Origin of the sequence: Sphingomonas immobilis (assembly GCF_030580995.1) — a bacterium.
GTDB lineage: Bacteria > Pseudomonadota > Alphaproteobacteria > Sphingomonadales > Sphingomonadaceae > Sphingomonas > Sphingomonas immobilis.
The window spans coordinates 1-111,294 of the sequence record NZ_JAUQSZ010000014.1 but is presented as its reverse complement, the minus strand read 5'-3'; the positions used below and the strand labels follow the sequence as shown (position 1 = coordinate 111,294).

Annotated in this window: 118 protein-coding genes and 1 pseudogene (1 of these 119 only partly in view); 75 read left to right on the top strand and 44 right to left on the bottom strand. The window is 62.5% G+C overall.

Features of this window, described 5'->3' with window-relative positions; genetic code table 11:
- The 14 genes from Q5H94_RS18170 to Q5H94_RS18105 form a co-directional block, all read left to right on the top strand.
- A protein-coding gene (locus tag Q5H94_RS18170) for a TolC family protein (RefSeq protein WP_179563600.1) crosses the window boundary here: on the top strand, positions 1-560 show its final stretch. Its footprint begins 799 nt before the window's first position; the window shows 560 of its 1,359 coding nt (coding positions 800-1,359); the start codon falls outside the window, past its left edge; it ends in the stop codon at positions 558-560.
- Positions 560-1,723, top strand: a complete 1,164-nt coding sequence (locus tag Q5H94_RS18165; protein WP_304562683.1) for an efflux RND transporter periplasmic adaptor subunit — start codon at positions 560-562, stop codon at positions 1,721-1,723. The genes Q5H94_RS18170 and Q5H94_RS18165 overlap by 1 nt, the downstream gene beginning before the upstream one ends.
- Positions 1,724-1,726: 3 nt before the next feature.
- Complete coding sequence (locus tag Q5H94_RS18160) at positions 1,727-4,981, top strand: efflux RND transporter permease subunit (RefSeq protein WP_179563599.1); 3,255 nt, start codon at positions 1,727-1,729, stop codon at positions 4,979-4,981.
- Entirely contained in the window at positions 4,981-5,319 is a 339-nt protein-coding gene (locus Q5H94_RS18155; RefSeq protein ID WP_179563637.1) for a DUF190 domain-containing protein, read from the top strand. Before Q5H94_RS18160 ends, Q5H94_RS18155 begins: the two co-directional genes overlap by 1 nt.
- Before the next feature lie 155 nt (positions 5,320-5,474).
- On the top strand, positions 5,475-5,975 hold the full coding sequence (locus Q5H94_RS18150) for an SRPBCC family protein (protein ID WP_179563598.1): 501 nt from the start codon (positions 5,475-5,477) through the stop codon (positions 5,973-5,975).
- A gap of 91 nt (positions 5,976-6,066) precedes the next feature.
- Complete coding sequence (locus Q5H94_RS18145; protein WP_431312192.1) at positions 6,067-6,309, top strand: TFIIB-type zinc ribbon-containing protein; 243 nt, start codon at positions 6,067-6,069, stop codon at positions 6,307-6,309.
- 556 nt (positions 6,310-6,865) lie between these two features.
- On the top strand, positions 6,866-7,321 hold the full coding sequence (locus Q5H94_RS18140) for an MgtC/SapB family protein (RefSeq protein WP_179563636.1): 456 nt from the start codon (positions 6,866-6,868) through the stop codon (positions 7,319-7,321).
- Positions 7,322-7,389: 68 nt separating this feature from the next.
- A complete protein-coding gene (locus Q5H94_RS18135; RefSeq protein WP_179563596.1) occupies positions 7,390-7,803 on the top strand; it encodes a hypothetical protein in 414 nt (137 codons plus the stop codon).
- 56 nt (positions 7,804-7,859) lie between these two features.
- A complete protein-coding gene (locus Q5H94_RS18130; protein ID WP_261937551.1) occupies positions 7,860-8,204 on the top strand; it encodes an MliC family protein in 345 nt (114 codons plus the stop codon).
- A 31-nt stretch (positions 8,205-8,235) separates the two neighbouring features.
- Positions 8,236-8,919 (top strand): ZIP family metal transporter, encoded by a 684-nt coding sequence (locus Q5H94_RS18125; RefSeq protein ID WP_179563594.1) that lies wholly within the window; start codon positions 8,236-8,238, stop codon positions 8,917-8,919.
- Positions 8,916-9,521 (top strand): cation diffusion facilitator family transporter, encoded by a 606-nt coding sequence (locus tag Q5H94_RS18120; RefSeq protein ID WP_179563593.1) that lies wholly within the window; start codon positions 8,916-8,918, stop codon positions 9,519-9,521. Before Q5H94_RS18125 ends, Q5H94_RS18120 begins: the two co-directional genes overlap by 4 nt.
- The gene (locus tag Q5H94_RS18115; protein WP_304562673.1) at positions 9,521-12,049 is read left to right on the top strand and encodes a heavy metal translocating P-type ATPase; all 2,529 of its coding nucleotides are present in this window, start codon (positions 9,521-9,523) and stop codon (positions 12,047-12,049) included. Before Q5H94_RS18120 ends, Q5H94_RS18115 begins: the two co-directional genes overlap by 1 nt.
- On the top strand, positions 12,046-12,969 hold the full coding sequence (locus Q5H94_RS18110) for an NAD(P)/FAD-dependent oxidoreductase (RefSeq protein ID WP_179563591.1): 924 nt from the start codon (positions 12,046-12,048) through the stop codon (positions 12,967-12,969). Before Q5H94_RS18115 ends, Q5H94_RS18110 begins: the two co-directional genes overlap by 4 nt.
- Positions 12,966-13,715 (top strand): HAD-IIB family hydrolase, encoded by a 750-nt coding sequence (locus Q5H94_RS18105; RefSeq protein WP_179563590.1) that lies wholly within the window; start codon positions 12,966-12,968, stop codon positions 13,713-13,715. Before Q5H94_RS18110 ends, Q5H94_RS18105 begins: the two co-directional genes overlap by 4 nt.
- 75 nt (positions 13,716-13,790) lie before the next feature.
- Here the strand turns inward: Q5H94_RS18105 and Q5H94_RS18100 are convergent, their stop codons facing one another.
- A complete protein-coding gene (locus Q5H94_RS18100) occupies positions 13,791-14,357 on the bottom strand; it encodes a hypothetical protein (RefSeq protein ID WP_179563587.1) in 567 nt (188 codons plus the stop codon).
- Positions 14,358-14,621: 264 nt separating this feature from the next.
- Between Q5H94_RS18100 and Q5H94_RS18095 the strand changes: the two genes are divergently transcribed.
- The 20 genes from Q5H94_RS18095 to Q5H94_RS18000 all read left to right on the top strand — a co-directional run bounded on the left by Q5H94_RS18095 (position 14,622) and on the right by Q5H94_RS18000 (position 33,613).
- Positions 14,622-15,380 carry an autoinducer binding domain-containing protein gene (locus Q5H94_RS18095; protein WP_304562672.1) on the top strand — a complete coding sequence of 253 codons (759 nt, stop codon included), beginning with the start codon at positions 14,622-14,624 and terminating at the stop codon, positions 15,378-15,380.
- 240 nt (positions 15,381-15,620) lie between these two features.
- Entirely contained in the window at positions 15,621-15,983 is a 363-nt protein-coding gene (locus Q5H94_RS18090) for a hypothetical protein (RefSeq protein ID WP_179563585.1), read from the top strand.
- Positions 15,980-16,663, top strand: a complete 684-nt coding sequence (locus tag Q5H94_RS18085; RefSeq protein WP_179563584.1) for a lytic transglycosylase domain-containing protein — start codon at positions 15,980-15,982, stop codon at positions 16,661-16,663. The genes Q5H94_RS18090 and Q5H94_RS18085 overlap by 4 nt, the downstream gene beginning before the upstream one ends.
- Positions 16,660-17,001, top strand: a complete 342-nt coding sequence (locus Q5H94_RS18080) for a TrbC/VirB2 family protein (protein WP_179563583.1) — start codon at positions 16,660-16,662, stop codon at positions 16,999-17,001. Before Q5H94_RS18085 ends, Q5H94_RS18080 begins: the two co-directional genes overlap by 4 nt.
- 10 nt (positions 17,002-17,011) lie before the next feature.
- Positions 17,012-17,347 (top strand): VirB3 family type IV secretion system protein, encoded by a 336-nt coding sequence (locus tag Q5H94_RS18075; RefSeq protein WP_179563582.1) that lies wholly within the window; start codon positions 17,012-17,014, stop codon positions 17,345-17,347.
- Positions 17,340-19,757 (top strand): VirB4 family type IV secretion/conjugal transfer ATPase, encoded by a 2,418-nt coding sequence (locus Q5H94_RS18070; RefSeq protein ID WP_179563581.1) that lies wholly within the window; start codon positions 17,340-17,342, stop codon positions 19,755-19,757. Before Q5H94_RS18075 ends, Q5H94_RS18070 begins: the two co-directional genes overlap by 8 nt.
- A 4-nt stretch (positions 19,758-19,761) precedes the next feature.
- Entirely contained in the window at positions 19,762-20,472 is a 711-nt protein-coding gene (locus tag Q5H94_RS18065; protein ID WP_179563580.1) for a TrbJ/VirB5 family protein, read from the top strand.
- Positions 20,469-20,696, top strand: coding sequence for an EexN family lipoprotein (locus Q5H94_RS18060; RefSeq protein WP_179563579.1), 228 nt, complete (start codon positions 20,469-20,471; stop codon positions 20,694-20,696). Before Q5H94_RS18065 ends, Q5H94_RS18060 begins: the two co-directional genes overlap by 4 nt.
- Positions 20,697-20,711: 15 nt before the next feature.
- A complete protein-coding gene (locus tag Q5H94_RS18055) occupies positions 20,712-21,656 on the top strand; it encodes a TrbL/VirB6 family protein (RefSeq protein ID WP_174839267.1) in 945 nt (314 codons plus the stop codon).
- Between the two features lie 328 nt (positions 21,657-21,984).
- Positions 21,985-22,674, top strand: a complete 690-nt coding sequence (locus tag Q5H94_RS18050; protein ID WP_179563578.1) for a VirB8 family type IV secretion system protein — start codon at positions 21,985-21,987, stop codon at positions 22,672-22,674.
- On the top strand, positions 22,671-23,528 hold the full coding sequence (gene virB9, locus Q5H94_RS18045) for a P-type conjugative transfer protein VirB9 (protein WP_179563577.1): 858 nt from the start codon (positions 22,671-22,673) through the stop codon (positions 23,526-23,528). The genes Q5H94_RS18050 and virB9 overlap by 4 nt, the downstream gene beginning before the upstream one ends.
- 5 nt (positions 23,529-23,533) lie before the next feature.
- On the top strand, positions 23,534-24,760 hold the full coding sequence (virB10, locus tag Q5H94_RS18040; protein WP_179563576.1) for a type IV secretion system protein VirB10: 1,227 nt from the start codon (positions 23,534-23,536) through the stop codon (positions 24,758-24,760).
- A 2-nt stretch (positions 24,761-24,762) separates the two neighbouring features.
- Positions 24,763-25,767 carry a P-type DNA transfer ATPase VirB11 gene (virB11, locus tag Q5H94_RS18035; protein WP_179563575.1) on the top strand — a complete coding sequence of 335 codons (1,005 nt, stop codon included), beginning with the start codon at positions 24,763-24,765 and terminating at the stop codon, positions 25,765-25,767.
- A gap of 19 nt (positions 25,768-25,786) precedes the next feature.
- On the top strand, positions 25,787-27,745 hold the full coding sequence (locus tag Q5H94_RS18030) for a type IV secretory system conjugative DNA transfer family protein (protein WP_304562682.1): 1,959 nt from the start codon (positions 25,787-25,789) through the stop codon (positions 27,743-27,745).
- Entirely contained in the window at positions 27,726-28,688 is a 963-nt protein-coding gene (locus tag Q5H94_RS18025) for an LPD7 domain-containing protein (RefSeq protein WP_179563574.1), read from the top strand. Before Q5H94_RS18030 ends, Q5H94_RS18025 begins: the two co-directional genes overlap by 20 nt.
- Before the next feature lie 253 nt (positions 28,689-28,941).
- On the top strand, positions 28,942-29,772 hold the full coding sequence (locus tag Q5H94_RS18020) for a type IV toxin-antitoxin system AbiEi family antitoxin domain-containing protein (protein WP_179563573.1): 831 nt from the start codon (positions 28,942-28,944) through the stop codon (positions 29,770-29,772).
- Positions 29,772-30,605, top strand: a complete 834-nt coding sequence (locus Q5H94_RS18015; protein WP_179563572.1) for a nucleotidyl transferase AbiEii/AbiGii toxin family protein — start codon at positions 29,772-29,774, stop codon at positions 30,603-30,605. The genes Q5H94_RS18020 and Q5H94_RS18015 overlap by 1 nt, the downstream gene beginning before the upstream one ends.
- 94 nt (positions 30,606-30,699) lie before the next feature.
- Positions 30,700-31,608, top strand: a complete 909-nt coding sequence (locus Q5H94_RS18010) for an ABC-three component system protein (RefSeq protein ID WP_304562671.1) — start codon at positions 30,700-30,702, stop codon at positions 31,606-31,608.
- On the top strand, positions 31,605-31,850 hold the full coding sequence (locus tag Q5H94_RS18005) for an ABC-three component system middle component 6 (protein WP_021243503.1): 246 nt from the start codon (positions 31,605-31,607) through the stop codon (positions 31,848-31,850). The genes Q5H94_RS18010 and Q5H94_RS18005 overlap by 4 nt, the downstream gene beginning before the upstream one ends.
- Positions 31,847-33,613 (top strand): ABC-three component system protein, encoded by a 1,767-nt coding sequence (locus tag Q5H94_RS18000; RefSeq protein ID WP_304562670.1) that lies wholly within the window; start codon positions 31,847-31,849, stop codon positions 33,611-33,613. Before Q5H94_RS18005 ends, Q5H94_RS18000 begins: the two co-directional genes overlap by 4 nt.
- Positions 33,614-33,644: 31 nt before the next feature.
- On the opposite strand, the gene Q5H94_RS17995 is transcribed toward Q5H94_RS18000, so the two are convergent.
- From Q5H94_RS17995 to Q5H94_RS17970, 6 genes are all read right to left on the bottom strand, one after another.
- Positions 33,645-34,775, bottom strand: coding sequence for a relaxase/mobilization nuclease domain-containing protein (locus tag Q5H94_RS17995; RefSeq protein WP_304562669.1), 1,131 nt, complete (start codon positions 34,773-34,775; stop codon positions 33,645-33,647).
- Positions 34,768-35,115, bottom strand: coding sequence for a hypothetical protein (locus tag Q5H94_RS20480; protein ID WP_341850120.1), 348 nt, complete (start codon positions 35,113-35,115; stop codon positions 34,768-34,770). The genes Q5H94_RS17995 and Q5H94_RS20480 overlap by 8 nt, the downstream gene beginning before the upstream one ends.
- Positions 35,116-35,600: 485 nt before the next feature.
- The gene (locus Q5H94_RS17985) at positions 35,601-36,536 is read right to left on the bottom strand and encodes a ParB/RepB/Spo0J family partition protein (RefSeq protein ID WP_304562667.1); all 936 of its coding nucleotides are present in this window, start codon (positions 36,534-36,536) and stop codon (positions 35,601-35,603) included.
- Entirely contained in the window at positions 36,536-37,300 is a 765-nt protein-coding gene (locus Q5H94_RS17980) for a ParA family protein (protein WP_341850121.1), read from the bottom strand. The genes Q5H94_RS17985 and Q5H94_RS17980 overlap by 1 nt, the downstream gene beginning before the upstream one ends.
- Before the next feature lie 480 nt (positions 37,301-37,780).
- Positions 37,781-38,074, bottom strand: coding sequence for a DUF7673 family protein (locus Q5H94_RS17975; RefSeq protein ID WP_304562665.1), 294 nt, complete (start codon positions 38,072-38,074; stop codon positions 37,781-37,783).
- A 53-nt stretch (positions 38,075-38,127) separates the two neighbouring features.
- Entirely contained in the window at positions 38,128-38,523 is a 396-nt protein-coding gene (locus Q5H94_RS17970; protein ID WP_304562664.1) for a DUF3768 domain-containing protein, read from the bottom strand.
- Positions 38,524-38,632: 109 nt separating this feature from the next.
- Here Q5H94_RS17970 and Q5H94_RS17965 point away from each other — a divergent pair, with 109 nt between their 5' ends.
- Positions 38,633-39,175, top strand: coding sequence for a hypothetical protein (locus Q5H94_RS17965; protein WP_304562663.1), 543 nt, complete (start codon positions 38,633-38,635; stop codon positions 39,173-39,175).
- Between the two features lie 110 nt (positions 39,176-39,285).
- On the opposite strand, the gene Q5H94_RS17960 is transcribed toward Q5H94_RS17965, so the two are convergent.
- From Q5H94_RS17960 to Q5H94_RS17950, 3 genes are all read right to left on the bottom strand, one after another.
- Positions 39,286-39,819 (bottom strand): hypothetical protein, encoded by a 534-nt coding sequence (locus Q5H94_RS17960; protein WP_304562662.1) that lies wholly within the window; start codon positions 39,817-39,819, stop codon positions 39,286-39,288.
- Between the two features lie 49 nt (positions 39,820-39,868).
- Positions 39,869-40,033, bottom strand: coding sequence for a hypothetical protein (locus Q5H94_RS17955; RefSeq protein WP_021243491.1), 165 nt, complete (start codon positions 40,031-40,033; stop codon positions 39,869-39,871).
- A 467-nt stretch (positions 40,034-40,500) separates the two neighbouring features.
- Positions 40,501-40,737, bottom strand: coding sequence for a hypothetical protein (locus tag Q5H94_RS17950; protein WP_304562661.1), 237 nt, complete (start codon positions 40,735-40,737; stop codon positions 40,501-40,503).
- Here Q5H94_RS17950 and Q5H94_RS17945 point away from each other — a divergent pair.
- From Q5H94_RS17945 to Q5H94_RS17935, 3 genes are read left to right on the top strand one after another with little or no spacing between them, the layout of a single operon-like run.
- Positions 40,730-41,158 carry a thermonuclease family protein gene (locus Q5H94_RS17945; RefSeq protein WP_304562660.1) on the top strand — a complete coding sequence of 143 codons (429 nt, stop codon included), beginning with the start codon at positions 40,730-40,732 and terminating at the stop codon, positions 41,156-41,158. The genes Q5H94_RS17950 and Q5H94_RS17945 overlap by 8 nt on opposite strands.
- The gene (locus tag Q5H94_RS17940; RefSeq protein ID WP_304562659.1) at positions 41,136-41,921 is read left to right on the top strand and encodes a DUF6088 family protein; all 786 of its coding nucleotides are present in this window, start codon (positions 41,136-41,138) and stop codon (positions 41,919-41,921) included. The genes Q5H94_RS17945 and Q5H94_RS17940 overlap by 23 nt, the downstream gene beginning before the upstream one ends.
- A complete protein-coding gene (locus tag Q5H94_RS17935) occupies positions 41,918-42,970 on the top strand; it encodes a nucleotidyl transferase AbiEii/AbiGii toxin family protein (RefSeq protein WP_304562658.1) in 1,053 nt (350 codons plus the stop codon). The genes Q5H94_RS17940 and Q5H94_RS17935 overlap by 4 nt, the downstream gene beginning before the upstream one ends.
- Before the next feature lie 302 nt (positions 42,971-43,272).
- On the opposite strand, the gene arsH is transcribed toward Q5H94_RS17935, so the two are convergent.
- The 13 genes from arsH to Q5H94_RS17870 all read right to left on the bottom strand — a co-directional run bounded on the left by arsH (position 43,273) and on the right by Q5H94_RS17870 (position 52,757).
- The gene (gene arsH / locus Q5H94_RS17930) at positions 43,273-44,052 is read right to left on the bottom strand and encodes an arsenical resistance protein ArsH (protein ID WP_304562657.1); all 780 of its coding nucleotides are present in this window, start codon (positions 44,050-44,052) and stop codon (positions 43,273-43,275) included.
- The gene (gene arsB, locus Q5H94_RS17925) at positions 44,049-45,116 is read right to left on the bottom strand and encodes an ACR3 family arsenite efflux transporter (RefSeq protein WP_304562656.1); all 1,068 of its coding nucleotides are present in this window, start codon (positions 45,114-45,116) and stop codon (positions 44,049-44,051) included. Before arsB ends, arsH begins: the two co-directional genes overlap by 4 nt.
- Positions 45,113-45,649 carry a GNAT family N-acetyltransferase gene (locus Q5H94_RS17920; RefSeq protein ID WP_304562655.1) on the bottom strand — a complete coding sequence of 179 codons (537 nt, stop codon included), beginning with the start codon at positions 45,647-45,649 and terminating at the stop codon, positions 45,113-45,115. The genes arsB and Q5H94_RS17920 overlap by 4 nt, the downstream gene beginning before the upstream one ends.
- A gap of 3 nt (positions 45,650-45,652) precedes the next feature.
- A complete protein-coding gene (gene arsC / locus Q5H94_RS17915; RefSeq protein WP_149523984.1) occupies positions 45,653-46,087 on the bottom strand; it encodes an arsenate reductase (glutaredoxin) in 435 nt (144 codons plus the stop codon).
- Positions 46,084-46,605, bottom strand: coding sequence for an arsenate reductase ArsC (locus tag Q5H94_RS17910; protein ID WP_304562654.1), 522 nt, complete (start codon positions 46,603-46,605; stop codon positions 46,084-46,086). The genes arsC and Q5H94_RS17910 overlap by 4 nt, the downstream gene beginning before the upstream one ends.
- An 11-nt stretch (positions 46,606-46,616) precedes the next feature.
- Entirely contained in the window at positions 46,617-46,949 is a 333-nt protein-coding gene (locus Q5H94_RS17905) for an ArsR/SmtB family transcription factor (RefSeq protein WP_021243482.1), read from the bottom strand.
- Positions 46,950-47,050: 101 nt separating this feature from the next.
- The gene (locus Q5H94_RS17900) at positions 47,051-47,464 is read right to left on the bottom strand and encodes a single-stranded DNA-binding protein (RefSeq protein ID WP_056366854.1); all 414 of its coding nucleotides are present in this window, start codon (positions 47,462-47,464) and stop codon (positions 47,051-47,053) included.
- A 487-nt stretch (positions 47,465-47,951) separates the two neighbouring features.
- Complete coding sequence (locus Q5H94_RS17895; RefSeq protein ID WP_304562653.1) at positions 47,952-48,581, bottom strand: hypothetical protein; 630 nt, start codon at positions 48,579-48,581, stop codon at positions 47,952-47,954.
- Positions 48,582-48,811: 230 nt separating this feature from the next.
- Entirely contained in the window at positions 48,812-49,759 is a 948-nt protein-coding gene (locus tag Q5H94_RS17890; protein ID WP_304562652.1) for a DUF2493 domain-containing protein, read from the bottom strand.
- Between the two features lie 243 nt (positions 49,760-50,002).
- Positions 50,003-50,332, bottom strand: coding sequence for a hypothetical protein (locus Q5H94_RS17885; RefSeq protein WP_304562651.1), 330 nt, complete (start codon positions 50,330-50,332; stop codon positions 50,003-50,005).
- 138 nt (positions 50,333-50,470) lie between these two features.
- A complete protein-coding gene (locus Q5H94_RS17880) occupies positions 50,471-51,904 on the bottom strand; it encodes a YncE family protein (protein WP_120694179.1) in 1,434 nt (477 codons plus the stop codon).
- Complete coding sequence (copM, locus tag Q5H94_RS17875) at positions 51,901-52,269, bottom strand: CopM family metallochaperone (protein WP_120694178.1); 369 nt, start codon at positions 52,267-52,269, stop codon at positions 51,901-51,903. The genes Q5H94_RS17880 and copM overlap by 4 nt, the downstream gene beginning before the upstream one ends.
- Positions 52,270-52,277: 8 nt before the next feature.
- On the bottom strand, positions 52,278-52,757 hold the full coding sequence (locus Q5H94_RS17870; protein WP_304562650.1) for a hypothetical protein: 480 nt from the start codon (positions 52,755-52,757) through the stop codon (positions 52,278-52,280).
- A gap of 123 nt (positions 52,758-52,880) precedes the next feature.
- Here Q5H94_RS17870 and Q5H94_RS17865 point away from each other — a divergent pair, with 123 nt between their 5' ends.
- The 7 genes from Q5H94_RS17865 (at position 52,881) to Q5H94_RS17835 (ending at position 58,542) form a co-directional block, all read left to right on the top strand.
- Positions 52,881-53,480 (top strand): uracil-DNA glycosylase, encoded by a 600-nt coding sequence (locus Q5H94_RS17865; protein ID WP_058455247.1) that lies wholly within the window; start codon positions 52,881-52,883, stop codon positions 53,478-53,480.
- A 77-nt stretch (positions 53,481-53,557) separates the two neighbouring features.
- Positions 53,558-54,427: a LysR family transcriptional regulator gene (locus Q5H94_RS17860; protein WP_058455248.1), complete on the top strand. Its 870-nt coding sequence runs from the start codon at positions 53,558-53,560 to the stop codon at positions 54,425-54,427.
- A complete protein-coding gene (locus Q5H94_RS17855; protein ID WP_058455325.1) occupies positions 54,427-55,578 on the top strand; it encodes a TDT family transporter in 1,152 nt (383 codons plus the stop codon). The genes Q5H94_RS17860 and Q5H94_RS17855 overlap by 1 nt, the downstream gene beginning before the upstream one ends.
- 87 nt (positions 55,579-55,665) lie before the next feature.
- A complete protein-coding gene (locus tag Q5H94_RS17850; RefSeq protein ID WP_058455249.1) occupies positions 55,666-56,904 on the top strand; it encodes a molybdopterin-dependent oxidoreductase in 1,239 nt (412 codons plus the stop codon).
- A gap of 11 nt (positions 56,905-56,915) precedes the next feature.
- The gene (locus Q5H94_RS17845) at positions 56,916-57,389 is read left to right on the top strand and encodes a c-type cytochrome (RefSeq protein WP_058455250.1); all 474 of its coding nucleotides are present in this window, start codon (positions 56,916-56,918) and stop codon (positions 57,387-57,389) included.
- A gap of 47 nt (positions 57,390-57,436) precedes the next feature.
- Complete coding sequence (locus Q5H94_RS17840; protein ID WP_058455251.1) at positions 57,437-58,096, top strand: MBL fold metallo-hydrolase; 660 nt, start codon at positions 57,437-57,439, stop codon at positions 58,094-58,096.
- Complete coding sequence (locus Q5H94_RS17835; protein ID WP_058455252.1) at positions 58,093-58,542, top strand: DUF202 domain-containing protein; 450 nt, start codon at positions 58,093-58,095, stop codon at positions 58,540-58,542. The genes Q5H94_RS17840 and Q5H94_RS17835 overlap by 4 nt, the downstream gene beginning before the upstream one ends.
- 98 nt (positions 58,543-58,640) lie before the next feature.
- Here Q5H94_RS17835 and Q5H94_RS17830 read toward each other — a convergent pair whose 3' ends face one another.
- From Q5H94_RS17830 to Q5H94_RS17805, 6 genes are all read right to left on the bottom strand, one after another.
- Complete coding sequence (locus tag Q5H94_RS17830) at positions 58,641-59,414, bottom strand: alpha/beta fold hydrolase (RefSeq protein ID WP_150426738.1); 774 nt, start codon at positions 59,412-59,414, stop codon at positions 58,641-58,643.
- 432 nt (positions 59,415-59,846) lie between these two features.
- Positions 59,847-60,776: an ArdC family protein gene (locus Q5H94_RS17825; RefSeq protein ID WP_304562649.1), complete on the bottom strand. Its 930-nt coding sequence runs from the start codon at positions 60,774-60,776 to the stop codon at positions 59,847-59,849.
- A gap of 132 nt (positions 60,777-60,908) precedes the next feature.
- The gene (locus Q5H94_RS17820; protein WP_304562648.1) at positions 60,909-62,972 is read right to left on the bottom strand and encodes a ParB/RepB/Spo0J family partition protein; all 2,064 of its coding nucleotides are present in this window, start codon (positions 62,970-62,972) and stop codon (positions 60,909-60,911) included.
- Between the two features lie 123 nt (positions 62,973-63,095).
- Entirely contained in the window at positions 63,096-67,313 is a 4,218-nt protein-coding gene (locus Q5H94_RS17815) for a strawberry notch-like NTP hydrolase domain-containing protein (protein WP_304562647.1), read from the bottom strand.
- A 69-nt stretch (positions 67,314-67,382) separates the two neighbouring features.
- The gene (locus Q5H94_RS17810; protein WP_304562646.1) at positions 67,383-68,282 is read right to left on the bottom strand and encodes a DUF7146 domain-containing protein; all 900 of its coding nucleotides are present in this window, start codon (positions 68,280-68,282) and stop codon (positions 67,383-67,385) included.
- 80 nt (positions 68,283-68,362) lie between these two features.
- A complete protein-coding gene (locus Q5H94_RS17805; RefSeq protein WP_225207646.1) occupies positions 68,363-68,683 on the bottom strand; it encodes a single-stranded DNA-binding protein in 321 nt (106 codons plus the stop codon).
- 748 nt (positions 68,684-69,431) lie between these two features.
- Between Q5H94_RS17805 and Q5H94_RS17800 the strand changes: the two genes are divergently transcribed.
- The 3 genes from Q5H94_RS17800 (at position 69,432) to Q5H94_RS17790 (ending at position 72,970) form a co-directional block, all read left to right on the top strand.
- Entirely contained in the window at positions 69,432-70,526 is a 1,095-nt protein-coding gene (locus Q5H94_RS17800) for a replication initiation protein (protein ID WP_304562681.1), read from the top strand.
- A gap of 178 nt (positions 70,527-70,704) precedes the next feature.
- Complete coding sequence (locus Q5H94_RS17795; protein WP_304562645.1) at positions 70,705-71,907, top strand: AAA family ATPase; 1,203 nt, start codon at positions 70,705-70,707, stop codon at positions 71,905-71,907.
- A 46-nt stretch (positions 71,908-71,953) separates the two neighbouring features.
- On the top strand, positions 71,954-72,970 hold the full coding sequence (locus Q5H94_RS17790) for a ParB/RepB/Spo0J family partition protein (protein WP_304562644.1): 1,017 nt from the start codon (positions 71,954-71,956) through the stop codon (positions 72,968-72,970).
- A 7-nt stretch (positions 72,971-72,977) separates the two neighbouring features.
- On the opposite strand, the gene Q5H94_RS17785 is transcribed toward Q5H94_RS17790, so the two are convergent.
- The gene (locus Q5H94_RS17785) at positions 72,978-73,856 is read right to left on the bottom strand and encodes a hypothetical protein (protein ID WP_304562643.1); all 879 of its coding nucleotides are present in this window, start codon (positions 73,854-73,856) and stop codon (positions 72,978-72,980) included.
- 213 nt (positions 73,857-74,069) lie between these two features.
- Here Q5H94_RS17785 and Q5H94_RS17780 point away from each other — a divergent pair, with 213 nt between their 5' ends.
- The 5 genes from Q5H94_RS17780 to hmpA all read left to right on the top strand — a co-directional run bounded on the left by Q5H94_RS17780 (position 74,070) and on the right by hmpA (position 78,019).
- On the top strand, positions 74,070-74,489 hold the full coding sequence (locus tag Q5H94_RS17780; RefSeq protein ID WP_304562642.1) for a hypothetical protein: 420 nt from the start codon (positions 74,070-74,072) through the stop codon (positions 74,487-74,489).
- Positions 74,486-75,700, top strand: coding sequence for a tyrosine-type recombinase/integrase (locus Q5H94_RS17775; protein WP_304562641.1), 1,215 nt, complete (start codon positions 74,486-74,488; stop codon positions 75,698-75,700). The genes Q5H94_RS17780 and Q5H94_RS17775 overlap by 4 nt, the downstream gene beginning before the upstream one ends.
- 334 nt (positions 75,701-76,034) lie before the next feature.
- Complete coding sequence (locus tag Q5H94_RS17770; RefSeq protein ID WP_431312191.1) at positions 76,035-76,499, top strand: group III truncated hemoglobin; 465 nt, start codon at positions 76,035-76,037, stop codon at positions 76,497-76,499.
- Positions 76,492-76,767 carry a DUF1971 domain-containing protein gene (locus Q5H94_RS17765; RefSeq protein WP_304562639.1) on the top strand — a complete coding sequence of 92 codons (276 nt, stop codon included), beginning with the start codon at positions 76,492-76,494 and terminating at the stop codon, positions 76,765-76,767. The genes Q5H94_RS17770 and Q5H94_RS17765 overlap by 8 nt, the downstream gene beginning before the upstream one ends.
- A 40-nt stretch (positions 76,768-76,807) precedes the next feature.
- Entirely contained in the window at positions 76,808-78,019 is a 1,212-nt protein-coding gene (gene hmpA, locus Q5H94_RS17760) for an NO-inducible flavohemoprotein (RefSeq protein WP_304562638.1), read from the top strand.
- A 42-nt stretch (positions 78,020-78,061) separates the two neighbouring features.
- On the opposite strand, the gene Q5H94_RS17755 is transcribed toward hmpA, so the two are convergent.
- The 6 genes from Q5H94_RS17755 to Q5H94_RS17730 all read right to left on the bottom strand — a co-directional run bounded on the left by Q5H94_RS17755 (position 78,062) and on the right by Q5H94_RS17730 (position 80,896).
- A complete protein-coding gene (locus tag Q5H94_RS17755) occupies positions 78,062-78,307 on the bottom strand; it encodes a hypothetical protein (RefSeq protein WP_304562637.1) in 246 nt (81 codons plus the stop codon).
- Positions 78,308-78,324: 17 nt separating this feature from the next.
- A complete protein-coding gene (locus tag Q5H94_RS17750; RefSeq protein WP_341850118.1) occupies positions 78,325-78,717 on the bottom strand; it encodes a superoxide dismutase in 393 nt (130 codons plus the stop codon).
- 16 nt (positions 78,718-78,733) lie between these two features.
- Positions 78,734-79,021 (bottom strand): hypothetical protein, encoded by a 288-nt coding sequence (locus tag Q5H94_RS17745; RefSeq protein WP_304562636.1) that lies wholly within the window; start codon positions 79,019-79,021, stop codon positions 78,734-78,736.
- 173 nt (positions 79,022-79,194) lie between these two features.
- Complete coding sequence (locus Q5H94_RS17740) at positions 79,195-79,593, bottom strand: hypothetical protein (protein WP_304562635.1); 399 nt, start codon at positions 79,591-79,593, stop codon at positions 79,195-79,197.
- Positions 79,590-80,258, bottom strand: coding sequence for a carbonic anhydrase (locus Q5H94_RS17735; RefSeq protein WP_304562634.1), 669 nt, complete (start codon positions 80,256-80,258; stop codon positions 79,590-79,592). Before Q5H94_RS17735 ends, Q5H94_RS17740 begins: the two co-directional genes overlap by 4 nt.
- The gene (locus Q5H94_RS17730) at positions 80,255-80,896 is read right to left on the bottom strand and encodes a peroxiredoxin (protein ID WP_304562633.1); all 642 of its coding nucleotides are present in this window, start codon (positions 80,894-80,896) and stop codon (positions 80,255-80,257) included. Before Q5H94_RS17730 ends, Q5H94_RS17735 begins: the two co-directional genes overlap by 4 nt.
- 28 nt (positions 80,897-80,924) lie before the next feature.
- On the opposite strand from Q5H94_RS17730, the gene Q5H94_RS17725 reads away from it, so the two are divergent.
- The 4 genes from Q5H94_RS17725 (at position 80,925) to Q5H94_RS17710 (ending at position 83,095) form a co-directional block, all read left to right on the top strand.
- Positions 80,925-81,281, top strand: a complete 357-nt coding sequence (locus Q5H94_RS17725) for a hypothetical protein (RefSeq protein WP_304562632.1) — start codon at positions 80,925-80,927, stop codon at positions 81,279-81,281.
- Positions 81,282-81,361: 80 nt separating this feature from the next.
- Positions 81,362-81,601 carry a hypothetical protein gene (locus Q5H94_RS17720; protein WP_304562631.1) on the top strand — a complete coding sequence of 80 codons (240 nt, stop codon included), beginning with the start codon at positions 81,362-81,364 and terminating at the stop codon, positions 81,599-81,601.
- Between the two features lie 163 nt (positions 81,602-81,764).
- On the top strand, positions 81,765-82,613 hold the full coding sequence (locus tag Q5H94_RS17715; RefSeq protein WP_304562630.1) for a LysR family transcriptional regulator: 849 nt from the start codon (positions 81,765-81,767) through the stop codon (positions 82,611-82,613).
- Positions 82,610-83,095: a DUF6306 domain-containing protein gene (locus tag Q5H94_RS17710; RefSeq protein ID WP_304562629.1), complete on the top strand. Its 486-nt coding sequence runs from the start codon at positions 82,610-82,612 to the stop codon at positions 83,093-83,095. Before Q5H94_RS17715 ends, Q5H94_RS17710 begins: the two co-directional genes overlap by 4 nt.
- Positions 83,096-83,124: 29 nt before the next feature.
- Here the strand turns inward: Q5H94_RS17710 and Q5H94_RS17705 are convergent, their stop codons facing one another.
- Complete coding sequence (locus Q5H94_RS17705) at positions 83,125-83,568, bottom strand: Rrf2 family transcriptional regulator (protein WP_304562628.1); 444 nt, start codon at positions 83,566-83,568, stop codon at positions 83,125-83,127.
- Between the two features lie 227 nt (positions 83,569-83,795).
- On the opposite strand from Q5H94_RS17705, the gene Q5H94_RS17700 reads away from it, so the two are divergent.
- The 9 genes from Q5H94_RS17700 (at position 83,796) to Q5H94_RS17660 (ending at position 91,811) form a co-directional block, all read left to right on the top strand.
- Positions 83,796-85,430, top strand: coding sequence for a nitrite/sulfite reductase (locus Q5H94_RS17700; protein ID WP_304562627.1), 1,635 nt, complete (start codon positions 83,796-83,798; stop codon positions 85,428-85,430).
- Positions 85,423-85,863 (top strand): DUF934 domain-containing protein, encoded by a 441-nt coding sequence (locus tag Q5H94_RS17695; RefSeq protein WP_008828734.1) that lies wholly within the window; start codon positions 85,423-85,425, stop codon positions 85,861-85,863. Before Q5H94_RS17700 ends, Q5H94_RS17695 begins: the two co-directional genes overlap by 8 nt.
- Positions 85,864-86,037: 174 nt before the next feature.
- Complete coding sequence (locus Q5H94_RS17690) at positions 86,038-86,367, top strand: hypothetical protein (protein ID WP_304562626.1); 330 nt, start codon at positions 86,038-86,040, stop codon at positions 86,365-86,367.
- Complete coding sequence (locus tag Q5H94_RS17685) at positions 86,367-86,561, top strand: hypothetical protein (RefSeq protein ID WP_304562625.1); 195 nt, start codon at positions 86,367-86,369, stop codon at positions 86,559-86,561. The genes Q5H94_RS17690 and Q5H94_RS17685 overlap by 1 nt, the downstream gene beginning before the upstream one ends.
- Positions 86,562-86,768: 207 nt before the next feature.
- A complete protein-coding gene (locus Q5H94_RS17680) occupies positions 86,769-87,038 on the top strand; it encodes a hypothetical protein (RefSeq protein ID WP_304562624.1) in 270 nt (89 codons plus the stop codon).
- Positions 87,039-87,183: 145 nt separating this feature from the next.
- Positions 87,184-89,259: an FUSC family protein gene (locus tag Q5H94_RS17675; protein ID WP_304562623.1), complete on the top strand. Its 2,076-nt coding sequence runs from the start codon at positions 87,184-87,186 to the stop codon at positions 89,257-89,259.
- Entirely contained in the window at positions 89,256-89,480 is a 225-nt protein-coding gene (locus Q5H94_RS17670) for a DUF1656 domain-containing protein (RefSeq protein ID WP_304562622.1), read from the top strand. The genes Q5H94_RS17675 and Q5H94_RS17670 overlap by 4 nt, the downstream gene beginning before the upstream one ends.
- A gap of 1 nt (position 89,481) precedes the next feature.
- Entirely contained in the window at positions 89,482-90,381 is a 900-nt protein-coding gene (locus Q5H94_RS17665; protein ID WP_304562621.1) for an efflux RND transporter periplasmic adaptor subunit, read from the top strand.
- Complete coding sequence (locus tag Q5H94_RS17660; protein WP_304562620.1) at positions 90,375-91,811, top strand: efflux transporter outer membrane subunit; 1,437 nt, start codon at positions 90,375-90,377, stop codon at positions 91,809-91,811. Before Q5H94_RS17665 ends, Q5H94_RS17660 begins: the two co-directional genes overlap by 7 nt.
- A gap of 42 nt (positions 91,812-91,853) precedes the next feature.
- Here Q5H94_RS17660 and Q5H94_RS17655 read toward each other — a convergent pair whose 3' ends face one another.
- Positions 91,854-93,650, bottom strand: coding sequence for a chloride channel protein (locus tag Q5H94_RS17655; protein WP_304562618.1), 1,797 nt, complete (start codon positions 93,648-93,650; stop codon positions 91,854-91,856).
- A 95-nt stretch (positions 93,651-93,745) separates the two neighbouring features.
- Here Q5H94_RS17655 and Q5H94_RS17650 point away from each other — a divergent pair, with 95 nt between their 5' ends.
- Positions 93,746-94,141, top strand: coding sequence for a MarR family winged helix-turn-helix transcriptional regulator (locus Q5H94_RS17650; RefSeq protein WP_304562679.1), 396 nt, complete (start codon positions 93,746-93,748; stop codon positions 94,139-94,141).
- Positions 94,142-94,591: 450 nt separating this feature from the next.
- A pseudogene (locus Q5H94_RS17645) lies at positions 94,592-94,942 on the top strand (PLP-dependent transferase); the annotation flags it as partial.
- 292 nt (positions 94,943-95,234) lie between these two features.
- Here the strand turns inward: Q5H94_RS17645 and Q5H94_RS17640 are convergent.
- The 4 genes from Q5H94_RS17640 to Q5H94_RS17625 all read right to left on the bottom strand — a co-directional run bounded on the left by Q5H94_RS17640 (position 95,235) and on the right by Q5H94_RS17625 (position 103,704).
- Positions 95,235-99,596: an AAA domain-containing protein gene (locus Q5H94_RS17640; protein WP_304562616.1), complete on the bottom strand. Its 4,362-nt coding sequence runs from the start codon at positions 99,594-99,596 to the stop codon at positions 95,235-95,237.
- A 366-nt stretch (positions 99,597-99,962) separates the two neighbouring features.
- Positions 99,963-100,352, bottom strand: coding sequence for a Cu(I)-responsive transcriptional regulator (cueR, locus tag Q5H94_RS17635; RefSeq protein WP_304562615.1), 390 nt, complete (start codon positions 100,350-100,352; stop codon positions 99,963-99,965).
- Entirely contained in the window at positions 100,349-102,607 is a 2,259-nt protein-coding gene (locus Q5H94_RS17630) for a heavy metal translocating P-type ATPase (RefSeq protein WP_304562678.1), read from the bottom strand. Before Q5H94_RS17630 ends, cueR begins: the two co-directional genes overlap by 4 nt.
- A 209-nt stretch (positions 102,608-102,816) precedes the next feature.
- Positions 102,817-103,704: an NAD(P)/FAD-dependent oxidoreductase gene (locus tag Q5H94_RS17625; RefSeq protein ID WP_304562614.1), complete on the bottom strand. Its 888-nt coding sequence runs from the start codon at positions 103,702-103,704 to the stop codon at positions 102,817-102,819.
- A 316-nt stretch (positions 103,705-104,020) separates the two neighbouring features.
- Between Q5H94_RS17625 and Q5H94_RS17620 the strand changes: the two genes are divergently transcribed.
- Together Q5H94_RS17620 and Q5H94_RS17615 are read left to right on the top strand one after the other, a co-directional pair.
- Positions 104,021-104,293, top strand: coding sequence for a flagellar biosynthetic protein FliQ (locus Q5H94_RS17620; RefSeq protein WP_304562677.1), 273 nt, complete (start codon positions 104,021-104,023; stop codon positions 104,291-104,293).
- 100 nt (positions 104,294-104,393) lie between these two features.
- On the top strand, positions 104,394-105,677 hold the full coding sequence (locus Q5H94_RS17615; protein WP_304562613.1) for a type II restriction endonuclease: 1,284 nt from the start codon (positions 104,394-104,396) through the stop codon (positions 105,675-105,677).
- Between the two features lie 10 nt (positions 105,678-105,687).
- Here the strand turns inward: Q5H94_RS17615 and copD are convergent, their stop codons facing one another.
- Complete coding sequence (gene copD / locus Q5H94_RS17610) at positions 105,688-106,623, bottom strand: copper homeostasis membrane protein CopD (protein ID WP_304562612.1); 936 nt, start codon at positions 106,621-106,623, stop codon at positions 105,688-105,690.
- A gap of 4 nt (positions 106,624-106,627) precedes the next feature.
- On the bottom strand, positions 106,628-107,020 hold the full coding sequence (copC, locus tag Q5H94_RS17605) for a copper homeostasis periplasmic binding protein CopC (protein WP_304562611.1): 393 nt from the start codon (positions 107,018-107,020) through the stop codon (positions 106,628-106,630).
- 210 nt (positions 107,021-107,230) lie between these two features.
- Between copC and Q5H94_RS17600 the strand changes: the two genes are divergently transcribed.
- From Q5H94_RS17600 to Q5H94_RS17580, 5 genes are all read left to right on the top strand, one after another.
- A complete protein-coding gene (locus tag Q5H94_RS17600; RefSeq protein ID WP_304562610.1) occupies positions 107,231-107,827 on the top strand; it encodes a c-type cytochrome in 597 nt (198 codons plus the stop codon).
- Between the two features lie 138 nt (positions 107,828-107,965).
- Positions 107,966-108,247, top strand: a complete 282-nt coding sequence (locus Q5H94_RS17595) for a hypothetical protein (RefSeq protein ID WP_174839324.1) — start codon at positions 107,966-107,968, stop codon at positions 108,245-108,247.
- Positions 108,244-108,681 (top strand): periplasmic heavy metal sensor, encoded by a 438-nt coding sequence (locus tag Q5H94_RS17590; RefSeq protein WP_174839325.1) that lies wholly within the window; start codon positions 108,244-108,246, stop codon positions 108,679-108,681. Before Q5H94_RS17595 ends, Q5H94_RS17590 begins: the two co-directional genes overlap by 4 nt.
- A complete protein-coding gene (locus Q5H94_RS17585; protein ID WP_179563618.1) occupies positions 108,678-109,250 on the top strand; it encodes an RNA polymerase sigma factor in 573 nt (190 codons plus the stop codon). Before Q5H94_RS17590 ends, Q5H94_RS17585 begins: the two co-directional genes overlap by 4 nt.
- 93 nt (positions 109,251-109,343) lie before the next feature.
- Positions 109,344-111,239: a copper resistance system multicopper oxidase gene (locus Q5H94_RS17580; protein WP_179563617.1), complete on the top strand. Its 1,896-nt coding sequence runs from the start codon at positions 109,344-109,346 to the stop codon at positions 111,237-111,239.
- Positions 111,240-111,294 lie beyond the last annotated feature (55 nt).

The window sequence follows — 111,294 nt, the reverse complement described above, 5'->3', positions numbered from 1 at the left end:
CCCGACCCATCGACGTCGAAGGCACGTTGGCGCTGGCTGCTGCGGAAGCCGACGTTCGTACCGCAGATGCGCAGGTCCGGGTTGCGAGATCGCTGCGGGTGCCCGATCTGACCGTCAGCACCTTCGCTCGCCGGTTGGAGGCGACTAACGATACAGCGGCTGTGGTCGGTATCTCGATTCCGATCCCGTTTTTCAACAACGGGAGCGCCTTTGTGGCGCAATCGCGGTCCGAACAGACGCAGGCCATCGCGCTGCGCAACCTCGCGGTGGTCGATACGCGTCAACAGATTGCCAGTGCGCAGACCGAGGTGGCGAATGCTGCCGCGACGGCGCGGGCGGCAGGTGGTCCTGGCCTCGCTGCGGCCCAGGAAGCCGCCCGCATCGCCCGGATCGGTTGGAGTCAGGGCAAGTTTGACCAGATCGCGCTTCTCGATGCCGAGCGCACCCTTTCGCAAACCCGCCAGACCTACGTCGATGCACTCGCTGCGTATCACGACGCGCAGGCTCGGCTCGACCGGCTCACGACGCCGGCCCCCACGATTTCCGGAGATGATCGATGATGATGGATAAGCGCCTGCTAGGCGGCGGCGCCGCCGTCGCGATTGTCGCCGCACTTGGTGGTTACGGGATCGCACGCTGGACTGGGAATGAACCCGCCGCGACGGAAGCGGCAAGCGGCAATGCCGCTGCGCCTGCGGAGGTGGAAAAGGCCCCTGATACGGTGGCGATGACCGCGCAGGTGGTCCAGCAAGCCGGTATTGCCACCGAGACGATCAACCCGGGTGGACTCGGCGCGGAGATCGTCGCGCAGGCTACGGTCAGCGCGTCACCACAGGGCGAAGCGATCGTGACCGCCCGCGCCGCCGGCGCGGTCACACGGCTGTTGAAGCGGCTCGGTGATCCCGTGCGCGCCGGCGAAACGCTTGCTGTCGTCGAAAGCCGGGACGCGGCGCAGTTTGCCGCCGATCGCACCGCTGCGGCTGCCAAGTTGACGCTCGCGCAAAAGGCACTCGCCCGTGAGCAATATCTGTTCCGCCAAAAGGTCTCGGCGCGGGTCGAGCTGGAACAGGCCGAGGCGGAAGCCGCATCGGCCGCCGCAGAAGCGCGCCGCGCCAGTGTGGCTGCAGGGGCCGCACGGGTGACATCGGACGGTCGCGGTGTGCTGGTGTCGAGCCCGATTTCAGGCCGTGTCACCTCGGAGAATGTCAGCCTAGGCGCGTTCGTCCAGCCCGAGACCGAGCTGATGCGCGTCGCGGATGCGTCGAAGATTCAGATAGAGGCTTCCGTCGGACCCACTGACGCGCAACGGCTCTCGCCAGGTGACCGAGCGATCATCGAGCTGCCTGACGGGCGGACAGTCGAGGCAAAGGTGCGTGCCGTCACGCCAGGACTTGCCAACGACACGCGCTCAGCGACCGCCGTCCTCGATGTGCCCGGCACGCTTCAGCCGGGTCTCGCGGTGCGGGTGCGATTGCTGCCGAGCCGTGGTGGCACGTCCAATGCGATCGTGGTGCCGGAGGATGCGGTCCAGACGCTCGAGGGGCGCGACATCGTGTTCGTGCGGACCGCGCAGGGCTTCCGCGCTCAGAATGTCACGATCGGGCAGCGTAGCAGCGGTCGCGTCGAGATCCTGAAGGGTCTCGTTGGCGGCAGCCAGGTCGCAACCAAGAACGCATTCCTGCTCAAGGCCGAACTCGGCAAGGGCGCGGGCGAGGAAGAATAAGCCATGATAGCCAACCTTATGGCGCTTTCCGTCCGCGCTCGCTGGACGGTCCTAGCCTTGTTCCTCGTCATCGCCGGTCTTGGCGTGTGGCAGCTCTCCAAGCTGCCGATCGACGCGGTGCCCGACATCACCACCAAACAGGTTCAGATCAATACGGTCGACCCGCGGCTCTCGCCGGTCGAGATCGAGAAACTCGTAACCTATCCGGTCGAAATCGCGCTCGCCGGCATCCCCGGCCTGGAAACGACGCGCTCTATCTCGCGTAACGGCTTCAGCCAGGTCAGCGCGATCTTCACTGACGATACCGATCTCTATTTTGCGCGTCAGCAGGTAGGTGAACGGCTGCGCCAAGCGACAGAAAACCTGCCCGACGGCGTGCAGCCGCAGGTTGGACCGGTGTCGACCGGCCTAGGCGAAATCGTCATGTACACCGTTGATTATGCCAACCCGGACGGGAAGGGCGCCAAAAAAGTTGCTGGCCAACCCGGCTGGCAGCCTGACGGCAGCTATCTGACACCCGAAGGCGAGCGGCTGACCGATGGGGTGGCCAAAGCGAGCTACCTGCGCACCGTTCAGGATTGGATTATCGGCCCTCAACTGCGGTCGGTTAAAGGCATTGCGGGGGTCGATTCGATTGGCGGCTATGCCAAGACCTTCGTGGTCGAGCCGGATCCGACCAAGCTCGCCAGTTTCGGTGTCTCGTACAGCGAGCTCGGCCAGGCTCTCGAAAACGCCAATCTTGCGGTCGGTGCGAATTACTATAACCGCGGCGGCGAAGCCTATCTCGTGCGCGTCGACTCACGCGTGCGAACCGTTGATGAAATCCGCAACGCGGTCGCGGCGACACGAGGCGGAACGCCAATTACCATCGGCCAGATCGCGAATGTTCGCGTTGGTGGCGATTTGCGGACGGGTGCCGGCAGCATGAACGGCCGGGAGGCGGTCATTGGCACTGTGCTGATGTTGATCGGCCAGAACAGCCGCGTCGTAGCTGAGTCGGCAACTGCCAAGCTCGATCAGGTAGCAAAGACGCTGCCGCCGGGTATCGAGGTGAAGGTTGTGCTGAACCGCGCGGCGTTGGTTGGGGCCACGGTGGCTACGGTGCAGCGCAACCTCACCGAAGGCGCAATCCTCGTTGCGGCGTCGTTGTTTCTGCTGCTCGGCAATTGGCGCGCGGCGATTATCGCGACACTGGTGATTCCGTTCTCGTTTCTGATGATGGCGATGGGGATGAACGCCTTCAAAGTCCCCGGAAACCTGATGAGCCTGGGCGCGCTCGACTTCGGTTTGATCGTCGACGGCGCGGTCATCATCATCGAAAACTGCCTCGCCAGATTGGCGCATCGACAGGAACATGAAGGCCGGCTGCTTTCTCTGCGAGAACGGCTCGAGGAGACGATGCGGGCCGCGCAGGAGATGATCAAGCCGACCGTATATGGTCAGGCGATCATCCTCCTCGCCTTCGCCCCGCTCCTGACGTTCACGGGCACCGAGGGCAAGACGTTCTCGCCGATGGCGATCACCATCATGCTCGCGCTGGTGGCGGCTTTCGTTCTGGCGATCACGCTGGTGCCGGCGCTGGTGGCGATCATGATTCGCGGAAAAGTCGCGGAAAAGGACGTGTGGTTGATCCGGAAGTCCAAGGACCGCTACCTGCCTTTGCTGGACAAGGCGATCGCACGCCCGTGGCCGTTCATCCTGGGGGGGTTAGCCTTCTTTTTGGCGGCAATTCCCGCATTTGGCTTGCTGGGATCGGAGTTCATTCCGCAGCTCGACGAGAAGAATCTCGCCTTCGCATCGACTCGCGTGCCCTCGGTCAGCCTCGATCAGTCGCTGGCAATGGAACGCAAGGTCGAAGAGGCGGTGATAAAGATTCCGGAAGTCGCCTTGATGTTTTCCAAGACCGGCACGGCGGAAGTAGCCAGCGACCCGATGCCGCCGAACGTATCCGACGGCTTCGTCATTCTGAAGGAGAAGGAAGAGTGGGCCGAGGGTACGACTAAAGCCGACGTGGTCGCGAAGATTGAGAAAGCTACCAAAGGGCTCCTCGGAAATCTCTACGAGGTCAGTCAGCCGATCCAGCTCCGCTTCAACGAACTAATCGCCGGTGTCCGCGGCGATGTCGCGATCAAGCTCTACGGCGACGATCTCGACAAGATGGCGCTGACCGCCAACGAGATGGTGCGGGTGCTTCAGACCGTACCCGGTGCGGCGAGCGTCAAGGCCGAGCAGGTCGGTGGTGCGCCGGCGCTTGATGTAAGGCTCGACCGCGCGGCGATAGCGCGGTTGGGTCTTACGGTGCGCGACGTCGCGGACACGGTTGCGGCAGGGCTCGGCGGCCGTGAATCGGGGCTCGTCTATGAGGGCGATCGGCGGTTCGATGTCACCGTGCGCGTGCCTGAGGCCACGCGCGCGAACCTTGACGAAATCCGGACGCTGCCGGTGCTGCTGCCGGAAGTCGAGGGACGGCCGCGTGCCCAGGTGCCGCTTGCGCAAGTGGCGCAAATCCGGCTGACGGAAGGTCTGAACCAGATCAGCCGGGAGAACGGCAAGCGTCGTGTGGTCGTCCAGGTCAATCTGGGCGGCCGCGATGCGGGTTCATTCGTCCAGGAAGCGCAGGCAAAGATCGCACAGGTCAAGTTGCCTGCCGGTTACTACCTCGAATGGGGCGGTCAGTTCGAGAATTTGGCAGCGGCATCGAAGCGGCTATCGATCGTGGTGCCGCTGTGCTTCCTGGTAATCTTCGGGTTGCTCTACATGGCACTCGGCGGCTTCGGCAGGGCAGCATCGGTGTTTTTGGCGGTGCCACTTGGTCTGGCGGGCGGCGTGTTTACCCTGCTGCTGACCGGCATCAACTTTTCGGTGTCGGCGGCGGTCGGGTTCATCTGTCTTGCCGGCGTGGCGGTGCTGAACGGCCTTGTTGTGATGTCCGCGATCCGGGAGCGCATCGAAGCTGGATTGCCGGTGGCGGAGGCGATCCGCCACGGCATGGCCGAGAAGATGCGGGCGGTCATCATGACCGGGTTCGTGCCCGCGATCGGCTTCGTGCCGATGGCGCTCGCCCACGGCACTGGTGCTGAGGTGCAGAAGCCGCTGGCCGTCACCGTGATCGGTGGTCTCGTCGCGGCCACCATCCTGACACTGCTGGTGCTGCCGGCGATCGCGAAAGTGATCCTCGGGCGGACCGATCGTCAAAATGAGCAAGAGGCGAGCACGCCGCATGGCGAGGAACCCGCCCACCTGAAAGGAGAAGCATGATGGTAGAACCTGTCCGGAAACTGCTGCGCATCTATACGGACGAGGCGGCCTATATCGGCGATCGCAAGGTCTTCGAATATGTGGCCTCGCTGGCGCGCGATCGAAAGATGGCTGGCCTGACGGTGCTGGAGGCGCTGATAGGCTTCGGGGCATCGGCGCACGTCCACCGACGCCATGTGCTTGAGAGTGATCGGGCAGTGGTGATCGAAATCGTCGATTTCGAGGACGCTTTGCGCGCGTTCGTGTCTGCCTTGAGCGATGTACCCGACATCGGGCTGATGACCCTTGAGGCGGTCGAGGTCATTGGTGGCAAGGCCAGCAAGACGCTGGAAGCCTAAGACTATGAACCGCGGTCCGGCAAGCGAGAGGGCTTGCGCCATGCAAGCCCTCGACGCCCCACCAGCTCCCATCAATCCCCCGCCCAATCGGGGAGGCGGCCGCCTCTGCGCGGCCTCCGGTTTCGCCGCGCCTTGGCCGGACAGGACAGGCAGCCATGAAGGAAGAGACAAGTTTCGAGTTCAATATGTCCGCGCTGCGGGTTTGGTCGCTGATCTCCGATCTGAGAGGCTACGCACGATGGCATCCGATCTATCGTATTGCGGGCGATGCCGAACGCGGTGCCGAAATGGACGTCACCTGGCTGCTCTTCAAAGGCGACCGCAAGATGACGACGCAAATGATCATCAACCGCCTGACCAAGCCCCAGCTCATCGGTTGGCAGATGGGCGTGAAGGGCTTCCTCACCTTCGACGAACGCTACGAGATCGAACCGATCGCGAACGGTGTCTGCATTCACCATTCGGTCGAATGTCGTGGCATCATCGGCGGCCTGGCCGGCCGCATAATGCGCAAGGGTCTGCGGCGAACAATGCGGCTGCAGGATGCGGCGTTTCTCGCCCTCCTGCGCCGGCAATCGCGACTGCCAGGGCGGTCCATGCGGCATCATCGGCGCCCCATCAAACCACCGCCGCCTCGCGGTGCCGCGAACGACTAACGGGCCAGCATTCTAAAGAAGGGAATCCATCATGGTAGACAACCGTCCCTCCGCAGGGCTGCTATGCCCGACTTGCCGCGTCGATCTCGTCATGAGCGAGCGGCAGGGCATTGAGATCGACTATTGCCCGCAGTGTCGTGGCGTCTGGCTCGATCGCGGCGAACTCGACAAGATTATCGAGCGCAGCGCCGGCGATGACAGCGCGCGGCCGTTGAGCGGCGTTCGCCTCGGAACATCCGATGATCGCGGCCATGGCGATCATGGCGGAAAGCACGGCTACGAGCGGGGGCATAAGGGTCGCCGCAAGGGCTTCCTGAGCGAATTGTTCGACTGACTGCTATGGATCGGCCGCCACACAACGAGTCCTTCGGGTGTCCGTGTGAGAACGGCCCGCGCCATGGGCGTGCCCCCTGTAGCGCCCATGGCGACAGATTATGGAAAGTCGGGGAAATAGCGGCTCGGCGCCTTGGGAACGGCCCGGTTCGGGGGATCATACTCGCAACCGGGCTTGCTCTGGCGCCGGGCCTGCTCGGCTGCTCGCCAGCCACTAACAAGAGCGAGGCTGAAGCGTCGCGTGATCGCGAGCTGCCCAACTTCATCGGCGAGCATTTCTATGCCTGTCCTGATGGTTCACGCCTCGATGTCGACTTCCTCGGCGATGGCCTGACCCTCGACATAAAGACCCGACCGAACGCCGCTCCGGAACGCGTAACATCGCCGGCAAGCGGGCGGACCTATGTCGGTCGGAACCTCAACGTGTCGATCTCAGGCGGCGACCAGATCACACTCAAGCGCCCCGGTGCGCGCGCGCTGGCCTGCAAAAGGGTGCTCGCTTATCAAGATGCAGCGGACAGTGTGGCAGGCGGCCAAGGCAAAGGCTCGGCCGCATGATGACGCTGCCATATTGGGGAGAGACTCTTTCCCATGTCGTCAGTCTTGCGCTGGCCTATGCGCTTGCGCTTCCGGTTGGCTGGGACCGGGAGAAAGACGAACGCAGCGCTGGCATTCGCACTTTCCCGCTGGTCGCCATTGCCAGTTGCGGGTTCGTGCTCGTCGGCATCGCCATTCTCGGACGCACGTCTCCTGCCCAAGCACGCCTGCTCGAAGGATTGATCACCGGCGTCGGCTTCATCGGCGGCGGCGCCATATTGAAGTATCGCGGGAAAGCGTCGGGGACCGCGACCGCTGCAAGCCTGTGGTCGACCGGCGCACTGGGCGCCGCTGTCGGCTACGGTCTCTATGACATCGCGGTGGTTCTCAGTCTGACGACCTTTCTGACATTGCGCTTTTCCCATCCGCTGAAGCGCGCCTCCCAAAATCACCTCGAGCCGGCTGACCGGCAATGAAGCGCAATCGTCTCTCAAGTTCGCTGGTGAAATGGCGCCGGCCAAAAAGCGGTGGACATTCAAGGCCCATGACTGCGCTTTCGAACGACGACCGTCGTTCGCGCTTGGTACGCTGGGCTTCTCTGCTCGAACGAGACCCAAATCAGCTTATCACTCTTCTAAGTCCGTCATGGGCATCGGGCGACGACGACGCACCGATGGCAGGGAAACCAAGTGCCATTGACTTGGCGTTTGCCGACCCGGTTTTTCGGGTGACGGGTCTCACGGGACGCTCTCGGGGCGACGTGAAGTCGTTTTTCCAGCTTTCGGATACCGAATTGGACCGGATCGCTGCCGGGTCTTGGCGCGTCCGGATGCGCCCTGCCTGGCAGATCGCCGTGCGCATCCGCAACGTCGGCGATCCGCGACAGGAAAAGCTGCTGCTCTTGGGCATCATGGTCATGATCGCCGTCGTCGTCGGAGCTGCGCAATGGCTTGGATGAGCATCAGGATTTTCCCGGAGGCATTGATGACGCCAATGCGGATTGGGATCGCCAGCATGAGCGTTGCGCTGGCGCTATCGGGCTGTTCCGAACAACCTCGCAAGGCGCCGCCGACCGAACAGGAAATCCACGCCGGGGACAGCGGGGATGCCAGCGGCATCCCCGGTCGCCACCCCTATCGGTGCGACGACGATCGCCCGCTCCTCGTCGACTTCAAGAATGAGGGCCTGACGCTCGAGCTGCGCCGCGACGGGGACGCTGCGCCGGTTGTCCTGACCGCGCCTGCGGCCGGGCTTCAATATGTCGGCGACACGATGAGCGCGATGTTCTCGGGCAACGAACTCAAGATCGAGGAAGGGGACAAGCCCCCCGTCTTGTGCAGGAAGGATACGAGCTTGTGACCAACCCACCCGGCACAGAGGGGCGCTGACGATGGCGGCGCTCAAATTCTCCCTGATCCCGATGATCGCGATCATGATCGGCGCGCTGATCGCCGGATGGCGCACTCCCGGCGAGAAGCTGGTGGCGGCCATGCAGCATCTCGCGGCCGGCGTGGTGTTCGCCGCTGCTGCGACGGAGATCCTGCCGCTGGTGATGCACGGCGGTTCTCCGACCGCGACGTTGATCGGCGGAGCGCTGGGCGTCGCCGTGATGCTCGGCCTGAAGGCGGCCGAAAGCCGGTTTGAGGGGCCTGTCGCGCTGCTCGCCGCGATCGGGCTCGATCTGGCGATAGATGGCCTTGTTCTCGGTCTCGCCTTCATCGCCGGCGAGAAGGCGGGCACGCTGTTGGCCGTCGCACTGACCCTCGAAGTGCTGTTCCTGGCCCTGACCCTCACCAACGATCTGGTGGGGCGGTATCGCAAGGCAAAGGCGATCGGCCTGACTTGCGCGCTGGCGGTGCTTGTGCCTATCGGTGCGCTGATCGCGCAGCCGGTGGCGTTGCTGACGCCGATATGGATCACCGGCTTCCTGAGCTTCGGCCTTATGGCGCTGCTCTATCTCGTCACCGAAGAGTTGCTGGTCGAAGCGCACGAGAAGCCGGACTCGCCGCTTATCAGCGCGATGTTCTTCGTCGGCTTCCTCGTCCTCCTGCTGATCGAGGAAATCATGGCATGACGGCTACACCGGACGCAAAGGTCTCGGCCGAGAGGCGCACGCTTTGGATCGTGCTGTTGCTCAACGCGGCGATCGCCGCCGGCTTCTTCGTGACCGGCCTGACTGGCGATTCCAGCGCGCTCATCGCCAATGGCGTCGATAACCTCTCCGACACGGCCGTCTATGGGCTGAGCCTCGTCGCGCTGAGCCACGGGCGCACATGGAAGACACGGGCTGCAACCGTGTCGGGCGTGGTGCTACTCATCTTTGCGGGCGGCATCCTGCTCGACGTCGGCCGTCGCTATATCCAGGGCAGTGAACCGATCGGGCCGACAATGATGGTGATGTCGGCGATTGCCGGTGTCGTGAACTATATCTGTTTGCGTCTGCTGCAACGGCTCAAGCAGCCCGATGTTAATCTGCGCGCGGCGACCACTTTCAGCTTCAACGATTTCATCTCCAACGGCGGCATACTGATCGCGGGGGCGTTGGTGCTGTGGCTGGGAACGAATTGGCCCGATCTATTGGTCGGCTTGGCTACCGCTCTGATCGCGATCAAGGGCGGCATCGAAATCCTGCGCGATGCGCGGGCAGAAACCAAGACCAACGCGGAGACGGCGTGATGACCGAAAAACTCGAACTCGATATTCCCGTCCTTCTGCCCGAGGTTCCCGACGTGGCCGATGCCTGTGTAGGGCGCCTCGTCTCGACGTTGAGCGCCAAACCCGGCGTCGAGCGCGCGCACGTCCTGCCCGCCGATGGCGACACACCGGCAAAGCTGTGCATCCATTTCGACGGGGCGGCCCTGCCGCTGCCGCGTGTGCGCGAGATGGTGCGGGCGGCGGGCGCCGAGATCAGCGGGCGATACGGCCATGCGACATGGCAGGTCGAGGGGATCGGGCACGAACGCCGCGCCCGCACCGTCGGCGAAACCCTGTGCCAAGTGCCCGGCGTGCTGCAGGCCGACGCCAGCGCCTCGGGCAGCGTCCGGGTCGAATATGACAAGGAGCGCGTCGATGAGGCCGCGATCGTCGCGGCGCTGGGCAAGCTCAAGGTCAAGCCGGGCAAGCGGACGGGCTCCGATCATGCTGGACACGATCACGGCGCCGACGGCCATGCCGGGCACGATCACGGGTCTGGTGGCCATGCGGAGGGCGCGGAAAAGCACGGACCGGATGATGGTCACGATCACGCCCACGCCAATTTCCTCGGCCCCAATACCGAGCTGATCTTTGCGCTTGCCTGCGGCACGCTGCTGGCGATCGGCTTCGCGATCGAGAAGCTGGTGGCGGGTACGCCCGACTGGCTGCCGACCGCCTTCTATGTCGGCGCCTATGTGTTCGGCGGCTTCTTCACGCTGCGCGAGGCGATCGACAATCTGAAGCTGAAGAAATTCGAGATCGATACGCTGATGCTCGTCGCGGCCGCCGGCGCCGCGGCGCTCGGTGCCTGGGCGGAAGGCGCGCTGCTGCTGTTCCTGTTCAGCCTCGGCCATGCGCTCGAGCATTACGCGATGGGGCGCGCCAAGCGCGCAATCGAGGCGCTGGCCGAACTTGCGCCCGACAAGGCGACGGTGCGCCGTGACGGGCAGACGACGGAGATTCCGGTCGAGGAGCTGGTGGTCGGCGACGTGGTGGTCGTGCGCCCGAACGAACGCCTGCCCGCCGATGGCTTCGTCATCAAGGGGTCGAGCGCGATCAACCAGGCCCCCGTCACCGGCGAGAGCATCCCAGTCGACAAGGAGCCGGTCGCCGATGTCGAGGCGGCGCGCGCGAAGCCCGATGCGGTCGAGGCGACGTCGCGGGTGTTCGCCGGCACGATCAACGGCGGCGCTGCGATCGAGATCGAGGTGACGCGGCGTTCCAACGAAAGCGCGCTCGCGAAGGTCGTGAAAATGGTGAGCGAAGCGGAGACGCAGAAGTCGCCCACGCAGCGGTTCACCGATCGGTTCGAGCGCGTCTTCGTGCCGGCGGTGCTGGCACTCTCGTTCATCCTGCTGTTCGCGTGGGTTGTGATCGACGAGCCGTTCCGCGACAGCTTCTATCGCGCGATGGCGGTGCTGGTCGCCGCCAGCCCCTGTGCCCTGGCGATCGCCACCCCGAGCGCGGTGCTGTCCGGCGTCGCGCGGGCCGCACGCGGCGGCGTGCTGGTAAAGGGCGGCGCGCCGCTCGAAAACCTCGGCTCGCTAAAGGCGATCGCTTTCGACAAGACGGGGACGCTGACGGAAGGGCGCCCCCGCATCACCGATGTCGTCCCCGTCGACGGCGCGAGCGAAGAGGATCTGTTGGCGCTCGCGGTCGCAGTCGAGGGCTTGAGCGATCACCCGCTGGCACAGGCGATCGTGAAAGATGGACGCGAGCGCTTGGGCGGGCGCGAGCTGCCGACCGCGAACGATCTCAAGAGCCTGACAGGTCGCGGTGTCACCGCGACCGTCGATGGCGAGACGGTGTGGATCGGCAAGGCCGAGATGTTCGGCGTGGAGGGTATCCCCACGCTGAACGCGGCCGCGACCGACGCGATTGCAACCCTGCGCGAGGGCGGGCGCACCACGATGGTCGTCCGCAAGGGCGATAAGGACATCGGCGCGATCGGGCTGATGGACACGCCGCGCGAGGCGGCCAAAGTTGCGCTCAAGCGGCTGCGCGAGATGGGCATCACCCGGATGATTATGATCTCCGGCGACCACCAGAAGGTGGCCGACGCCATCGCCAAGGATGTCGGGCTCGACGAGGCATGGGGCGACCTGATGCCGGAGGATAAGGTTGCCTCGATCAAGAAGCTCGCCGGCGAAGACAAGGTTGCGATGGTCGGCGATGGCGTCAACGATGCGCCGGCGATGGCGTCGGCGACCGTCGGCATCGCGATGGGCGCTGCGGGCTCGGACGTGGCGCTGGAAACGGCCGACGTCGCGCTGATGGCCGACGATCTCGCGCACCTGCCATTCGCGGTGGGTCTGAGCCGACACACCCGCGGTATTATCCGGCAGAATGTGTTCGTCAGCCTCGGCGTCGTGGCGTTCCTCGTGCCCGCGACGATCTTGGGCCTGGGCATCGGCCCGGCGGTCGCGATGCATGAAGGCTCGACGCTGCTGGTCGTGTTCAATGCGCTGCGGCTGCTCGCCTACCGCGATCCGGCGACGCAAGCGGCATGACGGCGGACCGCTACGATGCCCTGATCGTCGGCGGCGGCCCCGGGGGCCTCACGGCGGCGATCTACCTTGCGCGATATCACCGCCGCGTGGTCGTGGTCGACGAAGGGCATAGCCGAGCGAAATGGATACCGCTCTCCCATAATCATGCCGGCTTTCCGGATGGGATCGCGGGCGAAGAGCTGCTGCGGCGGATGCGCGAACAGGCCAAACGCTACGGCGCGACGATCCTGACGGATCGCATCGAGAACATCGACGGTAAGGTGGATGGTTTCGAAGCGCGAGGGTCCACCGTGACGATCTCCGCGCGTGCCGTCTTGATCGCAACCGGGGTCGAAAATCGCCGACCTGCGCTCGATGCAGATACGCACCGCGACGCCCTCCAGCGGGGAGCCCTGCGCTATTGCCCGGTCTGCGACGGTTACGAAGCGACCGGGCTGGCGATCGGGGTGATCGGCGCGGATACGCACGGCGTCGCGGAGGCGCTGTTCCTGCGCACCTTCTCGGACCGGATCACGCTGGTCGCGCATGAAACAATTGACCTGAGTGTTGACGATCGCTCCGCGCTCGCGGCGGCCGGAATCAAGATCGCGGCGAGACCGCTGGCCCGAATGGACTTTTCGGGCGATCGGGTCGCGCTCCACCTGACCGACGGCAGCGAGCTTCACGTCGACACGGTGTATCCGGCGCTCGGGTCGGACAGCAACAATGCGCTTGCGCGCCAGCTCGGTGTCGAGCTGAGCGACGATCGCTGCATCGTCGTCGATACCAAGCAGCGCGCGAGCGTCGCCGGCGTCTATGCGGCGGGCGATATCGTCATGTCGCTCGATCAGATCAGCGTCGCGATGGGCCATGCGGCAATCGCCGCGACCGCCCTCCACAACGATCTGCGCAACCGCGACGGGGAGGGCACCGCGTCGTGAAATGGCTGATCGTATTCGACCTCGACGGGACGCTTGCGGAGAGCAAGCGCCCCTTGTCGGCCGAGATGGCGGCGACGCTCGCGCGTCTGCTGGCCGTGGTCGATGTCGCGGTGATCTCGGGCGGCGACTGGCCGCAATTCGACCGGCAAGTCGCCTCGCGCTTGCCGATCGACGCCGCGCGCGAGCGACTATGGCTGATGCCGACCACCGGCACGAAGCTCTACCGCTTTGTCGACGGTGCGTGGCGCGCGATCTATGCTGAGTTGTTCGATGACGCGGAGAAGGCGAGCATCCGCGCAGCCTTCGACCGTGCGCTGTCGGAAGCGGGGCTTGCCGACGAACGCTTTTGGGGCGAACGGATCGAGGATCGGGGAAGCCAGATTACCTTTTCCGGCCTCGGCCAGGATGCGCCGCTGGAAGCGAAGGAGGGCTGGGATCGCGATCGCGCCAAGCGGACCGCGATCCAGAAGACGCTGCGGGCGGCGCTGCCCGGCCTTTCGATCAACCTGGGCGGCACCACGTCGATCGATGTCACCCGCGCCGGCGTCGACAAGGGTTATGGACTGAAGCGGCTGAGCAAGGAAAGCGGCGTGCCGCTGGCCGGGATGCTCTTCCTCGGCGATGCGATCTACCCCGGCGGCAACGACTATCCGGCGGCGGAAATCGGCGTGGATACGGTGAAGGTCCGCGACGTCGCCGAAACCGCCGCCGTCGTGTCGGCGATCATTGCTTGCCTGAAGCGCTGAGAGCCGAAATAACAAGGGCCGGAAATCAAAGATTGATAATAGTAGTTATGTTAAATTTGGCCAGTTCCCAGGCGATTAGAACGCCAGTTCTGCCTGCCTTGGAACCGCTCTCGGCTGGTCTTGTCGGCCGCCGATGAGACCCCGCGCGCACCCTGCCAGAACATATACGGCTTGGCGCTGCGCACCGCGATTATGATGATCGACACAATAGCCCTGATAGTGCCGCTTGAGCAAGCCAGCGCGCACGAGTTCGGATACTGCCCGGCTCACATTCGTTTTTCCCGACGCCCGCACTTGCTCACGGATGGCGTCGTCGACGATTGCCGTCGCCTGATCGACGTTGGCGGGCAATGCGCCTGACATTGCCAGATCGCTGCGTATCCGCTCTTCCAGGGCAACGCGCCGGGGGTCACGCTGCCCCATCGGGGTGAGCGCATCACAAAGCCAGTCACGCAAAGGAATGAGGCCGCCGCCCTTGGCCACTAACGGCCCCGCGCTGCCATCGGATCGGGAAACCTGTGCAATGAGGTTGAGCACCATGAAAGCGTAGCGCGGTCGAGACGAGGACCGCGCAAGCATCTCCAGCAAGCAGGGCATATCCAGTTGCGGGCGGCCGTCGCCAATGATCGGAGCGTGCAACATAACAGGATTGAATCAAGCACATATAGGGGGTGAAGTGAATCCCCTTTGCCGCAGATTTTCATCATTTTGTCGGCTGTGACACTTTGCCCGAAGGTAAAGTGTCACGCGCGCCCTTTCATCATCGCATCGGTCGGCTCGTGTTAAAGACGACCTGTGCTTTTCTTGCGGGGAGTTGGGTGCTGGAGGCAGCCGGTCTTGTTTTTCAATGGCTTCGCCGAACGGTGACTGGACGAAGCCGCAAACAAAATGCGAATCGTTCGCACTATGAGCAGTCTCGAAGATGCCGGCCGCTTGGGCGATATCACCGCATTCGAAGCAGAATGCCGGCAGGCGACAACGCTCGATCAGCTCAAATCCTTGCTTGATGCGATTGTGCGCCAGTTCGGATTCCGTTGGTTCGCATTGGTGCACAATGTCGACTTGAAGCGGACCACCCGCAAAGCCCTGCTGATAACCACCTATCCGGTGCGTTGGATCGAGGAAATCCTGGAGTCACGTCTCTATCTTGAGGATCCGGTTCACGCCGCTTGCGTCAAAACCGTCTCCGGGCTCACCTGGGATCAGATCGGCGATTATATCGCGCCCAATGCTCGCCAGCGGTCGATCCTTGAACGGGGTCGCGCACATGGACTGGCATCTGGGTTCACCATGCCGATCAGGATGCACGACGAGCCCGACGCGATGTTCACCATAACGCGTCAGGGCGATGACAATATTTCAAGCCCGGACCTTCTCTCCGCCCGATTGATTGGCACCGTTGCGTTCGACCAGGCTCGAACCCTTCTCGGTCCAGATGAACTGGCAAACGTGCCGATAGCGCTCAGCCCGCGCCAGATCGACTGCATTGATCTGGTGGCACAGGGCAAGAGCGACTGGGAGATCGGACAGATACTGGGGTTGAGCCGCGATACTGTTCATGAATATGTCGAAGGTGCACGCCGGCGATACGGCGTGCGTCGTCGGACCCAGCTCGTGCTTCGCGCCGTGCGAGACGGACATCTGAACATCGACGCGCTCGTCTAGTAGCGCCGCCTCTCACAATAGCGAGCAGCACTTCAGGTCGTTTTGACTTGAGGCTCCTAGGGTCGTTGGCCATCAACGCCGACTTCCATTTCTACGCCCTTGCCATCCTTTGTTCGTCCGCTCCCCCCTTGTGGGGGGATTGCCCGAATTTGCCGCGCCGGGTTCAAAAGAGAGGTGATTTTCAACGGAAAGTGGTCGGAGCATTTTTAATGCAGCGGCGCTGAAAAGCGGAGAAATCGGATGCAGCGCCTGCACATCGCCCTTGCCGTGCCGTTCGTGGCGATGTCCGCCCAGACGGTTCCGGCGCGAGCCAACGATCTTGGCTGCCAGGTTCTGCTTTGCCTCGCAAATCCGGGCGGTGCGATGCAATACGGCGCGTGCATCCCCCCGATGACCAAGCTTTGGCAAAAGCTGGCGACCGGCGGCTCCTTTCCCGGCTGTAGCGGCGGCGGTGTCGCGAAGACCAAGGTTTACGACCGTGACTCCGCCACCCGCCGCCGTGTCGTGATGACGTTTGCCGATGGTCGGCAACAAACCTATTCGCTTGCCAATATCGAGCGCGTTACGCCGGCCCCGTATCCAGCCAGAATGGGTTCACAATGATCCTGCAACTGGCCAGCGTCGTTGCCCTCGCGCAGCAATGCGCGCCATCGGTCGCGCCGGAAACACTGGTTTCCGTCGTGCATACCGAAAGCAAGTTCGACACATTGGCCATCGGCGTAAACGCCCGCGGCATCCGACCCGAAAGACCCGCGACGCCTGCGGCGGCCGCCCGGATCGCCCGATCGTTGATCGCCAAGGGATATAATATCGACCTCGGCCTCGGGCAGATCAACAGCGCCAATCTTCGATGGCTGGGTCTCTCGGTCGAGGATACATTCGATCCCTGTCGCAATCTCGCCGCAGCAGCGCGGGTCCTGTCGAGCAACTTTCTTGACGCGGCGCGCACCCAGGGTTCGTCCGATCGCGCGATCTCCGTTGCTCTCTCGATGTACAATACCGGAAGTCAGGCCCGTGGCTTTGGCAACGGCTATGTGGCGAGAGTCTATGCGAGCTCTGCGGTCATTATTCCCGCGATCAGGGGATTGGCGCCAACCGGCGCAGGCTCGGCCAGGTCCACCCCTCCAATACCCGCATCCGAAACGCCAATCCAGGAGCCTCGCATTGTGCAGACGGCGGTGAAAGCACCGCGGTCCTGGGACATTTCCGCAGGCGCCCAAACCGCCTCGATGATGGTGTTTGGTGACGGGACGCCGGCATCGAGAGAAGGACCGACCGAATGACAATTCCCGCTTCGACCATATCGATCTGGCTCCCGCCACGTCGCCGCGCTTTCGTCCAGACGCTGGCGCTCATCGCCACCGCCATCCTGGTTTCGATGCTGCTGAGCGACCCCGCGCATGCCCAGGCGGCCGATGGCGTCACGTCGATGGCCGAGAATATCAAGACCTGGCTGACCGGCACATTTGCCAAGACGATCGCGGTGATCGCGGTCGTCATCGTCGGCTTCATGTTCTTCACGGGCCGTGCCAGCCTCGGTCTCCTCGTGACGGTCATTGTCGGTATCTTCATCGTGTTCAGCGCGCAGTGGATCGTCGATACCATCACCGGCGGCGCGTGAGTGCGCCGCGATGGACGACGAAAAGCTTAGGGAAGAGACACTCTTCCTGGCCGTGACCCGACCAACGATGTGGTTGGGCGTACCGATCGAGGCATCGCTGCCGATCGCGCTGGCAGCGTGCCTGACCCTCATCATCACCGGCAACCCGCTCTACGCTTTCGCATTGGCCGGTGCGTTTCTGACGATTGCCCGACTGATTGTCCGGCACGACGCCAACGCGTTTCGACTGCTGTGGCTGTGGACGACGACCAAGGCGCGCTGCCGCAACCGCGGCTGGTGGGGCGGCAGCTCCTACTCTCCCCTGCCGATCGACGGGGCGAAGCGCCCGGGCTTCGCACGTGGCTAGCCGGGCCAGCGCATTGAGCGGAGCGACAGCCCGCACGCCATGGCGGATCCTCAAACAAGAGGCCGACCCGGCGCGTTACCTGCCCTATGCGCGCCATATCGACGAGAACGTCATCGCGCTCGACGGGCGCGACCTCATGATGATGTTCAAGCTCGAAGGCATGGCGTTTGAAACCGCCGACCCTGTCCATCTCAACGACTGGCACGAGAAGCTCAACGGTACGCTGCGCAATATTGCCGACGACCGCCTCGCGATCTGGACCCACATCGTTCGCCGGCCGATCACGGACTATCCCGAAGGCGAGTTCCGCTCGGCTTTTGCGGCCGACCTCGATGCAAAATATCGTGCGCGCGTCACCGCCAAGCGGATGTTTGTCAACGAACTGTACCTCACCCTGATCATGCGCCCGTCCGTGGGATCGGCCGACCGCACCGGCGTGCTGCTTCGCCGTCTGGCGTCGGCACGCAAGGAAGGGACCGAGGTGGACGAGGATGAGCTCGCACGCTTCGAGGACAAGGCGCGCGATATCGAGAAGCTCCTCGCACGCTGCCGGCCTCGGCGTCTGCACCTCTACGAGCATAACGGCCTGATGTTCTCCCAACCGCTCGAGGTGCTCGAGCTGGTAATGATGGGCCGCGCCGGCAGAGTGCCGCTGGTCCGCGGCCATCTCGGTTCCGCCATCTATGGGGAACGCGTGATCTTCGGCCGCGAGACGGTCGAGGTGCGCGCGCATGATACGAGCCGCTTTGTCGGTCTGTTCGGTATCCGCGAATATCCGGCCATGACGCGACCCGGCCAGATGAACGCGCTCCTTAGCCAGGACTTCGCGTTCGTTGTCACGCAGTCCTTTGCGTTCATGGGCAAGGCGCGGGCCTCCGAGCGCCTGCGGCGGCGCCAGAACCAGATGGCATCGACCGAGGATGCCGCTGCAAGTCAGGCGCTTGAGTTGGCGGACGCGGCCGACGATCTGCAGAGCAATCGCTTTGTCCTGGGCGAGCATCATTTCTCGCTCGCGGTCTTCGGTGAAAATCAGAAACGCCTAGCCGAAAATCTTTCGACGGCACGGGCTGCGCTCGCCGATGCCGGTCTGGTCTCGGCGCGGGAAGGCCCGGCGCTGGAAGCCGCTTTCTGGTCGCAGCTTCCGGGCAACTTTGCGTGGCGTGCGCGGCCGGCGGCGATCACGTCGCGCAATTTCGCCGCTCTCTCCCCCTTCCACACCTTTCCTGCCGGCAAGGCGGAGGGCAATCATTGGGGCGCTGCCATCGCTTTGATGAAGACCGCGGCTCAGTCCCCCTTCTACTTCAATTTTCATGTGAACGATCTCGGCCATACGCTGATCATCGGTCCGTCGGGAGGCGGCAAGACTGTCGTCCAGAATTTCCTGATGGCGCAGCTCGAGAAAACCGGCGCGCAGCAGATCTTCATCGACAAGGACCGAGGCGCCGAAATCTATGTACGGTCATCCGGTGGCACGTATCTGGCGCTGCGTAACGGCGTGCCGACAGGCTTCGCTCCGCTCCGCGCGCTCGAGCAGACCCCGGGCAATATCGTCTTCCTCGGCAGGCTGATCCGGCATCTGGTGACCCCCTCGGGCATCCAGCTCGGCGTCACGCAGGAGCGGATGATCGACGAGGGCATCCTCTCGATCGGGCGCCTTCCCCCGGAAGAACGGTCCATCCTCGCGCTACGCCAATTGCTCGGACAACGTGATCCGGAAGGTATCGGGGCACGGCTTGAGAAATGGTCACGGGGCGGAGCGCTTGGCTGGGTGTTCGACAATGACCGCGACGAGTTGACGCTCGAGGCCAGGTTCATCGGTTTCGACATGACGGATTTCCTCGACAATCCCGAGATCCGCACGCCGCTGATGATGTACATGTTCCACCGGATCGATGCCCTGCTCGATGGCCGCCGGCTCGTAATCGATATCGACGAGTTCTGGAAGGCGCTGGGCGATGATGCCTTCCGCGCCTTCGCGCAGGATGGCCTCAAGACATACCGGAAGCAGAATGCGTTTCTGGTCTTCGGGACGCAAAGCCCGGCCGACGCGCTGCGCTCGGACATCTCGCATAGCATCATGGAGCAGGTCGCCACCAAGATCCTCTTGCCCAACCCGCATGGCCGGGAGGTCGATTATATCGATGGGCTTGGCCTCACCCGCGCCGAGTTCAAACTCATCAGAAACGATCTGATCCCCGAAAGCCGGCGCTTTCTGGTCAAGCAGGGTCACGATTCCATCGTCGTGGAACTCGATCTCGGCGGGCTGTCCGACGAGCTGGCCGTCCTCTCGGGCACAACTGAGACCGTGGGAATCCTCGATCAGGTTCGCCGCGAACATGGCGACGATCCCAGCGACTGGCTGCCCGTCTTTCACGAGCGCCGCCGAGCCACCACCAGAAGGAAAGGATGAGGTCATGAAAGCATTACGAGCGCTCGCGATTGTCAGCGGACTGACGATGTCCATGCCGGCGTTCGCGCAAGGCATCCCGGTCTATGATTCCAGCACCTTCCTGCAGACGCTCTCGACCGTGAAGAACACCCTGTCGATGATCGAGCAGGGCAAACAGCAGATTTCGCAGGCGACCGAGCTCTACAACAGCGTCAACAAGCTGACGAACGTCAACCAGATCGCGTCGTCCCTGAACACCGATGCCGTTCGCCACCTCTTGCCGAGCGAAGCACGGGATATTCAGCGCCTCATGTCATCTGACACCACGGGCCTCGGTAGCCTTGGGACCGCCGCAGATCGGATCCGTATCAGCAACCGCGTCGAGCTTCCCGAACTGCGCCCGGATGCGACGGCTTTCGAGCGGTCGAACCGCGATTCCATCTCTCGAAATGGTGACATGGCGGCGCGCGACGCGGCCATTGCCGAGGCAGCGTATGGCGTCACCGCCCAGCGGACGACAGGTCTCGAGGAACTGCGCTCGTCGCTCGACACCGCGTCAGACGCGAAGGACGTGATGGATATCCAAGCCCGTGTCGGCGTGGAAAATGCTCATATCCAGAACGACGCAGTGCAACTTCAGGCGCTCACAATGAGGCAGCAGGCGGAGCAGCGGATTCGATCGCAGCAGGAGAGCGAGCAAATCTTAGCAAGAAAGCTTGGGAGCCTCCATCAATGAAGGCAACCATCTTCAAGGCATTCGCGCTTTTGGTCCCGGCATTTCTGGTCGCGTGCCAACCCCCTGCGCGCGGAAAGGATTACCTCAAAGCCCACCCCCAAGAGCTCGCGGAAGTCCTGAAGGCGTGCGCCGATGGCACGCATCGCGACGCACAGGAATGCTCGAACGCAGAGAGTGTGAAGACGCTTGATCAAAAGCTGCGCTCGCTGTCGCCGGCCCATTGACCGGGGAAAGATGAGATGGCCGACGGGCTCTTCACCACTCTCTACACCAACATCGACGGCAAGCTCGACATGTTCCTTAACGAGCGCTTGAACAATGTCATCGAGGTTGTGCGCGGCCCACTCGCGCTTGGTTTGGTCATCTATATTGCGCTGTTCGGCTACATGGTGATGCGCGGCATCGTCAGCGAGCCGTGGGGCGAGCTTGTCTACCGAATGGTGAAACTGTGTTTGCTCTACGTTGCGGCCACCACGGTCGCCTACACGGAGTGGGTAACTAATCCCCTGTTTCACGGCATGCCTGATGCGATCTCGCAGGCGTTGGCGGGGCATACCGTCACGAGCGTTGGCAACGTGTTCGACGACTATTTCAGCCAGTGTGACGTTATTATCGCGAGGATCGAGACCGAGGCGGCAACCTACAGCGATATCAACCCATACAAGCTCGTTTTGTACGTCCTGAGCCTCGGTCTTAAAGCGCTTGCCGGACTATCTGCGGCGATCGGCTTCTCCATCACCGTTTTCGCGAAGGTGGCACTGGCCATCATCATCGCGCTCGGACCGATCTTCATCGCCCTTTCGCTCTTCGAGACCACGCGAAGGCTATTTCACGGCTGGCTCGGGCAGGCCTTCAACTTCATTGTGCTGATGGCAGTGATCATCGCGATCACGGCCTTGATCACTGACCTTGGTGCTACCGCGATTACCGCATCCGAAGGTGTTGGAGACGCCGCCTTGGGTGCGGTGCTGTTCGCCGTTTATATTTTCTTGGGAACGATCTTCTTTTTCCAGGCGCCGTCAATCGCGACCGGCATTGCCGGGGGCGCGTCCGCCGGCATCGGCGCCTTCGCCGGCTCTGCGTGGGGGTCCATGGCGGCACCGTTCCAGCAACGCCGTATCGCTCGCAACAGTCGCAATCTCGAACGGGCCGCTCAGCGCGGCGGTTCGGTGAGCCGCGCATGAGGAAGGAACACCCAATGACGAGGCCGTCCACGATAGTCCGTGCGCTCCGACGATCGGCGGTCGTCATCGCCCTGCTCCCGACACTCGCCCAAGGGGCTTCCGGGCCGAAGAAACTGCCCGTCTGCAATGGCAAGCACCTGCGCGACGTCAACATCTATGGGAGCGTACTGCCGGGCTCGCCGATCCCCGCCGTGGTGGTGCCCCCTGCCCCACCACCCGTGCCACAGATCAAGCAACCAGCTGATCGCGGCACACCGCCCCCGCCCGTTCCTTTGTCCGAGAAGACATCGGCGCGAGCAGCTCCCAGCACCTATGGAAGTTGCTGATCATGCGGAATCAGACCGAAGGCGTGCCGGCCAAGGACGCCGAACTCTATTTCGGCCATGCCCGATCCTGGGATCAGGACCGCCAGCGTAAATCGTTGCGGTCCGAACGCATCGCCTGGGTGGTAGCTGGCCTGGGCCTGCTTGCCGCGACCGCGGAGGGTTTCGCACTCGCGGGCCTTGCGCCGCTGAAGACGGTCATGCCGTACATCATTCGCGTCAATCAGACGACGGGCGCCGTCGACGTGCAGACCACCGTCACCCAGAAGCCGATGCGCTATGATGAGGCGGTCACGAAATTTTTCCTCGCGCAATATGTCCGGACCCGGGAAAGCTGGTTGCCGGCGGCGGCCGAAGAGAATTTCCGGGCCGTCACTATCCTGTCCGAACCAGGCGAGCAGCAACGCTGGGGCCGGTTTTTCAGCTCGAACAACGCCGCAAGCCCACAGGTCGTGTGGGGCAAGAGCGCGGTCGTCCAGGCCCGCGTGCGCAATATCGCCTTCATCAACGATCGTGTTGCCAACGTCCGCTTCACGCGGACAGTGCAGACCGACACCGATACGCAAAGCAGCGACTGGATCGCGACCGTCACCTTCCGGTACACGAACGCGCCGATGGCGGAGGGCGACCGCTATCGCAACCCATTGGGGTTCCAGGTCGAGAATTACCGCGCGGACCCCGAGGTGGTGCGGTGAACCGCCTTCTTCCATTAGCGAGCCTTATCGCCATTATGGCGACACCCGCGCTCGCGGAGGACACGCCGCGCGGTGGGCCGGCGGATCCACGCGTGAAGTTCGTCGAATATCAGGAGACCCAGGTCTACCGGATCGTCGGCACATTCCGGACAGCGACCCAGGTCGTGCTTGGCGCCGACGAGACGATTGAACATGTCGCGCTCGGCGACACCGTCTCCTGGGAAGTGGCGGTTGCCGGTCACATTCTGTTCCTGAAACCCCGTGAGCGGGCGGGACCAACGAACCTTATCGTCACGACCAATCGCGGGGGTGAGCTGCGCAACTACGCCTTCGAACTGACGGCGCGCCGAGGACCCATCGGCAGCGGGAGCCGTGATACATTCTTCCAGGTTCGGTTTCGCTACCCGCGCGATGAAGCTGATCGTGCCGCTCGCATGCGCGCGACGCAGGAAGCACAGCGCGTCGCGGCATTGCAGGCGAGCGCCGTTCGGGGAGCCCTTGACCACGGCGTCATCGATGGACCGCGTAATCTGAACTACAAGGTCCAGGGTGCGAGCGATCTTCAGCCGTCGGAGATCTCCGACAACGGCCAGTTCACGGTCCTGCGTTTTCCCGGCAACCACGAAATCCCGGCGATTTATCTCGTGCGCCCGGACGGCTCGGAGACGTTGGTCCCATTCGATGTCCGGGACGAGTTCGTGGTCGTTCACGCTGTGGCGGCTCAACTGCGTCTGCGCCGGAACCGGGAGGTGCTGTGCATCTATAATCTCGCGCCAACACCTTACGGCGTCGATCACGGCACCAACACAGCGTCGCCGCATGTCGAACGCACCATACAAGACCCGAAGGAGTGAGCGCGATGGACGAGTCTGCGGCCGAGGCCCCTCGTCGCCCGCAAGGCGATCCAACACCTGAACGCGACGAAATCATCCGCGAGCGCGGCATCGATCCGATCGGTGGGATGACACCGGCAAAGCGGAACACCGCCCTGATTTTCGCGGGAACGGCGATGGTTCTCGGCATCTTGTGGGTCAACTCGGGGCCAAGCACCAACAATGCCGGCAGCCTGATGGGCAAACCGGAGTCGATGGCCAAACGCCCCGATCTGGCAGCGCGCGAGACCGTCGCGTATGATGCCGTCGCGGCGAAACCCAAGCCGCTTGGCGCTCTCGCCGCAGATCCCAACGCACCCGTCATCAATCCTCCACCTGGCACGCAGGTCGTTGGCCCTGACGGACAGATCGTTCCTGCCATGCAACCGGGCGCAGCGCCGGCAGGCGCGCCGCAGAATACGCGGCAGAACCTGGCCGACCAGGCACGGCGATCGACATTGATCGCCTATGGAGGGCGCGATGCGCTTCAGCCATCGGGCGGTGGAAGTGGCGCAGGTAGCGGCACCGCCAGTCCGGACGGCGGCGATGGTGCTAACGATACGGCCGCCCGCGGCGCACCCAATGCGCTCGACGCGCTTCGACAGAGTTCGGCGGTCGGCGAGGCACGGGCCTCGATGCTGCCCAACCGCAATTATCTCGTCACCGCCGGCACGCTGATCCCGTGCATCCTCCAGACAGCGATGAATTCTGCGCAGCCCGGTTACACCTCGTGCCTGATTCCGCGCGACGTCTATTCGGAGAATGGCCGTGTCGTGCTCATGGAAAAGGGCACCAAAGTCCTCGGCGAATATCATGGCGGCATCCAGCAAGGGCAGAACCGCCTGTTCGTGTTGTGGACGCGGGCCGTCACGCCGCAGGGCGTGCGCATCGACCTGGCTTCGCCGGGGTCGGACGCCCTTGGCCGCGCCGGCATCGCCGGGTCCGTGGACACCTTCTTCTGGGCGCGCTTCGGTAGCGCGTTGCTGCTCTCGCTGGTCGACGACGCCGCTTATATCGCCGGGCAGTCCGTTTCAGGTGGCAGCAACAACTTCAATAATACGACCCGGACCCCGAGCGAGGGGGCGAGCATTGCACTCCAGAACAGCATCAATATCCGACCGGTGCTGAAGAAAAACCAGGGCGAGGAGGTCGGGATCTTCGTCGCCAAGGACTTCAACTTCGCCGACGTCTACAATCTCGAGTTGCGGCGCTGAGGATGAGCGATACCGCTGTCCTGCGCCATTATCTCGCGCCGATCCTGCCGCTGCTGGAGCCGGTCGAGGTCACCGAACTGGTGATCAACAAGCCCGGCGAAGTCGGCATCGAGGATCATCGCGGTTGGCATTGGCATAGCGTCGCCGAACTCGACAGCGATTGGCTGGCGACGCTGGCCGTCGCGGCCGCAAGCTTCACCCGGCAGGACGTCAATGCCGAGACCCCGATCTGCTCGACGATCTTGCCGGGCGGAGAGCGGTGCCAGATCGTCATACCCTCGGTGACCCCGAATGGCGCGCCGTCCTTCACGGTGCGCAAGCCTTCCCGGGTCAATCTGGCGATCGATCAGCTCGAGCAGACCGGCCTGTTCAAGGGAACTCGCTCTGCGGCGTGCGGTCTTGGCGAAGTCGATGCTCAATTGGTGGCACAGCGCGACGCCGGTGACTGGCCGTCCTTCTTCAGGACCGCCGTCGCCGCCCGCAAAAACATCCTGGTGAGCGGCGCGACCGGCTCGGGCAAGACCACTTTTGCCAAGGCGCTGATCCAGTTGATCCCGCCCGACGAGCGGCTGCTCACGATCGAGGATACGCGCGAGCTTGTCGTCGAACACCGCAACGTCGTGCATATGGTCTATTCGAGCGAGCGACAGGGCCTGGCCAAGGTCGGCCCGAAGCAGCTGCTTGAAAGTGCGCTGCGCATGCGGCCCGATCGCATTCTGTTGCAAGAACTGCGCGACGGGACTGCCTTTTTCTATCTGCGCAACGTGAACTCGGGTCACCCCGGCTCGATTACAACCGTCCATGCCGGTTCAGCGATGGGCGCTTTCGAGCAGCTCACCTTGCTGGTGAAGGAGTCCGAAGGCGGGCGCGATCTGGCCCGCGACGATATCCGTGGGTTGTTGCACATGTTGGTCGACGTCGTCGTCCAGACCCGCAAGCGCGCCGGAAAATTCGAAGTCGAGGAGGTGTATTTTGACCCGCCTGTCGGACGCGCGACCGCTCACTAAGGTCGCGATCGTCGCGGGGATGCTCGCGGCAACCGTTTTGGCATGTGCCTTGTGCGCGGTGCTGGTCGCGCTCGTCGGCCTCAACCAGATCGGCCCGCGCACGCAGGTCTCGGCGATACCCGGATGGCTCTGGTACTATCGCCGCGACCCGCTTCTGCATCTGTGGCTGGAGCGCGGTGCGCTGGTCAGCGGCGCAATCGCCTTCGTCATCCTGCTCATCATCCTGAAGCAGGGGCGCACGCTCCATGGCGAGGCACGGTTCGCGCGCGAAAGCGAGATCCGGCGCGAACATCTGCGCAGCAACAGCGGGATCATCGTCGGGCAGAAAGGCGGCCGCTATCTCGTTTTCGGCGGCACCGAACATGTCTTGCTTGAGGCACCGACGCGCGCCGGCAAGGGCGTCGGCGTAGTGATCCCCAATCTTCTGAGTTGGGCGGACTCGGTGGTGGTGCTTGATGTGAAGCGCGAGAATTGGGACATCACCGCAGGTTTTCGCGCGCGCCATGGCCAGTCGGTCTATCTGTTCGATCCGCTCGACCCCGAAGGGCGAAGCGCCCGCTACAATCCCTTGAGCTTCATCGACCGGCTCGACGACACCGATGTGATCAATGAACTCCAGAAGATCGGCGGCATGTTGTTTCCGGCTCCGGAAAAGGCTGATCCATTCTGGGCGGAAGCGGCGCGCGCCGCCTTTGTCGGCGTCGGCGCCCTTGTCGCGGCCAATCCCGCCCTCCCCTTCACGATCGGCGAAATCTATCGGCGACTGACGACGGGCGATCCGAAGGTCGAATTGCCGAAGGTCGTCGAAGAGGCGCAGAAGCGGGGGCAACGGCTGAGCCAGGCCTGTGTGTCGGCGCTGAGTGACTTCACCTCCGCGTCCGACAACACATTTTCGGGCATCAAGCAGACGATCACCTCGAAGCTCAATCTCTGGCTCAATCCCTATGTCGATGCCGCGACGTCAGAGACCGATTTCGATCTGCGCCAAATCCGCCGCGAGCGGATTTCGATCTATCTTGGCGTATCGCCCGACAATATTGATCGGATCGCGCCCGTCTATAACCTCTTTCTTCAGCAGCTGATCGATCTCAATACGCGGGAACTGCCTGAGAATGGCGGCCGCGTGCCGGTGCTCATTTTGCTCGATGAGTTCGCCCGCCTCGGCAAGGCACCGGTCATCGCGTCGGCGTTTTCCTACGTTGCAGGCTACGGGCTTCGCCTGTTGCCAGTCATCCAGAGCCGGTCCCAGCCCCGCGGTATCTATGGCGTGGATGTCACCGACGAGATCATCGCCAACTGCGGTCTGGAGATCGTATTCACACCCAAAGAACTGAAGGTCGCCAACGAACTTTCCGAGCGGCTCGGTTTTTTCACGATGAACGTCAAATCGAAGAGCCGGACGATCCATGGCCTGCTCGCCAACCGCAGCGTGTCGGAATCGGACCAGCGGCGCGCGCTGATGATGCCTCAGGAGCTGATGCAGATGCCCAAGGGCGACCTTCTGCTGATGCGCGGCGGGATTCCGCCCGTCAGGGGCCGCAAGATCGAGTATTTCCGCTCGAAGCGCTTCACGAGCCGGATCAGTGACCCGCCCAAGGTTGCGCCCCGTCCGATCGCGATTAACGCCGTGTCGTCCGCCGCCAAATTGGCAGGCGGGGCGAGCAGCAGCGATCCGTTAGCGCAGGCCCTTAGCGCGAAGCGGGCTGCTCTGTTGAACGACGGTCCAGCGACTGCGGCTGCGGAGCAGGCACAACCAAACTCGCGCGCGTTGACCGATGACGAACTGTCGGGCTTTGCCGAGATCACCGATGACATGTTGGTGCTCGGCAACATGGTGGATCTGCCACCCCCCGGCGATGAACAGGCCGCTATTGCCTTTGTCACGGCGATGACGGCCCGGGCCGTTCTCGAGCCCGTGGGTGCCGGCGCCCAATCTCCAGCATTTGTGACCGAGAGGCATGACCATGGCAGAGAGTGATCGCAAGCAATCGGGTACGGCGCGGACCACTACCAACAGCGTTGGCATCGACGCCGCCGAACGGCGCAAGGCGCGGGCGCCTGGGTCGGTTCCGCCGGAAAGGTCCTCGCCTGGGGGATCGAAGGGTCCCACTGAAGCGCCTGATCATGCCGGGGCTGTCGGTGTGCCGCGCCGCGCGCCCAAGGTGCATTCCCTCGAGGCGGGCGATGTGCCGGAGAGCGTGCGGAAGCGCTATTATGCCGACAAGGCAAAATGGTCGGGCGAACCCGCCTTTTTCACGACGGCGCAAGCAAAGGATCCCGCGTTTCGCGATCAGGGCCGGCGCTTGGTCACGGCGACGGAGAGCCAGGAGGTCGTCAAGGATCTGGTGGCGATCGCACAACACCGCAATTGGGATCGGATTCACGTCACGGGATCGGAAGAATTTCGGCGATCGGTCTGGATCGAGGCGAGTCAAAAGGGGCTGGAGGTACGTGGCTACAAGCCCAATGATCGCGATTTCCAGGAGCTCGACCGGCTCCGCGGAGAGACGAGCCGCAATACGATCGCGCCCATGGCAGCCCGTGACGTCGATGTCGCCCGTGGGTCAACCGGGATAAGCCGCCGGAGCGACGGCAATGGTTTGGAACGGCCCGATGCCCGGCGCGGCGATCGTGGCAACACGCCGAACGATCGTGCGGCCGACAGCCAGATGCGCGTGATGGAAGCGGTGATCCGACGGACGTTGTTCGACAATCCCGAAGCGGTCGCGCGGGTGATGACAGTTGCCCGCACGCAGCTCGATGCGCATATTGCGGCGGGACGGAACATCCGCCCGGCAATGGTCAAGGACGCCTCCCCGATCGTCAGGCAGGATATCGTCCGCGGCCGTGACCCAGCCACGCCCCCCATCCCTCGTCCAGGTCGCGAGCCCAAACCCCAGGAACGCAGCCGGTCTCGGTGATCCAAAATCGGTCTTTGTGCCGCAACCCCTCTACGACATATGGCTCAGGCGATCGGCTCCTGGTTTAAGAAACGCGACTTTTGTTCGTCTTCGCCGAACATTTATCACGATTGATAAACCGCGAGCGGCCCGACCCAAGGCCTGTTGGATGTATACTGCCTGCGCGGACCGTCCCACTAAAGGCGACGATCTTGCCATATAATATAACCTCCGTTATATCGAACGCGCCGGACATCGCTCATAGAGGCTCAAATTGCGCGAAGGATATAATCTCAAGACGCTTGGACCTCGGGCCGCCCAGCTGATCGTCGAACTCAACGAACGCCGTCAGCCGATTTTTTCGCTTGCGGACGTCACCGAGATCACAGGTCTGAGCCCGTCATCGGCACGCAGCCTCGTCGCGAACACGGAAGCGCGCGGCATCGTCACGCGTCTCAAGCCTGGCCTCTACAATCTGGTGCCATTCGAGCGGGGCCGTGACACCGAGCATGTGAGCGATCCTTACCTCATTGCAAGGACACTGGTTGGCGATGCGGACTATTTCATCTCCCACGGCAGCGCCCTCGAGCTGCACCGCATGGTCACCCAACCGCAGTTGGCCATCATCGTCTCCTGCGCCAAACGGCTGCGCCCGCAGCACATTCACGGGTATGAGTTCCGCTTCGTCGACGTCAAACCGCAGGATTTCTTCGGTCTGACCGAGATCTGGATCACATCCGAGGAGCAGGTCAGGGTCAGCGATCCCGAGCGGACCATCATCGATGGTCTCGACCATCCGCAATATGTCGGTGGCGTCACGGAGGTCGCCAAGGGACTCTGGATGAAGCGCGATACACTGCGGGTCGAACTGATGATCGAATACGCGCTTCGCCTCGGCGTTGGCGCGGTGATCCGCCGCCTGGGCTATCTGCTGGAATTATACGAACTGGCCGACACAGCCGCATTGGAGCCGTTGCGCGCGCGGCTGACGCCGACCTATCAGCGCCTCGATCCCCTGTTTCCCAATGAGGGCAGGATGCTGGCCCGATGGCGCATCCGACTCAACGTCGAGCCCGACGAACTCGATATAATCCGGAGCAGCTGATGATTCCCCAGCGCGATCTCTCCCGTATCGCCAACGGCCTTCTCAAGCCTCGCGGCCGCCGCGTGCCCGAGGCGGTGATCGAACGCGACTATTGCCTGGCCTGGTTCCTGACCGGCCTGGCCCAGCATCCATTGCGCGAATTTTTCGCCTTCAAGGGCGGGACGGCATTGCGCCGCTGCTGGTTCGAGAATTACCGCTTTTCCGAGGATCTCGATTTTTCGTTGATCAAGCCGATCGACCTGGACGCGATACTCTCCGGCCTGAACGAGATCTTCGCCATCCTCGAGGCGGCTTCGGGGATCAACATGGCCTATGATCGGCCCGACCGGCATGGCCATCAGAACACCCACACCTTCTATCTGAGCTACAAAGGCCCCCTGCCCGCGCGCAGCGACGTGAAAGTCGATATCACGATCAATGAGGTGTTCTGCTTTCCACTGGCTGAGCGCCCGATCCTGCGGACCTTCGAGGAATTTGCCGACCTGCCGGAAGGCCCGACCATTCTGGCCTACAGCCTGGCGGAGATATTCATCGAGAAGCTGGCGGCCCTGTCGGACAAGGCCCGCACCGAGCCGCGCGATCTCTACGACCTTTGGAATTTGCTCGAGGAGCGTGATATTCGACCAGCGGAATATCTCGCCGAGTTCACCCAGAAGCTCGCCCTTCGGGAACGCATGCCCAATGGCGTGACCGCCGCGATCGCCGCCAAGGAAAAGCGTTTAGGCACGCTTTGGACGGGGCGGCTGCAGCAACAGATGAGCGATCTGCCGCCATTCGAAGGGGTGTTTCGCGAGGTTATGCGCGTTCTGCGCGAAGCCGACCTGCCGGAGTAGAGCGCGCCGTTCATCGCCCCAACGATGGGCGTAAATTAATAGATTTGCTTGCTGATTCTGCCAAAGGTTATGGTGGTCAAGTTCGGGGGATGAGTTGGACGACACGCAGCGCTTTGCCTATGGGCTCAAGTTCGAGAATGCCTTTCTGCGCGAGCGCGGCAAGGCGTTCGAGAGCCTGTTCGCCCGTATCATGGCGCATGCCTTTCCGGGCGATTTCCAACCCGTCCGTCCTTACGGTCCGAAAGGCGACCTGAAATGCGATGGCTTCCGGGCCAGCGATGGCACCGTGTTCCAATGCTATGCGCCCGATGCAATGAAACTCGAACCCCTCCTTGCCAAGGTCGATGAAGATTTCGCAGGCGCGCTCGTCCATTGGACGACAAAAATGCTGCGGTGGGAGTTTGTCCATAACGACAGCCGCGGCCTCCCGGCCGAGGCCGTCAAGAAACTCGCCGCGCTCAACGCCGCGAATCCGAACGTCGCCTTGGCCGTCTGCGGCGAAGCGGAATTGCGGCTGATCGCCATGTCGCTCGCGCTCCACCAGCTCGAAGATCTCTTTGGCGCCGTTCCATCGGGCCGTGTGCTGGAGAAGCTCGATTTCGAGGCGTTGCGGCCGGTGCTGCTGGCAATTCAACGGCAGGAACCGGACGCGGAACCATCGCTGGTGGCGCCATCGGCGGCAAAGCTCGAACGCAATGCCCTCTCCCAGGACGCAGCCGGGCTGCTGCGGCAGGGCCGCCGCCGGGAGCAGTTGGTCGAAGCCTTTTTTGCCGGCTGGCCTGATCCCGACCTCGGCGAAGAGATCGCACAAGCGTTCCGGGTGCGCTATCAGGCCCTGAAGGCGGTCGGGCTATCACCGGACGATATCTTCGGCGAGCTTCAAGCTTTCGCGGGGGGTATGACCGGAGAACCAGCGCGCCAAGGTGCGGTGCTCGCTGTGCTTTCCTACTTTTTTGAACGTTGTGACATCTTTGAGGACGCGATTCGAATCGACGCGATATGATTCTACCGACCAAACATATCCGGCCCGATCGGGCGCTCCTGGCGGTTGGTGCCGACGTGCTCGGCTGCCTTCGCGAGCCGATGACCGTCTCGCGTCTCTGGGATGAGATACGCATTTCTCGCAGCGATCGGGCGGTGTCGGCACCGATCAATTATGACTGGTTCGTGCTGGCGCTCGACCTGCTGTTTATCGTGAAGGCCGTGCAGTTCGATCGTGGTCTGGTCCAAAAGACCGTTTCATGATCCACGGCCTTTCCAGCGACCTTCCGAGCTTCAAGAGCTTGGCCTTCCGGCCCGGGCTGAACATCCTGCTCGCTGACAAGAGCGATGGGGCGACCGATCGGCAGTCCCGCAACGGCGCCGGCAAAACCAGCCTTGTCGAGCTGATCCACTTCCTGTTCGGCACCAATGCCGACAAGGACAGCATTTTCCGCTCCGATGAACTGGCGGGCTTCAGCTTCGAGGCCCGCGTCGATATCGGACCGACGCTCGTCGATGTCGCGCGATCCGGCACCAAGCCATCCCGCATCCGATTGCAGGGCGACACATCCGATTGGCCGATCGCCCCGTCTCTCGAAGCCAAGACCGGCGATCTGGTGATCAGCAACGAAAATTGGCGCGCTGCATTGGGCGCGCTGCTTTTCCGCCTGAACCCGGATGTGGACGACGAAGCAAACGGTCGCTTTCGGCCGAGCTTTCGATCTCTATTCTCTTATTTCGTGCGGCGGCAGAATAGCGGCGGGTTCGCGTCGCCCACACAGCAATCCTCGATGCAGCAGGCTTGGGATCAACAGGTAGCGATCAGTTATCTCCTGGGCCTCGACGCGAGCGTGCCGCAACAGTTTCAGGAGGTCCGCACGCGAGAGCGTGCGATGGCGGAGTTGCGCAAGGCGGCGAAGGACGGCAGTCTCGGCCGTTATTTCGGCACGGCGGCTGATCTCCGGACCCGCATGACGATCGCCGAAGCCCGTGCCAGAAGGATGCGCGAGCAACTCGACACCTTCAATGTCGTTCCCGAATATTCGGGGATGGAGCAGGAGGCTTCGCAGATCACGCGAGAGATTTCGACACTCAGCGACGACAATACCGCAGATCGGGAACTGATCCTACAGCTGCGCGCGGCGATCGACAGCGAGCTTCCGCCGGCGACGACCAGCCTGGACCGCCTCTATCGCGAAGCCGGTGTCGTGCTGCCGGGATCGGTCGGTCGCCGCTTCGAGGAAGTGGAAGAGTTTCACCAGGCGATCGTGCAAAATCGACGATCGCACCTGACGTCCGAGGTCCAGGCCGCGGAAGATCGTATCTGCACGCGCGATCGTGCGCGCGAAACCCTTGATGGCCGTCGTCGGCAGCTGATGGGCATCCTCCAATCCGGCGGCGCGTTGGAACATTATGCAGCGCTCCAGCAGGAAGCCGGTCGCGCGGAGGCGGACGCCGAAGGACTGAGACAACGCCTCACGACGGCGGAGCAGATCGAAAGCACGAAAGCCGAACTCGACATCGAGCGCGCGCGGCTCCTGAAGACGCTTCAGGACGATCATCACGAGCGCCAGAGCATCATCGAGGAAGCGATCCTCGTGTTCGAGGATCTGTCCAACGCGCTTTACGAAAAAGCCGGGAGCCTGACGGTCAGCGCCACGCCCAACGGTCCCCAGGTCGATATTCGTATCGATGCCCAGCGCAGCAAGGGCATCACCAACATGCAGATATTCTGCTTCGATCTCATGCTGGCCGAACTGACCGCCCGCCGGGGCATGGGGCCGGGTTTCCTGGTTCACGACAGTCATCTCTTTGACGGGGTCGACGAACGGCAGGTGGCCAAAGCGTTGCAGCTCGGCGCCGATCATGCTGCCGCGGTCGGATTCCAATACATCGTCACGATGAATTCGGATGCTTTGCCGAAAGACGGCTTTCGTGACGGCTTTGATGTTAGTGCCTATGTGCTCGACACCAAGCTGACCGACGCAACCGAAACCGGCGGGCTATTCGGACTGCGCTTTAACTGAAGTACGCCCCTACCCCAACTTATCCACATCTTTAGCGCTCGCGATCAGGGGGCTTGCGTTTATCTTTGTCCGACTCAGCCGAGGGCAAAGCATCTGATTTACGGCTGCGGCTGTCCGCTGCCGCCGAACTCCGATCGGCGATCATGATCTCCCGCGCGCGCTCCAACCGCCGCGACACCGCCGCCGGCATATCGGCCACGAACCCTGCGATATCCTCTGCCAGCGCGCGATCCTCGTCCTTCCCGGTCGCCGCCAGCGCTGCCGCGGCCTCAGCGTAAGCCCCCCGGATCTGCTTCTGGCGGCCGAGCGCCAGCACGTCCTCCACCCGACGCTCCGGATTCTGTGACCGTGCGAACGCCTGCGCCCGCTCCTCGATCAGCCGGTTGAGATCCAAATCCCTCCCCTGCCCCGCTGTCCTTGCCTCCAGATGGTGCGCCGGCGAGCGAACCCGCTTCTGAACATGGCCGCGCGCACGGCGCGGCGTCGCTTCGGCGGCGATACCGCGTTGACGCAACTCATGGGCGAAGCTCTCGCGCCAATGATGAAGGTCGGCCTTGCGCGGATTGAACCGCGTCCCGTCCGCACCCTGGGTCGCGACGGTCAGATGGACATGGGGGTGAGCGGTGTCGGTGTGGAGCGCTACCATATAGCTGAACTGCCCTTCGAACTCGACGCGCGCGAACGCCTGGACGGCATCATGGATGGTCGCGGCATCGGTCGTACCGCCGGGCATCGACAACACCATCGACATCGAGGTCGGTCGCTCCTTGCCATGAAGGTTCATCGCCTGATCGAGCATGTCCCAATCGGCTGCGATCGCCTTCAAGCGCTTTTCGTCGGTGATGATCTCGCCTTCGCTGCTGCGAACCTCGAGCTTCCCATGCCGCGATATATACCCAAAATGTTCGGCGAGGTGCCTGGCCCCACGCTGCTTGCCCGAGATCTTGACCATGACCTCGGGCGCCTTGCGCACGATGCGCTCAAGCTTGGCGCGTGCCTCGGCCGGCGACAACATCGGCGCGGCGGCGCTCCCGCTCCTCCCCTTGCCACCCGAGCGGATCCGCAGCGTCCCCCCGCGCAGGCTGCGCTTGCCCCCGGTCGGCGGTCGCCAGGCTTCCATCAGACTGGGGAGCGGCAGGACGCCATCATCATCCTCAGTCATCGGGCGTATCCCAATAGCTCAGGTCACCTTTGAGAGCGTGGCCAAGCGCGCGCAGCTGGTCGGCCACCTCGTCGCGGAAGGATGCCACCCGCGCAGCCTCGCGCGCCAGGTCGAGCCGCGAATCCACCATGGTCGCGGCATGAAGGGCATGGACCGCCTGGTTGAGATTGATGCCGATCCGGTTGAGCTCGCGCCAGGACTGCGCGATCTGTACCCGGTCGGCGCGCGGTGGAAGCGGATGTGAATGAAGCCGCCGACGCAACAGCATCACGAGCCATTCGGTCCGCTTTAGCCCGCGCGCGTCGGCCGCGGCATCGAGCTCCACGATATCCTCGCGCATGAGTCGAAGCTGCAGCCGGTCAGTCGTGCGGGTCCGGGCCGCAGCCGTCTCACTCGACCTGTCCCCGGCGTCCTCTAGCGCATCGTCAATCAGCTTGCGCAGGAGCGCTGAGCGACCGCCGGCGGCAGTCGCCCTAGCATCGAAGCGCGCCGCGAGATCATCGGGCAGACGGAGGCCAAAAAACGCCACACCCCATTGCTATTGTTTAACAATGACGGCGCCAAGCCTATCCGGCCCTCACCTAAAACCACTCGTCTTATAGTCTGCTCAAACAGACTCTGCCCATCTTCAAGCCGGGTTTCTCATCCAATCTGACATCTACAAAAAAGCAGAATATTTCCGAGCGATCCAATCCGCCCGATCCGCGAAAATGAAGACAGCCGCGCCCCTGAAGAAGGGGCGCGGCTGCCAAAACTGTCTGAAAAGCTCGATCGTTTCTACGCGGAGTGAGGGGTGAATGAGTGAGCGCCCGCCCCGCCGATGGTTTACCCCATAACGATATCGGCAACGGGCGCTTCGATCTCCTCGCCGTCGTCGAACACCACACGGACTCGCTCGGGCAGGATCAAACGTCCTGTCCGCCCGTCCAGGGTCACCCGAACCGCATCGAGGGGCTTGGGCTGCAAAGACACCTCTGCGCCGAACATCGACCGCAGGCCCGCACCGGCACGCACCGACCTTCTCGGCACAGCGCGCTCGGTTCCCTGCCCATTCAACAGGGCAGGCACGTCACGTAACCCGGTATCAGGCGGAACCTCGGTTGCCTTGAGCCCTGCGATAAACCGGCCGCCCTCGGCCAAGGTCACGCTTTCATCGCCGAGCCGCTCGACATAGGCGCGCACCGCGTCGCCATGAGTGCGGGCAGCACGATGGAGGTCGTAGAGCAGCCGAATTGGCATCTGATCGATCGCTGCTCGCAACCAGGGCGCCATATCGGCACAGGCGGCATAGAGCGACACGAACTGCTTCGAGCGGCCGAGCGCGCGGGCGATCTCCGCCTGGGTGACGCCGGCGGCCAGCATCCGTTCGATGCCGGTCGCGAGATCATGCGGGGTCAGGCCCGCGCGCTGGTCATTCTCGACGATCTGATCGGCGAGCGTGTCGGCCCGGTTCACCACCGCCATCACGATCGCCGGAATAGTCTCGCGCCCGGCAAGGCGCGATGCCCGAAAGCGCCGCTCGCCGACGCGGATGACATGAAGCCCGTCCCCATTTTTCGGGGCGACGATGATCGGCTGCAGGACGCCGCGCGCGGCGATCGAAGCGGCAAGATCCTTGAGCTCCGTCTCGTCGAACACGCGCCGTGGGTTTTCGGGGTCGGCGATGATCCAGTCGAGCGGCAGATCCTCGACGCGCCGCGCGCTGTCGTGGAGACCGACAAGCAGCCCGAACTCTTCGGCGCGCTGATCGAACTTGCCCATCACGCCGCACTCAGGCGACGGTCATCCATCCGGCGAACGATTTCGGCCAGGATCGGTCGGATTTCGTCGGCCGCCGCTTTCGCGCCGCTGCCTGTTTCGCGCCAGACCGGATGATGCTGTTCGGCCGAATGCTTGTAGGTCGGTCGCGCCTTGATGAACGCGGGAAACATCAGTTTCTCGCCGACGGCGCGGGCGAGCTTGACCGCATTGTCCATTTCGCGCCGGTCGAACGGATTGACCATCGAGGGCAACAGCCCGAGAAAATCGACCTTGCGCCCGCCTCTCGCCCCTTCCGCTTTTTTGAGCGCTGTGAGCAGCATCTTGGCGCACTCGATCGAATCCTCGGCGACCTGGACCGGCGCGATCACCGCGTCGGCCACCGCCATCGCGCTCAAGGTGAGCTCATCCCATTTGGGACCGGTGTCGATGACGATATGATCGAAATGGGCAACAAGCGCGGGAAACCGGCCGAGGAAGTCGCGGACATCCGCGGCTGCCTTAACCATCTGCAGGCGCGGATCAGCGGCGAAAACCGTGATGCCTGGCGCATCGCTCAGGTCGAGCCGCGCCTCGGGATCGAACAGGTCCGCTGCGAACCACCCGGTCCGCTCGCTGGCGAGGCGGCGGGTGGAACTGCCCTGCGGATCGAGGTCGAGAAACGCGACCCGGTTGCCGGCTTGCTCGGCAAGATACCAGGCAAGGTGCGTTGCGAGAAAGGTCTTGCCGACCCCGCCCTTGAGGAGGCTGACGACGATCGTTCGCATCGCCGCCGCGCCGTCAGGATTCATAGTCTTCGGGACCATCGCGCAGGTTGCGCTCATAATGCTCGCGCGACGACCGGTCGCCGCCCCCGCCGATGCCGGGTCCGACGTAACGGAACAGGTAAACGGTGATGACGAAGCAGGCGAATGCGAACAGCAACGCATGGTCTGGATGACGCGAAAAATAATCGGCCACGGCGGGTCTCCTTGGCATGTTCCAGGGAAACCGGTCGGTCCCCTCACCGCGCAGCAAAACGCGGCCGCTCTCGCCGCGCAGCCTCCCCTCTCGTGCCGGGGAGCAAGACCCGGTGGGCGTCAGGCGGCACCGGCGATAGTCTGCTCAAGCAGACTTTTCGGCCATCCCCCCGGTCAGGGGGATGGCCGGTGTCACAATCGTTCGGTGAGACATTGTGCGCAGCCCGGCGCCCATGTCAGCGGGCGCGGTTGGCGCGACGCGATCAGCGCTCGCGGCTGACGCCTTGATCAGTCGGCGACCTCACGCAACCGCCACTGGTGGACCAGGGCGACGATCTTGTCCTCATAGCCGAGCTGGTCGGGATAGATCGCGCCGTGATGACCGCCCAGATAGACGAACACGATGGCCATGTCGGCCGCAACGGCGTGGTCGACGCCGAACAGGTCGGCAAGATCGAACCCGCCATTGTCCTGCGCATTCCACCAGGCGAGCAGGAAGTTGGCGGCGCGGCGCGCTTGCCCCGTGTCCGAGGCGGCCAGATCGAAAAGCCGGTCGAGGGCTTGGATGACAGGCTCGCTCATCTGCGAATCCTTTCGGTAAAAGGTGGCCCCGACAGGGTCGGGGCCATGATAGCTCAATATTCGTGGGTGAGAAGCAGCGTCAGCACGCGGGTGGTGACGTCCGGATCGGTCGGATCGGGCGATCCATAGGTCAGCGCGCGATCATAATAGTCGATCTTCCAGTACAGGGTTTCGCCGGCAAATTCGAAGCGCCCGAAATCACGCTCGCCATGGGGATCGACGTCGGGACCAAAGGCGTCATAGTCGCGCACGGTGCGCAGCAATTCGGCGCGACGCTGGAACCCGCGAAACAGGCTGGTATCGCCGATCAAGTCGGCGACCCCGGCGGTCATGACCACCTGGTTGACGCCCGGGCTATGGATGGACTGGCGCAGGGCATCATTGAGCCGCGCGATGGTCGCGACGCGCTGGTCTGCGGATACGGCTTTGTCATTCTGGGGGTCGGCCATGACGTTCGACGTCCTCATCTGTGTCAGACCCCGCCGATCGGGGCCTTTCGACAGGCGACCGGACCGCCGGGGCATAGCGCGCCCGCGCACCCGCAGGGTCGCAACGGATGTGGAGAAGCCCGGCATCGGGCTTGCGCTGGCAAGTGCCGCGGCGAGGACGCCAAGCCAGAAAGGAACCATCGGTGCAGCGGTGATAGGGAAAATGGAACGGCATGGCCGACTTTTCGGACGTGCTGCTGGACGCGCGACTAAGGGCTTCGCTATTCCCTCGATCATGACAGACACCGCCCGGATCATTGCCCTCTGGCCACGCTGGACATTGAGCGTGGGCGTGATGCAGCGGCTGCAGATCCAGGTTCGCACCCAGTGCCGCCGCTGCGGCGCCCTGATGCGCGCCGATCTGGACGATCTGGTCGCCCGCCATGGCGCAAGTGCGTCGCTGATCGATCGCCAGGAGCGATGCCGCATGGTCGCGTGCGATGGCGCGACCTTCTACCTTGCCGCCCGGCGGCATGGCGAACCGTGGCGAATCCTGCTCGATGCCGCGACGCTGCGCGACGGCCTGAGCCTGTGCCCGCCAGCGCATCTCGCCCATGGGCGACCAGCCCCTGTCGCGAATGCCGCAGACCTGCTCATTCCAGGGCGTCGTTGACGGCCTGCCCCACGGCAGGGATCGTGACCCGCATGGGCCGAGACCCGGCACGGGACTCGGGGCGTTTCGCCTAGAGCCCGGTCCGGCGCAGCCGGAGCCGCCCTCCCCGCTCAAGCCCCCTTTGCATCATCCAGATCACCGAACAAACGCAGCAATATCTCGTCCAGGCTGGCGACCTTCTCGAACCTGGATATCCGCACCTTGCGGTGGTTCGGCCGCTCATTTTTCTCCCCCTCCGATGTCCCCTTGCTATGTTTGGCGACGGCAAACGGACTGATGTCCGGCAAAGGCTCGCCTGGCCCCGCGCCGAACCACAGATAATGGTCGAAGAGGAGGTCCGGCGTCACCACGATCCAGATGACGCATCCGCTCGGCTTCCCCATCAGCTTGAGGCTGATCTTGACCTCATCGGTCTTGCCACCGACGATTTTGGTCTTGAACTGGATGTGGCGGGTCACGCGGCCGCGGGCCATGACCAGATCATAGCCGCCCGCGTCGAATTCGGAGCGCAGCACCTCGACGTCGGTCACGCCCCGTTGCCATAGGCGGCGCAGCGCGTCCCCGACGAAGACATGCTCCACGATGCGTTCACGCAGGGTCGAGTGGATGAAATGCGGGCTCGCTTCCTCGGTAAGATCGTCCAATCAGCGCTCGCACAATAAGGGCGGGGGCGAACGCCCCCGCCTGAAGGTTTCAGCTGAACGGATCATATTCATTGATGACCGCGACGTCGCCATCGAACTCGTCGGCGGTGATGACCGCGAACTGCGTACCGATCCCGATGACCATCGTTGCAATCATGAGGGTTCTGGAGAGGCCGAGCGCGTGGAGGCGGGCGATCTTGATGTCGGTGAACATATCGAGGCTCCTTGCCAAGCCGGCGGGTTCATCCCCGCTCGACTGGCGCCCGATGTGTTCGGCCGGTGGCCGCGATCACTTTTTTGCCAACGGCCAAAAAGCCGTAGCGCAAGCGACCGGACCCTTTACGGGTCGATCGCATAAGGCCGCCGGCCGGAACAAGGATTGCGCCTCAAAGAGCGGGTGGACCCGCCTGACGCCAGAATTTGGGCTTCGCACCGACCTTTCTAGAATGTCTCCAGGGTCGGCTCTTGCGCAGATCGCGCGGTCTTGGGCAGGATGCTGGAGAGCTCATCCATCGAATAAGGTTTGTTGAGCAGTGCGAACCCGCTGGCTCCTTCGTCGGCCAGGACATGGCTATAGCCGCTTGCCAAGATGATCGGCAGGCCGGGATAGAGGGTGGCCTCTTGCCGTATGTTCTTTTTTTGTTCTATGTTTCTCTCATGCTCCGAGTCGATGAAGATAGCCTAGCCCTCCATCTCGAGGTGTCGCTCGCAACCGCCGAGCCGGCACTGGTGACGGATATTCGCTGCGGTGACGCGGCCGCACGGCGGCGTGCGGTAGCGCAACTGGCCCGGCATCTGGCGGTCCGTTTGCGCTGCTATGATATTCTCGCCGACGAGCCCGCCGCGATAGCGGGGACATTGCCGCTCTTCCCCGACGCATGACGAACAGCTTGTCCCGATCCCATCGCTGATGCTCATAGCCTTGCTTCTGGCTGTCGCGACCGTCCCCGCCGGGCAGATGTTCGCCTGCACGCCCATCAGGGTGTGGGACGGTGACGGACCGGTCTGGTGCCGGGAGGGACCACGGATTCGGCTTGGCGGAATAGCGGCACGCGAAATCGACGGCTCATGCCGGCGGGGACAACCCTGCCCGCGCGCCAGCGGCATTGCCGCGCGGGACGCGCTGGTCCGATTGCTTGGCGGCGCCAGGGGCCGAAGCGGCACCGGCCATATCCTTGTCACTGGCCCGAGGCTCCAATGCCGGTCAACCGGCAACGCGAAAGGGGATCGCACCGGGGCCTGGTGTTCTGCACCGGGGATCGGCGACCTGAGTTGCGCGATGATCGCGACGGGCACAGTGCTACGATGGCAGCGCTATGCGGCAGGCCATTGCCGCTGACAGGGCGCAAAAGGCAGACCGAAAAGTGGTGTCCGAAATCTGCCTACAAATTTCGGACGGTTTTGATTTACTCTTGTCCGAAATTTGTATAGATATTTCGGACATGGCCACTGATGCTCCCGACCTCAAAGCCGCCATTCTCCAGCGGATCGACGCGCGCGCGCCCAAAGCGGTCTGGACGCCTGGGGATTTCCTTGACCTCGGCAGCCGCGATGCCGTCGACAAGACACTGCAACGCCTGGTGACCGCCGACATGCTCCGCCGGATCGACCGCGGCCTCTACGACAAGCCAGGGCGCAACAGCCTGACCCAACAAAGCAGCCCGCCTGATCCGCGCGAGGTCATCGATGCGGTCGCCCGCCGCGATCAGATCCGGGTGCTGGTCGACGGCATGACCGCCGCCAATGATCTGGGCCTCACCAATGCAGTCCCGGCCAAGATCGTCGTTCATACCGATGCGCGGCTCAAGACAATCCATCTCGGCCATCTCACCATCAGCTTCCGCCTGACCGCCGCCAGCAAACTCTTCTGGGCGGGGCGGCCCGCGATGCGTATCGTCCAGGCCCTCCATTGGCTGCGCGATACGATGGGCGGTGACAGTCAGGACGATGCCATGGTCCACCGGCGGCTCAGGACGCTGCTGCATGACTCCCGACAGGGCAAAACCCTGCGCGACGATCTGGCCGATGGCCTGTCGACATTGCCGGCATGGATGCAGGCGTATCTCAAGCCGATGCTGGCCAGCCAGGCATCGGCCGCATGATGAATCCTGACTATGACCGGATCATCAGCGCAGACGATGAGACCCGTCTCGGCCTGTTCACCACGACCGCCCAACGCATCGGCACCACGCCCCAGAATGTCGAGAAGGACTTCTGGGTCTGCTGGACGCTCGACGCCTTGTTCAACGGATTGCCGCCAGGTCCACGCCTCCTGTTCAAGGGCGGCACCTCGCTGTCTAAGGGCTTTGGGCTCATCCGGCGCTTCTCCGAGGATATCGACGTCACCGTCTTTCGCGACGATCTCGGGCAGACCGCCTCGATCGCCGAACTCGAGGCGATGAGCGGAAAGAAACGGCAAGCCGCGCTCGACGCAATCCGCGAAGCCTGCGAGGCGCATATCCAGGGACCGCTGCACGACCAGCTCGCCACGCTCGTTGGCGAAGCCGCAGACCGCCTGAACATCGCCATCGGGCAATGGCGCGTCGAACCGGACCCCGAGGACGCGCAGGCGCTTTATCTACGCTATCCCACGGTCACGCCTGTCGACGCCTATGTCGGCAAGGCGGTGAAGATCGAGTCTGGCGCGAAGTCCGCGCTCGATCCCCACGCATTACATACGGTCCGGCCCTATCTCGAAAACGACGTGCCGGGGATCGATCTGGCCATCACCAATATCACGATCGTCGATGCGGAACGGACGTTCTGGGACAAGGTGGTCATCCTCCACGGCCTGCGGCGCTGGTTCGAGATCCGCGGCGTCCTGCGCGGCAACGGGCAGCGCGTGTCGCGCCATTATTATGACCTCCATGAGCTGCTGCAATCCGACGCGGGCAAGCGCGCGCTGGCTGATCCGGCGCTTGGACGTGATTGCGTCGCCCATGCCAGGCTGTTCTTCAACCGGCCCGCCTTCGATCTCGCGACCGCCGTGCCTGGAAGCTTCGCGCTGTGCCCCGAGGGCGACATGGTCGATGATTTGCGCCGTGACTATCGCGCGATGACCGGCATGATCTTCGGCGCGGCGCCCGCATTCGACGATGTCGTCGAAAACATTGCTGCGCTCCAGAACGCCCTGAACGCATCGGCATCCTGACCGAATTCTATACGAACGCCAAGGCGCCGACAGCTATGACCAGGCCAACGCCCGCGATCAGCGCCGCCCGCCAATAGGCAGCTTCGAGATGGGCACAGCAGCCAAAGAAGGTGCCGCCCACGATCGCGGCAGCGGCGACAAGCCGTGCAGCGAGATCGGCCCCAGTCAGAAAAGCACTGCCAGGCGTGTTTCACAGCAATAGGACCGCCCCCATTCCCACAAATGGAATGCCGATGATGCCCAAAAGCACTTGGCTGACCAGTCGTAGGATGGGGACTGATGGTCTGCCGCATGCCAATGGCTCATCCCCGTATGGTTTGGGGCGCTATCGCGATCGACGAGAGATCGTTCGATGGGTCTACAGGAATGCCCGCTTCGCTCCGTTCGGAATAGCGATCGACGAGTTGATCCGCATGCGGCCGCAGCAGGACGGTAAAGCGTACAAGCTCCTCGACCACATCGACGATGCGATCATAATAGCTCGACGGCTTCATGCGGCCGCCATCGTCAAATTCGGCGAACGCCTTGGCCACGCTCGACTGGTTGGGGATCGTGAACATGCGCATCCACCGGCCAAGGATGCGCAGTGTGTTGACGCTGTTGAAGGATTGCGAACCCGCGCTAACCTGCATCACAGCGAGGGTCCGCCCCTGCGTCGGGCGCATGCCCTGATACGCCAGAGGCAGATGGTCGATCTGGGCCTTCATGATACCGGTGATCTGCCCGTGCCGTTCCGGGCTGCACCAGATCTGCCCTTCCGACCACAAGGAATGCGCTCGTAATTCGGCAACGGCCGGGTGGTCGTCCCCTTCGACCTGGTCTGGAAGCGGCAGATCAGAAGGATCGAATATCCGCGTTTCACATCCGAAAAACTGGAGCAGCCGCGCAGATTCTTCCACCACAAGCCGCGAGTAGGATCGCTCCCGCAAGCTGCCATAGAGGAGAAGAATGCGCGGCGGCGGATCGTTCGGGCCGAGACCAAGCGCGGGCCTCGGGCGGGCAAATGCCATCTTCAGAGCCGGTAGATAATCCGGCTCGGACAGCTGGCGCAGGCGTTCAAAGGCCATGAGGTCCTCGTTCATCGGCCTTGCTCGGGCACGGTATCGGGAAACCAGCGGCGACCGAACCAGAAGGCGACATTCACCAGCAGGATCAGCACTGGCACCTCCACCAGTGGGCCGATGACGGCTGCGAAAGCGACCGGGGACGCCAGCCCGAAAGCGGCGATCGCGACGGCAATGGCCAGCTCGAAATTATTACCCGCAGCCGTGAAAGCCACCGCCGTCGTGCGTGGATAGTCGCTGGCGATCAGCTTGCCCATGAAGAAGCTGATCGAGAACTGGACAACGAAATAGATCGTCAGCGGGATGGCGATACGGACGGCATCCCCCGGGAGCGTAACGATCTCGCTGCCCTTCAGGCTGAACATCGCAACGATCGTGAACAGGAGGGCGATGAGCGTGACCGGACCGATCTTCGGGAGGAATACGCCCTCGTACCAGTCGCGCCCTTTGGCCGCGACGAGACCCTTCCGGGTCAGATATCCCGCGAGGAAAGGAATACCCAGGTAGACCGCGACCGCTTGCGCGATGATCCAGAAGCTGACGTCGATGACGCTGCCCTCCAGCCCGAACAAAGGCGGCAGGAAGGCGAGGAAGAACCAGGCATAGAGGCTGAAGAACAGGATCTGGAAGATCGAATTGAACGCCACCAGCGCCGCGACATATTGATTGTCGCCCTTGGCAAGCTGGTTCCAGACGATGACCATCGCGATGCATCGGGCCAGCCCGATCAAGATGAGACCTGTCATATAAGCTGGCTCGGCGCGCAGGAAGATGACGGCCAGAAGGAACATCAGCACCGGGCCGATGATCCAATTCTGGACAAGCGATATCGCCAGCACCCGCTTGTTCTCGAAGACGCGCGGCAGCTCCTCATAGCGAACCTTGGCCAGCGGTGGATACATCATCATGATGAGACCAATCGCAATCGGTATATTCGTGGTGCCCCAGGACAGGCCGTTGATCGCGGCAGGTAGACCCTCGATGCTCGTGCCAAGGCCTACGCCCAGGACCATCGCCAGAAAAATCCACAAGGTGAGATAGCGATCGAGAAAGGATAGCCGTGGTCGACGGGTCTGGGTCATTGCGGTTCCTTGAGCGGTGGGGCGGCGTCACCGACGCCCAGCGCGATCTGCATGTAGATGGTGTCGAGCCAGCGTCCGAACTTGCGTCCCACCGACCGCATCGTGCCGGCATGTTCGAAGCCGAGCTTGGCATGGAGGGCGACCGATGCCGCTTCACCCCCGCCGATGACGGCAATCATCTGGCGAAATCCTGCCACCTCGGCCTGTGCCAGCAGAGCAGCAAGCAGCGCCTTTCCGACACCTCGGCGCTGATGCCCGGGATCGATATAAATCGAGTTCTCACAGCTCGATGCATAGGCAGGCCGATCGCGAAACTGCGTGGCATAAGCATAGCCGACAACATGGCCGCCCTGCTGGGCGGCGAGGAAGGGCCAGCCTTTCGCCAAGCATGCGTCAATCTTGGCTTCGGTCTCCATCAACGAGCGCGGGCTGGTATCGAAGCTGGCGGTGCCCTCCCGGACATGATGGGCGTAGATGGCGGCGATCGCCGGCGCGTCGGCGAGGACCGCCGGCCGGACCGTGAACGCTGCCATCGTTCAGCCTGCTGTGACGCGGTTGCCGGCAGCGTCGACGACCTGCTCGCCGTCTTCCTTGGCGAAAGCACCGCGTTGGGCCGCGGGGATGAGTTCCAGCACCGCTTCGGAAGGGCGGCAGAGCTTGACGCCGAGCGGCGAGACCACGAGCGGACGGTTGATGAGGATGGGATGGGCCATCATTGCGTCGATCAGCGCCGCATCGGAAAGACCTTCATCGCCCAGGCCGAGGTCCGCAAAGGGCGTGCCCTTCTCGCGCAACAAGGCGCGCGCACCGATCCCGGCGCGTGCGATCAGGCTTTCCAGCTGACTGCGTGAAGGCGGCGTCTTCAGATATTCGACCACATGCGGTTCGATCCCGGCATTGCGGATCATCGCGAGCGCGTTGCGCGATGTCCCGCATTCGGGATTGTGGTAGATGATGATGTCCACGGTCATTCACTCGCCTCCGCCTTGGCGCTCGCGCCTTCGCCCTGTCCGATGTCCTTGAGCTTGCGCCGCATCGCCATGTCATCGAGGCTCGAGATCGGGAGCGCCAGAAACAGCGCAATGCGATTTTGCAAATAGCGCAGCGCCTGCAGGAAGGCCTCGCGTTGCCCCTCGCCCTCGATCGCGGCAGGGTCTTCAATGCCCCAATGCGCTGTCATGGGATGGCCGATCCATACCGGACAGGTCTCACCGGCTGCATTGTCGCAGACCGTGAAGATGAAATCGAACTGCGGCGCACCGGCACCGGCAAACTCATCCCAGCTCTTGGACCGCATATCGGTGGTATCGAAGCCGAGCCCCTGAAGCACCGACAATGCCATTGGGTGGACCTGCTCCTTTGGCTGGCTCCCGGCGCTATAGGCCCTGAAACGCCCCTCGCCGAGCTTGTTCATGACCGCTTCGCCAAGGATGGAACGCGCCGAGTTTCCGGTACACAGGAACAGGACATTATAAATATGGTCGGGCATACAGGGCTCCGTCAGCAGCAGGGAACAAGCTCGGCGATCAGCGGCTCGCACAGTTCCGCCCTGCCCCCGCAGCAATCCTTGACCAGGAACAGGGTCAGCGCCTTGAGCTGATCGAGGTCGGCGCGGTAGATGATCTGGCGACTGTGGCGCTCGGCACGGATCAGGCCCGCACGCGCAAGCCCGGCCAGATGCGACGACATCGTATTCTGGGGGATATTGAGCTGGCGGGCGACTTCGCCCGCGGCCAGGCCATCGGGCTCATGACGCACCAGCAAGCGAAACGCATCGAGGCGAGTGCCTTGGGCAAGCGCCGCCAGTGCGCTGATAGCAGAATCATTGTCCATATATCGATAATATTGGATATATGGATTTCTGACAAGCCCAGCAGAGGAATGCCGACACAGCAAAAGGCCCGGTGGTTGCTGCCACCGGGCCTTCGCGGGTTTCAGAAGGGAATTTCGTCGTCATCGACCGAGCTGTCATTGCCGCCCTGGTCGCCACTGGCGGGCTTGGCGCGGGTGAGGAAGGTCACCTCGTCGGCGATGATCTCGACGCCGTACCGCTCGATATTCTCGTTGTCGGTCCAGCGGGTGTAGTGGATGCGGCCGCGCACCATCACCTTCATCCCCTTGTCGACATATTGTTCGACGGTCTTGCCGACGCCGTTGAAGCAGGTGATCCGGTGCCATTCGGTATCTTCGATCCGCCGGCCATTGTCGTCCTTGACGATCTTGCCGTTGCTGTCGCGCTTGGGCCGCGAGGTCGCGAGGCTGAAGTGGGTGATCTTGGTGCCGCCCTGGGTGGTGCGGGCTTCCGGCGTGGCGCCGACATTGCCGGCGAGGATGACGAGGTTCTGCATGTCGAGGTTCCTTTTTTGGGTGCCGAAGGGACCGTCCCTTCGACTGACCCCCGAAAAAGGCGGGCATGGGCGCTGCTTCCACCGGAGCGCGTCAGCCGCGCAGGGGAACTCCGACACAAGGGGTGGTGCGGGCAGCCGTGGCACACGGCAACTCGGCCCGAAGGGGAGCGGGTTGGAAGGACCGAACGACCGACTTAGGGATCAGGGCAAAAAGAAGGAATGGTGGCTTTGGTTCTATGAACCCAGGAACCGGTGCAGAAACCTTCCCCTATCGCCGCGGCATGTCCCCCGGGCAGAGACCCCACAACCGGCCGTCAGCGCTTTTCCCACCTTGGACTCTCGTCCGCAGCGAAGCGACGGCAACGCTCACGGCAACAGACATAATGGCCGTCTGACGCACGGTACGCTTCAGGCCCGCCCATCCCTGGCTTCATGGGAATGGCGAGCGCCTTTTCGAACCGCGCACAGGATGATGCGGTGTGCGCCGTCACGCGATCTGCGCTCGGATCACGGCAAGGAGACGATCGACGCAGTGAGAGGCGTCGGCCATATCGAAGGGTGATGCTCCGGCCCGGAACAAGGCGTCGATCTGGTGGCGGCGATAGGCCGGCGAAAGGATCGCGGCGAGTTCCGGCAATTCCGGAGGCAGGCCTGACAGGCCCGCCTCCATCGCAAGCGCCAGGGCCTTTTCGAGGTCATGCCGAATATGGACACGGTTCCAGTCGTCGGCATAGCCGGCCTTCATCAGAAAGGCTTTGAGGCCGAGTTCGATCGCGATCGCCAGCGAATGTGCGGCACTCGCGGGGGCGATCTCCACGCTACCCGCCGCACCCCGGGCAAATCCCACAGCATTCGCCATGAAAGTGCCGACCAGCGCCGGATCGGCGATCCCGGCGAAACGGCGCGCGGCGTCATCGAGCGTTGCGGCAGGAAGCCCGATCAACCAGCGCGGCCCTGCGATATTGCGCAGATGGCGCAGATGCGCCGAACCCGGTTCATCGGCGTCGGTGCCGGCCGACCAGCGTAGCAGCAGCGCGGCCTTCCAGCAGCGCCCGTGACGCTGCCGGAACGCCAGCAGAGCGCGCAGTTCCTCATCATGCAAATCGCGCATCATCATCATCTCTCTCTAGTTCGTGGTAGGGCGGCAGCCGGCGCAGCGTCGGCAACGCGGTTGGCTGGTGGACTCTGAACCGCGCCCCGGCCGCCAAAACGGCCGACGGGTTCCAGTGCTATTCATCGACGTCAAAAAGGGCCTCGGCGCCCTCCCCTCTCACCTGCGGGGATTTCCAGGGGACGACGGTAAGCACAGCGAAAAAAGGGCCGCCGGAAAACCGGCGGCCCGCGGCTTCAGCCCGCAGAGCGACGGGCAGCTGAAGGAGGGCTTCCCAATGGGCCGCGGCGATCAACGACACGCAGTCCCCGAGCCTTGGCTTCGATGACAAGCCGCTCCGTCACGCCGTTGCCCTGGAAGGCGACCACGAACCGCGGCTTGAGCGAGAGCATCTGCTCGTTGCGACGGAAGCCCGCACGATCTCCGAGTTTGCGATCGAGACCGAACCGCACCTGCTGGATGCCATTCTGCTCGGCCCAGGATGCTGCAAGCCGCTCGATACCCTTCATATCGCCGCCGTGTACGAGATACATGTCGCCGACATGGGCGCGAACCTTGTTGAGGGTGGCCAGCAGGTTATCGGCGAACGTCTTCATATCGTCGTCGTTGGCGAAGGTGAGGCGGCCACCGGCGAACACAACGGGCGTACCCTGCGCGGTGTTGGCGTTCAGAGCCCGCTCGCGGCGAGCTCGCAGGAAGGCATGGCCATCGACGATCCCGGCGGTGACCCCGAGCGAAATGCGGTTGCCGGACGATGGCACCCACGATCTCCCGGTCTCCCGGATATAGTGGGCGGCGGCGACATCGCGCATGATCTCGAAGGCACCAGCGGATTCTTCGACCTTCTTGGCGAGATCGATCTTCTCCTCAAGATTGGCCGTGCTTATTTCGGAGCCGTCCTGTTCGGCGAGGAGAAGGCGGATGTCGTCGGTCAACCGATCGACCAGCCCGTGTTTCTTGGTGGCGGCGCGGTGGAAGAGGTTCACCAGGCCCCAGCCCAGGTCTTCGATGTCGCGCTCCAGCGCGGTGTTTCCCATCGTCGTGAAGAGATCGCTCCAGATTGCGGTGACGGTCTGCTCCAGCGCCTCGGTTGGTGGCGGCGCCATGCCACTGAGGTCTTCAGCGCGGGGTTCGAGGTGCCCTAGCTCCAGTGCCGCGAGTGCGGCTGCAAGCGATGTGGACATGATAGCGAGCCTTTCTGTCTGTGCCGGCGGCCTCTCCGCCGGATGCGCATCCTCCGGGCGATCGCAAAAGAGGGGCTGGCACCGAGGCACAGCCGAGGGAAACTCGCGAACAAGGGGTGGTGCGGGCAGCCGTGGCACACGGCAACTCGGCCCGCCGTTCGCGGGTTGCCAGCGCCTCGCGGGCGCCCATATGCGGCATCCTCTGGCGGGGAGGTGTCGACACAGACCGGTTTCGCGTTGCCCTCAGCTTCTGCCGTCGATCCGGAACGGGGGTATTTCCAATTCCGCCGCTGCGAGATGCGACAGCACCGCCGCGTAGCTGCCGAGACCGCGCACCGTTTCCGCCGAGATCAGGATCTCGTCATCGTCCGAGGCGCTGAAACGCCGAACGGTCGTGCCGTCAAAGACCAACCGCTCCGGGCCGAACGCCCCAACAGCGCCGCCAGCCCAGCGGGCGAAGACAAGGGCATGATCGACACAGAAAGTCTCGATCGCCTCGAACCGGCCCAAGGCAACATCATGGACGGCCAGGGTAAGCGTCCGGATCCCCTGGACAGGCAAAATCTGGGACAAAGCCGTCGTTAGCAGGTCAGACGGCGTCCGTCGGCTTTCGGTAAACGCGGACGTTCGATGAGCTTCCCTTCAGAGACGTGGGAGCCAAAGAGCAAGAAACGCCGCTGCGTTCAATTCGTAGCCAGCAGCGCGCGGGCTTCAATGGGCTTGTTTCTGCACTACCGCGCCCTGCGAATCCGGATCACCTGTACGAATGACCAAATAACGACGCTCGGCCGGGGCAGCATCCGCGACAATCTGGCGGATCGGCCCGACGGCGTTGACGATGGCGGCGCCGGCCGGATTGGTCATGAATTTGGCAAGAGGTTGAATCGCACCCGTCCCGTCTGCTTTGGTCGCCAGTCCAAGCGTGAACGGTTGCTTTGACGGCAGGCCCGCGACGGCGGCCTGCAGGATCTGGACCTGCCCCTGATCGAACAAAGTGACCTGGCTCTGGCCCTGGCCTGACAGGGTCAACTGGACCTTGCCGCTGGCCATATCGAGCGGGACCAGATTGGCCATGCCGTCGCCCGAAGGCACCGCGCCCGGCACATAGGCGACGCCCTGCGGCCCCTGACCGATAGGGATGGTCGTGAGCAGGCGGTTGGTCGCAGTATCGATGACCGCAACGCCGTCGCCATTCTCCAGCCCAACATAGATGCGGGTGCCGTCGCCCGAAGGCCATAACCCGTGCGGCAGCGCGCCGACCGGGACGGCGGCGACCTGCTCGAAAGTATCGGTCCGGAACACCTTGACGATATTCTGCGTGCCGACCGTCACATAGGCGAACTGTCCGCGCGACGTGCGGGCGATGTTGACGTGATTGGTGATGGCGCCGGTGTCGATCGTCTTAAGGACAGCGAACGGCGGCTTGGCATCGAACACCATCACCTTGCCGACATCTTTGAGCGTCAGCCAGACCTGCCTGCCATCGGGGGTCGCGGCGATGTCGGGGCAGAAGGGGCTAGCTTGGGCGACACGTCCGACAATCTTCTTGGCTTTGGTGTCGATTACGACCGTCTCGGGCGAGAAGCTCGAGCAAACGTACCCGTATTTGCCGTCGGGCGAGAAGATCGTCATGCCCGGGCCGTTCGGGACGGTGATGCGCGTGGCAGGTTCGAACGTCTTGCCATCGAGCACCTGGATATAGTCCTCGCCGCGAACGCTGACCCAGACCTCGCGCCCGTCGGGACGGAAGAACGCCTCGTGCGGCGAGCGGCCGACATAGGCGGTGTGCTTGACCGCGTTGGTGGCCGTATCGATGAAGGTCACCGAGTTCGACCCGATCGAGATCACCGCCAGCGTCCTGCCATCGGGTGAGAAGCCCATGCCGTGGACCAGAAGCTGACCCTTGTAGAGTGGGCTCAGATTGGCGGGCGTCAGATCGCCGAGCTTGATGACGCCGAGCAGCCGGTTGGTTGACGGGTCGATGACCGATACCGTGTTGGAAAACTGGTCCGAAGTATAGAAGCGGTCCTGCGAACTGATCGGCCGGTCGGGCGTCGCATTGGGCACCTGCTGCGCGGATGCGGTGTTTGCAAGCAGGCCGAGGGCGGACATGGCGAACGCCGTCTTGAGGTGATTCATAATCATTTTCCGTCTCCCTGATGCTGGTGAGGCACACTCGGCGGTGCGCCCTTCTCGGCAAGGATCGCCTGCATGACCTCGATCTCCTGACGCTGTTCAACGATGATGCCCTGCGCGAGACGGCGCAGGCGTTCGTCCTTGCCGTAGCGCAGCTGCGCCTGTGCCATCTCGATCGCGCCCTGGTGATGCGGGATCATCATCGCCGCGAAGTCGCGGTCCGGATCGCCGGACGGCGCGACCATCATCTCATGGTGCATCTGCTCCATCGCGGCGGCCATGTCGGTGGCGAAGTCCTGCGGCGCCGCTGCGAGCGCGCCTGCAGATGCCGCGAGGCCGAGGCCGGCAAGACCCAGTATCAGTTTCAAGCGCATGCCCCTTCTCATGATAGTCTCGCGATAACGCCTATGATGGCAGCCAGTGTCATCATCGCCGCCGGCAGCAGGAATATTTGCATCGTCGCCTCGCGGCCGCTGATCGTCCCGGCGAGGATTTCGACCGTACCGTTCAAGAATTCGCCGAAGCTACGCTGCCGCTCGCCCGGCACCGGACTGTCGGTAAGCAGGATGCCGCCCACGATCAGCGAGAAGTAGATGACCATGAACAGGGTCACCATCACCAGTACGCTGGCGGCATAGGCATCGCGTGCAAAGAAGGTCCAGAAGGACGCCACCATCATCGCGTAGAAGCCGACCAACGCGACCAGCACATGCGGATGCACGCCGCGATTGGCGACGCCGGGCGCCGGACGCTCCAGCTCCGCATAGGGATCGTCGGGCCGGACCAGCCGTAATGCTGGCTTGGCCGCCGGCTCGACCTGTGCCTCGGCCTGAAACTCGGTCTGCTTGATGCGCGTTGCCATGTCGGATCTCCGGATCGACAGCGCTGCGAAATGAAGCGTCGCTGTTCCTGTGATCAAGATGACGGCTCACCAGTCATCGATCCAACCGATGATATTTGTCGTTCCGATCACGAATGGAGATGAATGGCCTGGCTCGACGAACCCGACCTGATCAAGCGACGGCGGCAGTCCTTGGCGGATACACATGTCGCACAGCTCGAATGCTGGCGCGAAGGGCTGTTGGCCGACGGCAGACCTGTGCCGCATTTCGACCCGGCGGACGGCGGGATCGACGCCCGGCTGCTGTTGCTTCTCGAAACCCCGGGTCCCGGGCCTGAGCGCACGCGCTTCGTGTCGCGCGACAATCCGTCCGGGACCGCCCGCAATCTGCGGCGCTATCTCGACGAGGCCGGCATCGACCGGTCCGATTGTGTGCTCTGGAACACCGTGCCTTGGATCATGCATCCACCCGGCGCCCGCAATCGCACCGTGCGCAAAGCCGAGATCGATGCCGGGCTGGCCACGCTTCCCGGGCTTCTCGCGCTGCTGCCCAAGCTGAAAGTCTGCTTGCTGGCCGGCCGGGTGGCGACCAAGGCCGGACAACTCGTGTCGGCGCATGATGCTTCGATCAAGATCATCCCGATGCCGCACCCCAGCCCGGCCAACGTCTGTACAAGTCCGCAGGTTGGGGATCGCCTTCGCGCGGCATTCAGCGAAACAGCGGCCCTGCTCGACCAATCGTAAATGACGATTGGAACGATCCAATCAACAAGTTGGAACGATTGATCGCGCCGGTCTATTGATCCCTGCAGGAGATCGATATGACCCTCGAACAACTTCGTATTTTCGTTGGCGTCGCCGAGCGCGAGCATATGACCCGCGCCGCCGAGGCACTCAACGTCACCCAGTCGGCGGCGAGTGCCGCCATCGCCGCGCTCGAAGCGCGCCACGACGTGCCGCTCTTTCACCGGGTCGGGCGCGGCATTGAGCTCACCGAGGCCGGCCGCATGTTTCTGGACGAGGCGCGCGCCGTCCTTGGCCGGGCCGCGAGCGCCGAACTGGCGCTGTCGGAGTTCGGTGGTCTCAAGCGCGGTACGCTGCGGATCGTCGCGAGTCAGACCATCGCCAGCTACTGGCTGCCTGCGCGCCTCGCTGAATTTCATCGCCGCCATCCGCTGATCGGCATCGAACTGGTGATCGAAAACACCGACGGTGCTGCTGCGCAGGTGCTCGACGGCACGGCCGAACTGGGCTTTGTCGAAGGTTCGGTCGACCAGCCGGCACTTGCGCACTGGAAGGTCGCCGAGGACCGGATGCTACTGGTCGGCGCAGAGCGAACCAGGAATGTTGATGAAAACTGGATCCGCGAGGCCAACTGGATCGTGCGCGAACAGGGATCGGGCACGCGCTCGACCTTCGAGGAAGTGCTGCGCCATCGCGGCATCGATCCCGCTGACCTGCGCATCGGCATGACCCTGCCGTCCAACGAAGCGGTTCGTTCGGCGGTCGAGGCCGGCGCCGGGGTGGCGGTGCTGTCCGAGCTGGTCGTCCGCCGTGCGCTCTTGGCCGGGCATCTCCAAGATCTTGGCCTCGGACTGCCGGCGCGTCCGTTCGAAGCGCTGCGGCACAAGGAGCGCTTTCGCACCAGGGCAGCCGATGCGCTGACCGATCTCGTGAAGGAGCTTGGATGATGACCGGCGATCTCAAGCCCGTGCTCGACGGCCTGCGACCGCTCTCGCGGCTCGATCATCCCCGCGAGATGATCCGCCAGTTCACGCCCAACTGGTTCGCCGCGACCATGGGCACCGGCATCCTCGCACTGGCGCTTCCGCAGGTGCCGGGCATCGGCCCGACGCTGAAGCCGGTCGGCGAGGTGCTTTGGTTCTTCAATATCGCGCTCTTCGCGCTCTTCACCGGTATCTATTCTGCGCGCTGGATCCTGTTCGGCCATGAGGCGCGGCGGATCTTCGGCCATAACACGGTGTCGATGTTCATCGGCACCATCCCGATGGGCCTCGCCACGATCATCAACGGCTGCCTCGCCTTTGGGATCGCCCGGTTCGGCGACGGCATCGTCGGTGTAGCGCATGTCTTGTGGTGGATCGACGTTGCGATGGCGGTGACCTGCGGTGTCGTCATTCCCTATTTCATGTTCACTCGCCACGAGCACAGCCTAGATGGCATGACTGCAGTCTGGCTACTTCCAGTCGTCGCGGCCGAGGTCGCGGCGGCGAGCGGCGGCCTGCTCGCGCCGCATCTCGCCGATCCGCATGCTCAGTTCGTGACGCTGCTCACTTCCTATGTGCTCTGGGCCTATTCGGTGCCGGTCGCCTTCAGTATCCTCGCGCTGCTCATCCTGCGCATGGCACTGCACAAGCTGCCGCACGAGGGCATGGCCGCGTCGAGCTGGCTCGCGCTCGGCCCGATCGGCACCGGTGCGCTGGGCATGCTGGTGCTGGGCGGCGACGCGCCCGCCATCCTTTCCGCACACGGCCTCGCGTCGATCGCCGGCGTGGCACAGGGCCTCGGCAGCATCGCCGGGCTGCTGCTCTGGGGCTTTGGGCTGTGGTGGCTGGCGCTCGCGATGCTGATCACCTGGCGCTACTGGCGCGCTGGCATCCCGTTCAACCTCGGCTGGTGGGGCTATACCTTCCCGCTCGGCGTCAACACGGTCGCAACCTTCCGCCTCGGTACGACCTTCGACCTCGCCTTCTTCGGGATCGTCGGGACGGTGCTCACCCTTGCCCTCGCCATGATGTGGGTGGTGGTCGCCGCCAAGACGCTGACCGGCGCATGGAAGGGGCATCTCTTCGTATCGCCCTGCATCGCCACACCCAACTGATCGCCTGAGGCGATCAAAATCGAAAATCCGATCGCTTGGCTCGACGAGCCGGGTCGGCCACGTTCGCCCGAAGAAGGGAATGCTATCATGGACAAGCTCGACACCTGGCTCGCCGCGCAAAGCAGTCGTCGCCGTTTCCTCGGCCAGGCCGCACTGGGCGGTGCCGCGCTCGCCGCAGGCCCAGCGCTCGCACAGAGCCTTGTCGATCTCCATCTGCCAGGTGGCAATGCCGGACGGCCGATGACCAGCGCCTTTCCCGGCAAAGGCAGCATGATCCTCCAGCGCATGCACCCGCCGCTGCTCGAGACCCCGATGGAGGTGTTTGACCGCGACGTGTTCACTCCCAACGACCAGTTTTTCGTGCGCTGGCACTGGGCCGATATCCCGACGTCGATCGATGTCGATACCTTTCGGCTCACCGTTCGAGGCCACGTCAACCGGCCGCTATCGATCAGCCTTGCGCAGCTGCTCCGCCTGCCGCGCGTCGAGATGGCCGCGGTCAATCAGTGCTCGGGCAACAGCCGCGGCCTGTTCCAGCCGCGTGTGCCCGGCGCACAATGGGGCAATGGTGCGATGGGCAATGCCAAATGGCTCGGCGTGCGGCTGCGCGACATCCTCGATTTTGCCGGCGTGAAGCCGGGCGCGGTGCAGGTGCGTTTCGGCGCGCTCGACCAGCCCGTCGTCGCCGGCGCGCCGGATTTCGAGAAGGCGCTCGACATCGATCACGCCCACGACGGCGAGGTGATGATCGCCTTCGGCATGAACGGTGAGCAGTTGCCCTTGCTCAACGGCTTTCCCTGCCGGCTGATCGTGCCGGGCTGGTATTCGACCTACTGGGTCAAGATGCTCAACGACATCGAGGTGCTGCCCGGCCCCGACGACGAATATTGGATGGCCAAGGCTTACAAAATCCCGGCGACGCCTGGCGCCAATGTGAAGCCCGGTGCCAAGGACTTCCCGACCGTCCCGATCAACCGGATGATCCCGCGCTCCTGGGTAACGAGCCTCGGCGAAGGACAGGCCATTGCCTTTGACCAGACGATACCACTCGGTGGCATCGCGATGGGCGGCGATTGCGGGGTCGCCAAGGTGGATGTCTCCACCGACGGCGGGCGTACCTGGTATCACACCCGCCTCGGTCCCGATCACGGCAAATACAGCTTCCGCCGCTGGGACACGCAGGTGCCGCTGCCGGCGCGCGGAAATGTGCGGCTGATGTCGCGCTGCTGGAACACGGCCGGGGTCGCGCAGCCGATGGCGCCGATCTGGAACCCGGGCGGGTTCATGCGCGGCAATATCGAAACCACCAACATCACTGCGTCCTGAGGAGAGCCGAGATGAAAGTCCCTTCGATCGGCACGCTCTCGTTCGGCGCAGTCGGCCTTGCTGCCCTCGTACTAATCGCGATCGGCCCGCCCGGCAGCCGTGTAGCCCCGCCACCTCCGGCTCCCAGCGGGCCGGCGCCATCGAGTGTCGCGTTTGGAGGCTTCACACTCACATCGGACGCGGTCGACCTGCCGCTCGACGACCAGCAATATCCTGACGGACCGCACGCCGACGTGATCAATGCGAACTGCACCTCGTGCCATTCGGCCAGCATGGCGCTGACCCAGCCCGCGCTCACGGCCGACCAGTGGAAGGCGACGGTCACCAAGATGAAGGAGGTCTATAAGGCACCGGTCTCGGAAAAGGATATCCCGGCGATCGTCGACTATCTGACGGCGCTGAGCGCGAAGCAGGGCAGCGCGGCGCCGGCCGGCAAGGAATCCGGAAGTCAGGGCGCTCCCGACGCGTCGGGCGGGACTGGCTGAGTGACTTATCGCCGCGCGCCGCGTTGCTTGAATGAAGGAGGCGCCCGATGCGTATCGAGAAATTTGTGCATAGCTGCCTGCGGCTGACGCTCGACGGCAAGCGGCTGCTGTTCGACCCGGGCAAATTCTCGTTCGTCGATGGGCGCGTCGATCCTCGCGACCTCAGCGACGTGGATTTCATCCTATTTACGCACGGCCATCCCGATCATTTCGACTGCGAGGCGCTACGCACCATCGTCGGCGATGGCGAACCGCGGATATTCGGAGGCAACAAGGTCGCAGCCACGTTGCGCAGCCAGGGCTTCACCGTCAGCGAGGTCGGAGAGGAAGGGCTCGACCTTGGACCATTCACGGTCCGTGCCCTGCCGGTGCGCCATGAGCCGATCCTCGCCGAAGAAATCCCGGCCGTTCTGGCATTCGTCGTCAATGATCGCCTTCTCAATCCCGGCGATAGCTTTGATGAACGGCTCCACCAATTTGCTGGAATTGAGGCGCTGGCGCTGCCGGTGATGGCGCCGTTCCTGACCGAGATCGGCGCCTACGAGTTCGCCAGCTCCATGCGTCCAAGCCATGTGCTCCCGGTCCACGATGGCTATGCCCGCGACTGGTTCCTGACGCAGCGCTACGATACCTATGAGCCCTATTTCGAGAAGGCTGGCATAACCTTCCACCGGCTCCAGCAGCCCGGTGACGGGTTCGACCTGTGACCGACGACACCCCGCCGGACCCGGCAAAGCCCGCCCACGCGGCCAAGCAGTTGGTCAAGAGCGCCGACAAGCTCGCGACCAGCGCCGAGCAGCAGACCAACAGCGCCGATCGCCGCACAGTACTTGCTGCGGATCGGACCGTCCTCGCGGCCGAACGGACCTATGCCGCCTGGGTGCGAACCGGGCTCGCTGCTTTGGCAGCCGGCATCGGTGCTCGCGCCTTGCTCGACAAGCTGGTGCCCGACTGGATGATCGCGGGCACCGGCTCGGTTCTGGTCCTATTCAGCGCCCTGTGCTTTATCGCCGCGATCTGGCGCGAGTTCGCACCGGGTGTGCCGCCGCCCAAGCCCGACACGGCGAAGCTACCCGGCTGGCTATTGATCCTCGTCAACGGATTCCTGGTCATGGTGTCGATCGCAGCGCTGATCGGGCTCTGGCTCGCCTGATCGCGGCGTCGTCAGCTGTAGTACCGGATGCGCGCTCGGCGCAGGATCTTGTCTTCGAGTGAGTAATAGAGCCAGATACCGTGTGCGACGAAGGTGCACTACTGGATTGCGGCAAATATTACTGCAACTGTCTCGTCAGGCTGGTCCAACATTGGAAAATGCCCGCTTGCCTTGAACCAGTGCAGCTCGGCGGAAGGAAAGGCGGCCTTTGCACGCGCCGCTTGTCTTGGCAGGCATAAGCGATCGCGGCGACCCCAACCGATTACGATCCGCCGAGACGGATCGGCTGCTGGACCAATTTGCTCAGGCCCGCTGGCGAGATCATTCACCAGAGCATCGAATGTTGACGTGGCGCTTAAGCTTTCAAGCTCGGTCGCGACAACCGTCGGGTCGAGCGCCCAAGGGCGAGCCGACAGCTGCGCTAACAGCGCCGTGCGTGACGCTGCGTTCTTGCTTAGCGTTGGCAGCATAGGCCGGATTGCCCGAACCAACCGCCCCGAGACTCCGATGGTAACTTTGAAGAATGTGCGCTCCCAGCCGCGCCAGAAGCCGCCAGGATCGAGGGCCACGACGTTGCCGACCCGGCCACGCCGCGCAAGCTCCAGCGCAATCCGCGCACCCATTGAGCTACCGACGACATCGATTCCTTCAAGTCTGCGTTCCGCGATGTAACGCTCGACGCTGCCAACGAGGCCATCGAAGGTCCCGCTATCCTGGCCAGCTGGACTTGCGCCGTGTCCGGGAAGGTCAACCACGATAAGCGACCGCTCGGCACTGAGGGCGTCCATGACGGTGCTCCACGACTTCCAGCTTCCGCCGAGACCGTGAATTAGTAGCAGCTGGCGGCCAGAACCGCGTCGAATCTCATGCATTCAGCAAAACTCCGATTGGTTACCCTGAACCATCGGCATCGGGCTTTGGGGCCGGCGACCGCGCCATCGAATTGATTATACGAATAAGTCAGTTGGGTCATCGCGCGACCGACCGCTTCTGGGTTAGGTGATCGCGGCGTCGAATGACCGCTATTGAGGCGCGTTGCCGCCCGGCAGCTTGATGTCCGCCGAACGGCGGGTCTTGGCACAATCCGACGTTTCCGCACCTCCCGACGAACGGCGTATGGGTGAGCCGCCGGCAAAGTAGGCTCGGCGCTCTGTCGCCTATCGTTCGAATCGAGACTGATCGCGTCGGCGAGGCGAATGAGTGTTACTGCCGCTTCGCGAATTGCGCTCGACGAAGTCACCAGATTGCGAATCAGGAGAAGGACGGACGGTAGCCACCGGGGTCGGGGCAGGCGATCGCCGCGATCATGCTGCTTCACGGATTTGTTCCTTGGCGTCGTCCGACGTGGCGAGGCCAGTTGCGCGGAGCAGAAAGGCGGCGGCCGCTTCGGCTTTTGCCGCAGCCGTCATGATGGCGCGGGAATCCTTGCGCAGCACCCTGATCCACGAGCCGATATACGCTGCATGATCGTCGATATGGGCGGTCGGGAGGCCAAGATCCGCGCCGAGCAGGGCAGATGTCATCTCGGCGCAAAGCTCTTCGAAAGCATAGGCGTTGTCGCCTAATTTCCTGCCGAACTCACGGTTGAGCCGGTCAGGATGGCCGGTCCAATGCCCTGCCTCATGCGCTAACGTCGAAGCGAAATAGGCACGGGTGGAAAACAACGCCACGGGCGGCATCGTGATGCTGTCGGCAACACGGTCGTAGAAGGCCCGATCGCCGCACTGGTGAACCCTCGCCGGAAGGGCATCGAGGAAGCGCTCTGCGCGATCCGGCAGTTCGTCGTCAGGCGCGACCACGCTGAGGGGGCTTAGATAAAACTTCTCCGGCAGCCCGTCGATCTGATCGGCATTGAAGACGGCGTAGGATCGCAGCACGCGTCGCATTTCGTCCGTGGTGTCGCCGGTGACGGGCGACTCCACGGTTTTGCTGTACGATTTGTAGAAGATCGCGATTTGCGACCGCTCGCCTTCGCGGACCTGGCCGCCCAGTGCCTGTGACTGTTTATACGTCATCCAGGTACGAGAATGGTAGCCGGCGCATTCGGCGCAGAGCCACAGCCAGAAGCAATTGATGCCCTTATACGCGTCGCCGGTCGCGCGAAGGGGACGCCCGCCGAGGCCAGGTCGCCACGGTTTCACCCAAGGGCGTACGCCCGCTTCGAGTTTGTCGATGATCGCGTTGGTGATGGTGTCGGCAGGCGACGGTTTATCGGTGGTCTTGGCCACGGTCATTCTCCTGATCTGGTAGAGGCGAGCCCGGACCAGCACCCTCCCCTCACAGAGCCTGCCGCCGGGGCACAAAAGGAGGGGCGACACTCCGCGAAGAGTGCCGCCCCCAGTCGCCTCGAACCGTTCAAACGGGCGTCAGGCCGCCTCGCTCAAATCGTCCTGACCGTCGTGCGACGCGTCCTCCAGGTCCGACTCGTCATCGACATCGTCACCATCATCGCCGGGATCGACATCATCGGCCTCGTCGATGAACGTCGAGCGCAGCGCTATGGTCTCGGGCTGCTCGATGGCGTCGAAGCGCATGGCATCAGGCAGCCAGGCCGTCGCCTTTTCGCGGATTTCGGCCTCGACGATCCCCTGTCCGTTGCACAGCGCGGCGCAGGTTGCGGCAAGGTCGCTCTTCTTTGCGTCCTTGTAGCGCCCGCGCAGGATCGGCCCGCCAATGTCCTCGAGCGCGGCAAGCATGACCTCCTTTTTGACACGGCCGAAGAAGTTCTCGGCCGTGGGGCGCCACCAATGCTCGACCTGAATGTCGAGCGCGCGACCAAGATGGTCATGGAACCCGTTCGACCGTCCGCCCTCGGCAATGTTCAGGCTCGGTTCCAGCGTGCGTGCGATCGAGAAGGCCACCCAACTGCCGCGGGCCTCGTCGTCGAGCGCGCGAAAGGCGTCGAAACGTTCGGTCATGGTCTTGTGACCGGCCCAGCTCGTATCGAGACGCTGGCGCTGATCCTCGATGGTCTGCGACGCCATCGATCCTTCGTCGCGGAAGCCGAAGATCGGGAATTGCGCGCCGCTCGACTTGAGCGTCGAGTGGTTGCGGACGTAGTTTTGCTCGAAGACGACATTCTGCGCCATCAGGAAGATGGTGAGGTCCAACGCCATCGCCGGATCGCTGGCGATATGGGCGACGAGGATCTGCCGGCGCTGGGTCGCCAGTTCGTCGATCAGCGTAGCACTGAGCTTGGGTCCATGATCGATGTCGCCGGCGCCGTCGTCACCATTGGCACCGCCCGTCACCTTGGGCGCAGCATTCGGATCGACAACGGGCTTCTCGCTGAACATGCGGGTCTGAACGCGGGCTTCGCCATCACCACCGATATAGACGAACGTCCCGATCTGTGCCCGGACCGCCGGATCGATCTCGCGACGGGACTCCTCGATGTCTTCAAGCTCCCGTTCGATCTCCTCGAGGCGATCGTTCGCCGCCTCGGCTTCCGGCGTCCCGTCGGTCAGTTCACACTCAAGCCGCTCGACGAGTTGGTCATTTTCGGCCGAAAGGGCTTCGACACGTGCGCTTTCCTCCTCGCTCAGCGGCCGCGCGGGCGCGTGAAATTCATGAAGCTGACGCTCGAGATCATAGGGAACGTGAGTAGCCGCGATCGGCGTCACGAACGCGAGGCCCTCCGCCTGCGCGAGTGCGGCAGCGGCCGCCTCGAGCTTTTTGCCGGCAAGATCTTCGAGAAGATCGACGTCGATCCAGTTCTCGTCCCCCTCGGCGGCAAAGAGATCACCCTCGATGCGGCCGCCTGCCGCGACATAGGCATCGCGACCGATGAACCGCGCCTTGGCATCGTTCGCCTTGATCGTGCCGTTGAGGATCGCACGCCGGATGTTGTCGGGCTGATCGCCGTAATAGGAGGTGCTCATCTGCGCGAAGACGCGCGCCTGACGATCGATGTCGCTCGTCACGGCATAGGCCTGGGCGACACCCAGGGTGATTTCACCGGCGGCGAGAGCCTGGAACACGCTCGGCGCGAGCTCCGCAAGCCGCACCCGCTGCTCGACGAAGCGGGTGGTGACGCCCTGGCGCTTGGCAACGTCCTCGGCGGTCATCCCCTTCTGGATGAGGAAGTTGAACGCGGTGCTTTCATCCGCCGGGTTCATCGGAACGCGCTGGAAGTTCTCGGTCAGGCTGGCCTCGACCGAGTTGTCGTCGTCGGTAAGGACGAGGACAGGCACGACATGGTCGGCGGGCAACGTGCCCTGTTCGATCAGGCTCTGGAGTGCGCGCAGCCGGCGCCCGCCCGCCTTGACGGTGAAATGGCCCGCCTTCTTGAGCGGGGTAACGATGAGGTTCTGCAACAAGCCTTGCGTTGCAATGCTGGCTGCGAGGGCGTCGATACTGGCCTCACGGCTGGATTTGCGGACATTGTCCTTGGACAGCGAGAGGTTCTTGACCTTTACGGACTGGATCATCGGTTGTCTCCATCTGGAACTGGCGCGCCGCCTCGGCGGTCACGCGAGCCTGCTCATCAGGCCCACAAAGCCGAAGGCTCCCTCCCCTCTCCTGCGCTGACCGCGGAGAGAGGAGCTGGATCGTCAGGCGGTGATGCGCTCGATGACGGCGGCGGCATGCGCGACGGGGACGAACATCCGCGTCCTGTGCTGGATGATGTCGATAAAACAGCCCGCCGCCTTGAGTTCGGCAAGCCGCGTGTGCGGCCAATCGAGCAATTCGAGGCGCTGCTGGCCGGCGACCAGGCTGCGCTTGAGCCGGTAGGCTCCGACGGACGATATCTCGCCGGTCGTCATCACATGCTTTGCGGTATCGTCGACCGACACGGTGATGGCGGCATTTATCCCGAAGGCATCCGCGAGCTTCGACACCAGCGGTGCAGGGACGATCCGGCCGAGGAAGGACTGGCCGTCATCGGTGTTCAGCCGCCAGACCTGAACGTGATCGTCGGGCAAGCGATCCCAGACCGGCAGGAGCAGGCCCGCGACCAAATAGAGCGTGCTGGTGCGGGTCTTGTTCCGCATCTCCTCCACCTCGGCCTGCCACAGCGCCGAAAATTCCGCCTCGCTGGTCTCTTCCCACATCGTTTCGAGCAGCAAGTCTTGCCGCATCCGCTCGGAACGGGTCGGCCGAACCAGCTCGTAGCGGCGAACGATCTCGCCATCGTCGTCGGTGAGCGAATAGGTGCTGCACCGGATCGCGGCCCTGCCGGACTTGCGATTGACCAGCGGGCGCGCGTCGTCGCCCAAGATCCGCAACGCGCGGTCCAGCGGGACCGGCTTGTAGCGCTCCTCCGTTTCGAGGCGCAGGATCTCGGTTTCCGCGCCGCTCGTCTCGTCGCGCCGGATCACCGTGCGATCGAGGATCGTGATGCGTTCGGCATTGATGCTCTCGACACCAAGATCGAGGGTGCCGGCTTCGCGCGCCGCCTCGATCCGGGCCTCGATCAGACCGAGATATTCATCGAAGATCGCATTCTGCAGCGCGATGCGCAGCGCGAGGATACGATTGAGCCAGCGCTGAATGGGCGGCAGCTCCTTCTTCAGCCCGCCGCCTTCACCCTCCAGCTCAAGTCCGGTGAGGGTCTGGAATTCGTCAAGCGTGGTCGAGCGCAGCTTGCCATCGGCCAAAAGGCGAAACCATGTCTCGAGCGATTCCTTGGCATAGTCGCTTTCAAGATTGTCCCGCGGGTCGAACAGACCCTGGCCGCCCGTCTGGCGCTGGCCCCGTGTCAGGGCGCCAAGGCTGTCGAGGCGGCGGGCGATCGTCGAGATGAAGCGCCGCTCGCCGCGGCAGTCGGTCGATACCGGACGGAATAGCGGCGCGGTTGCCTGATGCGTGCGGTGGGTACGGCCAAGGCCCTGGATGGCCGCGTCAGCGCGCCAACCGGGCTCGAGCAGATAATGGTTGCGGCGCGACTGGTTCTCGGCGGTGAGGCTGGCGTGATAGCTGCGCCCAGTGCCGCCTGCATCCGAGAAGATCAGGATCTTCTTCTCGTTCCGCATGAAGGCGTCGGTCTCGGCAAGGTTTGTTCGCGGCGAACGGCTCTCGATACGCTGGCGACCGTGCGCATCGACGACGATACGCCGGCTGCGTCCCGTAACCTCGGCGACCGCATCGCTCCCGAAATGCCCGATAATATGATCAAGGGCGGACCCCACGATCGGCAGGGAGCAGAACCGCTCGACGAGATTGTCGCGCATCTCGATCGCTTCCTGGCTGAAGATGGGACGGCCTTCCTCGTCGGACATCGGCTCGGAGCGGATCTTGCCAGTGTCATCGACGAAGGTCTTCATCTGTCGGACGGGAAAGGCCGCCGTGAGGTAGGACATGACGAACTCCTTGGGCGAAAGCTCGATGTCCAGATTCGCCCGGTCCTCGGCATTCAGCGCGGCCAGTGCCCGGTTGAGCATCGCCTCGGACGTCGAGACCAGCTGGATCACGACGCTCTCGCCCCGGGCCAGATCGGCACGGATCGCCGGTATCAGCGATGGCAGCTTCATGCCGATCAGGATCTGGCCGAAGAAACGCTGCTTGGTGGATTCGAAGATCGACAGTGCAGCGGCCTTCGCGCCGCTGTTGTAGGTGTCGTTTGAGAAGCTGTCCGTCACCCGGGTGGCATCGAGCGCGGTGCGCAAATTGGCGTGGATAATCGCCCACGCATCGGCATAGGCGTCATAGACCTCGATCTGGTCGGGCGTAAGGCGATGTTCGAGGATGTCATATTCGACACCGGCGAAACTGAGCGCCCTGGCGACGTAGAGGCCCTGCATCTTCAGGTCGCGGGCGATCAATTCCATGGCCGCGATCCCGCCACGACGCAAACTGTCGACGAATGCGCGGCGATCGGCGAAGGCGGTGGTCGGACCCCACAGGCCAAGCCGGGTGGCATAAGCGAGATTGTTGACGTCCGACGCGCCGGTTGCGGACACGTAGAGGACGCGGGCGCGAGGCAGCAGATTTTGCAGGCGCACGCCGGCGATCCCTTGATCGGAGCCATCCTTGGTGCCGAAACGGCCTTCGCCGCCGGCGACACCCGACATTTCGTGCGCCTCGTCGAACACCATCATGCCGTCGAAATCGTCCCCGACCCAGTCGAGAATCTGCTGAAGACGGGTGCCCTTGTCGCCGCGGTTGGAGCGCAGCGTCGCATAGGTGAGGAATAGCACGCCCTCGGCCGCGCCGATCGGCGTGCCGAGTTTCCACTGATTGAGATGCTGGATGTCGAGCGCGAGACCGCCGACCGCGGTCCAGTCGCGACGTGCATCCTCGAGCAGCGTCTCGGTCTTGGATATCCAGATATGCTTGCGGCGCCCGCGCAGCCACTGGTCGAGGATGATGGCTGCAACCTGACGGCCCTTGCCGGCACCCGTGCCGTCGCCAAGGAAGAACCCGGTCCGGTAAGGTCGGCCGGCCTGGTCGGGCGCGAGCGACAATCCTTCCTCGGCCGCCTTGAACAGGCCAGAGATGTCTCGCTCGAAGGCGTCACCGGCGTAGATCAGCGTTTCGAGCTGAGCGTCGGATAGCACCCGGTCTGCGACAACGCGGGTCGGCAGCTTGGGAACGTAAGAGGGCCGCGGCGCCGTAATCGAGCCCATCGCGATCGATTCCACCAGAGCGGTCGGATGCGCGGATGCACAGGATATGGCGATGCGGCTCGGCCGGTACGGCAAGTAGACACCGACCGCCTCGCCGGTCGGTACGGGTTCGGCAAAGACATCATAGCCGATATCGAGCGCCCCAAGAGACGGGGCGGCCTTCGCGATCGGGGCCGAAAGCCGGGGCCTATTCGAAAGACCGCCGAGCAGCGATCCGTGCGCACGGGGTGGTGCAAGGCGCACTGGCGAGCATCCCGGGGTTCCCGTAAGGCTGGCAGCCGATGTGCTGATCGCCGCAAGCACCTCTGCGAGCGAGTTGCACCGGATGAGGGCGACGTCGTCCTGGGAGCCTTTTTCCAGAACGATCAGCTTCACGATCTGGCTGGTGCCATGTTTGGCATAGGCATTCGCGGGGAGTTCGACGTGGAGCGTGACCGCGCAACCGTCGGTCGCCTTCGCCCAGGCGCGGCTTGATGTGTCCACGCGATCGGGAAGGATCGCGGCGCAGCGCCCCCCGGCACCAAGCCGCTTCAAAGCGGCGCGCAGATGACGGAAAACGGCAAGCGGGTCGGCATGCCTGCCTATGCTGCGGGAAAAGGGCGGGTTGATGAGCACGGCGGTCGGGCGGATCGACAGCGGCAGCAGATCGTGGATGAGTTCGCCATCGTGGCGACTGACCTGTGCGGTGGGAAATGCTGCCTCGAGCATACCGGCACGCGCGGGATCGATCTCATTGAGGACAAGCTTGGCGCCAACGCGGGCGGCGAATACGGCGAGGAGCCCGGTGCCGGCGGAGGGTTCCAGCACGGTATCCGCAGCGGTGATGCGAGCGGCGAGCGCGGCAAGATAGCCAATCGCAGCCGGTGTCGAAAATTGCTGGAGCGCGATCTGTTCTTCGCTGCGCACACTATGCGTCGGCAGGGATGCGGTAAGAGCAATCAGGGTCGCAAGGCACTCGGCCGGCTCTTGCGGCAGGTCGAGCGTGGCGAGGTGCAGGACCTGGGCCAGCTCCAGCACATCATAGGCGTCGCGGAGTGACCAATGCCCATCGGCTGCGGTTGAACCATAAGCGGTTTCCATCGTCCGGAGCAGGCCAGGCCGGTCCAGGCCGTCGCCTTGGCGCAACATGGCAGCGATCGCCTTGGCCGCGGTGATGGATGGTTCGGTGAAATCGAGTTCGAAAGCAGCGGCTGAGGTGCGCATTGTAAGCCTCCATTGCATCGCCCGGTGTCCATCACCGGATCAACAAGCCGGAGGCCTCCTCTCCTCTCTTCAGTGGGAGTGCGTCTGAATCACGGGGCGAGGAACGGCGTTGCGGGCAAGCCGATCGCGCAGAGCATCGTTCCAATCATCATGTTCGGATGGGAGCCATTCCTCGACTCTTCGCCCGTTGGCGCTGAGATGCCCCCCTGCCCTCTTCAGACAAATCTTCGCGGCCTTGTTCCGCTGACCGAACACGATGACGCGCTTCACATGCGACGGTATGCCGACATGGGCGTAGCGCTCGGCACCAAGCACGGCCCAAACCGGCAATTGAAACCAGTCGATGGCAGACAGAGCATCTTCGATCCCCTCAGCGATGCCCAGGACGTCATCCGGCTCACCAAAGCGCACGCTGCCCGAGCCGAGCAGACCCAGCGCCAGTTTCGGTTTTCGGAACGGCCGCCGCAAAATATCTGTGGGATCGAGAAAGGTCCGGTGGACGGCGACCAGACCAAGCTCATTTCTCACCGCGGCGATCATTGCGGGAAGGCTGCGCCGATCCTTCCCCTTCCCTATGATCGTCTGTGGGTTGAAGCGAAGGTCGGACGTTGGCGCGTAAAGGCTCCGAGCATGAAGATAGGCTTCAGCCGGTGTTCCGGCGATGGGGATGCTGTGCTGCCACAATGACCTGGCCAAGCCGCTCAGATCGCGCGCCGGCGCGCCTGATTCGACATGGACCGGCAGCCTGTCGTGCAGGCCCTGACGATCCAGAGCCTTGAGGATATCGGTCGACGTGCATCCCGCGAAGCATTTGAACAGGATCGCCTTGGTCCCCAGGCGGACCGAAAGGCTAGGCGAGTGATCATTATGGGCGGGGCAGCGGCACTCTCCGCGCGAACCTGACCAGCGTCCACCCAAGCTCTCGACGATTTGTTTGGCGCGGACTGCTGCATCGATGGTTGCGGGCATGGGCGAAACTCCTGTCGAAATTCAAGGTCGCTCCGCGCATGCCCCCTCTCCTCTTGCCGATCGGCGCTGCCTCCTGCGATCTATGCCGCCTTTGCCGCGAGCACACCGAACTCTTCGACGATTCGGTCGGTCGTGTAGTGAGTGGTGCCGTCGCGCTCGTAGGAGGTGTCACGGAGCCGTCCGGCAATCCGCACGAGATCGCCAACCCGGGCATTCTCATCGATATATTTCCGCTGGCCGTCGCTGAAAATGACGACTCGGTTCCAGTAGCTATCCTCGATCCACTGATCGCCTTCTCCGCGGCGGCGGTAGTTCGCGCATACCGAGATGTTGGTGACCTTGGGCTTGGCATCGATCTCACCGATCCGTCCGATGATCTCGAATTTGGCAAAATTGATCATGCGACCTCCTCACTGCGTCTGCCCAGCGGCGACGAGCGGTGATGCAGCTACGATCGGTTCGCTGAGGATCTCGTCGCAGGGCGGAGCTGCCGAGGATCGAGACCGTGATGCTATCGTGGAACACCGGCCTGGAGGTATCCCCCCAGCTAGGGGGGCGGGTATGTCCCCGACCGTAAAGGCTCAACGAATCGCCTGCTTGATCTCTTAGAATCATTCTAAAACAACGCCGCTGCTTGCAGCGGAAGGATTCATGATTCTAAGTGATTCAGATTCGGTGCCGAAAAGGTTTGCAATTTCAATGGTCTGTCGCGTTTATCCTGACCGCGCGGGGGATTTTGCCTGACCCGGCGGGGGCATCATCCTGACTGGTCGGGGGGAGATAGCTGACCTATTGGGGCTATCCTGACCGATTGGGGGCGATGGCGTCAGGCGATCTCGCGCTTTCGAACGGTGGCATTCTGGCGCGTTTATCGCGCGTGAGCGAGCCGAAAACGGACAGAACCCGAATTGCATTGCGACTCGGCGAAATCTCAAGGATTCTGCAGAGGCGTCATACGATTCGAACCTGACCGGATGGGGGCGGCAAAAGCGTTTCAGCCTGCCCTGACTTGACGAGCGAGGACAGGTCAGGCAGCAATTAGACGAATCTGCCCAATATGCGCTCGGCCTATATGACATGGAACATGCGGAAAATCTAAGCGCGGATGCAGCGCAAGAGGCGCAAGCCGATTCGGCCCCTGGCCGTGCTATGCGTGTTGCAGCGGCCTTGCAGGCGAAGGGTGGCGAGGAATTTGCCAAACCCGGCAGCATTGTTGAGATTAAGTTCGTGAAAGGCCAATCGCTCAGCCTGACGGCGTCCCGGTTGCTCGCGTTGATGATCCTGACAGCAGGCGGCGATGCTTGGCAGGACCGGCCGCATCGCATGCGCAAGGCCGATATCCGCCGCGGCCACAAGGGTAACGAACGTATCTCCGACATGCTGGAGGAACTTCACCGCACCCTCTTCGCGATCGACGACCGATCCTGGCGCGGCAAGAAAGCGACGCTGCGCTTTTCCCTGATCTCGTCGTCCCGCGAAGAGGCTGAAGATTTGGACGGTGCGGATGCGGGGTGGATTGAATGGGAGTTTACGCCTGATGCGCGCAAGCTCATTCAGGAATCTGAGAGCTATGCCGTTCTCAATCGACAGGCGGTACTCGGCTTTCGATCGAGCTATGCGCTCAAGCTTTATGAAATCGGATCGCTGCGGCTCCATCGTCGCCAATCGACCTGGAAGGGCGATATGGCGGCGCTGCGTGCGGCGCTGGGCATTTCGCCAGACGTTTATAAGGATTTCGCGCAGCTCCGTCGCAAGGTGCTCGAGAAGGCGAAGGCCGAGATCGACCAGCTGGCCCACTTCCGGGTGGAGTGGAAGGAGATACGACAGGGCCGGACAGTGACCGAGATCGAGTTCCGTTTCGAGCCGAAGGATGCGCCGGCGCAGATCGCGACCGTCGATGAGATTGAGCGGCACTCGACGGGGCGTAAGGCACGCCGGGAAGGGGCTGTAGAGACGGTTGCCGAGACGGTGGAAGTGGGATCGGTCGTGAAGGCGGCCATCAGCGCGCTTGTCGCGCCGGAGAAGAGTTCGGAGATCGTCTTTCCGCAAGGAACGATCCGGTTCAACGCGGAAGGCTTGGCGACCATCGCCCGGTCGCACGGCGGTGGCTGGGATATCGATCTCATTGCTGACGCCTATCGCCAGCAGATGGGAGACCGTTTGGCGAAGCTCAAGGGCGCGAAGCTGACCAGTTCGTGGACCGGTTTTTGCGAGAGCTTCGTTGCCCGAAGGGGGCGCCCATAAGCGAAATTGCACCGGTGCAATTTCGTCGTGCCCCCACCGAGTCAGGATGGGCCGCTTGGTAGGCGCTCTCGCAGCGATTTCGGCTCAAAGCAAAGTCCCACTTTCGAAATAACGCTTTTATTTGACGAAAAAGCGCAAGTAGCGCTACTATGCCCTCAGTTTCGCAAAGGGGCGCCCTGTGGCAGCATCACTAGACATCGACGACACCCATGATCTTCTCTCGGTGGCGACGCTTGCCCAGCGGACCTCATCGGTGCTGGAGCGCCTTCGCGATTCAGCGCGCAGCGCACGGGCGGACGAGCGACGCGAGCCCACCTTCCCGATCGGAAAGGCCGCTGATCTCGTCGGACGGACGCCCGCTGCGATCCGCGACGCGGAAAAGGATGGGCGTCTTCCGCCACCACCGCGAACCGAGAATAATCGCAGGGTTGGCTACACCCTCGCCCAACTCAATGATATGCGAGGCCTGTTCGGCACTAGGCCCTGGCGGGCACCTGATGATCCATGCTGTGTCGTCGCCGTCCAGAACTTCAAGGGAGGCGTCGGCAAATCGACCTTGTCTGTCCACCTTGCCCAATATCTCGCGATCCAGGGCTACCGCGTTGCCCTTATCGACTGCGATAGTCAGGCTTCGGCGACGACGTTGTTCGGCTATGTGCCTGATCTCGACCTGAGTGAGGAGGACACGCTGTACCCGTTTCTACGAGAGGAGGAGATGACCTCGCTCGATTATGCGCTGCGCAAAACGCATTTCGACGGTCTCGAACTGATCCCGGCAAATTTGCGACTGTTTCAATCGGAATATGAGATCGCGGCCCGAATGGCGCGAGGGCAGGGGGGGCTTATCGATCGCCTCTCCGAGGGTATCGCCAGCATCTCCGATCGCTTTGATGTCATCGTCCTCGATCCGCCACCAGCCCTCGGAGCCATCTCATTGTCGGTGTTGCGCGCCGCGAACGCACTCGTCGTGCCGGTGCCGCCAACCGTCATGGACTTTTCCTCGACCGCGGCGTTTCTGGCGATGCTTGATGAGACTATCGAGACGCTGGCCGAACGTGGTTTCGCGCCGACTCTCAGATTCCTGCGCTTCGTTGCTTCCAAGGTCGATGAGAATAAGTCGATGCAGAAAGAGCTGCTCAATCTGATGCGGACGCTGTTTGGTCAGGCGATGGTGCGCACCCCGCTCAAGGACTCGGCTGAGATCGACAACGCGACCGCCCGTTTGATGACGGTCTATGAGCTTGACGGTCCGGTGACGAGCAGCGCCGTCCGCAACCGCTGCCTCACCTATCTCGATGGGGTGAATGCCGAGCTCGAGTTGGATATTCGGGCCATGTGGCCCAGCCATTTGAGCCGTTTGCGCAAGGAAGGTCTGGCGTGAAACAGCAAAATTGCACCGGTGCAATTCCGGGTGAAGGAACGGCTTCATGAGCAGAAAGAATGCGAGTTTCGCAGCAGAACTGGCCGCTGGGATCAATCCGCCCGAAGAGGATGCGCCCGCGCCGCGCCGGCCTGGCCTGGGAGCCAATGTCCTGACAGGCCGGGAGAACCGATTGGCCGAACTGGCGGCGGGGACGGTCGTCAGCCGCACCCATGAATTGGTTGATCCCGCGCGTTGCCGGATGTGGGCTGGGCATAACCGCGAATATGCCTTGCTCAACGAAGAGCGGTGCGCCGATCTTATCGAAAGCATGAAGGCGCAAGGGCGCCAGGAGATGCCCGCAATCGTCCGCCGTGTGCGGGGGGAACCCGATTATGATTTCGAGGTGATCTGCGGCGCGCGGCGCCATTGGTCGATCAGCTGGCTGCGCAGCCACAACTATCCCGACTTCCGCTTTCTCGTCGATATTCGCGAACTATCGGACGAGGAAGCGTTCCGCATAGCGGACATTGAGAACAGGGCGCGCGAAGACCTCAGCGATCTCGAGCGCGCGCGTGATTATCTCCGCGCTCTGGAAGCCTATTATGAGGGCAGGCAGAAGGTCATGGCCGAGCGGATCAATGTCACCGAAAGCTGGTTGAGCCGCTATCTCGACCTCGCGCGTCTGCCGGCCGAACTGATGATCGCCTTTCCCAATCCGCAGGATTTGCGGATCAAGCACGTCACAACGATCAAGCCATTGCTGAAACCCGACGATCGTCGCCAGCGGGTATTTGCCGAAGCGGCGGCCTTGAGGGCGCGATCGGGAGGGGAGGGCGCTCCGGTCGCCGTGCCGGATATTGTTCGTGCGCTGGCGCTGGCGGCTGATCCCCCCAAGAAGTCAGGATCCCCCAAGAGGTCAGGATCGAGCGAAACCGTGGCGTCGCAGAACGGAAAGCCGTTGCTCCGGTTCGAAGGCAGGGATCGCAAGGGGGTTAGGATCACCTTGCTCCCGCATGCTGGCGGATCACGGGACGAAGCGGAGGCTGCTATCAAGACCCTGCTCGATACGCATTGGCGGTAGCGCTGCCTTACCCGAGTTTAGCCACCAGCTTGCGGGCCCCCTGTGGAGTAACGTCGAGGAGCCGCGCCACGGCAGACGGACGAAGCCCAGGATAGGCGAGCGCAAGCCGGGCAAGGAGTGGTGCCCGGCTGCGGCGCGTTGCGGACACCGCCAATGCCTTTGACCCCTGGCGCTCGATCCAGTCGAGATCCTTCAGGCCGGATTGGCAGGCAACGAGCAGCGATCGTGTAATGACATTGGTCAACGCACCTACGTCAGGTGGCGGGAATTTCGGCAACAGAATGAGAGACGGCAGGACGCCGAGAGTGAGTCCGGCATGATGGAGCATCGCGGGGACATGGCTGGCCACCAACCAAGCGCGGTCGCGCACGCGCGGCTCGAGATTGAGCGTTCGACCGTCGATCGCTGTCACGTCCACCGCAGACTGCTCGGCGACGACGACCGTATTGAGCATAGCGGTAATCCGATCGGCGACGGAGGCCAGCGAAGGAGAAGGGTAGGGTGCTTGTGCTTCGATGCGAGCCTGCCGCCACGCGGGACCGAAATAGGCCAGGTCGCTGCCTGCCCAGACTTCGGCTTCGGATCGATCATCCAGCACAGTGCGCAAGACGTTGAGCGTCGCGCGCGCCAGCGGCCCGTTGTCGCCAACGCTGGCCTCGATTGCGAGATGAAACACCGCCGCCACCGAAACGGGATCGTTCAACCCTTCAGAGGCGCGAGGAGGGGATGTGCGTCCGCAAATCCAGTCCTGCAGATGCCGGACGTCGATGGGCACGCCGGCGAGACCGGCGAGTTGGGCTGCGCCCTGCAACCGCGCACGGGCCAGCCAGATATCAGCCCATGGGCTGTTCTGCAGTCGTCCATCCAGTCGGCCGAGCAGGAGCATTGCTTGCTCGCTGGAGGCACAGGAAGGGGAGGGGGAGGCCATCAACCCTGGCTCTATCGCAACCATTTGGGAAACCAAAGTCAGTAGTTGGTTTCCCTCTACGATACTGACCAGGTATGCACATGCGATAATTTCAGTTATCAAATAAGCATGTTTGACGTCTCTCTATAAGGTGGAGTAGAGAAACCGCCCGCAGGCGAGGGGGCAAGGCGCGTGGATAAGACGGTTTTCTGGTCCTGGCAGAGCGATCTCGACGCGCGGGTGACCCGTGATCTCATCCGCTCGGCGCTCGATCAGGCGATTGGCATGCTCGCAGCCAACCTCGATGAGGCCGATCGGCCGAGCCTGACCTCGGACACGCAGGGCGTCGCCGGAACGCCCGATATTGTCGCCACCATCCTGCGCAAGATCGACGAAGCGGCTGTCTTCGTCGGAGACGTCACCCCGATCGCGGTCTCGGCGAGCGGCAAGGCCTGCGCTAACCCCAAAGTGCTGATCGAACTGGGCTATGCACACCGGGCGCTGGGCGAAAACCGTGTGCTGCAGGTCGCCGTCGACGCGTTCAATGGTCTCGCCGCCATCTACGGGGTTGAGGCACACAGCTTCGATCAGATCGTCGCGCTGTCGAGATGAACACGGCAGAGAGCCTTCCAGCGCTGATCGGCGGTCAGTCTGGCTCGCAGACCGTCGACCTCGTCTGGGAAGTGACCAAGCTACGCTGTCAGTCGCCGATCACGGTGAATGCCGAGTTGATCGCCGCCTATCAGGCGGCCTCCTCACCGCACACTCTGCGTGCCCTAGCGGGCGACATCGAGGCATTCGATCTTTGGTGTCGGCAGAACGGGTGCGTGACCGTGCCGGCGACCCCCGAAGCCGTCGCCGACTATCTGGATTGGCGGGCCGGGAAGGGGGGCAAGCCCGCCTCACTCGGCCGCTACAAGGCCTCGATCGCCAAGCTCCACCAGCTACTCGAATTGAAGGATCCGACGCAGGCCGAGCTGGTCAAGCTGCGGCTGCGGGCAATTCGCCGCGAAAAGGGCGTCGCACAGGCCCAGGCGCGTCCGCTGCGATTCAAGGGGGCGGTCCGCGATGTCGAGCGCGATCAGCCCCGCGGTCTTAACATCAGGGCGATCCTGGAAGCCTGTGGCGACGATTTGCCGGGCCTTCGCGATCGCGCCTTACTGTCGATCGCCTACGACACCGGCCTGCGCGCCTCCGAACTGGTGGCGGTCGAGGTGGAGCATGTCCTCGAGGCCATCGATCCCGAGGCGCGGCTACTGACGATTCCGCGCCACAAGGGCGACCAGGACGGGGAGGGGGCCACCGCGTTCCTGAGCCCGCGCTCCGTGCGTGCGATCACGGCCTGGCGCGCGGCGTCGGGGGTAGAGAGCGGGCCATTGTTTCGCCGGGTGCAGGTGCGCCGTTACAAGGCGCGGGCGGCGGTCAAGGGGCGGCGGATCGAGACGATTTCTGGCCGCGAAGCCTGGGATCTGCGCAAGACGTTGCCGAAGCCGGCGGTGCCGGCGCGCACCGAATATGATGTGGGAGAGGGGGCGTTGCACCCGGGTTCGATCGGGCCGATCTGGCGGGCAATGATCCAGCGCGCGTTCGACAAGGGCGCGCTGAGCGACCTCACCGCCGATGATCTGGCGCAGTTGCTCAAGGGGGTGAGCGCGCACTCGACGCGGGTGGGCTTGAACCAGGATCTGTTTGCGAGCGGCGAGGATCTGGCGGGGATCATGGATGCGCTACGCTGGAAGAGTCCCCGGATGCCGCTCGCCTATAATCGCAATCTGGCGGCAGAGCAGGGTGCCGCCGGCCGCTTGATCGCGAAAATCGGGTGATCAGATCTTGAGCTGCGCACAACTAGGTATTTGTGACGGTGTTTGAAAAATCCGAGTGCGCCAGATCACGCGGATTAGCGCTCCAGGGAATGTCCGACGGCATCGGAAAAGAAAACCCGCCCGTCTTTTGACGGGCGGGCAAGGGAAGGTGTCTACGTCTTACCGAGACTCCTTCGGGTCGCTGGCAAATGCTATGCCTTCGTGTTTCGGATCCAAGGCGAAACTGGCGGGGCTGAGCAGTTTCTCAGGCTGTGTACATCGCCGCGACCGACGACCTGGAAATATGCGCTAGCCTTGCGTTTATGCGCAATCATGATAGATGTATTAAAGATGCATGATTGGAGCGCGAGTCGTGGACGGTGTCTCGAAAATCAGAGAAGAAGACCTGCCTCCCTTAGTGGAGGAGTTTTACGCACGGATCCGCGCTGATCCCGAACTTGGGCCGATTTTCAATGATGCGATCGACGACTGGCCGGAGCATCTCGGGAAGCTGGCTGCGTTCTGGTCTTCCGTCATGCTCACCAGTGGCCGATACAAGGGTCAACCGGTGCCGGCCCATCTGAAGCATAAGGCGAGGATAACGCCCGCGCTCTTCGAGCGGTGGCTCGCGCTCTGGGTGCAAACGACCAATGACATGATGACGCCCGAAGCGGCTGCTGCACTACAGGCGAAGGCGAGGCGGATCGCCGAGAGCCTGCAACTCGCGATGTTCTTCCAACTGGAGGGACGGAGTGCCGCAACGGTCACAAGAGCCAAACAGGCGGATGCGCCCGAGCGACGAGTGCAAGCCCATGACTGACAACTTGCCTTATCGTTCCACGCCGGTGTTCGATCAGGATACGCTGCCGGCTGCCTTGCGCGCGCGACATGACACGAAGGCAGGTGTCTGGGGCGTGATCCGGGTTCTCGAAGGCGAACTCAGGCTAACCTACCTCGAGCCACCTTCGGAGATCGTCCTGACGCCGGACCAGCCTGGTTTGCTCCTCCCTCAGCAACCGCATTTCGTAACGCCGACAGGGCCGATGAAGATGCAGGTGGATTTTTACGATCACAAGCCCGGGCTCTGACATTCCGGGATTTTCAACGCATTCAAAAAAGGAGAAGTTGATGACGCAGCCCCTCAGCGGTCAGACCATAGCGCTCGTCAAGGCGACCGTGCCGGCACTCGAAGCCCATGGCCTCGACATCGTGCACGAGATGTATTCCCGTATGTTCCAGAATCCGGAAATTCGTGACCTTTTCAATCAGTCGCATCATGGCGACGCCGGTTCGCAGCCACGCGCGCTTACCGGCGCTATTCTCGCCTATGCGAGCAACATTGAAAATCTCGGTGCGCTCGCGCCGGCGGTTGAGCGGATCGCGCAGAAGCATGTTGGCCTGCAGATTCTGCCTGAACATTATCCGCACGTTGCCGAGGCGCTCCTGGGGGCGATCAAGGCAGTGCTGGGCGATGCGGCGACCGATGAAATTCTTGCTGCCTGGGGCGAAGCCTACTGGTTCCTGGCCAACATCCTGATCGCCCGCGAGCAACGGGTCTACTCGGAGCAGAAGGACGCGACCGGCGGATGGAATGGCTGGCGCGAATTTCGCGTCGAGGACGTCGTGCGTGAGAGCAGCGTCATCAATTCCTTTATTCTGCGCCCCGTCGATGGCGGGGCCGTCATGCGGCACAAACCGGGGCAGTATCTGACCTTCTGGCTCGAAATTCCGGGGCATCCGCCCGTCAAGCGCAACTATTCGATTTCAGCAGCCCCCAACGGCGAGACCTATCGCATTTCGGTCAAGCGCGAACCGCATGGCCTTGCGTCGGGCTGGCTCCATGATGACGCCAAACCGGGCACGGTGCTCAAAGTGGCGGCGCCGGCAGGCGAATTCTTCCTGGCAGCGCATGTCGAACGCCCGGTGATCCTCCTGTCGGGCGGTGTGGGCCTGACGCCGATGGTGGCGATGCTCGAAACGCTTGCCGAAGGCGGCGCCAGAGTCCCCGTGCACTATGTCCATGGAACCCATGACCGCGATACGCATGCAATGCGCGATCATGTTCGCGCTCTCGCTGGGGGGAACAAGTCGATCACCGTCACCGATTTCCATCAGACCCCGCTGGAAGATGAAGTCGCAGGGCAGGATTATGACGTCGCCGGTATCATCACCGACGAATGGCTGGCTGCCAACACGCCGGTGGCTGAGGCTGATTACTATATCTGCGGACCGCGTCCGTTTCTGCGGCACGCCGTCTCAACCTTGTCGCTGGCTGGCGTCCCATCCGACCGCATTCATTACGAATTCTTCGGTCCGGCGGACGAATTGCTAGCCGCCTGACTGAGCGCGGAGAAGGGCGACATCGCCCTTCTCCGCGTCTGCTCAAACCGTCATGCCGGCGTGATCGCGGACTTCAGGACGAATTTGGACGTCTCCGACAGTGTCCTCGACGAGGATCGCGAACTTGGCGCCCTTGTAATAGATGCTGGGCCGATGCCAGGCCCGCGTCACGATAACGACCGTTCCGTCGATCTCGACCTCTTCGCCTGCCTTGGGTGACCGCGCGAAGTGAAAACTGCCCCAGGCTGCTGGGGAACTGCTATCGCCAGCCAAAACGTCAATGAGCATTTCGTTCTCCTCTTTATTCAACGGGCAGTCTGCGATGGGGGATAGCGCCACGGCTTGCCTTGGCCGATCGCTGCGTCGAACTGCATTGCAGCGAAGTGCCAGTTTGCGAGCCTGTGCCACCAGGACGTGAGCCAGCCCGCGCGGTCCTGACGGTAATCGATGTAGTAGGCATGCTCCCACACGTCGCAAGCGAGGAGCGGCGTCACCCCTTCCTCAAGGATCGGACTACCCGCGTCGTGGGTCGAGAGCACCTCGAGCTTGCCGCCCTTCGCGATAAGCCAGACCCAGCCCGATCCGAAATGGCCCGTTCCTTCGGCGGCAAATCGCTGCCCGAGCGTTTCGAGACTCCCGAATTCGGACGAAATGGCGCTGGCGAGGAGTCCAGAAGGTTTGACCGCTTTCGGCGCCATGCTCTCCCAGAAGAAGCTATGGTTCCATGCCTGGGCTGCATTGTTGAAGACGCCCTTCGCGCCGCTGCCGTGTGCGATCCGGATGATTTCCTCGAGTGTGTGGGGCCGAAAAATTCTGCTCTGACAGCAGCCGATTGAGCGTTTCCACGTAGCGTGCGTGATGTTTGCCGTGGTGGATCTCCAGTGTTTCCGCCGAGAGGACAGGCTCGAGATCCTTGGTCCCATAGGGCAGGGGAGGCAATTCGAAGACGAGCCTCTCAAGGTCGGATTGGGCTATTACAGCATTGCGGCTTTGATCAGCCATCGCTTGTCTCCTTGAGCAGAAATAGCGCCGGAAATCTTTTCGGCCGCCGCGTGATGACGAGTGTGACCCCATCCGGCGCAGATAAGCCTGTAGGACGGTCCTGATGATGAGGGCTGCGGGATCATTGCTGATGCAGCGGCACAGGGCGCTGCAATGGTGTTTGATGAGAGCGGTCAATGTGCATAGGACAGTTCTGCCCTTCGCGCATAGAGCGCGGCCATACACAGGGCGATTGCCCCAACCGGGTGATGGGCTGTCCATTGGCCAAGCTCGCCCACCACGGTGGTCCCCTCGGGGCCGGCTTCGATCCAATAGCCGGGTGGCACCAACATAGCGGCAGCGCGGCAAGTCGCCGTGTAGAGCAGTGCCCGAACGTGGCTGCCGTCGTCCTGCAGCCAGACTCCGGGAGCAATAACGGTCAAACAGCGCAGCGTCGGAAATACGGCCAGCGCAATCCGTGAATCGATGTCGCGATCGGGTTCACACGCGCCCTGGCAGGCGGAGATGGCGTCGACGAGGCTGTCGTCGTGACCAATCGCCCTCACGCGGCGCAGGGCGTGCACGGCGTTCATGACGCGCCTACAACCAGAACTGCCTCATCGGGGTCGCGGCTGACGGGTGAGCAGACCGGTTGGAGGAGGCCGTCTCCAATGGCGTAGACCCAACCGTGAAGTGTTAGCGAAGCGTGCTGCGCCCAGGCCCGAACGACCAATGGGTTGGCTGCGAGTGCTTTCACCTGGGCACGGATATTATGTTCGCACAAACGGTCTGCATTGGTATCCGGGGTGCAGCAGACTGTTTGATGGAGCACACGCACGGGTGCGAGCCAAAGCCCGATCGCGTCGTCCCTGTCCGGTGCCATTGCCGCTTGAATCCCGCCGCACCCGTAATGGCCCACGACGATGATGTGCTCGACCTTCAAAACATCGACCGCGAACTCCAAGGCGGCGGCGAAGTTAGGATCGCTCGGCGTGGTGAGATTGGCGACGTTGCGGTGAACAAACATCTCGCCGGGATCGAGATCGACGATTTCGGTGGCCGGCACCCGGCTGTCCGAACAGCCGATCCAGAAGTAGCGTGGCCGCTGCTGGCCTACGAGCCGTTTGAAGAATCCGGGATCGATCAGGGTTTTGGCGTCAGCCCATGCGCGGTTGCGGGCCAACAGGTCGGAGAGGCCGCCGTCGTCTGCTCCATCGGCGGCGGTCTGCCTTTTTCCAGTCTCCTCCAATTGCCTCATTGCCCGGGAGCCTGCAGATCGACGACCCGAAGGTAGGGCTTCAGTGTCTTGTAGCCTTGTGGGAACTGCCGGGATGCCTCCTCGTCCGACAGCTTCGGCGATATGACAACCGGCTCGCCGGGTTCCCAGTTGACCGGCGTTGCGATGCTATGGGCATCTGTGAGTTGGAGGCTGTCGATGGCGCGGAGAATCTCGGCAAAATTCCGACCGGTCGAAGGCGGGTAGGTCAGGATGAGCCGCACCTTGCGTAATGGATCGATGACGAAGACGGAACGGACAGTGACCGTCGGGTCGCTCTCGGGGTGGATCATGTCGTAGAGCGCCGACACCCTGGCGTTGGCATCCGCGATCATCGGGAAGTCGAGTTTCGTCCCTTGGGTTTCGTGAATGTCCAGCTCCCATTTGTGATGGGCCTCGACCGGATCCACCGAGAGGCCAATGGGTTTGACGTTGCGTTTGTCCCATTCGGGCCGGAGCTTGGCAACCTCGCCCAGTTCCGTCGTGCAGACCGGCGTAAAATTCTTGGGATGGCTGAACAGGACACCCCAGCTTCCGCTTAGCCAATCGTGGAAGCTGATGCGACCGTGCGTGCTGTCCTGCTCGAAATCGGGGGCGATCTGCCCGAGCTGAATGGCCATGGGAACTCCTTCATATCGCAGATCTGATGTGGAGATGGACGAAGCATCATACAAACGAATGTTATTATTATTTATCAGCAAAACTATTGGGTATAACTTAGCGCCGGGTTTCCGGTCCGAGCCCCACGATCACGAGGAGGGCTATCAGCATGGCGAACAGCACTATCCCATTACCCTCCCCTTCGGCGACGAAGCCGTTTTGGCGGAGAAAATCGACAAAAAGGCGGATCGAGACGAAGGCGATGCTTGCGGCGAAAATCAGATAGAGGCCGGACATGAAGGGAGGGCGCTCTGGTCCACGCGCTTGCCGGTCATCATCGTTGTCAGCATTCACGGCTGCTTTGTCCGTGATGAAGGAGGCGGTTTGCGGCGGCAGGTTTCCTGAAGATTAGGGGCGTCTTCACCCGCCGGCTGTCGGTCTTCAGATGGCCACAGCGCAATGAAGTCAAACGGAGGGGGCACTTCATGCCAGTGCTGACGCGCTCGGCGATGTGCCGTTTGTTCCCAATCGAGAGAGAAGATCACGCCGAAACAAACCGCGAGCACGAAGACCATCACGGCAACAAAGACATCGTCACTGATCGCACCAGCGTCGTGAAAACTGAAGAGTGCGATACCTATCCCCAAAACCAGCAAGGCCAGCGCTATGCTGACTTTCCAGATTTCGGCCCGCGGCGGCGGCGGTTCAGGCGTGAAGCGGCCTAAAGGTTTCATCTGAAAGTTCGCCCAAACCGTTGGACGCCTTATCGTTGTTGGTACCTGTCCAGGGTCGATCACACGGGTCTTGCCTTGTGATCCCATCATCGGCCCGCTACCATGAAGCAAGCAAATGAATATTATTGCGCTTTGAGTGCAAGGATGATGGTTGATGGATATCAATGTTGCGCGCACATTCCTGGAAGTCGTGAAAACCGGCAGCTTTGTGAACGCGGCGTCGAACCTTCACCTCACGCAGACCGCAGTGAGCGCCCGAATCCGGGTGCTTGAGGATCTGCTCGATCGGCCCGTATTCATCCGCAACAAGGCGGGTGCAAAGCTGACACCAGCAGGTGAGCAGTTTCTTCGCTTCGCAACCACCATGGTGCAGGTCTGGGATCGGGCGCGCCGCGCCGTCGCGCTGCCGCCGGGACGGGAGACCGTGGTGACGGTCGGCGCCGAACTCAGTCTCTGGAGTCCCTTGCTGCGACACTGGCTGCTCTGGATGCGGCGCGAATGCCCCGAAATCGCGGTAAGCACCCATATCGACACATCCGAACGCCTGATGGGGCAGGTCCAGGATGGCACACTCGATATGGCGGTGCTCTATGCCGCGCCGAGCCGTCCGGGGATCATCGCCGAACTCTTGTTCGAGGAAAAGCTGGTCCTGGTGCGGACCACGCCAACCAGCAGCCCTCTCGCACCGGAAGATCATGTTCAGATCGATTGGGGTGAGGAGTTTGCCGCGAGCTATCACGCCGCTTTCCCGGATCAGCCTAACGCCGTCGTTTCGATCAGCTATGGTCCGCTCGCGCTCGATTATATCCTGGCGACAGGGGGGAGCGGCTATTTTCGCAAGGGCTTCATCCGGTCCTATCTCGAGGAAGGCCGCCTCGCTCTCGTCCCCGGAAGTCCTGAATTTTCGTACTCGGCCTATGTCGTCCACAGCACAAAGGCCGACCCGGGCGTGATGGACCGCATTCGTGCCGGCCTCAAGGCGGCCGCGGCGATTACAGCATGACCGTGAACGAACCATCCTCACCCGTTTGCTACGCCAGCGAAGCCGATGACATTTACATGGGCTTTGTCGGTCGCGAGGAGATCCTCGCGGCGCTCAACGAGCTGCTGGAAGCCGAACGGGCCGGCGCCCGCGTCGCGCTCGCCAGCGCCAAGTCGGCGAGCGATCCCGACTATGCCGAACTGATGCGATCGGTCCGTGCCGACGAAGCGCGTTGGTGCGCGATGCTCTCGAGGCAGATCAGGCGATTGGGCGCAGCGGCCTCGCGCAAGACCGGCGTCTTTTACGAGAAGGCGCGGGCAATCCCTGATCCGCTTGAAAGGCTAGCCTTTCTCAACCGCGGTCAGGCCTGGGTGGTTCGCAAACTGGAAGCTCTGGCCCCCAGGGTTCGTGACGAGGCATTGCATGCCGATCTGCGCGAGATGCTCGAGAGTCATCGGGTCAACATCGCTCGCGCCGCAGCGCATCTTGAAGCGGAGCATTGACCTGCGCGGAAATCCGCAAGCTGTACCATTCAGTCCATGCCAACGCCGAGCGGTGATTGGCGGTTAATCAGCCGCTTCATCGCCTCACGATCGGTCAACAGGTCGGAAATCCTGTAGGTATCGAATACCGCCATCATCGCCTGCATGCCTTGTGCCAGTACGCCGGTCAGTCCGCATGCGGGAGACAGCGCGCACCCGGAACAATCCGCGAGCTGGAAGCCTTCCTCAGTGCGGCGGACGACCTCGCCGACAGTGATCTCATCCGCTGGTCGGGCGAGACGCATGCCGCCGGCGCGACCGCGAACGGTTTCGATGAAGCCGTCGTGCGCCAGGGCGTTGACGACCTTCATCAGGTGATTGTGGGAGACATCATAAGCCCGCGCGATTTCGCCGATCGAACACAGGCGCTCTTCGTGAAGGGCCAGGTGAATCAAGACCCGCAGTGAATAATCCGTGTAGCGTGTCAGCCGCACGCAAAACTCCCGAGAAACAATCTGCAAACACCATACCTGTATGTAACAGACATGTTAAGGCCGGGATTGCCCTCGATGCCGGCTTGCAACGATCGGCCCATGGTTATTGACCTGCAGCGACCTGCCTTATCGAGCAATTATTTTGATGGATCGCTGCATTAAAAGTCATTTTGTGCATGAGTGCTCATGATGCCATCCTGATGTCCCCTTGGGCGTGAGAGGCTGATATGTACAAATACGACGAGTATGATCAGGCCATGGTCGATGCCCGGGTCGAAGAGTTTCGCGACCAGACGCGCCGTCGGATCGAAGGCCATCTCAGCGAAGACCAGTTCAAGCCTCTGCGGCTCAAGAATGGGCTCTACCTGCAACTGCACGCTTATATGCTGCGCGTAGCGGTGCCTTACGGTACGCTCAATTCGCGGCAAATGCGCAAGCTGGCGCATATCGCGCGCAAATATGACCGAGGCTACGGTCATTTCACGACGCGGCAGAACATCCAGTATAACTGGATCAAACTGGCGGAGGCACCCGACATCCTCGCTGAGCTCGCGACGGTGGAAATGCACGCCATCCAGACGAGCGGCGAGAGCATTCGCAACCTGTCGGCGGATCATTATGCTGGAGCTGCTCCCGATGAGATATGCGATCCGCGGCCCTGGGCGGAACTGATCCGCCAGGCCACGACGTTCCATCCAGAATTCAGTTATCTGCCGCGCAAGTTCAAGATCGCAGTGATCGCCGCGCAGGAAGACCGTGCCGCGCTGCGCTGGCACGACTGTGCGCTGCGCATCGTCAAGAACGAGAGCGGTGAGCAAGGCTTCGAGGTCTATGCTGGCGGCGGTATGGGGCGCACGCCGATTATCGCTTTCCCGATCAGGGAGTTCTGTCCGGCAGGCCAGATCTTCTCCTATATCCAAGCGATCCTGCGGGTGTGGAACCGGCATGCGCGGCGCGACAACATCCACAAGCAGCGGATGAAGATCCTTGTCCATGAACTGGGAGAAGAAGAGTTCCGCCGTCAGGTCGAGATGGAGTTCGAGCATATCCTGACGCTGGGCCGGGATTTTCCGCAGGCTGAATATGACAGAATTGCCGCCCATTTTGACCCGCCGCCGTTCGAGACCGCGCTTTCTGAGGAGCTCGACCGCTCCGATCCCGACTTCGCGCTATGGGTCGATCGCCAGGTCGCCGCACATAAGGCGCCCGGTTATGCCATCGTCAATATCAGCCTCAAGCCCTGCGGGGGCATCACCGGCGACATTTCAGCCGAGCAGATGGAGCTCGTGGCCGACCTTGCCGAACGCTACAGCTTCGATGACCTGCGCTCGACGCACGTCCAGAATCTCGTGCTGCCCCATGTGCGCAAGCAGGACCTCTATGCGGTCTGGCAGGCGCTCGATGCCGCGGGGCTGGCAAGCGTCAATCTCGGTCTCGTCACGGACATCATCGCCTGTCCTGGGCTCGATTATTGCAGCCTGGCCAACGCGCGTTCGATACCCGTCGCGCAACAGATCGCGGAGCGCTTTGCCGATCTCGATCGTCAGCTCGACCTCGGCGAACTCAAGATCAAGATTTCGGGCTGCATCAACGCCTGCGGCCATCACCACGCGGCTCATATCGGTATCCTTGGTGTCGATCGTAAGGGCACAGAGAACTACCAGTTGCTGCTTGGCGGGTCCGGGGCCGAGGATGTTTCGCAAGCCAAGATTACCGGGCCGGGCTTTGACGAAACCGGGATCGTCGATGCCGTCGAACGCACGATCGAACGCTATCGTGAGATTCGCGAGCCAGGTGAACGCTTTCTCGATTGCTATCGCCGCGTTGGCATGGACCCGTTCAAGGAGGCAATTTATGGGTGATCCGCTACGCTTCCGGGACGACCCGGCACCGGATGAGCCGGGGGTTTCCCTGGATGCGTTTCTCAATCAGAAGGACGCAACCTCGGTGCTTCTCGAGGCGGGCGATGATGTCCGCGCCTTGTTACCCGAACTTGGCCGCGTGCGCCTCGTCGAGATAGACTTTCCGCGGTTTCGCGATGGGCGTGGTTTTTCCAGCGCAAGCATATTGCGCGAGGCGGGCTACACAGGCGAAATCCGTGCGATCGGTGACGTGCTCGTTGATCTCGTATTCTTCATGCGGCGTTGCGGCTTCGACAGCTTCGAGCCCGACGCCCCCTTTCATCCGGGTGCCGTCGATGCCGCACTGAGCCGCTACCCTGACGTCTATCAGTCGGCGACAGATGGACGAGAGCCGATCTGGGCGCTGCGGCATCCCCAATTCGCCGCTGAATGAACGCAGTTCGTTCCTATGGTTTGGACGGTAGCTTCGGCACCTGAGGCGCGCGCCATATAATGACCAGATCATCGTGTCTTGATGCGCGACTTGAGTGCTGGAAGCGATGAGCGGGACCCTTGTAAATATATCGTAATACGATATATTAGAATGAGGGACGCGGAGGGGATGTCGATGGAGGCGGATATGCCGATGTTGCAAATCCTGGTCACGGCTGTCGGCCTGACGTTGGGTAGCTTGCTAGTCGCGGTATCACTGTCCTGTCTGGCGTGGTGGTTAGCCACTCGCGTTCATCATCCGCGCTGGGGTGCGGCTTTTCTTCTCATCATAATCGGTGGCGCCTGGCTGGCTTCGTTGGGGCAAAGTGAGTTCGTGAAGATGGCCACCGTGTTCGCTCTGGTTGGGGTGGGCCTGCTCTATCTGGTAGGCCGGGAGGAACGGGGTGGAGGGTCTTCGCGCGATACCAAACCGGGCCGCTCCACCCTGTCTGAAGGAAAGCACTGATGGCAACGCAGATCTGGATCTATCCTGCCCTCATCGCGGTGCTAGGCCAGAATAGACGGCCGAGCTTTGCTGAAATGCGCAATTTCGTTCGACGAGCCCGGCGTGAAGCCGCTGCAGCAGGCGGTTCGGACGTTGCATGCCGAGAGAAGGTGCGTCGTCTGATCGAAGCGGCTCTGAAAGCGCCATCTCCTTAGTTGATGGCGGACGAATAGGCGCGCCCTACTCGCGCTTTGCGAACGCCCCTGCGTGCAATGCTGTTTCCCGTCGCCCGAACCTCAGAATTTTTGCGCTTAACCTGCAAAAACATTCGTTTGCGACGCGGCGCGCATTCTTTCACCCTGCTTCCATCAGGCCATGAAGATGGCTGGTTACGAGCGAGCATCGACGGGAGAGGATGCCGCATGAAGAGGTTTATGTCGGGCGACCCTGCTACACAGGCCGTATTCACTTGGTCACGGGCACTGTGGACGCTTCTGTTCGCTGGGCTCGCCTTTGCTCTCTATTGCCTCAGCAAATATCGCCTCCTCAGTGAGGAGCAGATCATGCTGCTGATTTTCCTCGCCGTGCCGATCGCTGCATTCTTTGTGTCGGGCAAAGGGCAGGATATGTCCGATGCTTCGGACAAGACAGACCGGGGCATCAATTCGAGCTCGACCACTAAAATGAATTAACCGCAAAATATTTGCGTTTCTCCATCAATATTTTGATCTACGGTTTAGCGCGCTGGCTCGGTTAAAGGGCTTTCTCATATCCATGGGAGGTAATGACCACGGTCGCTGTCGATCGTGACAATCCCGTTTGTCATGGTTGTCAGTCATGCTTGTTGCGTTTGCGGGCGGGAAACGCCTGCCAGTCTCTCCCTTCGTGGTTGACCCCCAGAAGCTGCTCTTCTCGCTCAGCAGCTTGCTGGCGGCGGCCGCTACGCTGGCTATCGCCTTCTCGGCCAGTCTGCCCCGCCCCTGGTGGGCTCTGTTGACGGTCTACGTTACCGCTCAACCCATGGCCGGGGCCTTTCGGCCCAAGGTTCTCTACCGTCTGGGCGGCATACTAACCGGTGCCGCTGTCACGATCCTGCTCGTTCCCAACTTGCAGAACTCGCCCGAACTTCTGGTCTTGTGCCTCGCGGCCTGGACAGGTTTCTGCATCTATCTTGCGGTTCTTGATCGCACCCCGCGTGCTTTCCTGTTCCAGATGGCGGCATTCAGCTCGGCGGTGATCAGCTTTCCCTATCTTGATGATCCGGGCAATATTTTCGAGACCACGGCCGCGCGGGTGCAGGAGATGACGGTTGCTATCCTGTGCGTGACGGCGGTTCATGCGCTGCTGCAACCTTGGAGCGCAACGCCGGCTATTCGCGCCCGTGTCCAGTCTTTTTTGGGCCACGCCCGCCGCTGGACCGCAGAGGCGCTTGGCAGTCACCATACCCGTCTCGAGGACGCACATCGCCGGGCGCTGGCGGCGGACGTCACCGAACTCGGCATGATCGCGGTCCATTTGCCGTTCGATCAGCGCTGGGCTCCCGCGACCCGGCGACGCGTTACGGCCTTGCAACAGCAGCTCGCCACCATCCTGCCACTTGCCTCGGCTGCGGCGAACCGGCTCGACCGCCTGCGTGAAAGCGCCGATCTTCCGCCAATGCTCGAAGCTTTGCTGGCCGACGTCACCGACTGGCTGGATGATGAGCAAAGCGATCTGCACCGGGTGGGATCGCTGGTGCGGCGGTGCGAGGCGCTGGCGGCCGCCGCTGAGGCGCGCGGCGACTGGAATGACCTGCTGGCTGCGAGCGCCTGCATTCGCATCGCCGAGTTCCTGACCGCATTGGCCGCGAGTCGAAGGCTGGCGGACAGGATCGGGTCACCGGGTCGGCCCAGCGCTAAAATTCTTGCCGCAGAATCCTTTTCGCTTGCCCGCGATCATGGCGTCGCTGCGCTCGCGGGCCTGGCGACCGCCTCGGCAATCGGGCTCTATTGCGCCGTCTGGATCCTGCTTGCCTGGCCTAATGGATCGGCGACCGCGGCCTTTGCCGCGCTCATTACCTGTTCTTTTGCCGCACAGGACGATCCGGCGCCGGTGATCGGTCGCTATCTCGTGGCGACGCTCAAGACCTTTCCGTTGGCGGCTCTCTACCTTTTCGTGATCCTGCCTCGGGTCGATGGCTATGAGATGCTGATCCTCACCCTGGCCCCGGCCTTGCTGTGGATGGGCTATATCCAGGCCGATCCCGCACGTTCGCCGCAGGCCTTGCCGATGTTCTCCTGCTTTATCGTCGCCATGGGCTTTCTCGCGCGCTTTCAGGCGGATTTTGCACTGTTCATCAACACGGGGTTGGCCCAGCTCGGCGGAATTGTAGCGACGCTTGCCGTCACCCGCATGTTCCGGTCGGCCAATGTCCTGTGGACCGCCCGGCGCATCCTGCGCGCGAACTGGGGTGAACTGGCCCTGCTTGCAGACATTCGCCGGCCTTTCCGTCCGGACCGCTGGACGGCAAGAGCGGTCGACCGGCTCGGGCAGGTGGCTGCACGAATGGCGGTGGCGACCGTCGGCGACAGACTCCATGCCGCTGACGGTCTGGCGGACCTCAGGATCGGCCGCAATATCATTCCGATCCGCCGGGCTCTGTCTCATGTCCCGCATAATGTGCGGCACCGCCTGGGCGCGGTACTTGCCGGGCTGGCGGTGTTTTATCACGAGCGCTGGCGCCATGGCCATGCGGATGCCCCGCCGCCAGGGTTGCTCGAGCCGATCGACCGGGCCTTGGAGGCGCTTCTGAGCCTGCCGCTCGATGAGCATCGTCGGCCTGCCTTGCGGGCGCTGGTAGGAATGCGCTGCAATCTCTTCCCGACCGCCGCTGCACCCCACATCATTTTACCAGGGGTTGGGGAAAGCGCATGATCGAGGAGATCAATGTGCTCGGCGTCTATATGCCGGCGGCGCTCGCCTGGGGCGTGCTGGCCGCGGTTTTCGTCTATCTTGTGCGGGGGCTCCTGCAGCGTCTGCCGGGCTATCGACTGCTCTGGCATCCGAGCCTGCTCGAGCTCGCCCTTTTTATTCTGCTGTGGTGGGGCCTGTGCGCGCTCTCCGATAGCTTCCTCTACCGATGGGTCGCGTCCTGACATGCTGCATCGACAAAATCTCCTGCGATCACTTGCTACGCTCCTCGTCATATTTGTAGTTCTGGCGGGGATATATGCGCTGTGGCTGCGTTATCAGGTCGAGCCGGTCACACGCGATGGCAAGGTGCGCGCGGACATGGTGCCGGTTGCCGCCGATGTTAGCGGGCTCGTCACCGAGGTAAAAGTCGCTGACAACCAGAAGGTTCGAAAGGGCGACGTGCTCTTCATCATCGACCGCCCGCGCTACCGGCTCGCGCTGGAACAGGCAGAGGCCAACGTCACCAGCCAACGCACCGCGCTCGCACAAGCTGTGCGTGAGGATCGGCGCAACCGGGCCATGCCCGAAGTGATTGCCGCTGAAGTGATCGAACAAGGCTCGGCGCGGGTGGAAGGACTGCGGGCGACGATTGGTCAGGCGGCGGCAGCACGCGACTTGGCCCGTTTCAATCTGGAACGAACCGTCGTGCGCGCACCGGTGGACGGGACCGTATCCAACATGACGCTCCAGCCCGGCGTCTATCTGACCGCCGGCAAGGCTGCGCTGGCGTTGGTCTATGATCACTCGCTCCGGGTCGAAGGCTATTTTGAGGAAACCAAATTGCCGGCGATCCGGGTCGGCGACCCTGCGAGCATCTATCTGATGGGGGTAGCCGACGAGATCGAGGGGCATGTCCAGAGCATCGCGGGCGGTGTCGAAGATCGCGAGCGGGCCGGGGCCGACGGACAATTGGCCAATGTGAATCCGTCTTTCACCTGGGTGCGTCTGGCGCAGCGCATTCCGGTGCGTGTGACGATCGACAGGATTCCGCCCAATGTGCGGATGATTCCGGGCCAGACAGCCACGGTTGTCGTTCATCCGCGTGATGACGGGCGCAGTGTGCACCGGAGCTTGCCATGGTGAGGCACGCGCTGGTGCTGGCGGCCGCTGCCGCCTTGGGCGGTTGCACGGTGGTCGGCCCCGACTATCATGTGCCTGACACCGCGATGGTAAACGCGCCTGCGGCGCAAGGTGCGTTTCTATCCGCAGGCGCGGTCACGACGCAGGAAGCGCTGCCGGATCACTGGTGGCGGCTCTATGACGACCCGACCCTTGACCGACTGGTCGAACAGGCATTCGCCGCCAATACGGATCTGCGAGTGGCCGAGGCCAATCTCGAACGCAGTCTGGCCTTGCTCGACCAGCGCGATGCGGGCCAGGAAATTCAAGGCAGCGCCAACGTCGAAACAAGCTGGGCTCAGCGCTCGGCGGAAGCTGAGTTGAGCCATGTGAAACCGCCGACGCGGCAAATTTACAATATGGGGATCGGGGCCAGCTATGATCTCGATCTGTTTGGCGGAATAAAGCGCGGGATCGAGGCGGCAAGTGCCGATGCCGACGCTTCCGTCGCTGCGCGCGATTTGGTGCGTGTAACCGTCGCAGCCGAGACGGCGCGCGCCTATGCCGACATCTGCAACGCGGGCTTTCAGCGCGATGTGCTGGGTCGTGCGATTGCTGTTCTGGAACAAAGTGTTCGTCTAACCCGGATCATGGTGTCGCATGGACGCGCGGCACCCTATGAACTGGACCGGCGACAAGCATTGCTCGAAACCAGCAGGGCGCGGCTGCCACGATTGGCTGCGCGTCAGCGCAACGCCCTTTTTCGTGTCACATCGCTGGCCGGTCGCACGCCGGGAGAAGCGGATACCAGCCTGTTGGCGTGTCACGCACCGCTTGCGTTGGCACGCATGATCCCCGTTGGCGACGGTGCCGCGCTGCTCAAGCGTCGGCCCGACATCCGCATGGCCGAGCGCCGTCTCGCCGCGACGACAGCGCGGATCGGCGTCGCCACGGCGGACCTCTACCCTGATATCCGTCTGGGAGCATCGGTCGGCTCTACGGGGGCTGCTGCCGATTTCCTGTCACCGCTTACCAACCGTTTCGGTCTCGGCCCGCTGATCAGTTGGACGCTCAACCGACATGCTGTTCGCGCCCGCATTGCGGCGACCGAGGCACAAAGTCGCGGCGACCTGGCCGCGTTTGACGGTGCAGTGATCAAGGCATTGCGGGAGGTGGAAACGGCGCTGACCAGTTATCAGGCCGGGCTTGAGCAGCAGGAAGGTCTCGATCGTGCATCCGCAGATGCCATGCGAGCAGCGATGCGGATGGGTCAGTTGCGGCGTGGAGGCAAGATCGCCGCATTGCCCGCGCTCGAGGCTGAACGTGATCGGGTTGCGGCGGATCAGGCTGCGGCCGAAGCGCGCGCGGCGATCAATGACGATCAGATCACGCTATTCCTGGCGCTTGGCGGGGGATGGGGCAACGGAAATGCGAACGAATTGGGCGCAGATTGATTCCGCAGATCCATTCCGCGCGCATGGCACAACTGACCGATCTTAGGCCGGTTTCTGAACTTTGCTTGGCGGGCGCTTGGTTCCGACATGACGCGAGCGCCCCAGTTCCGCGTGACGGTTTGCGCTGCGGGTCTTGAGCAGATCCTGACGCGAAAGAATGCCGAGCACGCGGCGGGTTTCAGGGTCAATAATCGGGATGCGGCCAATCCCGGATTCGACGATGAGATCGGCGACTACGCCGGTCTGCGTATCGGGATAGGCAATGGGTTGCGCCGCATCTGAGATTGCATCGACGAGCGGTGTTTGATCATCGTCGCGATCGCTCTGCCAGCGCAGGGCATCGGTGCGGGAAACGAGACCCAGTAGCCTGCCTTGCGGATCGATCACCGGATAGCTGCGATGCACAGCCTCATTCGCGAAGAAGGATACCGCCTGCTCCACGGTCATCGTGCCAGGCAGGGTAGCCGGATCGCGCGTCATGATCTGACCAGCCTGGATGAGGTCGAGGGGATCGACTGTATATTCCTGCAGGATGTGGCGTCCGCGCCGCGCGATCTTCTCTGTAAGGATCGATCGCCGCATCAAGAGCACGCTGACGGCATAGGCGCTGCCCGCAGCCGCGATCGTGCATGGAATGGCGCTGAAATGTCCGGTGAGTTCGACCGCGAAGATCGCGCCGGTCATTGGCGCACGCATGGCGCCGCTCATAATCCCCGCCATGCCGATCATGGCCCAGAACCCGGGATCGCCGGGCAGAAACTGCCCGAGCAGGAAGCCAGCGGCGCCTCCCAGGATTAGGAGCGGGGCCAGCACACCGCCAGACGTACCTGATCCCAGCGCGACCAGCCAGACGATGGCCTTCACGATGAGGAGCGCGGCAACGACCCGGAGCGACAATGAGGCATTGAGGAGAGCCTCGATGCTCGCATAGCCCGCACCCAGCACATGAGCATCGATGAGACCGCCCAGACCGACGACGACCGCGCCGATCGCCGGCCACCACATCCAATGAAATGGCAGGCGATGGAAGAGATCCTCGATGCGGTAGAGGGATGTCGATAGCAGCGCGGCTTCGAGACCGACGATGAGACCGATCCCACCCGAAGCGAGCAGAGCCCAGCTTTCCTGCGGAGCTAACGCCGTCATGGGGAACATCGGTCCCGATCCGAGCAGCAGCGGCCGCCAGGCGAAGGAAATGAGTGCGGCTACGAGAACGGGGACGAAGCTACGCGGCTTCCATTCGAACAGGAGCACTTCGACGGCCAGCAAGATCGCCGCGAGTGGCGTACCGAAGATGGCGGTCATGCCGGCTGCAGCACCCGCCACGAGGAGCGTTTTGCGCTCGGCAGCGCTGAGATGGAAGCATTGAGCGAACAGCGAACCGATGGCCCCGCCCGTCATGATGATCGGTCCCTCTGCGCCGAAGGGACCTCCACTGCCGATCGAGATCGCTGAAGACAAGGGTTTGAGCAGCGCAACCTTGAGCGACAGTCGGCTCTCGCCGAACAGGATCGTTTCGATCGCCTCGGGAATGCCATGGCCGCGGATCTTGTCCGACCCGAACCGCGCCATCAGACCCACGATAAGGCTGCCGACGACGGGGATCACCACCACCAGCCAGCCCACCGATGCATCGGTGATCACCGAGTGATCAGCAGAAAGACGACCGAACCAGAAGAGATTGGTGGCGATCGCAATGAGTTTGACCAGCACCCATGCGCCAAAGGCGCCGCCCGTTCCGACCACGATGGCCATGATTGCCAGCATGACCATGCGGCGATCGACACTATGGTCGGCGAGTTGGTGGCCTTCGACGGAACGTGGGGGTGTCAGCGACATGAATCAGCATTATCCTGTGAAAAGCAGTGCACGCCGACTATATCGCATTGCGATGTAATTCAATCAGTGAGGATCATTTGGGGCGAAAGGATAAATTGCTGGGCGATGCCGACTATGTGGCGCTGGCCTCTTTTCGCCATGCCATTCGCCGCTTCCAGGCGTTCAGCGAGGAAAAGGCCATCGAAGTCGGGTTGACGCCGCAACAGCACCAGGTGCTCCTCGCGATCCGGGGCTGTCCGCCGGATGAAGCCACCGTCGGTCATGTCGCGGAGCGTCTGATATTAAAGCCGCACAGCGCCACGGGCCTGGTCAATCGCCTCGAGGCGTTGGCGCTTATTACGCGCGAGGCGGCTGCTACCGATCGCAGGCGGGCGCTGCTGCGCCTCACACCCAAGGCCTATGCCCTGCTCGACGCCCTGTCCGCTGTCCATCGCGAGGAAATCCAGCGCTTGCGGCCGGTCTTCACCGGCATCTTCGAACAACTGGGGTGAGCAAGTGCCATTTAATGCAATTATGATGCGCTAAAACAGAAATAACATTCATTTGTCGTCTGACATTCTAACCGACACAACGCGATGTGCAGAGTGAAGTTGCTTCGCGACAACAGCGCCCGGAGAGGATCCTGTGAAAGCAGGCCGGAGCGCGGGAAGGGAGCCAGAAGCCGAGGACAAATGCATGACGCAGACGGAGTATCCGGGGAATCCCCTGACCCTGGAGCGATGGCGATCGATGCAGGATATGACCGCATCGCTGACGGCAGCGCAGGCGTCTTGGTTTAGCGGCTACTTCACCAGGTTAGACGCTGGCGCGCGGTCCACCTGCCGCAGCCGGCGTCTTTCCGAAGTTCGGTCAGGCCGGTCACCTACAAAATATTTGGGACGCGAACGGGCCATTCGACCAAGCTGGCATCGTGCGCCAAGTAACAGAGGGGCGTTGATTCAATGACTGAACCCAAAGATCAGGCCCCTCGCGCCCAGACGATCGCCGCCGCGCACGGCGTTGCCAGCGATGTGGCCTTTGGAGCTGTCGCTCCGCCGCTTTATCTTTCGAGCACCTATGAGTTTTCTGGCTACGATCAACCGCGCTCCTATGACTATGGTCGGGCGGGTAATCCCACCCGCGATCTTCTCGGGCAGGCACTTGCGAAGCTGGAAGGCGGGGCAGGCGCAGTCATCACGGCGAGCGGCATGGCCGCGCTCGATCTTCTCGTCGGGAGAATGGGTCCCGGCGATCTCATCCTCGCGCCGCATGATTGCTACGGCGGTACGATGCGTCTGTTGATGGCGCGCGCGAAGCCGCCGGCAAGGCGTGCCGCCAGTTGCTCGAACGCCATTACCTGGGTGCCGTGGTGCCGGTTGCGAGCGGCGTCGAGACGGATCTCACGGGACGCGAGACGACCGTGTACGATATAGGTCTGCCGCTGCATGAGACACTTTCGACTTTTGCCAATCTTTCGAGAGTAGATGGCAGGTGAGTTTCGATCAACGACGGGCTCGCGTGATAACTAGCAACCGCGACGTGCGTTCTAGCCGCGCGCGAGTTCTGGCTTCGGCTCGTATGATCGACGCCGTCGCGATTTCGTTCTCAGCGCCATCGCCGATGGTATCTCCGACGCCCACGGCCGCCGGTACTTGCCTTTGCGGCTTTCGCCGTGGCGTCAGCACCCTTGCAGGCCATGCAAACGCGACCGCTGGATCCGGCACCGCCGTTGAGCGAGGGGTCGAAGAAATCGCGCAAAGGCTTGATCGAGCTGCAACGCGTACATTCTTTCAGCTCTTTCGATGCGAGGCCTCCGGCCATAGCCTGCACCTCCTCGACGGCAATGACCTCATTGTCGTTATAGAGCTTCTCGACCAACCGGGTCAGTCGGTCGGACAATGTCTGGACGGGATCTTTGCCAAGATTGAATCTGTTGATCCGCAAGAAGCGGTAGCCATAGCTTTCCAGCGTGAGCTGTCGTTCGACATCGGCTTCGAGCAGGTAGCGTTCGTGGGAGCCGATATTGACCTCCTTGCCCTTTTGGAAGTGATGCTCGAACCCGTCATACTCGATGACGATGCGCGCGATTCCTTCGTCCGATAGGAAGGTCACGAGAAAATCCACGCGCCAAGCGGGATGCTTGTAGGTGGGATCGAGCTGGCGCAGATAGTCGCCGATCGGAAACTGAGGCAGGATTTCCACACTGTCACGGTGCTGCTGGTAGAAGGGCGTCTTCTGAAGCCAGTCGAGGACCTTCGCCTCCATTGGACTGTTGGCGTCGGTCCGATCGGGCGTCACGTCCCCTTTTAGCAGCAGGTTGTTATAGTGGTTCAGCACGCGGGCGATCGAACCCTTGAAGTCTCCGATTGGCTTTGAGGTGACGAACCAGATCATTTCTTCGGCGCGGCTGAACCCGACGTTGAGCCGCTGGACCTTGAGCTTCTCTTCCACCTTCTCTTCGGCGTCGGCGAGATCGACCGGGAACACATAATTCAGCGCGTCATGCTCGGCGGTCGCAACCATGGAGTAGAAGATGATTTTCCGCTCTTCACCCTGACAGCTGTCGAAGGTCATCACCTTGAGGCGAAGCTTCTCCTGAAAATCGGCACCGCTCGCGTGCGAGAAGAGCAGCTTCGTCAAAAGTGCCTGCTGCTCGCGGAATGGCGTGATGACCCCAACGGTGGGCGGTTCCTCATCATCGAGAAGATCGAGGAGTTGCTCGAGAATGAAGTTCGCTTCCGCCATGTTGGTGCCGCGCGTGGTCGGCATGGCCGACGCTTCGACCTGATCGAAGCGGATCACCTCGTCGAGCGGGACGCCCCGGATCTTGATCGCCTGAAGCTGGCTTCCGTAGAAGGTCTGCGATGAATAGCTGATCAGCTCCTGATAGGAGCGGAAATGCTTGCGCAGCATGATCGAGAAGTTGGCGCAGAGCTGACAAAATTCGAGGATCGAGCATTTGACGTCGAAGCGCGACAGGCGCTGCAAAGTGCCAGCGTCATGCGCGACCTTCTGGCGGAAAAAGGCGTTGAGGTCAGACTTGTATTTGTCGTTGAGCGCGATGCTGGCGTTGGATGATTTGGTGTTGCTGAACTGCTTGGTGTCACCGAGCACGACGAGCTTCTTCGCGCGCAGCATCGCAGGAAAGGCCTGAGCGACTGACACCTGGGAAGCCTCGTCGATTACCACGACATCGAAGACGCCCGGCGCAAGCGGCATATACTCGCCAAACTGACGGATGTTGGCGATGATCACCGGAAACGCGTTTTTGACCCCGTCGAATTTCTCTTCGGGGAATTTCTGGCGGTTGGCGATGATGGACGACAGGACACGGGCATCCGCACGCGAGTTGTTCATGAAATCCACCAGCCGCGCATCGACCTCGGCGTTCATGACGGACACGTTCAGCCGCTCCAGAACGGACTTGCTGCCGGCGTAGTCGAACTCGGGAGCCTTCGCGAAGACCGCGTTGATCCCCGCCAAACCCCGTACGTAGCGAAGGGCCGACACCCAGCGCTCAGCGGCGACGTCTGGCTCGCTGACAAGGAGTGCGGAGGGAAAGTCGCCCTTGAAGGCCTTGCCGAACCCGATGACGATGTCGCGGACGCTCGCGGTGAGGGCAGGGGGAACGCGTCCCTGCGCGATCTGTCGATACACCAGACTTAAAAAGGTCTCGGAGATGTTGTGCTCAACCAGCCCGCGCTTGAGCGTCGTCGCGTGACGCTGAACATCCCGGAGGGCCGAGATCTCACGGCGCATCAGGACGGGGCGCGTGGCGGAGAATGTGCTGTTGAGATCGCGCTCGATCGCCCTCACGGCGCTGCCGCGAAACAGATAACCCAGGATCGGCATCCTGAGTTGGTCATATTCGAGCAACCAGCGGGACAGATCGGCGAGTTGCTCGTTTGTGCAGCCGTCAAAGATGCCGAATGGCGCGGGATCGACCTGAGCGGCGAGGTCGCGGATGGCGGCATCCATGACAAGCTGTTGTTCGAGTACGTCGCGGCTCACCTCCGACGCGGCGGGCAGGCGTTTGAAAGCGTCGACGAGATAGGTCTTTAGCGTGGCCTCATCGCCCTCGATCTTCTGCAATTCAGCTTGGATCGGGGTTGCATCGACCATACGCAGACGCTCCGCGAGCGCCCGATCGATACCCTCGATGTCGCGCTCGACGAGATAGAATTCGGCGATCTCCCGAAGCGAGAGTTGCCCGAGCGAACCAACGGTCCGGTCGATCCGGTCCTTCATCATGTCACGAGTGTCGGTGAGTTCGCCGGAGATCTTTTGCTGGTTAGCGCGCGCGGCCCGGACGTAAGCCGTGATCTGCGTCAGCGCCTGTTGTGATGTCAGCTTCTTGAAATTGGCCTGATCCTGACCGAGCCGCAGGATCGGATTCAAGAAGTCCTTGCTGTGCCGGACCTGGCTCATTGTGTCGGAAAGCTTCGTCTGCACGACGTTTAGCGCTTCTGTTTTGTCCGACAGGATCAGGCAGGATTTGCCTTTGAGCGCACAGTCGGCCGCGATAGCAGTGATGGTGTGCGATTTGCCCGTGCCCGGCGGCCCCTCGACGACGATGATGCGGCCATCGGGATGCTGGATGGCATTGAGGATCTTGATCTGCTCCTCATTCAGAGGAACCGGGGAATCGATCACGACCCTGTCAACGATCGAGCGGCTGTCCCACTGCGCGTCGATTTCAGGCATGATGCTTTTGGGGTTCTCCGTCAGCACGCTGCCGACGATACCCTGGAACAGCTCCATGACGCCGGGCTCGTCTAGGCGAGCCTGCGTGATCATCTCCTCATAGTCGTTGAGGAGAGCCTCGTCCGACCGGTCGAAGACAGCGATATGGAGCGCGGTCGACAAATGAACGCCGGTGTTCGACGCCTCGCTGATCGGTCCCGGCTGCAACTCGATTTGCCCGCCCAGATCGAGGGCATTGGCGATCTTGCGGAACAGGGGTTGAACCGCGTCCGCAAGGCTCTCGCCTTCGGCGAGGTAAGTGATCCGGTCAGTGATGGGACTCAGCCATTGGCGGAGCTGCCGCTCGCCAAGCTCCTGCAGCACGTAATCAATCGCGCGCTTGTTCGCATAGAGATGGTTCAGGAGCGTGAGCGTGTAACCGCCGTCTCCGCGGGTAACCTCGATCGGCACGTAGAAAAGCGGATAGGCGTGGCCGCCATATTTGAGCTGGCCAATATAGAGATAGAGCTGCAAGCCTTCGCCGGTCATCGCGTAGGTGTCGAGATCTCGGAATTCGAGAAAGGCGTCGGCCGCCATAAAGTTTTCGAAGTAGCTCAGCACCTCGGCGCGAACGTCGTCGAGGGCGAGGTGGCTTTCGAAGAGCTCGATCAGCTCGCCATTCTCGCCCGTGGCGAGAAACCGGCTCAGTACCTCCGGCAGGACGGCATCCAGCCGTGCCGCGACGATTTCGATCAGCTCGGCTTCCGCGGAGTATATGGAATCGTGGACCGAATAGGATTGCTGCGAGAGCGGACCGTCGAGGAGCGCGAGGAGAGGGGCTACAACCTGTTGGCGGATCTCGTCGGCGAGCTTGAGCCGGATTCGATCGACCCATTCCTCGGGATTTTCGACCGCCAGCCCTCGGCTTGCCTCGGCATCGGCGAAAACAGCCGCCCTAACGCTGAGCAGATTGTCGTCGGTGAGCGCCTGGACCTGATCCTTGATGATAACACGCAGCGTGTTCGTGATGGGGCGCGCATAGATGCGAGGCGCGAATTTGAGCGTCGGATCGCCTTCGGACCGCTTCCCCATGATTTGCCAAAGGTTGTGCTGGAGGCCTGGATAGACGGCCACGCGCATCGCCGAGCGGAACCCGCTTTCGTTCTGAAGGACGATGCGACGGCGCGGCGCCTGTTGGCGCTTGAAATCGGACTCCAAGAAGTCGAGGAAATACTGAGATACCTTGATCGATATCTCCTTGATCGTTTCACCTGCGATATTCAAAGCACCCACCCCACGCACCGAATTCAACCGCGCAGCTCGCGCTGCACGGTCCCCAGGGGGGAGAGTATCAGCGGTCGTACGCCAGTCCTAACCCTTCGCGGACTGCCGCCCGTTGCTGCCCGAACTGGTCGACCACGTCACCGAAAATTGCGCTTTCACATTGATTTCGTCGAGATGAAGCAGCGGAACAAGACTGGCTGGAGCCTTCAGCGCTGACCGACCTCAACCGAGCATCAAGAGGCTGCTGACCTTCATTGTGCACCGGCAAGGTCACCAAATCGCGACCCGCTGGCATCGTCCGGCACCCTAGATACGGCCGCTTCTTATTCGTTTCGAAGACCTATCGGTGTGCAAGCTTCACCCAAATCATTTGGTTTGTAGTGCGTCGATGATGGGACAATCTGGCCTCTCGTCCCCGTTGCAACGCTCGGCAAGGTCCAGCAACGATCTTCTGAGCGCTTCCAATCCAAGCGCCTTGCGATGCAATTCGGCGGCACGGGACAATGCGATGTGCTTCACGTCGGCGCTTTCACGCGCACCGTCCGACCACAAGCTTAGCAGCGAGCGAATATCCTCGATCGGAAAACCAAGGTCGCGGGCATTGGCAATGAACCGCAGTCGATGGAGATCGGCATCGGAATAATCACGATAGCCAGACTGGCGGCGCGGCGCGGCACCGATCAGGCCGATCTTCTCATAATGGCGAATCATGCGCTGCGAGACGCCGCTGGCGCTCGATGCCTCGCCGATCTTCATAGCCTGGCCCGGTTGAGTCTGAGGGCATTGGTCACCACCGTGAAGCTCGACAGTGCCATCGCGGCGCCAGCGATCATCGGCGACAGCAAGATGCCTGCGATGGGGTAGAGGATACCGGCAGCGACCGGTACGCCGACCCCGTTGAAGACGAACGAGAAGAACAGGTTCTGCCGGATGTTGCGCATGGTGGCGACCGCGAGCCGGCGTGCACGAACCATCGCGGCGAGATCGCCCTTGGTCAGCGTCATGCCCGCGCTCTCGATGGCCACGTCAGTCCCGGTGCCCATGGCGACGCCGACATCCGCCGCCGCCAGCGCCGGGGCGTCGTTGATCCCGTCGCCGGCCATCGCGACCACTGCGCCTTTTGCTTTGAGTTCACCAATGATGCGGGCCTTGTCCTCGGGCTTCAGCCCGGCATGGACTTCGTCAATGCCGCCGATAGCCCGCGCCACCGCATCGGCTGTCGCTCTCGCGTCGCCGGTCAGCATCACGATCCGCAGCCCTTCCTCGCGCAGGGCGGCGATCGCGGAGGCCGCCGATTGCTTAATCGGATCTGCGACCACGAGGAGGCCGACCAGGTGGCCATCGATCGCTACGAGCATCACGCCCGCGCCCTCACTGCGGTGCTTGTCGGCTACGTTATCAAAGGATGACGGATCCACACCAACGCGACGCATTTGTTCGGCATTGCCGACCACCACGTCGCGCCCGTTCGCCTTGCCACTGACACCAAGCCCGGTCTGGGACTCGAACTGCTCGACTTTCGCGATCGGAAGCTCGGCTTTACGCGCGGCTTCGACGATGGCCTGGGCAAGCGGATGTTCCGATAGAGCTTCTACGGCGGCTGCGGCCGATAACACCATGTTGTGCTCATACCCCTCAGCCAACTCGATGGTCGTAAGGGCCGGGCGGCCTTCGGTGAGCGTGCCGGTCTTGTCGATCACCAGCGTGTCGACCTTCTCCATCATCTGCAGCGCTTCGGCATCCTTGACGAGCACACCGGCACGCGCGCCGCGGCCGGTTCCTACCATGATCGACATTGGCGTCGCCAGGCCGAGCGCACAGGGACAGGCGATGATGAGCACGGCGATCGCATTGAGCAGGGCATGACCAAAGCGCGGCTCAGGACCGACGAAATTCCATACAATGAATGTCGCGATCGCGATCGCGACGACGAGCGGCACAAACCAGCCCGATACGCGGTCAGCAACCGCCTGGATCGGCGCGCGACTGCGCTGGGCTTCCGCGACCATCTTCACGATCCGCGCGAGCACCGTATCTGTGCCGACCGCGCGCGCCTCGATCACCAGCGTTCCCGTGCCATTGACGGTGCCGCCCGTGACAGTTGCGTCCTTCTCCTTGAGGACAGGGGCAGGTTCTCCCGTTATCATGGACTCGTCGACCGACGAGCGCCCGTCGATAACAACGCCATCGACCGGCACCGCCTCACCAGGGCGCACGCGGACATGGTCGCCGGCCATCACTTCGGCGAGATCGACCTCCACCTCTTTGCCCTCGGCATCGATCCGCCGAGCGGTCTTCGGCGCAAGATCCATCAGCGCACGGATCGCGCGACCGGTCGCAGCCCGCGCTCGCAGCTCGAGCACCTGTCCGAGCAGGACCAGCGTCACCACGACGCCTGCCGCCTCGTAATAAACGGGCACGATCCCGTGCATCTGGAAGGAGGAAGGAAACAGACCCGGCGCGACCGTGGCGACCACGCTGTAGGCGAACGCCGCGCCGACGCCGATCGCCACGAGCGTGAACATGTTGAGGTGCCATGTTGCGATCGAGGTCCAACCGCGCTGGAAGAATGGCCAGCCCGCCCACAGGACGATCGGCGCCGTCAGCGCGAGTTGCACCCAGGGCGACCATGTCGGCGGCACGAAATCCATGCCGAGCATCTCCGCGACCATCGAGATTGCGAGCAGCGGGACGGCAAGAACAGCAGCCACCCACGTCCTCCGGGTGAAGTCGACCAGCTCAGGATTCGGAGCATCATCAAGCGACGGCTCTTCGGGTTCGAGCGCCATGCCGCAGATCGGGCAGGTGCCCGGACCATCGCGACGAATTTCCGGGTGCATTGGGCACGTCCAGATCGCACCCGGCGCTGCGACCGCGGCCGTGTTGCCCTCGCCCGACAGATACCGCTTGGGGTCGGTGACAAACTTGGTGCGACAGCCTGCGCTACAGAAATGATAGTCCTTGCCATCATGCGAGGCATGATGAGGCGTTGCTGTCGGATCGACCTTCATGTCGCAAACCGGATCCTTGGCGCTCTTCGCGTCCGTGTCGCCGCCGTGCTTGCCGGAGCAGCAGTGGTGCGCACCCGAATTGCTTGCAGGAACAGGGTCAGTCACAGGCTCGTCTCCTTTTCGACGAATAGCAATCTGGGGTCTGACATCGTGTCAGGGTCAAGCCCGACCCACTTATTTTTTTGCTTGGCTCACCCAGCGCTGCCGCCTTAGCCCGACAACAGATTGTGGATGGCCGTCGCGGCCTTAGCCGCCTGACCTGCCGCCACGGCAATTTGATCCAGCCCTTCAACCATGTCGCCGGCAGCAAACAGTCCGGCGACCGTCGTTTGCTGGTGCTCATCGACGACGACGCAACCTGTCGGGCTCAGCTCTGCGCCAGCAGTTCGCGCCAATTCCGAGCGAGGAGAGGTTCCGAGGGCAACATAAAGGGTGTCGAAATGGAGCAATTGGCCATCGGTCAGATTTGCGAGCAGGATTTCTCCATCAATTGACAGACCCCGAACCGGAGCGCGTTTGACGGCAATACCGCCTCGAGCGAGATTTGCCGTCTCGGATACCGACAGTTGCGAACTGTCTTGGGCGAGCAAGGTCACGGTGTCGCTGTAGCGGCGAACGAACAGAGCCTCGGCTGCGCCATGGTCGGAGCAGCCGAGCACGGCGACTCTCTTGCCGCGGATCTCGTAGGCATCACAGATCGGACAATACCGTATCAGTCCTTGAGCGACGCCTTGATCATGCGTTCCCTGCGCCATTCGCGGCCGATGGTTCGTCACGCCTTGAGCAAGCAATATTGTCCGTGCGCTAAATGTCTTGGCATTCGTATGGACGACGAAACCCGTCCCGACCCGGTCGATGCGATCGACGATCCCTGTAACCAATTCGGCACCGTACTGAGCAGCATGTCGATGCATACGGACAAGCAAATCTTCGCCTGAGATACCGTCTGGAAAACCGAGGAGGTTATGTGTCGTCGGGATGCGGGTGGCGCGGCCGTCGCCAGCGTCGATCACCAGCGTAGAACGCAGAAACCGGGCCAGGTAGGTGGCTGCTGTCAGCCCCGCGGGGCCGCCTCCGATGATTACGCAGTCGTACATGCCTGCCTTTCGCTGACCTCGCCCGTCACTCCTATTACGCGGCACGCCCCTTCTTCCCTCGAAAGCCTGCGCGTTCTTCGAAAAAAAGCGGTGGGTCGCGAGGGGTAAACCGCGTCGCTGCGTAAATTCAGATGAAGACCATCGCCAAGCAGGATGGACAACTCAGGTGCCCACGGGTCGCAGCGTGGCGCGGGGGCGAGCGGATGTGGGGCAGACGGACGGGTATAAACCCGATCGCGCACCATGTTGCTCGCCCCCGCAACAACCACTGGTCGCAACGTCAGGGGGCGACGACACCATCATCGACGGGGGAGAGATGGAGACCTACAGCCCGTTTTCGGTTTCGATGGGCAGAGCGCTTTGGGTGATGATGCTCGTCGCTGGACCACCGCTGATAATCATGCTGGTGGTCGGACTCATTATCTCCATGATCCAGGCCGCGACGTCGATCAACGAACAGACCGTGAGCTTCGTCCCCAAGCTCCTGGGGTTCATCTTGTTTCTCGCGCTTTACGGGGCAACCGTTGGCGATCTCCTGATCGACTACACCCGTGACCTGCTGATGCATATTCCCGACGACATCAGATGACGCGGGCCGCCTTTCGTCCTGGGCGGGCGCGCAAAAACTGTTCGTATACGGGGCGGAGTGCTAGCGTTGGAGAAGATCGACGTGAGTGGGGGAACGGGGTTTGGCGGAATTTGAATTGCTTGCGCGGCAACTGATCCAACGATGGAAGGAAGACCCCAACGCGACCTATCAAAGCTGGTTTCTTTGGGACGAGCGCATCAAAAACTTCCGTTCGATCCGGCGTGGTCTGGCTCAGGTAGTGGCAGAGATCGAAGACGGTCGGTTTGGCGTGGCCTATCGGGGCTCTTCGCTGGAAACGGTCGTTCATTCAGTCGCGGAGCAGAGGCAGATATTCAAAGGCGCTGACCATGCGTTTCTCTGGAAGCCCAAATTGCGCATCCCTGACATCTATGAAAATCCAGCGAACCAACGCGCGTTCGGCCGGTTGCTCGATCACTGCGCCTGTTGCGACACTGCCGAAGAAATCATTGCAGGTATTCACACGATCGATCGGCTGAACATCAAGGGGCTTGGGCCTGCGGTCGCCAATCTCCTCTACTTCCTGCATCCGACCCTCGTGCCGCCGTTCAACACGGCGATCGTCAACGGCTATAACAAGCTGACCGGTGGCAGGGTGAAGCTCGGAAGCTGGCAGCATTTTCTCGCGATGCGCTCGGGTGTGCTGGACCTGAACGAACGGTTTCGCGATCTGCTGTCGAACGATCTCGGCGCCATTGGCGGCCTCCTGTTCGATATCGGCTCGGGCCGCTACCCGGCGCCGCCGCGTGACGAGGAAGACCAGACGGTAGGATCGTGGGCGGTCCGTCTCGAACAGGCCAGGGCCGAAGCGCAAACGCTCAACAAGGCCCTTCAGAAACAGGGAGAGAGCGATCGAACCCATTCGGAAATCCAGGCTTGGCTCCGCGATATAGGCCGTGCGCTGGGCTACGATATCTGGATAGCATCCAACGATCGGGGGCGACTTCACGATGGCGTGCGCTTGGGGGACGGGTGTCTTGAGAGCCTGCCAGCTTCAATTTCAACATCGACCGGCGCAGATGCCATCCGCCTTATCGATGTGCTTTGGCTCGAGCCAGGCGGCGACCGCGTCGCGGCCGCCTTCGAAGTCGAGCATTCGACGTCGATTTATTCGGGCATCGTCCGGATGCTCGACCTTGCCTTGAGCGGGAGCGAACTGCACGCCACAGCCGGACTGTTTCTTGTGGCGCCCGACGCGCGGGAGAGCGAAGTGCGGGCACAACTCGCGCGGCCCGCATTCAGCCGAATCGCAGATCTTGAGATTGCCTATCTTCCCTATGGCGAGCTCGAGCGTCACCGAGAGGCGATTTCCCGGTTCGGTTCGGGCTTGAAAGCAATCAAGGCCATATCGCGTGCTTTGCCGTAAGGCTCAATGTCTACATCCCCGAGGCAGGGGGCGCCAATAATCCCAGCCACGCAACAAGCGCGAGAATGGTGAGCGCACAGCCGCTCTCGACAATGAGACTGCGGCGAAGTGACCCTATCGCCGATGATATTTCCCCGGTTTCGATCGCTCCCGCCAGGGCAGGGGTAAGGAAGAAGCGGTTAGCGGCGGCCAGGAACAGCATTACGCCAAACAACACCAGTTTCACTGCCAGCAACACGCCGTAGAGGCTCGTAAAAAGCGCCGCCAGGTTGGACGGTCCTACCAAGATCCAACTGTTGATGAAGCCTGACAGGATGAGCAGACCCACGACGATCGATCCTACCTTTGCGAAGCTATCCAACGCCCGGTGTGACAGGTGGACATGATCGATTGCCATGCGGGCCGCTGGGCGAAAAATGAGCAGGCACAGGGCGGAAAGCGCTCCAATCCATATGCCTGCGGCCAACAGATGAGTGATGTCGGCGCCAAGATGGATCCATCCCCACAAGCCTTCATCGGCCGCGCCGTGACCAGTCCAGGCCAAAGTCGCGAGAGCGATTGCTGCCGTTACTGAAACTGACCAGAGGGCGAATGCAGGGCGTCGCCACCCGACAATGGAAAAGTACAGGACCAGTAAGAGTGCTGCCACCCGAACTTGCCAGACGGTGCCGATCGCTGTGCCCGATATCAAAAGATTGACAGTGGCGCGTTCCACTTGATCGACCGGCACACCGCCCATCGAGGCCGCCAAGGCTATCATGCCGAAGATCGATAATACGATGCCGGCGAGCGCGATCGTCGCCAAAACCGAGCGAAAGCGCAGGACCGAGCCGGATGCTCGCTCGGTCCCGCGTAACGTATATAGGCCGAACATCGGCAACCCGAAAAGCAGCATGAGATCGAGATAAAGCCCTAGCCTGACCGCAATCGCGATGATGTCCGGCACGCTCTTACTGGACCTTGAAGGTATAGCTGCCCTGAATGCGATGGGTGTCGGTAGAGACGACGTGATAGTCGACCTTGTAGGTTCCAACCGGCAGCGGCTTAGCAAGCGTGGCCACGAGCGTCTTGCCATCTGCGGCCACGGTCGCCTTGACACCGTTCATCTTCATCGGCCCCATCTTCATGCCGGGCATCTCGGTCATTGTCAGGTCGATCCCGGAAAATTGAGCGACCAGTGCTTCGGAAAAGACGAGCTGAATTCTGGTCGGAGCCGAAGCGACGGTATCGGCCGCGGGCGTGGCATTGGTGAGTTTGGGGTGCGCCTGAACAGCGGTAGCGGCGAACACAGACGCCGCCATGGCGACGGCAAAAGCTGTTTTACGAAACATCGATTTCTCCATGGGTGGCGATACTGCCGACAAAGCGATTTACGCACCGCGCACCGTGACCCCTCATCCGACGGGCACGATTTCTTCGAATTCGGAGCGCCAACTGGTGTGCGCCGCAGACCTGCGCGGCGGATGAGGGGTGGAAGCTCGCCGCGCGTATGATCAAGTGGATGGGTGCGAGATCACCAATCGACCGAGGGCTTTTCGGCTGGGGAGGACGCGATGGAAGATTCAAGGAAGGCATGGCTTCGGAAACATTTTCCGAGCGGCCCGTTCATCGCGGTCGCGGCGCTGGTCGGCGGTGCACTGGCTGGGATTGTCGTATATGTGGGCGCCTATGACATCGGGGCGGATTCGCCGCACACCAGACCGGTCTATTGGCTGATAGAGCAGCTTCGTGATCGCTCGATCGCCGTCCGGGCTCGCAACGTGGGCGTCCCGGCCAACCTGATGGATGTAAAACGACTGCAGAGCGGTGCCGGGCTCTACACCGAGATGTGCAGCGGCTGCCATCTCGCACCGGGGCTGGAAAAGTCCGAGATCAGCCAGGGCCTTTATCCCAAGGCTCCCGAGCTTTTCCGGGAGCCACAGAGATCGGCAAAGGAGCAATTCTGGATCATCAAGCATGGGGTCAAGCTGACTGCGATGCCGGCTTGGGGTAAAACGCATAGCGATGAATTGATCTGGGACATGGTGGCTTTCGTGCGGCAACTGCCCAAGATGACCCCGGCGCAATATCAGGCAGCACTTGCCAGTGCGCCTGAAGACCATGACGCGATGATGAAGGATATGCCTGGCATGAAAAAGATGATGCCGTAACAATGTGTCCGCCTGCCGACAGGTCGCCGTTCAGCAAACCGACCGCGGGGCACGCAACCACTGAGGGCCGGTTGAGCGAACGGCAGAGGGGGCGGCACTCGTGCCAGCGCGCTGAACAGATAGAGATTGGGATTTGCGATGAAAACAGACTTGGATGGGCTTTTGACCCGCTTGCGCAATGAACCGGATCATCCGGGCCTGATCGGTCTGGAGGAGGCCGTGTTCCAACGCATTGCGGCATTGCCGCAGGTTTCGGCCGCTTCTCAACTCCGGTTTGGTGCAGTGGCCGCCTTCGGAGCAGTGCTGCTCGGTATCGCCAGCAACGGATTTACGCCGCCTGCCGAGGCATCGGTCACGCTCTCGCCGTTCGGGCCATCCAATCCGCTTGCCCCCTCGACGCTGCTGGTAGGCTCTCAATGAAGGCAAAATTGCTTGTTTTAGTAGCTGTCGTCGCCTTCGTCGCAGCCGTTGCGGGCGTGTTCCTTGGGCGTCACTTCTTCCCCCAGCCCAAGGCGGCCGGTGTCGAACTCCACGACGTGTTGCACAGCAAGCTCGACCTGGACGACCGTCAGAAGGCGCAGATCGAGCTGCTTGAGCAGCGCTTTGCCGTGCGTCGTCGCGCGCTGGAGCTCGAACTGAGAGCGGACAACGCGCGTCTCGCGGCCGCGATCGAAGCCGAACATGGCAACGGACCGGGTGTCACGGCGGCCGTCGATCAGTCGCATCAGGCGATGGGCGAGCTGCAGAAGGAAACGCTTGGCCATATCTTCGCGATGCGCCAGATCTTGCGCCCTGATCAGGCCAAGACCTTCGATCAGGCGGTGGTACATGCGCTCACCGACGATGCACGGTGAGTCTGGATCTTCGCGCGTGCTCGGACGGTGAACTTGCGGCGCTAACGCTCGCCGGTCGGCAGCCGGCCTTCGCAGAGATCATGCATCGGCACCAGGCTGCGATATTTCGACTGGTACGCGGCCTGGTGGGGAATGCCGAGGACGCGCTAGACCTCACCCAGGACTGCTTCGTCTCCGCGTTCAGCCATCTGCGAAAATATGATGGCGCGCGGCCGCTAAGGGCTTGGCTGTCCCGGATCGCGATCAACAAATGCCGCGACTGGCGCCGCCGCCAGAAGGTGCGGCAGCTCTTCACCTTCGGTTATGCAGCGTCCGACGCCGAGATCGAACAAGTGCCGGATGATGCACCCTCCGCGCATGCCAGTGCCGACTCAAAAATGGAGATCAAACGAATGGCCGCCGCAATCAGCGCGCTACCGGTCTCGTTGCGGGAAGTTCTGTTGCTCCGCACAGTCGAAGGGCTGAATCAGTCGGAAGCGGCAACTGCGCTCTCGATAAGTGGCAAGGCGGTCGAGACGCGCCTTTACCGTGCGCGGTCGCGCCTTGCGGAAATCTTGGCCGAGGAATGAGGGGTGCGCCCCGCTCGCGCGTAAGGAGAGAGAGATACCGCGCTCGAGCGCCTTTGCGGACCCGGAGTGCTGCACGTTGAACAAGGAGATACTATGCCCCCGGTATTGAACCGCCGCGACCTTTTCCGCGGTGCCGCATTGACCGGCGGTGGTCTGGCATTGTCGGCCTGGATGCCAGCATGGGCTCAGCCCGTTTCGGCCGGGATCGTGAAGCCGCTCCCGATCGTCACCGGGAACGATATCACGCTCAAAATCGCCCATCAGATGATGATGATCGATGGCCGGGCAAGCCATGCCATTGGCATCAACGGCACGGTGCCGGCACCCCTCATCCGGCTGCGCCAGGGCCAGACGGCGCGCCTTTCGGTGATCAACGATCTCGACGAAGACAGCTCGATCCACTGGCATGGCTTACTCGTACCATTCCAGTTTGATGGCGTGCCCGGGATCAGCTTTCCCGGCATCAAGCCCAAGTCGACCTTCGTCTATGAGTTCCCGATCGTGCAGGCGGGGACCTACTGGTATCATAGCCATTCGGGGCTGCAGGAGCAGATGGGCCATTATGGGCCGATCGTCATCGATCCGGAAGGCGAGGACCCGATCCGCTCGGATCGCGAGCATGTCGTCGTGCTTTCCGACCATAGCCAGATGCACCCCCACGCGATCTTCCGGAAGCTCAAGCAGGTCGGCGGAGGCTATTTCAACTATCAGCGCCAAACGCTGGCCGGCCTGCTGGCCAAGGAAGACCAACCACTCAAGGAACGTCTTGACTGGGGCAACATGCGGATGGACCCGACCGACGTCTCCGACGTCACGGGTTCGACCTATACATACCTCGTGAACGGGCATGGGCCCCAGGATAATTGGACCGCGCTTTTCCGACCGGGCGAGCGGGTCCGACTGCGCTTCGTCAATGCCTCCGCCATGACGACATTCAATGTCCGAATTCCGGGACTCAAGCTCACCGTGGTTCAGGCTGACGGGCTCAACGTCAGGCCCGTCGAGGTTGACGAATTCCAGATCGCGGTGGCCGAGACTTACGACGTCATCGTCACACCGACTGATGATCGCGCCTATACGCTGGTCGGCGAATCCGTCGATCGGTCGGGCATGGCCCGCGCAACCTTGGCTCCGCGCGAAGGCATGGCAGCTGAAGTGCCTCCGCTCCGCAAACGTCCCCTCGCTAATATGAAAGACATGGGCATGGGGGACATGGATATGGGTGGCATGCAAGGCATGGACCACTCAGCGATGGGACATGACATGTCGGCAAGCGGGGCCGCCGCGGGCGGTATGGCTGGAATGAACATGGAATCCGGGGCCTCGATGCCCGCAATGGACAAGCCGGCCGATGGTTCGATGGCGAACATGCCTGGAATGGGTGCGCCTGCCGGCGACGCGATGGGCGGCATGGCGATGGGCGGAATGGGCGGCATGAATATGCGCGACGCCAGCAAAGCCCCGCAGGTCAAGATGGGGCCTGGCGTGCAGACGATCTCTCCTATGCCGATGGATCGCACGGGAGAGCCCGGACAGGGCCTTGACGATGTCGGGCACCGTGTTCTGGTCTATCGCGATCTCATGGCGGTCGACCGCAATCCCGACGTGCGGGCACCCGACCGCGCAATGGAGATTCATCTGACCGGAAACATGGAACGCTATATGTGGTCGTTCGACGGCGTGAAGCTGAGCGACAAGCGGGAGCCGATTCCGTTTCTCGAAAATGAACGGGTGCGTGTCACGCTGGTGAACGACACGATGATGTCGCACCCGATCCATCTTCACGGACATTTTTTCGAGCTGGTCACGGGCCATGGCGAATATTCGCCGCGCAAGCACACGGTGAACGTCGCGCCGGGCGGCAAGGTGAGCTTCGATCTCACCGCCAACGCCGTCGGAGATTGGGCCTTCCACTGCCATATGCTCTACCACATGCACGCCGGGATGATGCGCGTCGTCTCTGTACGTCCCCGGGGAGAAGCCGCATGAAGTCGCTTCTTCTCCTGATCAGCGCCGCGCCGCTCGCTTTCGCAGTACCGGCGAG

What these genes read in the sequence shown, in the direction of transcription:
- Q5H94_RS18165 (WP_304562683.1), top strand. Translation starts at nt 560, where the DNA reads ATGATGGATAAGCGCCTGCTAGGCGGCGGCGCCGCCGTCGCGATTGTC.
- Q5H94_RS18160 (WP_179563599.1), top strand. Translation starts at nt 1,727, where the DNA reads ATGATAGCCAACCTTATGGCGCTTTCCGTCCGCGCTCGCTGGACGGTC.
- Q5H94_RS18155 (WP_179563637.1), top strand. Translation starts at nt 4,981, where the DNA reads ATGGTAGAACCTGTCCGGAAACTGCTGCGCATCTATACGGACGAGGCG.
- Q5H94_RS18150 (WP_179563598.1), top strand. Translation starts at nt 5,475, where the DNA reads ATGAAGGAAGAGACAAGTTTCGAGTTCAATATGTCCGCGCTGCGGGTT.
- Q5H94_RS18145 (WP_431312192.1), top strand. Translation starts at nt 6,067, where the DNA reads ATGAGCGAGCGGCAGGGCATTGAGATCGACTATTGCCCGCAGTGTCGT.
- Q5H94_RS18140 (WP_179563636.1), top strand. Translation starts at nt 6,866, where the DNA reads ATGACGCTGCCATATTGGGGAGAGACTCTTTCCCATGTCGTCAGTCTT.
- Q5H94_RS18135 (WP_179563596.1), top strand. Translation starts at nt 7,390, where the DNA reads ATGACTGCGCTTTCGAACGACGACCGTCGTTCGCGCTTGGTACGCTGG.
- Q5H94_RS18130 (WP_261937551.1), top strand. Translation starts at nt 7,860, where the DNA reads ATGAGCGTTGCGCTGGCGCTATCGGGCTGTTCCGAACAACCTCGCAAG.
- Q5H94_RS18125 (WP_179563594.1), top strand. Translation starts at nt 8,236, where the DNA reads ATGGCGGCGCTCAAATTCTCCCTGATCCCGATGATCGCGATCATGATC.
- Q5H94_RS18120 (WP_179563593.1), top strand. Translation starts at nt 8,916, where the DNA reads ATGACGGCTACACCGGACGCAAAGGTCTCGGCCGAGAGGCGCACGCTT.
- Q5H94_RS18115 (WP_304562673.1), top strand. Translation starts at nt 9,521, where the DNA reads ATGACCGAAAAACTCGAACTCGATATTCCCGTCCTTCTGCCCGAGGTT.
- Q5H94_RS18110 (WP_179563591.1), top strand. Translation starts at nt 12,046, where the DNA reads ATGACGGCGGACCGCTACGATGCCCTGATCGTCGGCGGCGGCCCCGGG.
- Q5H94_RS18100 (WP_179563587.1), bottom strand. Translation starts at nt 14,357, where the DNA reads ATGTTGCACGCTCCGATCATTGGCGACGGCCGCCCGCAACTGGATATG.
- Q5H94_RS18095 (WP_304562672.1), top strand. Translation starts at nt 14,622, where the DNA reads ATGAGCAGTCTCGAAGATGCCGGCCGCTTGGGCGATATCACCGCATTC.
- Q5H94_RS18090 (WP_179563585.1), top strand. Translation starts at nt 15,621, where the DNA reads ATGCAGCGCCTGCACATCGCCCTTGCCGTGCCGTTCGTGGCGATGTCC.
- Q5H94_RS18085 (WP_179563584.1), top strand. Translation starts at nt 15,980, where the DNA reads ATGATCCTGCAACTGGCCAGCGTCGTTGCCCTCGCGCAGCAATGCGCG.
- Q5H94_RS18080 (WP_179563583.1), top strand. Translation starts at nt 16,660, where the DNA reads ATGACAATTCCCGCTTCGACCATATCGATCTGGCTCCCGCCACGTCGC.
- Q5H94_RS18075 (WP_179563582.1), top strand. Translation starts at nt 17,012, where the DNA reads ATGGACGACGAAAAGCTTAGGGAAGAGACACTCTTCCTGGCCGTGACC.
- Q5H94_RS18065 (WP_179563580.1), top strand. Translation starts at nt 19,762, where the DNA reads ATGAAAGCATTACGAGCGCTCGCGATTGTCAGCGGACTGACGATGTCC.
- Q5H94_RS18060 (WP_179563579.1), top strand. Translation starts at nt 20,469, where the DNA reads ATGAAGGCAACCATCTTCAAGGCATTCGCGCTTTTGGTCCCGGCATTT.
- Q5H94_RS18055 (WP_174839267.1), top strand. Translation starts at nt 20,712, where the DNA reads ATGGCCGACGGGCTCTTCACCACTCTCTACACCAACATCGACGGCAAG.
- Q5H94_RS18050 (WP_179563578.1), top strand. Translation starts at nt 21,985, where the DNA reads ATGCGGAATCAGACCGAAGGCGTGCCGGCCAAGGACGCCGAACTCTAT.
- virB10 (WP_179563576.1), top strand. Translation starts at nt 23,534, where the DNA reads ATGGACGAGTCTGCGGCCGAGGCCCCTCGTCGCCCGCAAGGCGATCCA.
- virB11 (WP_179563575.1), top strand. Translation starts at nt 24,763, where the DNA reads ATGAGCGATACCGCTGTCCTGCGCCATTATCTCGCGCCGATCCTGCCG.
- Q5H94_RS18030 (WP_304562682.1), top strand. Translation starts at nt 25,787, where the DNA reads ATGCTCGCGGCAACCGTTTTGGCATGTGCCTTGTGCGCGGTGCTGGTC.
- Q5H94_RS18025 (WP_179563574.1), top strand. Translation starts at nt 27,726, where the DNA reads ATGACCATGGCAGAGAGTGATCGCAAGCAATCGGGTACGGCGCGGACC.
- Q5H94_RS18015 (WP_179563572.1), top strand. Translation starts at nt 29,772, where the DNA reads ATGATTCCCCAGCGCGATCTCTCCCGTATCGCCAACGGCCTTCTCAAG.
- Q5H94_RS18005 (WP_021243503.1), top strand. Translation starts at nt 31,605, where the DNA reads ATGATTCTACCGACCAAACATATCCGGCCCGATCGGGCGCTCCTGGCG.
- Q5H94_RS18000 (WP_304562670.1), top strand. Translation starts at nt 31,847, where the DNA reads ATGATCCACGGCCTTTCCAGCGACCTTCCGAGCTTCAAGAGCTTGGCC.
- Q5H94_RS17995 (WP_304562669.1), bottom strand. Translation starts at nt 34,775, where the DNA reads ATGACTGAGGATGATGATGGCGTCCTGCCGCTCCCCAGTCTGATGGAA.
- Q5H94_RS20480 (WP_341850120.1), bottom strand. Translation starts at nt 35,115, where the DNA reads ATGCGCGAGGATATCGTGGAGCTCGATGCCGCGGCCGACGCGCGCGGG.
- Q5H94_RS17985 (WP_304562667.1), bottom strand. Translation starts at nt 36,536, where the DNA reads ATGGGCAAGTTCGATCAGCGCGCCGAAGAGTTCGGGCTGCTTGTCGGT.
- Q5H94_RS17980 (WP_341850121.1), bottom strand. Translation starts at nt 37,300, where the DNA reads ATGCGAACGATCGTCGTCAGCCTCCTCAAGGGCGGGGTCGGCAAGACC.
- Q5H94_RS17975 (WP_304562665.1), bottom strand. Translation starts at nt 38,074, where the DNA reads ATGAGCGAGCCTGTCATCCAAGCCCTCGACCGGCTTTTCGATCTGGCC.
- Q5H94_RS17970 (WP_304562664.1), bottom strand. Translation starts at nt 38,523, where the DNA reads ATGGCCGACCCCCAGAATGACAAAGCCGTATCCGCAGACCAGCGCGTC.
- Q5H94_RS17955 (WP_021243491.1), bottom strand. Translation starts at nt 40,033, where the DNA reads ATGTTCACCGACATCAAGATCGCCCGCCTCCACGCGCTCGGCCTCTCC.
- Q5H94_RS17945 (WP_304562660.1), top strand. Translation starts at nt 40,730, where the DNA reads ATGCTCATAGCCTTGCTTCTGGCTGTCGCGACCGTCCCCGCCGGGCAG.
- Q5H94_RS17950 (WP_304562661.1), bottom strand. Translation starts at nt 40,737, where the DNA reads ATGAGCATCAGCGATGGGATCGGGACAAGCTGTTCGTCATGCGTCGGG.
- Q5H94_RS17940 (WP_304562659.1), top strand. Translation starts at nt 41,136, where the DNA reads ATGCGGCAGGCCATTGCCGCTGACAGGGCGCAAAAGGCAGACCGAAAA.
- Q5H94_RS17935 (WP_304562658.1), top strand. Translation starts at nt 41,918, where the DNA reads ATGATGAATCCTGACTATGACCGGATCATCAGCGCAGACGATGAGACC.
- arsH (WP_304562657.1), bottom strand. Translation starts at nt 44,052, where the DNA reads ATGAACGAGGACCTCATGGCCTTTGAACGCCTGCGCCAGCTGTCCGAG.
- arsB (WP_304562656.1), bottom strand. Translation starts at nt 45,116, where the DNA reads ATGACCCAGACCCGTCGACCACGGCTATCCTTTCTCGATCGCTATCTC.
- Q5H94_RS17920 (WP_304562655.1), bottom strand. Translation starts at nt 45,649, where the DNA reads ATGGCAGCGTTCACGGTCCGGCCGGCGGTCCTCGCCGACGCGCCGGCG.
- arsC (WP_149523984.1), bottom strand. Translation starts at nt 46,087, where the DNA reads ATGACCGTGGACATCATCATCTACCACAATCCCGAATGCGGGACATCG.
- Q5H94_RS17910 (WP_304562654.1), bottom strand. Translation starts at nt 46,605, where the DNA reads ATGCCCGACCATATTTATAATGTCCTGTTCCTGTGTACCGGAAACTCG.
- Q5H94_RS17905 (WP_021243482.1), bottom strand. Translation starts at nt 46,949, where the DNA reads ATGGACAATGATTCTGCTATCAGCGCACTGGCGGCGCTTGCCCAAGGC.
- Q5H94_RS17900 (WP_056366854.1), bottom strand. Translation starts at nt 47,464, where the DNA reads ATGCAGAACCTCGTCATCCTCGCCGGCAATGTCGGCGCCACGCCGGAA.
- Q5H94_RS17895 (WP_304562653.1), bottom strand. Translation starts at nt 48,581, where the DNA reads ATGATGATGCGCGATTTGCATGATGAGGAACTGCGCGCTCTGCTGGCG.
- Q5H94_RS17890 (WP_304562652.1), bottom strand. Translation starts at nt 49,759, where the DNA reads ATGTCCACATCGCTTGCAGCCGCACTCGCGGCACTGGAGCTAGGGCAC.
- Q5H94_RS17880 (WP_120694179.1), bottom strand. Translation starts at nt 51,904, where the DNA reads ATGATTATGAATCACCTCAAGACGGCGTTCGCCATGTCCGCCCTCGGC.
- copM (WP_120694178.1), bottom strand. Translation starts at nt 52,269, where the DNA reads ATGCGCTTGAAACTGATACTGGGTCTTGCCGGCCTCGGCCTCGCGGCA.
- Q5H94_RS17870 (WP_304562650.1), bottom strand. Translation starts at nt 52,757, where the DNA reads ATGGCAACGCGCATCAAGCAGACCGAGTTTCAGGCCGAGGCACAGGTC.
- Q5H94_RS17865 (WP_058455247.1), top strand. Translation starts at nt 52,881, where the DNA reads ATGGCCTGGCTCGACGAACCCGACCTGATCAAGCGACGGCGGCAGTCC.
- Q5H94_RS17860 (WP_058455248.1), top strand. Translation starts at nt 53,558, where the DNA reads ATGACCCTCGAACAACTTCGTATTTTCGTTGGCGTCGCCGAGCGCGAG.
- Q5H94_RS17855 (WP_058455325.1), top strand. Translation starts at nt 54,427, where the DNA reads ATGACCGGCGATCTCAAGCCCGTGCTCGACGGCCTGCGACCGCTCTCG.
- Q5H94_RS17850 (WP_058455249.1), top strand. Translation starts at nt 55,666, where the DNA reads ATGGACAAGCTCGACACCTGGCTCGCCGCGCAAAGCAGTCGTCGCCGT.
- Q5H94_RS17845 (WP_058455250.1), top strand. Translation starts at nt 56,916, where the DNA reads ATGAAAGTCCCTTCGATCGGCACGCTCTCGTTCGGCGCAGTCGGCCTT.
- Q5H94_RS17840 (WP_058455251.1), top strand. Translation starts at nt 57,437, where the DNA reads ATGCGTATCGAGAAATTTGTGCATAGCTGCCTGCGGCTGACGCTCGAC.
- Q5H94_RS17830 (WP_150426738.1), bottom strand. Translation starts at nt 59,414, where the DNA reads ATGCATGAGATTCGACGCGGTTCTGGCCGCCAGCTGCTACTAATTCAC.
- Q5H94_RS17825 (WP_304562649.1), bottom strand. Translation starts at nt 60,776, where the DNA reads ATGACCGTGGCCAAGACCACCGATAAACCGTCGCCTGCCGACACCATC.
- Q5H94_RS17820 (WP_304562648.1), bottom strand. Translation starts at nt 62,972, where the DNA reads ATGATCCAGTCCGTAAAGGTCAAGAACCTCTCGCTGTCCAAGGACAAT.
- Q5H94_RS17815 (WP_304562647.1), bottom strand. Translation starts at nt 67,313, where the DNA reads ATGCGCACCTCAGCCGCTGCTTTCGAACTCGATTTCACCGAACCATCC.
- Q5H94_RS17810 (WP_304562646.1), bottom strand. Translation starts at nt 68,282, where the DNA reads ATGCCCGCAACCATCGATGCAGCAGTCCGCGCCAAACAAATCGTCGAG.
- Q5H94_RS17805 (WP_225207646.1), bottom strand. Translation starts at nt 68,683, where the DNA reads ATGATCAATTTTGCCAAATTCGAGATCATCGGACGGATCGGTGAGATC.
- Q5H94_RS17800 (WP_304562681.1), top strand. Translation starts at nt 69,432, where the DNA reads ATGCGTGTTGCAGCGGCCTTGCAGGCGAAGGGTGGCGAGGAATTTGCC.
- Q5H94_RS17790 (WP_304562644.1), top strand. Translation starts at nt 71,954, where the DNA reads ATGAGCAGAAAGAATGCGAGTTTCGCAGCAGAACTGGCCGCTGGGATC.
- Q5H94_RS17785 (WP_304562643.1), bottom strand. Translation starts at nt 73,856, where the DNA reads ATGCTCCTGCTCGGCCGACTGGATGGACGACTGCAGAACAGCCCATGG.
- Q5H94_RS17775 (WP_304562641.1), top strand. Translation starts at nt 74,486, where the DNA reads ATGAACACGGCAGAGAGCCTTCCAGCGCTGATCGGCGGTCAGTCTGGC.
- Q5H94_RS17770 (WP_431312191.1), top strand. Translation starts at nt 76,035, where the DNA reads ATGATTGGAGCGCGAGTCGTGGACGGTGTCTCGAAAATCAGAGAAGAA.
- Q5H94_RS17765 (WP_304562639.1), top strand. Translation starts at nt 76,492, where the DNA reads ATGACTGACAACTTGCCTTATCGTTCCACGCCGGTGTTCGATCAGGAT.
- hmpA (WP_304562638.1), top strand. Translation starts at nt 76,808, where the DNA reads ATGACGCAGCCCCTCAGCGGTCAGACCATAGCGCTCGTCAAGGCGACC.
- Q5H94_RS17755 (WP_304562637.1), bottom strand. Translation starts at nt 78,307, where the DNA reads ATGCTCATTGACGTTTTGGCTGGCGATAGCAGTTCCCCAGCAGCCTGG.
- Q5H94_RS17750 (WP_341850118.1), bottom strand. Translation starts at nt 78,717, where the DNA reads ATGGCGCCGAAAGCGGTCAAACCTTCTGGACTCCTCGCCAGCGCCATT.
- Q5H94_RS17745 (WP_304562636.1), bottom strand. Translation starts at nt 79,021, where the DNA reads ATGGCTGATCAAAGCCGCAATGCTGTAATAGCCCAATCCGACCTTGAG.
- Q5H94_RS17740 (WP_304562635.1), bottom strand. Translation starts at nt 79,593, where the DNA reads ATGAACGCCGTGCACGCCCTGCGCCGCGTGAGGGCGATTGGTCACGAC.
- Q5H94_RS17735 (WP_304562634.1), bottom strand. Translation starts at nt 80,258, where the DNA reads ATGAGGCAATTGGAGGAGACTGGAAAAAGGCAGACCGCCGCCGATGGA.
- Q5H94_RS17730 (WP_304562633.1), bottom strand. Translation starts at nt 80,896, where the DNA reads ATGGCCATTCAGCTCGGGCAGATCGCCCCCGATTTCGAGCAGGACAGC.
- Q5H94_RS17720 (WP_304562631.1), top strand. Translation starts at nt 81,362, where the DNA reads ATGCCAGTGCTGACGCGCTCGGCGATGTGCCGTTTGTTCCCAATCGAG.
- Q5H94_RS17715 (WP_304562630.1), top strand. Translation starts at nt 81,765, where the DNA reads ATGGATATCAATGTTGCGCGCACATTCCTGGAAGTCGTGAAAACCGGC.
- Q5H94_RS17710 (WP_304562629.1), top strand. Translation starts at nt 82,610, where the DNA reads ATGACCGTGAACGAACCATCCTCACCCGTTTGCTACGCCAGCGAAGCC.
- Q5H94_RS17700 (WP_304562627.1), top strand. Translation starts at nt 83,796, where the DNA reads ATGTACAAATACGACGAGTATGATCAGGCCATGGTCGATGCCCGGGTC.
- Q5H94_RS17695 (WP_008828734.1), top strand. Translation starts at nt 85,423, where the DNA reads ATGGGTGATCCGCTACGCTTCCGGGACGACCCGGCACCGGATGAGCCG.
- Q5H94_RS17690 (WP_304562626.1), top strand. Translation starts at nt 86,038, where the DNA reads ATGGAGGCGGATATGCCGATGTTGCAAATCCTGGTCACGGCTGTCGGC.
- Q5H94_RS17685 (WP_304562625.1), top strand. Translation starts at nt 86,367, where the DNA reads ATGGCAACGCAGATCTGGATCTATCCTGCCCTCATCGCGGTGCTAGGC.
- Q5H94_RS17680 (WP_304562624.1), top strand. Translation starts at nt 86,769, where the DNA reads ATGAAGAGGTTTATGTCGGGCGACCCTGCTACACAGGCCGTATTCACT.
- Q5H94_RS17675 (WP_304562623.1), top strand. Translation starts at nt 87,184, where the DNA reads ATGCTTGTTGCGTTTGCGGGCGGGAAACGCCTGCCAGTCTCTCCCTTC.
- Q5H94_RS17670 (WP_304562622.1), top strand. Translation starts at nt 89,256, where the DNA reads ATGATCGAGGAGATCAATGTGCTCGGCGTCTATATGCCGGCGGCGCTC.
- Q5H94_RS17665 (WP_304562621.1), top strand. Translation starts at nt 89,482, where the DNA reads ATGCTGCATCGACAAAATCTCCTGCGATCACTTGCTACGCTCCTCGTC.
- Q5H94_RS17660 (WP_304562620.1), top strand. Translation starts at nt 90,375, where the DNA reads ATGGTGAGGCACGCGCTGGTGCTGGCGGCCGCTGCCGCCTTGGGCGGT.
- Q5H94_RS17655 (WP_304562618.1), bottom strand. Translation starts at nt 93,650, where the DNA reads ATGTCGCTGACACCCCCACGTTCCGTCGAAGGCCACCAACTCGCCGAC.
- cueR (WP_304562615.1), bottom strand. Translation starts at nt 100,352, where the DNA reads ATGAAGATCGGCGAGGCATCGAGCGCCAGCGGCGTCTCGCAGCGCATG.
- Q5H94_RS17630 (WP_304562678.1), bottom strand. Translation starts at nt 102,607, where the DNA reads ATGAAGGTCGATCCGACAGCAACGCCTCATCATGCCTCGCATGATGGC.
- Q5H94_RS17625 (WP_304562614.1), bottom strand. Translation starts at nt 103,704, where the DNA reads ATGTACGACTGCGTAATCATCGGAGGCGGCCCCGCGGGGCTGACAGCA.
- Q5H94_RS17620 (WP_304562677.1), top strand. Translation starts at nt 104,021, where the DNA reads ATGGAGACCTACAGCCCGTTTTCGGTTTCGATGGGCAGAGCGCTTTGG.
- copC (WP_304562611.1), bottom strand. Translation starts at nt 107,020, where the DNA reads ATGGAGAAATCGATGTTTCGTAAAACAGCTTTTGCCGTCGCCATGGCG.
- Q5H94_RS17600 (WP_304562610.1), top strand. Translation starts at nt 107,231, where the DNA reads ATGGAAGATTCAAGGAAGGCATGGCTTCGGAAACATTTTCCGAGCGGC.
- Q5H94_RS17595 (WP_174839324.1), top strand. Translation starts at nt 107,966, where the DNA reads ATGAAAACAGACTTGGATGGGCTTTTGACCCGCTTGCGCAATGAACCG.
- Q5H94_RS17590 (WP_174839325.1), top strand. Translation starts at nt 108,244, where the DNA reads ATGAAGGCAAAATTGCTTGTTTTAGTAGCTGTCGTCGCCTTCGTCGCA.
- Q5H94_RS17580 (WP_179563617.1), top strand. Translation starts at nt 109,344, where the DNA reads ATGCCCCCGGTATTGAACCGCCGCGACCTTTTCCGCGGTGCCGCATTG.